This window comes from Pseudomonas mendocina (assembly GCA_037482215.1).
In the GTDB taxonomy this organism is placed as follows: Bacteria; Pseudomonadota; Gammaproteobacteria; order Pseudomonadales; family Pseudomonadaceae; genus Aquipseudomonas; species Aquipseudomonas mendocina_E.
Genome location: CP148074.1, coordinates 346,029 through 461,371, shown reverse-complemented (window position 1 = coordinate 461,371; position 115,343 = coordinate 346,029). Strand labels below are relative to the sequence as shown.

At 55.4% G+C, this 115,343-nt stretch carries 95 protein-coding genes, 2 tRNA genes and 1 pseudogene (2 of these 98 cut by a window edge); 50 read left to right on the top strand and 48 right to left on the bottom strand.

Annotated features, from left to right (window positions below; genetic code table 11):
* On the bottom strand, positions 1 to 189 hold the 5' portion of the coding sequence (locus WG219_01930) for an isoprenylcysteine carboxylmethyltransferase family protein (GenBank protein WXL26270.1). Its footprint begins 366 nt before the window's first position; 189 of the gene's 555 nt are visible here — the first part of the coding sequence; the start codon lies at positions 187 to 189; its stop codon lies beyond the left edge, outside the window.
* 86 nt (positions 190 to 275) lie between these two features.
* Here WG219_01930 and WG219_01925 point away from each other — a divergent pair, with 86 nt between their 5' ends.
* The 6 genes from WG219_01925 to WG219_01900 are packed head-to-tail and all read left to right on the top strand — an operon-like array spanning position 276 to position 4,595.
* Positions 276 to 683, top strand: a complete 408-nt coding sequence (locus WG219_01925) for a beta-hydroxyacyl-ACP dehydratase (GenBank protein ID WXL26269.1) — start codon at positions 276 to 278, stop codon at positions 681 to 683.
* Positions 676 to 1,560 carry an ABC transporter ATP-binding protein gene (locus tag WG219_01920; GenBank protein ID WXL26268.1) on the top strand — a complete coding sequence of 295 codons (885 nt, stop codon included), beginning with the start codon at positions 676 to 678 and terminating at the stop codon, positions 1,558 to 1,560. Before WG219_01925 ends, WG219_01920 begins: the two co-directional genes overlap by 8 nt.
* Positions 1,557 to 2,741 (top strand): ABC transporter permease, encoded by a 1,185-nt coding sequence (locus WG219_01915; protein ID WXL26267.1) that lies wholly within the window; start codon positions 1,557 to 1,559, stop codon positions 2,739 to 2,741. Before WG219_01920 ends, WG219_01915 begins: the two co-directional genes overlap by 4 nt.
* Positions 2,723 to 2,989, top strand: a complete 267-nt coding sequence (locus WG219_01910) for an acyl carrier protein (GenBank protein ID WXL26266.1) — start codon at positions 2,723 to 2,725, stop codon at positions 2,987 to 2,989. Before WG219_01915 ends, WG219_01910 begins: the two co-directional genes overlap by 19 nt.
* Positions 2,986 to 4,110 carry a beta-ketoacyl synthase N-terminal-like domain-containing protein gene (locus WG219_01905; GenBank protein WXL26265.1) on the top strand — a complete coding sequence of 375 codons (1,125 nt, stop codon included), beginning with the start codon at positions 2,986 to 2,988 and terminating at the stop codon, positions 4,108 to 4,110. The genes WG219_01910 and WG219_01905 overlap by 4 nt, the downstream gene beginning before the upstream one ends.
* Entirely contained in the window at positions 4,101 to 4,595 is a 495-nt protein-coding gene (locus tag WG219_01900; protein ID WXL26264.1) for a hypothetical protein, read from the top strand. The genes WG219_01905 and WG219_01900 overlap by 10 nt, the downstream gene beginning before the upstream one ends.
* Positions 4,596 to 4,712: 117 nt before the next feature.
* Here WG219_01900 and WG219_01895 read toward each other — a convergent pair whose 3' ends face one another.
* Positions 4,713 to 5,285, bottom strand: a complete 573-nt coding sequence (locus tag WG219_01895; GenBank protein ID WXL26263.1) for a MarR family transcriptional regulator — start codon at positions 5,283 to 5,285, stop codon at positions 4,713 to 4,715.
* Positions 5,286 to 5,495: 210 nt separating this feature from the next.
* Between WG219_01895 and WG219_01890 the strand changes: the two genes are divergently transcribed.
* Complete coding sequence (locus tag WG219_01890) at positions 5,496 to 6,491, top strand: MBL fold metallo-hydrolase (GenBank protein ID WXL26262.1); 996 nt, start codon at positions 5,496 to 5,498, stop codon at positions 6,489 to 6,491.
* A 134-nt stretch (positions 6,492 to 6,625) separates the two neighbouring features.
* Here WG219_01890 and WG219_01885 read toward each other — a convergent pair whose 3' ends face one another.
* Positions 6,626 to 7,462, bottom strand: a complete 837-nt coding sequence (locus WG219_01885; protein ID WXL26261.1) for an alpha/beta hydrolase — start codon at positions 7,460 to 7,462, stop codon at positions 6,626 to 6,628.
* A gap of 142 nt (positions 7,463 to 7,604) precedes the next feature.
* Entirely contained in the window at positions 7,605 to 8,495 is an 891-nt protein-coding gene (locus tag WG219_01880) for a LysR family transcriptional regulator (protein ID WXL26260.1), read from the bottom strand.
* 99 nt (positions 8,496 to 8,594) lie between these two features.
* Here WG219_01880 and mdlC point away from each other — a divergent pair, with 99 nt between their 5' ends.
* From mdlC to WG219_01860, 4 genes are all read left to right on the top strand, one after another.
* Positions 8,595 to 10,193, top strand: a complete 1,599-nt coding sequence (gene mdlC / locus WG219_01875; GenBank protein WXL26259.1) for a benzoylformate decarboxylase — start codon at positions 8,595 to 8,597, stop codon at positions 10,191 to 10,193.
* Between the two features lie 61 nt (positions 10,194 to 10,254).
* Positions 10,255 to 11,034: a cyclase family protein gene (locus WG219_01870; protein WXL26258.1), complete on the top strand. Its 780-nt coding sequence runs from the start codon at positions 10,255 to 10,257 to the stop codon at positions 11,032 to 11,034.
* A 73-nt stretch (positions 11,035 to 11,107) separates the two neighbouring features.
* Positions 11,108 to 11,506 (top strand): RidA family protein, encoded by a 399-nt coding sequence (locus WG219_01865; protein WXL26257.1) that lies wholly within the window; start codon positions 11,108 to 11,110, stop codon positions 11,504 to 11,506.
* A gap of 13 nt (positions 11,507 to 11,519) precedes the next feature.
* Positions 11,520 to 11,822: a monooxygenase gene (locus WG219_01860; protein ID WXL26256.1), complete on the top strand. Its 303-nt coding sequence runs from the start codon at positions 11,520 to 11,522 to the stop codon at positions 11,820 to 11,822.
* 88 nt (positions 11,823 to 11,910) lie between these two features.
* Here WG219_01860 and WG219_01855 read toward each other — a convergent pair whose 3' ends face one another.
* From WG219_01855 to WG219_01810, 10 genes are all read right to left on the bottom strand, one after another.
* Positions 11,911 to 12,381, bottom strand: a complete 471-nt coding sequence (locus WG219_01855) for a hypothetical protein (GenBank protein ID WXL26255.1) — start codon at positions 12,379 to 12,381, stop codon at positions 11,911 to 11,913.
* A gap of 28 nt (positions 12,382 to 12,409) precedes the next feature.
* Positions 12,410 to 12,949, bottom strand: a complete 540-nt coding sequence (locus tag WG219_01850) for a proprotein convertase P-domain-containing protein (GenBank protein ID WXL26254.1) — start codon at positions 12,947 to 12,949, stop codon at positions 12,410 to 12,412.
* Entirely contained in the window at positions 12,943 to 14,271 is a 1,329-nt protein-coding gene (locus WG219_01845) for a S8 family serine peptidase (GenBank protein ID WXL26253.1), read from the bottom strand. Before WG219_01845 ends, WG219_01850 begins: the two co-directional genes overlap by 7 nt.
* Before the next feature lie 387 nt (positions 14,272 to 14,658).
* Positions 14,659 to 15,120 carry a hypothetical protein gene (locus tag WG219_01840; GenBank protein WXL26252.1) on the bottom strand — a complete coding sequence of 154 codons (462 nt, stop codon included), beginning with the start codon at positions 15,118 to 15,120 and terminating at the stop codon, positions 14,659 to 14,661.
* Positions 15,121 to 15,149: 29 nt separating this feature from the next.
* Positions 15,150 to 15,515: a proprotein convertase P-domain-containing protein gene (locus tag WG219_01835; protein WXL26251.1), complete on the bottom strand. Its 366-nt coding sequence runs from the start codon at positions 15,513 to 15,515 to the stop codon at positions 15,150 to 15,152.
* The gene (locus WG219_01830) at positions 15,506 to 17,002 is read right to left on the bottom strand and encodes a S8 family serine peptidase (GenBank protein ID WXL26250.1); all 1,497 of its coding nucleotides are present in this window, start codon (positions 17,000 to 17,002) and stop codon (positions 15,506 to 15,508) included. The genes WG219_01835 and WG219_01830 overlap by 10 nt, the downstream gene beginning before the upstream one ends.
* A gap of 674 nt (positions 17,003 to 17,676) precedes the next feature.
* Positions 17,677 to 18,675 carry a BtrH N-terminal domain-containing protein gene (locus WG219_01825; protein ID WXL26249.1) on the bottom strand — a complete coding sequence of 333 codons (999 nt, stop codon included), beginning with the start codon at positions 18,673 to 18,675 and terminating at the stop codon, positions 17,677 to 17,679.
* Positions 18,672 to 19,079, bottom strand: coding sequence for a hypothetical protein (locus WG219_01820; GenBank protein ID WXL26248.1), 408 nt, complete (start codon positions 19,077 to 19,079; stop codon positions 18,672 to 18,674). Before WG219_01820 ends, WG219_01825 begins: the two co-directional genes overlap by 4 nt.
* A 5-nt stretch (positions 19,080 to 19,084) precedes the next feature.
* Entirely contained in the window at positions 19,085 to 20,242 is a 1,158-nt protein-coding gene (locus tag WG219_01815; protein WXL26247.1) for a beta-ketoacyl-ACP synthase III, read from the bottom strand.
* Between the two features lie 19 nt (positions 20,243 to 20,261).
* Positions 20,262 to 20,990, bottom strand: coding sequence for a dialkylresorcinol condensing enzyme (locus WG219_01810; protein ID WXL26246.1), 729 nt, complete (start codon positions 20,988 to 20,990; stop codon positions 20,262 to 20,264).
* Between the two features lie 368 nt (positions 20,991 to 21,358).
* Between WG219_01810 and WG219_01805 the strand changes: the two genes are divergently transcribed.
* Entirely contained in the window at positions 21,359 to 21,658 is a 300-nt protein-coding gene (locus tag WG219_01805) for a DUF2141 domain-containing protein (protein WXL26245.1), read from the top strand.
* Between the two features lies 1 nt (position 21,659).
* Here WG219_01805 and WG219_01800 read toward each other — a convergent pair whose 3' ends face one another.
* The 5 genes from WG219_01800 to WG219_01780 all read right to left on the bottom strand — a co-directional run bounded on the left by WG219_01800 (position 21,660) and on the right by WG219_01780 (position 26,127).
* Positions 21,660 to 22,208 (bottom strand): lipocalin family protein, encoded by a 549-nt coding sequence (locus WG219_01800; GenBank protein ID WXL26244.1) that lies wholly within the window; start codon positions 22,206 to 22,208, stop codon positions 21,660 to 21,662.
* On the bottom strand, positions 22,208 to 22,462 hold the full coding sequence (bamE, locus tag WG219_01795) for an outer membrane protein assembly factor BamE (protein ID WXL26243.1): 255 nt from the start codon (positions 22,460 to 22,462) through the stop codon (positions 22,208 to 22,210). Before bamE ends, WG219_01800 begins: the two co-directional genes overlap by 1 nt.
* 68 nt (positions 22,463 to 22,530) lie before the next feature.
* Complete coding sequence (locus tag WG219_01790) at positions 22,531 to 23,133, bottom strand: DUF924 family protein (GenBank protein WXL26242.1); 603 nt, start codon at positions 23,131 to 23,133, stop codon at positions 22,531 to 22,533.
* Positions 23,134 to 23,137: 4 nt separating this feature from the next.
* Positions 23,138 to 24,145 carry a class 1 fructose-bisphosphatase gene (locus WG219_01785; GenBank protein ID WXL26241.1) on the bottom strand — a complete coding sequence of 336 codons (1,008 nt, stop codon included), beginning with the start codon at positions 24,143 to 24,145 and terminating at the stop codon, positions 23,138 to 23,140.
* Positions 24,146 to 24,225: 80 nt separating this feature from the next.
* The gene (locus tag WG219_01780) at positions 24,226 to 26,127 is read right to left on the bottom strand and encodes an autotransporter domain-containing protein (protein ID WXL26240.1); all 1,902 of its coding nucleotides are present in this window, start codon (positions 26,125 to 26,127) and stop codon (positions 24,226 to 24,228) included.
* Positions 26,128 to 26,387: 260 nt separating this feature from the next.
* Here WG219_01780 and WG219_01775 point away from each other — a divergent pair, with 260 nt between their 5' ends.
* Positions 26,388 to 26,786, top strand: a complete 399-nt coding sequence (locus tag WG219_01775) for a YkgJ family cysteine cluster protein (GenBank protein WXL26239.1) — start codon at positions 26,388 to 26,390, stop codon at positions 26,784 to 26,786.
* A 36-nt stretch (positions 26,787 to 26,822) separates the two neighbouring features.
* Here WG219_01775 and WG219_01770 read toward each other — a convergent pair whose 3' ends face one another.
* Positions 26,823 to 30,815, bottom strand: a complete 3,993-nt coding sequence (locus WG219_01770; GenBank protein WXL26238.1) for an autotransporter outer membrane beta-barrel domain-containing protein — start codon at positions 30,813 to 30,815, stop codon at positions 26,823 to 26,825.
* A gap of 248 nt (positions 30,816 to 31,063) precedes the next feature.
* Between WG219_01770 and WG219_01765 the strand changes: the two genes are divergently transcribed.
* The 4 genes from WG219_01765 (at position 31,064) to WG219_01750 (ending at position 35,017) form a co-directional block, all read left to right on the top strand.
* A complete protein-coding gene (locus WG219_01765) occupies positions 31,064 to 31,885 on the top strand; it encodes a nuclear transport factor 2 family protein (GenBank protein WXL26237.1) in 822 nt (273 codons plus the stop codon).
* A 50-nt stretch (positions 31,886 to 31,935) separates the two neighbouring features.
* Positions 31,936 to 33,342, top strand: coding sequence for an FAD-dependent oxidoreductase (locus tag WG219_01760; protein WXL26236.1), 1,407 nt, complete (start codon positions 31,936 to 31,938; stop codon positions 33,340 to 33,342).
* A gap of 12 nt (positions 33,343 to 33,354) precedes the next feature.
* The gene (locus WG219_01755) at positions 33,355 to 33,696 is read left to right on the top strand and encodes a cupin domain-containing protein (protein WXL26235.1); all 342 of its coding nucleotides are present in this window, start codon (positions 33,355 to 33,357) and stop codon (positions 33,694 to 33,696) included.
* A 244-nt stretch (positions 33,697 to 33,940) separates the two neighbouring features.
* Entirely contained in the window at positions 33,941 to 35,017 is a 1,077-nt protein-coding gene (locus WG219_01750; GenBank protein ID WXL26234.1) for a polyamine ABC transporter substrate-binding protein, read from the top strand.
* Between the two features lie 153 nt (positions 35,018 to 35,170).
* Here WG219_01750 and typA read toward each other — a convergent pair whose 3' ends face one another.
* On the bottom strand, positions 35,171 to 36,991 hold the full coding sequence (typA, locus tag WG219_01745; protein ID WXL26233.1) for a translational GTPase TypA: 1,821 nt from the start codon (positions 36,989 to 36,991) through the stop codon (positions 35,171 to 35,173).
* A 204-nt stretch (positions 36,992 to 37,195) separates the two neighbouring features.
* On the bottom strand, positions 37,196 to 38,650 hold the full coding sequence (gene thiI / locus WG219_01740) for a tRNA uracil 4-sulfurtransferase ThiI (GenBank protein WXL26232.1): 1,455 nt from the start codon (positions 38,648 to 38,650) through the stop codon (positions 37,196 to 37,198).
* Positions 38,651 to 38,977: 327 nt separating this feature from the next.
* Between thiI and glnA the strand changes: the two genes are divergently transcribed.
* Complete coding sequence (gene glnA / locus WG219_01735; GenBank protein WXL26231.1) at positions 38,978 to 40,384, top strand: glutamate--ammonia ligase; 1,407 nt, start codon at positions 38,978 to 38,980, stop codon at positions 40,382 to 40,384.
* A 134-nt stretch (positions 40,385 to 40,518) separates the two neighbouring features.
* Here glnA and WG219_01730 read toward each other — a convergent pair whose 3' ends face one another.
* Entirely contained in the window at positions 40,519 to 40,878 is a 360-nt protein-coding gene (locus WG219_01730) for a helix-turn-helix domain-containing protein (protein WXL26230.1), read from the bottom strand.
* 212 nt (positions 40,879 to 41,090) lie between these two features.
* Between WG219_01730 and WG219_01725 the strand changes: the two genes are divergently transcribed.
* Entirely contained in the window at positions 41,091 to 41,561 is a 471-nt protein-coding gene (locus WG219_01725; protein ID WXL26229.1) for a nuclear transport factor 2 family protein, read from the top strand.
* Between the two features lie 42 nt (positions 41,562 to 41,603).
* On the opposite strand, the gene WG219_01720 is transcribed toward WG219_01725, so the two are convergent.
* Positions 41,604 to 43,700 (bottom strand): mechanosensitive ion channel family protein, encoded by a 2,097-nt coding sequence (locus WG219_01720; protein WXL27921.1) that lies wholly within the window; start codon positions 43,698 to 43,700, stop codon positions 41,604 to 41,606.
* Between the two features lie 207 nt (positions 43,701 to 43,907).
* Here WG219_01720 and WG219_01715 point away from each other — a divergent pair, with 207 nt between their 5' ends.
* The 4 genes from WG219_01715 (at position 43,908) to ntrC (ending at position 47,972) form a co-directional block, all read left to right on the top strand.
* Positions 43,908 to 44,447, top strand: coding sequence for a DUF4124 domain-containing protein (locus WG219_01715; protein ID WXL26228.1), 540 nt, complete (start codon positions 43,908 to 43,910; stop codon positions 44,445 to 44,447).
* Between the two features lie 17 nt (positions 44,448 to 44,464).
* Positions 44,465 to 45,085, top strand: a complete 621-nt coding sequence (locus WG219_01710) for a DUF4124 domain-containing protein (GenBank protein ID WXL26227.1) — start codon at positions 44,465 to 44,467, stop codon at positions 45,083 to 45,085.
* A 365-nt stretch (positions 45,086 to 45,450) separates the two neighbouring features.
* Positions 45,451 to 46,533, top strand: coding sequence for a nitrogen regulation protein NR(II) (glnL, locus tag WG219_01705; GenBank protein ID WXL27920.1), 1,083 nt, complete (start codon positions 45,451 to 45,453; stop codon positions 46,531 to 46,533).
* Positions 46,530 to 47,972: a nitrogen regulation protein NR(I) gene (gene ntrC / locus WG219_01700; GenBank protein ID WXL26226.1), complete on the top strand. Its 1,443-nt coding sequence runs from the start codon at positions 46,530 to 46,532 to the stop codon at positions 47,970 to 47,972. The genes glnL and ntrC overlap by 4 nt, the downstream gene beginning before the upstream one ends.
* A 370-nt stretch (positions 47,973 to 48,342) precedes the next feature.
* On the opposite strand, the gene WG219_01695 is transcribed toward ntrC, so the two are convergent.
* Positions 48,343 to 48,780 (bottom strand): hypothetical protein, encoded by a 438-nt coding sequence (locus WG219_01695; protein ID WXL26225.1) that lies wholly within the window; start codon positions 48,778 to 48,780, stop codon positions 48,343 to 48,345.
* Between WG219_01695 and trmL the strand changes: the two genes are divergently transcribed.
* Entirely contained in the window at positions 48,779 to 49,243 is a 465-nt protein-coding gene (gene trmL / locus WG219_01690) for a tRNA (uridine(34)/cytosine(34)/5-carboxymethylaminomethyluridine(34)-2'-O)-methyltransferase TrmL (protein WXL26224.1), read from the top strand. The genes WG219_01695 and trmL overlap by 2 nt on opposite strands.
* 210 nt (positions 49,244 to 49,453) lie before the next feature.
* On the opposite strand, the gene secB is transcribed toward trmL, so the two are convergent.
* From secB to WG219_01675, 3 genes are read right to left on the bottom strand one after another with little or no spacing between them, the layout of a single operon-like run.
* Positions 49,454 to 49,936 (bottom strand): protein-export chaperone SecB, encoded by a 483-nt coding sequence (secB, locus tag WG219_01685; GenBank protein WXL26223.1) that lies wholly within the window; start codon positions 49,934 to 49,936, stop codon positions 49,454 to 49,456.
* A gap of 43 nt (positions 49,937 to 49,979) precedes the next feature.
* A complete protein-coding gene (gene grxC / locus WG219_01680) occupies positions 49,980 to 50,234 on the bottom strand; it encodes a glutaredoxin 3 (GenBank protein WXL26222.1) in 255 nt (84 codons plus the stop codon).
* Position 50,235: 1 nt separating this feature from the next.
* Entirely contained in the window at positions 50,236 to 50,649 is a 414-nt protein-coding gene (locus tag WG219_01675) for a rhodanese-like domain-containing protein (GenBank protein ID WXL26221.1), read from the bottom strand.
* Positions 50,650 to 50,790: 141 nt separating this feature from the next.
* On the opposite strand from WG219_01675, the gene gpmI reads away from it, so the two are divergent.
* The 3 genes from gpmI to WG219_01660 all read left to right on the top strand — a co-directional run bounded on the left by gpmI (position 50,791) and on the right by WG219_01660 (position 55,070).
* Complete coding sequence (gene gpmI / locus WG219_01670; GenBank protein WXL26220.1) at positions 50,791 to 52,326, top strand: 2,3-bisphosphoglycerate-independent phosphoglycerate mutase; 1,536 nt, start codon at positions 50,791 to 50,793, stop codon at positions 52,324 to 52,326.
* Positions 52,327 to 52,487: 161 nt separating this feature from the next.
* Positions 52,488 to 53,732 carry a murein hydrolase activator EnvC gene (locus WG219_01665; GenBank protein WXL26219.1) on the top strand — a complete coding sequence of 415 codons (1,245 nt, stop codon included), beginning with the start codon at positions 52,488 to 52,490 and terminating at the stop codon, positions 53,730 to 53,732.
* 39 nt (positions 53,733 to 53,771) lie between these two features.
* Positions 53,772 to 55,070, top strand: coding sequence for a S41 family peptidase (locus WG219_01660; protein ID WXL26218.1), 1,299 nt, complete (start codon positions 53,772 to 53,774; stop codon positions 55,068 to 55,070).
* A gap of 94 nt (positions 55,071 to 55,164) precedes the next feature.
* Here WG219_01660 and hisF read toward each other — a convergent pair whose 3' ends face one another.
* The 7 genes from hisF to WG219_01625 form a co-directional block, all read right to left on the bottom strand.
* Positions 55,165 to 55,935, bottom strand: coding sequence for an imidazole glycerol phosphate synthase subunit HisF (gene hisF, locus WG219_01655; protein WXL26217.1), 771 nt, complete (start codon positions 55,933 to 55,935; stop codon positions 55,165 to 55,167).
* A 10-nt stretch (positions 55,936 to 55,945) separates the two neighbouring features.
* Entirely contained in the window at positions 55,946 to 56,683 is a 738-nt protein-coding gene (gene hisA, locus WG219_01650; GenBank protein WXL26216.1) for a 1-(5-phosphoribosyl)-5-[(5-phosphoribosylamino)methylideneamino]imidazole-4-carboxamide isomerase, read from the bottom strand.
* Between the two features lie 36 nt (positions 56,684 to 56,719).
* Positions 56,720 to 56,980, bottom strand: coding sequence for a DUF2164 domain-containing protein (locus tag WG219_01645; protein WXL26215.1), 261 nt, complete (start codon positions 56,978 to 56,980; stop codon positions 56,720 to 56,722).
* A complete protein-coding gene (hisH, locus tag WG219_01640) occupies positions 56,981 to 57,619 on the bottom strand; it encodes an imidazole glycerol phosphate synthase subunit HisH (GenBank protein ID WXL26214.1) in 639 nt (212 codons plus the stop codon).
* Positions 57,619 to 58,212 (bottom strand): imidazoleglycerol-phosphate dehydratase HisB, encoded by a 594-nt coding sequence (gene hisB / locus WG219_01635; GenBank protein WXL26213.1) that lies wholly within the window; start codon positions 58,210 to 58,212, stop codon positions 57,619 to 57,621. Before hisB ends, hisH begins: the two co-directional genes overlap by 1 nt.
* Positions 58,213 to 58,386: 174 nt before the next feature.
* Positions 58,387 to 60,045: an OFA family MFS transporter gene (locus WG219_01630; protein WXL26212.1), complete on the bottom strand. Its 1,659-nt coding sequence runs from the start codon at positions 60,043 to 60,045 to the stop codon at positions 58,387 to 58,389.
* Positions 60,046 to 60,209: 164 nt separating this feature from the next.
* Positions 60,210 to 61,433: a sterol desaturase family protein gene (locus tag WG219_01625; protein ID WXL26211.1), complete on the bottom strand. Its 1,224-nt coding sequence runs from the start codon at positions 61,431 to 61,433 to the stop codon at positions 60,210 to 60,212.
* Between the two features lie 321 nt (positions 61,434 to 61,754).
* Here WG219_01625 and WG219_01620 point away from each other — a divergent pair, with 321 nt between their 5' ends.
* From WG219_01620 to WG219_01605, 4 genes are all read left to right on the top strand, one after another.
* Positions 61,755 to 63,983 (top strand): AsmA family protein, encoded by a 2,229-nt coding sequence (locus WG219_01620; protein WXL26210.1) that lies wholly within the window; start codon positions 61,755 to 61,757, stop codon positions 63,981 to 63,983.
* On the top strand, positions 63,983 to 65,041 hold the full coding sequence (gene mutY, locus WG219_01615; protein ID WXL26209.1) for an A/G-specific adenine glycosylase: 1,059 nt from the start codon (positions 63,983 to 63,985) through the stop codon (positions 65,039 to 65,041). Before WG219_01620 ends, mutY begins: the two co-directional genes overlap by 1 nt.
* A gap of 52 nt (positions 65,042 to 65,093) precedes the next feature.
* The gene (locus WG219_01610; GenBank protein ID WXL26208.1) at positions 65,094 to 65,366 is read left to right on the top strand and encodes an oxidative damage protection protein; all 273 of its coding nucleotides are present in this window, start codon (positions 65,094 to 65,096) and stop codon (positions 65,364 to 65,366) included.
* A gap of 146 nt (positions 65,367 to 65,512) precedes the next feature.
* Positions 65,513 to 65,588: transfer RNA gene (locus WG219_01605), tRNA-Phe, on the top strand.
* A gap of 76 nt (positions 65,589 to 65,664) precedes the next feature.
* Here the strand turns inward: WG219_01605 and WG219_01600 are convergent.
* Entirely contained in the window at positions 65,665 to 66,525 is an 861-nt protein-coding gene (locus WG219_01600) for a LysR family transcriptional regulator (GenBank protein WXL26207.1), read from the bottom strand.
* A gap of 98 nt (positions 66,526 to 66,623) precedes the next feature.
* Here WG219_01600 and WG219_01595 point away from each other — a divergent pair, with 98 nt between their 5' ends.
* Positions 66,624 to 67,076, top strand: coding sequence for a PACE efflux transporter (locus WG219_01595; protein ID WXL26206.1), 453 nt, complete (start codon positions 66,624 to 66,626; stop codon positions 67,074 to 67,076).
* A gap of 81 nt (positions 67,077 to 67,157) precedes the next feature.
* Here WG219_01595 and WG219_01590 read toward each other — a convergent pair whose 3' ends face one another.
* A complete protein-coding gene (locus WG219_01590) occupies positions 67,158 to 68,186 on the bottom strand; it encodes an adenylate cyclase (protein WXL26205.1) in 1,029 nt (342 codons plus the stop codon).
* Between the two features lie 714 nt (positions 68,187 to 68,900).
* Between WG219_01590 and WG219_01585 the strand changes: the two genes are divergently transcribed.
* The 6 genes from WG219_01585 to WG219_01560 all read left to right on the top strand — a co-directional run bounded on the left by WG219_01585 (position 68,901) and on the right by WG219_01560 (position 73,516).
* Positions 68,901 to 69,674, top strand: coding sequence for an ABC transporter ATP-binding protein (locus WG219_01585; GenBank protein WXL26204.1), 774 nt, complete (start codon positions 68,901 to 68,903; stop codon positions 69,672 to 69,674).
* Positions 69,675 to 69,689: 15 nt separating this feature from the next.
* Entirely contained in the window at positions 69,690 to 70,442 is a 753-nt protein-coding gene (locus WG219_01580; GenBank protein ID WXL26203.1) for an ABC transporter substrate-binding protein, read from the top strand.
* A 54-nt stretch (positions 70,443 to 70,496) separates the two neighbouring features.
* Positions 70,497 to 71,192, top strand: a complete 696-nt coding sequence (locus tag WG219_01575; GenBank protein WXL26202.1) for an ABC transporter permease — start codon at positions 70,497 to 70,499, stop codon at positions 71,190 to 71,192.
* Positions 71,189 to 71,878, top strand: coding sequence for an ABC transporter permease (locus WG219_01570; protein WXL26201.1), 690 nt, complete (start codon positions 71,189 to 71,191; stop codon positions 71,876 to 71,878). The genes WG219_01575 and WG219_01570 overlap by 4 nt, the downstream gene beginning before the upstream one ends.
* Before the next feature lie 20 nt (positions 71,879 to 71,898).
* Positions 71,899 to 73,161 (top strand): methyltransferase, encoded by a 1,263-nt coding sequence (locus tag WG219_01565; GenBank protein ID WXL26200.1) that lies wholly within the window; start codon positions 71,899 to 71,901, stop codon positions 73,159 to 73,161.
* 279 nt (positions 73,162 to 73,440) lie between these two features.
* A tRNA-Thr gene (locus tag WG219_01560) sits at positions 73,441 to 73,516 on the top strand.
* A gap of 294 nt (positions 73,517 to 73,810) precedes the next feature.
* On the opposite strand, the gene WG219_01555 is transcribed toward WG219_01560, so the two are convergent.
* The 3 genes from WG219_01555 to WG219_01545 are packed head-to-tail and all read right to left on the bottom strand — an operon-like array spanning position 73,811 to position 94,017.
* On the bottom strand, positions 73,811 to 74,560 hold the full coding sequence (locus tag WG219_01555; protein ID WXL26199.1) for a SapC family protein: 750 nt from the start codon (positions 74,558 to 74,560) through the stop codon (positions 73,811 to 73,813).
* A 24-nt stretch (positions 74,561 to 74,584) separates the two neighbouring features.
* Complete coding sequence (locus WG219_01550; GenBank protein WXL26198.1) at positions 74,585 to 76,234, bottom strand: ShlB/FhaC/HecB family hemolysin secretion/activation protein; 1,650 nt, start codon at positions 76,232 to 76,234, stop codon at positions 74,585 to 74,587.
* Entirely contained in the window at positions 76,222 to 94,017 is a 17,796-nt protein-coding gene (locus tag WG219_01545; GenBank protein WXL26197.1) for a leukotoxin LktA family filamentous adhesin, read from the bottom strand. The genes WG219_01550 and WG219_01545 overlap by 13 nt, the downstream gene beginning before the upstream one ends.
* 189 nt (positions 94,018 to 94,206) lie before the next feature.
* Between WG219_01545 and WG219_01540 the strand changes: the two genes are divergently transcribed.
* Both WG219_01540 and WG219_01535 read left to right on the top strand, forming a co-directional pair.
* Positions 94,207 to 94,818 carry a response regulator transcription factor gene (locus tag WG219_01540; protein WXL26196.1) on the top strand — a complete coding sequence of 204 codons (612 nt, stop codon included), beginning with the start codon at positions 94,207 to 94,209 and terminating at the stop codon, positions 94,816 to 94,818.
* Complete coding sequence (locus WG219_01535; protein WXL26195.1) at positions 94,815 to 96,611, top strand: hybrid sensor histidine kinase/response regulator; 1,797 nt, start codon at positions 94,815 to 94,817, stop codon at positions 96,609 to 96,611. The genes WG219_01540 and WG219_01535 overlap by 4 nt, the downstream gene beginning before the upstream one ends.
* Positions 96,612 to 96,830: 219 nt before the next feature.
* Here the strand turns inward: WG219_01535 and WG219_01530 are convergent, their stop codons facing one another.
* Together WG219_01530 and WG219_01525 are read right to left on the bottom strand one after the other, a co-directional pair.
* Positions 96,831 to 97,574: a cache domain-containing protein gene (locus WG219_01530; protein WXL26194.1), complete on the bottom strand. Its 744-nt coding sequence runs from the start codon at positions 97,572 to 97,574 to the stop codon at positions 96,831 to 96,833.
* A gap of 74 nt (positions 97,575 to 97,648) precedes the next feature.
* On the bottom strand, positions 97,649 to 98,404 hold the full coding sequence (locus tag WG219_01525; protein WXL26193.1) for a GntR family transcriptional regulator: 756 nt from the start codon (positions 98,402 to 98,404) through the stop codon (positions 97,649 to 97,651).
* Positions 98,405 to 98,636: 232 nt separating this feature from the next.
* On the opposite strand from WG219_01525, the gene WG219_01520 reads away from it, so the two are divergent.
* The 7 genes from WG219_01520 (at position 98,637) to WG219_01490 (ending at position 108,230) form a co-directional block, all read left to right on the top strand.
* Positions 98,637 to 100,061 (top strand): gamma-aminobutyraldehyde dehydrogenase, encoded by a 1,425-nt coding sequence (locus tag WG219_01520; GenBank protein ID WXL26192.1) that lies wholly within the window; start codon positions 98,637 to 98,639, stop codon positions 100,059 to 100,061.
* A gap of 165 nt (positions 100,062 to 100,226) precedes the next feature.
* Positions 100,227 to 100,832 carry a dimethylamine monooxygenase subunit DmmA family protein gene (locus WG219_01515; GenBank protein WXL26191.1) on the top strand — a complete coding sequence of 202 codons (606 nt, stop codon included), beginning with the start codon at positions 100,227 to 100,229 and terminating at the stop codon, positions 100,830 to 100,832.
* Positions 100,829 to 101,797, top strand: coding sequence for a PDR/VanB family oxidoreductase (locus WG219_01510; protein ID WXL26190.1), 969 nt, complete (start codon positions 100,829 to 100,831; stop codon positions 101,795 to 101,797). Before WG219_01515 ends, WG219_01510 begins: the two co-directional genes overlap by 4 nt.
* A 15-nt stretch (positions 101,798 to 101,812) precedes the next feature.
* A complete protein-coding gene (locus WG219_01505; protein ID WXL26189.1) occupies positions 101,813 to 102,865 on the top strand; it encodes a DUF3445 domain-containing protein in 1,053 nt (350 codons plus the stop codon).
* A 75-nt stretch (positions 102,866 to 102,940) separates the two neighbouring features.
* Complete coding sequence (locus WG219_01500) at positions 102,941 to 104,137, top strand: MFS transporter (protein ID WXL26188.1); 1,197 nt, start codon at positions 102,941 to 102,943, stop codon at positions 104,135 to 104,137.
* Between the two features lie 164 nt (positions 104,138 to 104,301).
* Positions 104,302 to 105,942, top strand: a complete 1,641-nt coding sequence (locus WG219_01495; protein WXL26187.1) for a VRR-NUC domain-containing protein — start codon at positions 104,302 to 104,304, stop codon at positions 105,940 to 105,942.
* The gene (locus WG219_01490) at positions 105,939 to 108,230 is read left to right on the top strand and encodes an ATP-dependent DNA helicase (GenBank protein ID WXL26186.1); all 2,292 of its coding nucleotides are present in this window, start codon (positions 105,939 to 105,941) and stop codon (positions 108,228 to 108,230) included. The genes WG219_01495 and WG219_01490 overlap by 4 nt, the downstream gene beginning before the upstream one ends.
* Here WG219_01490 and WG219_01485 read toward each other — a convergent pair whose 3' ends face one another.
* From WG219_01485 to glnK, 5 genes are all read right to left on the bottom strand, one after another.
* Complete coding sequence (locus tag WG219_01485) at positions 108,231 to 108,662, bottom strand: thioesterase family protein (protein WXL26185.1); 432 nt, start codon at positions 108,660 to 108,662, stop codon at positions 108,231 to 108,233.
* Between the two features lie 17 nt (positions 108,663 to 108,679).
* Complete coding sequence (locus WG219_01480) at positions 108,680 to 109,843, bottom strand: iron-containing alcohol dehydrogenase (protein ID WXL26184.1); 1,164 nt, start codon at positions 109,841 to 109,843, stop codon at positions 108,680 to 108,682.
* A 180-nt stretch (positions 109,844 to 110,023) separates the two neighbouring features.
* A complete protein-coding gene (locus WG219_01475) occupies positions 110,024 to 110,191 on the bottom strand; it encodes a hypothetical protein (protein WXL26183.1) in 168 nt (55 codons plus the stop codon).
* 230 nt (positions 110,192 to 110,421) lie between these two features.
* The gene (locus tag WG219_01470; protein ID WXL26182.1) at positions 110,422 to 111,741 is read right to left on the bottom strand and encodes an ammonium transporter; all 1,320 of its coding nucleotides are present in this window, start codon (positions 111,739 to 111,741) and stop codon (positions 110,422 to 110,424) included.
* Positions 111,742 to 111,776: 35 nt separating this feature from the next.
* Positions 111,777 to 112,115, bottom strand: coding sequence for a P-II family nitrogen regulator (gene glnK / locus WG219_01465; GenBank protein WXL26181.1), 339 nt, complete (start codon positions 112,113 to 112,115; stop codon positions 111,777 to 111,779).
* 418 nt (positions 112,116 to 112,533) lie between these two features.
* On the opposite strand from glnK, the gene WG219_01460 reads away from it, so the two are divergent.
* From WG219_01460 to WG219_01450, 3 genes and pseudogenes are all read left to right on the top strand, one after another.
* Complete coding sequence (locus WG219_01460; GenBank protein ID WXL26180.1) at positions 112,534 to 112,788, top strand: accessory factor UbiK family protein; 255 nt, start codon at positions 112,534 to 112,536, stop codon at positions 112,786 to 112,788.
* A 37-nt stretch (positions 112,789 to 112,825) separates the two neighbouring features.
* Positions 112,826 to 114,316 carry a YifB family Mg chelatase-like AAA ATPase gene (locus WG219_01455; GenBank protein ID WXL26179.1) on the top strand — a complete coding sequence of 497 codons (1,491 nt, stop codon included), beginning with the start codon at positions 112,826 to 112,828 and terminating at the stop codon, positions 114,314 to 114,316.
* Between the two features lie 46 nt (positions 114,317 to 114,362).
* Positions 114,363 to 114,691 (top strand): annotated as a pseudogene (locus WG219_01450) (YnfA family protein).
* A gap of 110 nt (positions 114,692 to 114,801) precedes the next feature.
* On the opposite strand, the gene WG219_01445 reads toward WG219_01450, so the two are convergent.
* A protein-coding gene (locus tag WG219_01445; GenBank protein WXL26178.1) for an OprD family porin crosses the window boundary here: on the bottom strand, positions 114,802 to 115,343 show its final stretch. 712 nt of this gene lie beyond the right edge of the window; only the last 542 of its 1,254 coding nucleotides appear in the window; the start codon falls outside the window, past its right edge; the stop codon is at positions 114,802 to 114,804.

The following is a 115,343-nucleotide window of genomic DNA, read 5'->3' as shown; positions in this document are numbered from 1 at the left end:
CACCAGTTGATGCGCGCTGTAGCGATCCTCAAACCACACAGGGCCATTGAGCACCAGCAGCGCCAGAATCGCCTCCCAGGCAAAGAACCGATAGAACCCGTGGGACTTCGGCCGCAGCAGTGCCTGCCGAGATAATCCCAGCAACAACAACGACCCGATTACAAACGCCCCAGCCTGCACCCACACCATCAACTACTCTCCCCCAACCAGCCCCGGCGCTGCGCGCTGTAGAGCCCCTCTGTTACACTGCCGTACCATTTATTTCGGCCCAGCCAATGGATCGTTCACAACTGCACAACTTGCTGCCCCACCAAGGCCCAGCTCTGTGGCTGGATTGCCTATTGGCGCACGACAGCACGCATATTCAGGGGCTCAGCGCTTGGCATTATCTGCATGCCTTAGGCGCAGATGCTTCGCCCTGCCTGCTGTTTGAGGCTGCCGCCCAGTTGTGCGCCGCACATGGTGCCCTATACGGTGACAGCAGTGCTATTGAAATGGCACTGGTCGGCAAGCTTTCTCAGTTGCAGGTACACCACGAGCCCGAGCAGCGTGACGGTGCGCTGGAACTGGCTGCCGAGCAAGAGGCCCTGAGCCCAGCCGGTGCGCTCTACGCCTTTAGCGTTCACCACCACGGCCAACTGTTGCTGGACGGCAAACTGCTTCTGGTGCTGGTCCATGCTTGAGCTACGCCAACTGACTCACCATTACCCCGGTGCCAGCCGCGCGGCACTGCACGGAATTGACCTGCACGTAGAGGCAGGGGAATGCATTGGCCTGCTGGGCAGCAACGGTGCGGGTAAAACCACCCTGCTGTCGCTGATCAGCGGCGTGCTGGCGGTGCAACAAGGCGAACTGCACTGGCAGGATCAGCCACGCCTGGGCCTGATCCCGCAGCAATTGGCCTTCTATGCCGGGCTGAAGGTAAAAGAAAACCTCGCGCTGTTTGCCGATCTTTATCAACTGCGCGGCCCCCAGCGCCAGCAAGCGCTGGAGCGCTGCATCGACATCTGCACCCTGAGCGACAAGCTCAACGCCCGCAGCGAACAGCTTTCCGGCGGCGAGCAACGTCGCCTCAACTTCGCCATCGGCCTGCTACAACCGGCTGATCTGTACCTGTTCGATGAGGCCACCGTCGGTGTGGATGCCAGTAATCGTCAGCAGTTACTCAATGCCGTCGAACAGCTCACCCAAGACGGAAAGGCGGTGATTTACACCAGCCATTATCTGGAAGAAGTTGAGCGTGTCGCCCAGCGCATCCTGCTGCTGCACGAAGGTCAGGTGCGGCTGGATGTGGATAAACGCCAACTGCTCGGCGACGACCATGGCCTGCTGCTGGAATGGCCTGATCGCGTTCCCGAAGGTCTGCCCTCCCTGCTGGATCGCCTGCAACTCAAGGCAGAAACCCTGCACAACGGCCTGCGCATTAACGCCATCAGCCCGCAGCAGCTGCTGGAGATTAACCAGTTTATCGCCGCGCAAAGTGAGCAACCAAGCCTGCTGCGCTACGGTCGCCCGTCCCTTGAACAGCTTTACCTGCGCCTGAACGGAGGCCGACTGTGAGACTCCGGGCGCTGATGCGCAAAGAACTGCTCCTGCTCCTGCGCGATCCGCACGCGCTGGCGGTGCTGTTTATCATGCCTGCACTGTTCCTGCTGCTGATGGCCGGTGCCATGTCCAACTACATGCAGGAAAAACCACCGGCGCTGCGGCTAATTGTCGAAGCACCGAGCGACACCAGCAGCCAGTTCTTCAGTGCCGCCCTGCAAGCACAATTGCCGGACAGCGACCTGCTCAGCAGCAGCGACGAACGATTGGCCCGCGTCAGCCTGCCTGCGGATTTTGATCAGCACCTGCTCGACTCGCCTCACCAAGGCCCGGCCCTGAGCTTCCCGCCGCAGTTCGACAAACTCTCCCGCCAGCGCCTGCACAGCGCCGTGTCGATAGCCCTGGCGCAAACGCGCCTGCTCGCCTATCTGCAAGACAGCGGCGAGATTGATGAAGACCTCAGCCAAGCCGAGCGCCTTCAACTGATCCAGCAGCGCACGCAAAGCCAGATCAGCGAACACGAACTGCTCGCCAGCGGCGACTTAAGCGGCCGCGCCAACGCCACCCAACTTAGCGTCCCGGCATGGTTGATCTTCGGCATGTTTTTTATCGTCCTACCCATGGCCGGTGGCTTCCAACGCGAACAACAAAGCGGCGCCCTGCTGCGCCTGCGCTGTATGGGCCTGAGCCTCGGCACACTGGTGCTGAGCAAGCTGTTGCCCTATGTGCTGATCAACCTGGTGCAATTCAGCGCCCTGCTGGCCCTCGGCGTGTATGGCCTGCCGCTTTTGGGCCTGCCCGCCCTGAGCCTGCCGGGCAGCGCAGCGGGCTATATCGTTCTGGCCATCAGCCTGACGTTCGCCACCTGTAGCCTCGGCCTGCTGCTGGCGGCACTGGCCCGCAGCGCCGAACAGGCCTTGTTGCTTGGCGGCGGTATCAATATCCTGCTGGCGGCATTGGGCGGCATCATGGTGCCGAAGAGTGTAATGCCCGTCGCCATGGCGCAAATCGCCGAACTGTCACCCATGAGCTGGGCGTTGGACGCCTTTCTCACCTTATTAGTAGGCCAGGGCACACTGGCCGACATCGCCCCTTACTGCGCCCGCCTGCTGATCGTTGCAGTGCTGCTGGGCGTAGGCGGGCTGTTTTTGTTCACAAGAAGAATACGGCACACGCAATGGACCACTCATTACTAGAAGAACAACTCAAGCAACTCATCATTCGCGAGTGCGACAAAGAAGATGACATCGACTGGCAGGACATCACCAACGATGAAGTGCTGTTCGGTGGCAAAAGCCGCGTGCAGATGGACAGCCTCGACGCCCTGCAAGTCTCCCTGGCTTTGCAACAGCAGTACGGCGTACGCATTGAAGGCGCGAAAGAAGGCCGCCGCATTCTCAGCACCATCAGCAGCATCGCCAGCTTTATCAGGCAGCACCAGTGATCCCGATCTACCTGCAACGGGCCACGCTGGACTGCGCCCTGGGTGCCGATCTGGACAGCGCCGCCAACGCCCTGCACACCGGGCAAATGCCTGCGGGCGAAAGCTTTCTGCTGCATGAGCTGAACGAGCCGCGTCGCTACCTGCCTGCGCAAGGCCAGCGGGATTCGCTGATGACGCGGCTTAACCGCGTGCTCGAACAGACGCTCGGTGCCGAAGCGGGCGAGCTGAACGACTGCCTGCTGATCGTCGCCAGCACCAGCCTCGACATCAGCGATCTGGAAGAACTGACTCGCAGTAACGGTGGCTTTAAGCCGGAAGACTCCACGCCGCTGGATTTGCTCTCCGCCCAGCTGCGCAAGCGTTGGGGCTTTGCCGACGCCTTCACCCTCAACACCGCCTGCACCAGCGGCGCCAACGGCCTGCTCTACGGCGCCCGCATGCTCGCCGCAGGGCTGTATCAGCGCGCTGTGGTGCTAAGTTTTGAAACTCCCAGCGCCATCGCCCAACAAGGCTTCGGCGCCCTGATGCTGAGCAGCGCCAGCGGCCAGTACCGACCGTTTCACCCGGAGCGCGACGGCCTGATTCTCGGCGAAGCCTACGCCTGCACCCTGCTCAGCCACGAGCCAGGTGATCAACCGCTGGCACGCCTGCTCGGCGGCTTCAGCGCCTGCGACACCAGCAGCCTGACCACCACCCGCGAAGACGGCAGCCATATTCACTGGGTCATGCAACAAGCCCTGACTCGTGCCGGATGCAGCGCCGAACAGATCAACCTGGTGAAACTCCACGGCACCGCCACCAGCGCCAACGACGAAGCCGAAAGCAACGGCATGCGCCTGATGTACCCACAACAGATGCCGCACCTGAGTCTGCTCAAACCCTGGCTCGGCCACACCCTCGGCGCCTGCGGCCTGAGCGAAACCTTACTGCTGCTGCGCACCCTGCAAACCGGCTCGCTACCCGCGGTGGATTACGCAGCCGACGCCATGCTGCCACTGCCCCCCCAAGCCCTGAGGCTGCCCGCCAACAGCCTGCTGCTGGCCAACTTCTTCGGTTTTGGCGGCAACAACGCCAGCTTGGTGCTGCAAGGCTGTGAACAAGGTGAACCACCATGCGCGTGATTGCCCGTAACGAAGTACGCGGCAACGCCGCCGACACCGACAAGCAACTCAAAGCCCAGCTTTCACAATGGCTGGAACAACCGCCACGGCGCATCGACCGCCTGATCCTGCAATGCCTGCTCGCCGCTGCCCCGCTGAAAAGCCACATCACCGGCCGCTGCGGGCTCTATCTCGCCGCCGCCCACCCCGACCGCAGCACCATGGGCGCCCTGCTCAACAGCGTCTGCGTGCAACACAAACAGCCCAAGCCGTTTGAGTTCGTCAACAGCGTGAGCAACGCCGCAGGCTTCCACATCGCCCAACAACTCGGCCTTGAAGGCCCGAACCTGTTTATTGGTGCTGGGGAGAATGTGTGGGAACAGCTGAAGGCACTAGCCAAGCTGGATTTGGATGATGGCGTGATTGAGCAGGCGTTATTGGTGGTGTGTGAGGATGGGGGAGAGCTTGGGGTTCGGGCGGACTTGATCGGACATAAACTTTCCTGACTCATTTTAGCGGGCTTGCTATGCGCTAGTGAACAGGGCGCGGGCAACCCGGGCCATTCTCGGTAAGCGGCGGATTACGCTCCGCTAATCCGCCCTACGTTGTTGGGCCAGCAGCAGTCATTTCTTTATTGGCTTCGCCCCAGCTCCACCTTTGCGCTTACCGGATTCAGCTCCCGGTTGCTCGGCAGGTTCTTCCCGTTCCAACGCGCCCAGCAGTTCTGCTAGCTGGTTGTTCAGCAACTCCACGTCTTGGGGCTTGAGCAGCTTCAGGATTTCCCGTTCATTTTCCACATGGGCTTCTATTGCCCGATCTATGAGTTCAAGGCCTGCCTCTGTGAGTTGGGCGAGCATGCTGCGCGCGTCTTGCGGGTCGGGCTGGCGAGTCACCAGCCCGGCTTTTTCCAAGCGTTGCAGGCGGTAGGTCATGGTGCCTGAGGTGATCATCAGGGTTGAGAAAATCGCGGTCGGGCTGAGGCAATAAGGTGCGCCGCCCCGTCTGAGTGCCGCCAGTACATCGAACTCAGACATGGTGATGCCGAAATTCTGGAAGGTGTTTTCGAGCTTGTTATGCAGAAGTGCCGCACAGCGCTGCAAACGACCGATCGGCCCCATGAGATCGGCGTCCAGATCGGGGCGCTCACGCTTCCATTGGTCGAGAATCCTGTCCACTGAGTCTTTATTGCGTTCCAAATTCGCCCCGATATCTTGACTTCAAGATAATATTTCGCAAGCATCTGCTGTGTGTCTAGGCCCTGTTATTAGCAAGAGGCCATCAACAATCGCAATGTGATGCATCTCATTGTTTATAAACATATGTCCCACGTCCGATTGCCCCTTGCCTAAACACATCTAGGATCAACTTACGCAGGTCGCGTATTCATCAAGCAACGGAGGCTCACGATGAAAATTAAAACTTCAGCCGCAATACTAATAGCAAACTTATTTTTAGTTTCAGCAAGCGCGTCGGCTCAAACCGAAGCCAGTGCATTCAACCTGCCCCATAACCCGCCTGTTGTTGATGTGTCCGGAGCAAAGAAAGTCTCCGAAGGAATCACCATCATCCCTGACAGTAAGCGCACCAATTACGTTCCTAACATAGGGATCATTGAAGGCTCGGATGCCATTCTGGTCATCGACACGGGCATGGGTAGCGCAAATGGGGGCAAGGTCTACACCTACGCCCAAAAAGTTGCCAATGGCCGCAAAATCTATGTGACCACGACACATTTCCATCCTGAGCATGCCTTCGGTGTATCGGCCTTCAAAAACGCGGTATACGTCGCCAACCGCAAACAAGCCAAAGAAATCGATGAAAAGTCCGAAGCCTATCTGGCCATGTTCCGGAACTTTGGTTCAGTGGAGAAGGAGGCGCTGAAAGATACTGTTATCGCACGCCCCACTGTCATCTATGACAACACCATGACCATTGATTTAGGTGGCAAGCAGGCAGAGTTGATTGAGATGCCAGCGCACACACAAGGTGATCAGGTCATTTTCGTAGACGGGGCGGTGTTCCTGGGGGATCTGGTTGAAAACCGCTTTTACCCGATCATGCCTGACGCGGATGCGCACGGAGAAAAATGGATCAAGGTGCTGAATGATGTCTTGGCGCACAAACCGAGCATTTCCGTACCAGGCCACGGCGACCTCAGCGATGCCAGCCTAATCAAAGAAGTGCGTGATTATCTTATTGATGCCCGTGATCTGGTTGCTGCCGCTGTACACGAGGGAAAAACTCAGGATCAAGCTCTGAAAGAGCTCACCCCCAAACTGAAGGCTCTGCATCCAGACTGGGACAATAGCGTGTTCATTCCCTATCAGATCAGCGTTTTCTACGCGGAACAGTCCGGCAAGGAATTAAAGCTGCCTGATCTTTTAAAAGACATGCAGAAATAGAGCAACAAGGACTTACCAGGCCTGTAAATGTGAGCAACTGATGTGGGTAAGATCCGCTCTTACCCAACCAGCCAGAATCATATTCAAGCCCGTAGTCAGACTCGTAATACAACGATCCCGGACACTTTACCCAGTTAATCAATCATTTCTTCAGATAGCGTCGCCAACCGTGAAAGGTGACTGAAGGGTGTTTTAAGCGCTTCCATCACAGAGAAGTGATTTCGACCTGCAACCTCAAGGCAGTCGGTACTGATGCCCAATCCGAGCCAGATGCTGGCAAGGAGCGCGTTTTGCCGTCTCAGCTCGGAAAGTTCATCAGTTCCGCATACACAAATGAGTTCAAACGCATGGCCTGGAGTGCTTAAAGCAGGGCTTAACTGACTGGCTTCGGCGTTATCTAAGCCCAATGCCGCATTGAGTTTTCCCGCACGGACAATAGGCCGCAGATCATGCAGACCGCTTATCGAGATAACCCGCTGAATACGTGACCGGGATTGTTTAGACAGGCCGCTATTCTGGCTAACAGCGTATGTCACCAAGTGCCCGCCGGCTGAGTGGCCTGCCAGCACCAAGGGGCCATCGGCGTAACGCTGGCCGACATACTCAATGGCCCGACAAACCGACTCAGTGATCTGCCTGATGCTGACCTGCGGACATAACGGGTAATCCACAACCACTACACGCCAGCCGCGAGCCCGTGCCCCCTCCGCAAACTGCGCATGTTCGTTTTTGTCGCTGCTTTGCCAGTAGCCGCCATGAACGAAAACAAGTGTCCCATGAGCATCCCCCTCCGGCAGGTAGATATCCAATAGCTCTCGCGGACCGGGCCCGTAGCTCAAATCCTGCTCGGCGTGTGTCCTCCTATCAGCCTGATAAGCAGCTCCCTGCACCGACCACCCTGCGAGCAGGGCGGCAGCATTCTTAACGGCGAGACTATTGTTATAGGCAACATCCCAGTCATCTATTTTCATACGCATGCTCGTGGGGCAAATACAGAAGGGTCGTTACCCATCTTTACCCCGACATGTTCAGCGCTGACTATCCAGCTAGTCGGTATTTGATATCCACTCTGTAAGTGAGTTAGCGCTGCCCCTCATCACTCATCTGAGGGGCTCACCTGTCCCCCATACAAATCTCCCTGAGCATCTGCAAAAACCATAATTTCTCGCGGGCGTTCCTGAGGGTTTTCTGGCTGTAGAGGCAAACTTCAATTGGGGAAAAATCTACCGGTAACGGCACGTCTTTAATGGCGTAAAGTTGGCTGCCGAGGGTGCTGTAGGTCTGCGGCACGACGCTGATGCATTCAGATGATTCAACCAGCGAGGCGACGATAGCGAGGTCGGAGACGGTCAGCGCGGTGGGTAGTTTCTGCCCGGTGCGTTTAATCCAGTCTTGGTAAAACACATGGCCTGCTTGGGATGAGGCGACGACGTGTTTCTCGCGGCGAAACTGCTCCAGAGTGATTGCCTCGCCAACACGTGGGTGCGACTCCGCAACCAGGCAAACATAGCGGTCCTTCAGCAGCAGGTCGCAGTGCACATCCTGCACGGCGTAGGTGCGGTTGCAGATGGCGGCATCAATCACGCCTTTATCCAGCCACTCCTGTAGCTCGGCGATTTTCAGCGGCATCACTTCAATCTCTACACCCGGCGCGTGCTTGCTCAACTCGCGAAAGATGCGCGGCAGGTAGTAGCGTTCGCCAAGGTCGGACATCGCGACGACAAACTTGTGCTGCGAGGTGCGGTAGTCGAAGGATTTTCGCGAGGCCACCAGCGCTTCTACGTCGTTCACCACTTGGCTGAAGGTGCGATAAATCTCAGTGGCCTGGCGTGTGGGGGCCATGCGGTTGTTATGGCGGATGAACAGATCATCGTTCAGCTCTTCGCGCATCTTCTTCAAGGCATAGCTCACCGAAGGCTGGGTAACGAACAGCACGTCAGCTGCGCCGGAAACACTGCCTTGTTCGTAGATTGCCACGAACACTTTGATCAGATTCAGATCCATATAAAACCTGTTTATATTTAATTCGTAATCTATCTATTTGATCTATGAAAATAGCAGATCATAGACTGGCCTTCGACTTCAGAGCGAAGGAGATACGCGATGAACACTGTTCAGCAAACGACCTACGACATTCTTCGTAGCAACGGCATGAACATTATTTTCGGCAACCCCGGCTCTAACGAGTTGCCGTTTCTGAAGAACTTTCCCGAAGACTTCACCTATGTACTCGGCCTGCAGGAGGCCACCGTGCTGGGCATAGCCGATGGTTATTCGCAGGCCTCCGGCAAGCCTGCATTGGTTAACCTGCACTCTGCCGCTGGAACCGGTAACGCCATGGGCGCCCTGGCCAATGCCTGGAACTCACACTCGCCGCTGATTGTGACTGCAGGACAACAGCACCGGGCGATGGTGTCGGTTGAGCCGTACCTGACCAATATCGACGCCACACTGCTGCCGCGCCCGTTGGTGAAGTGGAGCTACGAGCCATCCACGGCTCAGGAGGTGCCCTATTCCATCAGCCGTGCGATCCACACAGCGATGTCTGAAGCGAAAGGCCCGGTGTATGTGTCCATTCCCTATAACGACTGGGCGCAAGAGGCCGAGCAGCAGAGCCAATCGCTGATCAGCCGCAAAGTGACCAGCCGCCGCGCGCTGGATACGGACTCCCTGGACAGCATCGCAACGGCCATCAGCAGCGCGCAAAATCCCGTGATGGTTCTGGGCTCGGATGTGGATGCAGACGACGCCAACGACCTTGCCGTACAGCTGGCGGAAAAGCTCAAGTGCCCGGTCTGGGCCGCACCGTCCACACCGCGCTGCCCGTTCCCGAACCGTCACCGCAGCTTCAAAGGGCTGCTGACATCCGGGATCAACTCCATCTCCGAACAGTTGCAGGCGCACGATCTGATTCTGGTGATAGGCGCCCCGGTATTCCGCTATCACCAATACGAGGCCGGCGAGTACCTGCCGGCGAATGCCAAGCTGATCCACATCACCTGCGACATTAACGAAGCCTCCCGCGCGCCTGCCGGGGATGCCTGGGTGGCGGATATAAAACCCGCGCTGCAGCAGTTAGTGACCGCTGTGGAAGAGAAAACTACAGCGCTGCCGGATTTCAGAAACTCGCCCCTGCAAATGGGCCTGACGTCACCGATGCGCCCGGAAACGGTGTTCGACACCCTTAACTGGGCTGCACCGGAGAACTCAATCTTCGTCAACGAATCCACCTCCACCACAGCCGCAATGTGGGAGCGCCTGACCTTTGCCGGACAGGGCAGCTATTACTACGCAGCAGCGGGCGGGCTGGGTTTTGCCATGCCCGCCGGGGTCGGCATCCAGATGGCCCGACCGGACCGCCAGGTGTTTGTGGTAATCGGTGACGGCTCCTCCAACTACAGCATTCAGGCGCTGTGGACAGCCGCGCAGTACAGCGTGCCGGTGATTTTTATCGTCATGAAAAACGGCACTTACGGCGCACTGCGCTGGTTCGCCTCAGTACTGGAAGTCGGCGATATTCCGGCCTTTGATGTACCGGATATCAACTTCAGCAAACTCGCCGAAGGCTACGGAGTTCAAGCCTTCAGCGCGGGCACGCCAAACGAGCTGGAGCAAGCCATCGCCAGCGCACGCAGAACAGGAAAACCTGCATTGATTGAGGTTGAAACCTGGGGCGCTCTGCAGGATTTGCAGAGCCAATAAACGGCAGCAGCCAAACCGTGAGGCGCCGGGTGTAAACCCTGGCGCCGTTCAGGGAGTGAATATGTCCAATTCCACAATTCAGTCCATCATCAACAGCTTCAAATCAACCCAGCTTCAGATAGTCGATTTAAGCCATCAGCTCAACAGTCAGTTTCCGATCCTCAACCTGCCGCCGCAGTTTGGCCAGACATGGGCCTTCAAAAAGGAAACCATCTCCCATTACGACGAGAAGGGACCGGCCTGGTACTGGAACAACTTCTCCTGCGGTGAACACACCGGCACGCACTTCGACGCTCCCGCCCACTGGGTCAGCGGTAAAGACAGGCCAAATGGCACGGTCGATACCATTGATGTGCGCAACTTCATCAGCGAAGCCGTGGTGATAGACGCCAGCGAAGAAGTCAGCCAGAACGACAACTGGCTGCTGACCATCGACTTTCTTTTGATGTGGGAGAAAGCCCACGGACGTATCCCGGAGCACGCCTGGGTGCTGTTTCGCAGCGGCTGGTCGCAGCACATCAACAACCCTGAACGCTTCACCAACCTGGTCGATGGCAAACCCAATACACCGGGGCCAGATCAAGACTGCGTACAGTGGATGATTGAGCAACGCAACGTGCGCGGTTTTGGCGTTGAGACGATCAACATCGACGCGGGCCTGTCCATCGACTGGCCGCTGCCCTTCCCCTGTCACAACCTGATGATGGGCTCAGGGCGCTTTGGCCTGCAGTGCCTTAACAATCTGGACAGGCTACCGCCACGAGATGTGTTGATCATCGCCGCACCGTTGAAAATCGAAGAAGGCTCAGGCAGCCCGTTGCGGGTGTTAGCTGTTTTCTGAGCCTAGATCACCACGCAAGGCGGTTTATCTACCCGCTCAAGCAGTGATTGAACGATGACAAGAGGACGTCACCATGAGAACCATCATCAACCCAGCATCCATGCACTCAACACACGAATTCGGGTTTTCCCATGCAGCCCTGAGCAGCTCGGGCAATCTCCTGCACATAGCGGGTCAGGTCGCCTGGGACAAAGACCAGAACCTGGTCGGCAAGGGTGATATGAAGGCCCAGATCGGCCAGGTGCTGAAGAACATCAATGAGCTGCTGGCCACGCAAAATGCTACAGCCGCCAACATCGTCAGGCTGCGCACCTTTATGGTCGATACCAGCCCGGAGAACCTTGAGCATCTGTTCACCGAACTTAACGCGTTTTACGGCCAAAACGAGCCCGCCCCGAACACCCTGATCGGCATTACATCCCTCGCCGCAAGTGATTTTCTTATCGAAATAGAAGCTACTGCTTGCGTCTAACAGGAGATCCACAATGGCTTATTTATTACAAATCGACTTTCCCCACCAAGGCCCATGGGGGGCCGATATGAGCACGGCCTTTAAAGAGCTGGCAGAGTCCATCGCAGCTGAGCCGGGCTTGATCTGGAAGCTGTGGACGGAGAATCAAAAGGAAGGAGTTGCTGGTGGGATCTATTTGTTCAGTGACCAAGCCAGCGCTGAAGCCTATCTGCATATGCACAGCAAGCGCCTAAGCAGCTTTGGTGTGCATGAGGCCCGGAGCATCATTTTTGAGATCAATGAGGGGCTGTCACGGATTGACCAAGCCCCGTTATAAAACTCTGGTCAACTCCTATTGCTTAAAGCCGCCATGAAGCGGCTTTAAGCAATTCGACAAAGACACAGCCACCTCTAAAGCTAGTGCTTTAATTGGGGCGATTTAGAGGTGCAGAAACTTCAATTTGGACCTGATATCCTTCCTGCCGCAATCGAGCTGCCAACTGATTTAAGTCGGTGGAGGCAGATGCCTTAAGCAAAGCAATGCCCCCTACTTGTCGGCCTAACTCAAGACCATATCGTTGCGCTAATTCCTGAGCCTCAGGCTCACTCACTTCAATCAGAATCCCTCCACTTATCTTATGCTCAGGCTCAATTGAGTTTCGAAGTAAAACATCACCTTTAAAAAGCCCAGGTTCGACAGAAGAATTATCCGCACTGCGTTTATTCCGCGTTGAATTACCAGAGTCTTTCATGTAATAGCGCTGACCATTAACCTCAACAGTTTTATATGTTACACCGTTAATTGTAACATTTGCGGGAGGCTCCTCTCCCATTACTGAGAAAGAGACGGAGGCCAATAAAGTCATCAAGCCGCAGGTCATCAAGTAACGTTTCATAAATCTATCTCCTTTAAACGCCTATAGGCTAGTGACCAAAAACTTTTATCGACCAGTCGATCAGCTGACCATCCTTGGTGTTATTCTTAAGTTCAAATCTGGCAATATCAAAATTAAAGACCCTATTTACATGACGTATCTCTTGTTTTTGATTACTCACATCTGTAATCAAAAGCTTCCATTCGCCATTACTTTTCTCACCATAGAATTTATTGGACAATAGCCTAAAGTTTCTAAATCCCTTAGCCGTGATAGGATTTACATAGGTTGATTGCTCAACAATGCTGTTATATGGATTGAGTAGAACGCTGCGGGTACCAGAGGGTGACACCAACTCGATTAGTAAATCAGGTAGGCGCTCGTGATCCAGATTAAGCCGTACTTGCACAGCTTCAACAGTTATAGACTCATTGACGTTAGCACTTGAAGAAGTAGCTTGACTACCAACATCAGGAATAGCAGCCTGAGCAGCATCGTTAGGCTTCACAGTCAACCAAGGAGTTTGGATCAATGGAGGCATAGGTTTGTGAGTAGCCGCTAGTTGTAATGCCTTATTTACGTCTACCAAGCCGAAACCGTACGTTGGACTAAACCAAAAACCTGCAGCATTTTTTCCCACCCCTCAAGCACAGTCACCTGCTTTGTTCCCGCAGTACTTGGGTAATTTAACACCGCCGGTGCGTGGTCGGGATCTATACGCGTGGATGTGCGAGCAAGAATGTCGCGCAAATCTCGAGGCGAAAGATCAGAATATGCAGAAATCAGTAGAGCTAGCGACCCAGTAGTGTTAGGTGTGGCCGAAGATGTACCATTCATAACACCGTTGTAGTCACAGTTAGGGTCAAGCGTAGGATTATGATGTAAACGATTACCTACTCTTGCAATGTTAGGACCATCCATACTGTAACCCATATTACACCCTCTGAGGTCCGTGGTGACGTGCGCAGGAGAGTTCACACCATCCTCCCCACCTGGCGCTGCTACGAATATATTGCTACCTACACTAGAGTATGAGGCGCGTACGCCATCGGCATTAATTGCACTTACCACCAGGTTCCAGAAGTTAGTATTATTAGGCTCAATATTGCTATTCAGAAAAGGAATCTGTGGTTGTGAATTTATAGGAATTAAAGCCTGCTCCCCTAAAGGTAAAAATCCGAACCCGTTTCCGGCCGCTTTTACGTAGGTAGCCCCATTTTTATTTTGTAACGTTTTGCTTTCATATATTGCCTCAAGCCTTTTGAGGTCGAGACCCTCGCTATTCTCAGCCGCTGCTGCACTTACCCCATAACTCTGGTTGAATAGCCTATTGTCTTGAGACGCAGGGCTACCGCCCAATGAATATATATAATCATCTAATGTTTGATTCAAACCTTTCGCAAGTACATTAAAACCCTGCAACTTAACCTTCGGCGCAACACCCTTTATACCAATCTCATTGTCTACAGCGCCGATAATGCCAGCAACAGAGGTACCATGTGCATGTTCAGGATAGAGAGGACTCGGATCATTAGAGTCATTTAAGAAATTTTTAGACCCTGGCCGAATATTCGCAGATAAGTCCGGATGTGCAATGTCGATACCATCATCAACAACGGCGACATTGACGCCAAGCCCCGATACCCCAATTCTATGAGCCCACCATAGATTCAGATCAGCACCAGGTGTACCTCCTCGTAACGAAAAAGCATCCTGACCGTTATTCAAAAGATTCCATTGTTGATCCTGGAAACTATTCTTACCAGGTAAACAACGGTCTGGTGAGGTACTAGAAATATCAACCTTAGCACTTACCTCAAGATTCGCACAATTTTCATCAGCGTATGCAAGCGATAGATCGACAGTTGATAATGCAGCTGCAATTGCCAATGAGAGTGTTTTCAGCCTCATGTCCAGTCTCCATCTGTTAGGCGTTAGTCGCCATCTGCTAAGAAACACGTGGGAAGTCCAAGCGAAATCCTTACCGCCAATTGAGTTCCCACCAATGATTAGATAAAACCTCCTACTACCATTTAAACTAGGAAAAACATCAAAGTGACCGCAACTCAACACAAAAACCCATTACTGCGCCAAGTAAAATACTGGAATAGCTTAACTTTGAGACACTACAGATTATGCGATTCAAATCAATCCAGTACATACGCCATTAGGCCACTCATTACCTCATTACAACAAGGTATTACCACAGCAAGACAACATCGCACCAAAAGCACTTAATGGCACTATTACTAATTAATCCTCATGCAAATTTCATTTTGCCATTTGAGTCTTCTGACTTCATTGAGGAACCAATAAGGGAGCTTGCATCTCAATCTGCACCTCATAGCCTTCACGCTGTAATACCCCCGCTAACTGACCTATATCAGTTGTTTTCCCAACTTCGAACAGTGTAATACCACCAATACTGTTTATAACTATAAGCCCATGCTGCTGTGCAAGAGCCTGAGCTTCCTGTTCATTAACCCTTACAAAAACACCGCCATTTATCTTAAGGTCTGGCTCCGCTATATCACGACGCAGCGTGTCACCTATAAATAGGCTCGGTGAGGCAGGAGAGTCTGTAGTACTGCGTTTGGCGCGAGCACGCGAGCCTGATTCTTTCAAGTAATAGCGCTCGCCGTTAACTTCTACACCTCGATATGTTGAGCCATTTAACTTGATGATTTCTTCGCCAACAGCTGTTACGGAAAAAGCGGTCATTAGCGCCATAAAGCCACAAATCATAAAATAGCGTTTCATGAATATAACTCCCCTATGCGATTCAGAATTTAGTGCCCAAAAACTCGCAAAGACCAGTCGATCAACTTACCGTCTTTGGTATTGTTGACTTCAGTAAAAACGCGAGTAGAAAGCAATTTCCCGTCCTTAATTTCCTCCCTAATAAATTGGCGGGTAGCACTGGTAACATCCGTAATCAGTAGTTTCCACTGACCGGCGCTTTCTTCACCATAAAACTTATTGGACAACACTCTGAGATTACGCATGCCACTTTGCGGTGTGCCACCCAACTCCCTAGCGATGGACTGACCGACAAAACCATTGAATGGATTAAGCAGCACACTGCGTGTGCCTGAAGGAGAAACCAACTCGATAAGTAAATCAGTAACCCGCTCATGGTCCAGGTTCAACAACACCTGTACACCTTCAACCTTGAGCGATTCTTTGACAACAGCACTTGATGAGGTTGGTTGCCAACGTCAGGAATTGCAGCTTGAGCCGTGTCATTTAACGTCACCTTTTGCCAAGGCAGCTTGACCAAAGGCGGTAAAGGTTTGTGATTGGCAGCGAGTTTGAGCGCAGCGTTAACGTCGATCAGGCCAAACCCATAAGTCGGGCTAAACCAGAGCCCGGCGGCATTCTTCTCCCATCCCTCGAAAATGACGACCTGTCGCTGCCCCACATTGATTACAGCGCTCGGGTGATCAGGGTCTATGCGTGTAGCCGATCGCGCTAGCACATCACGCACATCACCAGCTTTAAGTTCTGGAAAGGCTGATAGCAACAAAGCGGCGGAAGCAGAGGCGTTCGGTGCAGCCGCGGACGTGCCGTTCATAGTCCCTCTGTAATTGCAATTGGGATCCTGCGCTGCACCGTGATGTAAACGATTACTGCTGGCAAATTCAGCACGGTTGGAACCCATATCACAGCCAGTCAGATCCGTGGTTACGATAGCCGGTTTCTCAGTGCCATTCTCACCACCCGGGGCTGATAAAAAAATATTACTACCGACACTAGAGTATGATGATCGCGTTCCATTAGCATTAACCGCACTGATGATCATATTCCAGAAGTTATTTCTACTGTGCTCCGCAATACTATTCGCAAATGGCAGCTGAGGCTGAGCGTACTGACTACTTCGACTATAGGTATAGTCTTCATAAGGAAATCTTAAAAAACCATTACCAGCTGACTTAACGTAGACAGCGCTACTGTCGGCACTTAATGTTTTTCTCTCAAACAAGATCTCTGACAGATCATTAGCAAGATCAATTCCATTAGTGTTATTGATCGGAGTTAAAGCGAAGCTCTGATTAAACACACGATTGTCTTTCGACGCATCACTCCCCCCCATGGAATAAAGAAAGTTCTTTGCGTTTTGGGATTTTAAATAATTAAATCCCTGTAGCTTCACCTTTGGCGCTATTCCTTTCACCCCAATTTCGTTATCAACTGCCGCAATAATTCCAGCTATAGACGTACCATGACTGTCACCTTTTGCACTCAGCGCTGGAGTTGGGTCATTCGAATCATTCAAAAAATTTTTGGATCCCGGCCTTATATTTTCAGCCAAATCCGGATGGAGAATTTCTATGCCATCATCAACTACAGCAACATTAATACCTTGTCCCAAGACACCTAAGCGATGAGCCCACCAAAGGTTCAAATCAATTCCGGATACGCCGACACTGGCACTAAATGCATCTTGTCCATTATTCAAAAGATGCCATTGTTGGTTCTGCAAGGGATTAACCCCTGGCAGGCATCGCTCAGGTGACCCGCGAGATATATCCACCTGGTCAGCTACGGAAAGGAGCTTACAGCTTTCGTCGGCCTGGGCCAGTGCACCAACCCCAGTCGTCAGTGCGGCTGTAATAGCCAGTGCAAGTGTATTTAGCCTCATATCCAGTCTCCATCTGTTAGGCATAATGGGGTGTAGCATTCCGCAAGACGGGTGACGACAGACGAATCCCTGATACCAGTCAAATACCCGTAAATATGAATATTTTTAAGCCGCACCTACCTATTTATTAAACAATTAATAGTTAATAAAAGTGCAAAGTAATCCCTGCATAGCTTCAACCAGAAGCCACACTATCCATCAATCTCTATAGGAACTAATTTGGCACGAACACGTTCGCCCCAAGAAAATAACTAAATCAATAAAGCATCTGGCAATAAATCCTTACATGATCACACCACACCTTTATAAAAACAGATATTTAGTACTAGATTTAAATTCGCCAGCCAATTGGCAATTACTAAATATCAACAGGAATTTTTTATAGTTTTGCCATAGCGTTATCGCCATAAAACTTTAGTCGTAATAGCTATTTGAAATCATTCTTACGAAATCGCTATAGCCCGGCGCTACAGCGGAGTACAGCCATTATTCGCTTGACAATTAAGCCTCAACAAATATCCAGCGCGGCTAATTTATTTTAAAAAGCAGCTGCAACTTATATGCGCAAACTGAATAGCTGAACTTAAACAACTGAATACAAGAGGCAATAATTGAAGATTGTCGGATAATGAGGCACTGACGAATATATGAGTGCCCGCTCTCCTTAAATCAAATTATTTACGCTTGCTCCAAGCGGCTAACTCATTCATCAACTCACGCTCTTGCAAGGCAATACTGCGCAGGCTGCCAGCAATGGGAGCAAAGTCCGGGGCTTCGCCTTTACTGCGGCTGGCACGCACACAAGCAGAGGCGAATTGACGCCAGTTATCACCGATGGCGGTGAGTTTGGCTGAGGCTTCGTTCAGTGTTGGCTCACCCAACAGTTCCCCGGCCTCTTGCAAGAAGCTGGCGTACATAAAGCGGAAGCCTGCGCCGCCGGTGCCGATCTCTTCCTGCATGCGAACGATATGGGTGAGGTACAGGCGGTTGTATTTGGTATTGGCAGGGTCAAGCTTGGCCACTTGCCCAGCCAGGTGCTGAATGCCGCGGATACCGATCCACGGCAGCGGCATGCCATCAAGGATACGGGTGGTGGAGAGCACGCTTTTGCGGATCAGCCTGTTCCAGTCGTGCTCCAGCGGCACCTGCTCAAGGCTGTACATGAGGCCTTTTGCAGCGAGTGCGCCTTTGGCAAAGCGCGCTTTTTGCAGGTCTTTACCGGGGCAACGCACGGGCTCTTCCAATACCGGATCGCTGATCAGGTAGTCGTCTCCATCACGGCCGTAGGCCAGCAAGTTGTGCGCATTAAAATGGAAGCGCATTTCTGGCGGAAAGTATGGAAGCCAGAACACCGAACTTTGCAGACCGACCAACTTGCCGCTGTCCAGTGCCTCATCCAGTGCACGCTTGCCCTGCTCCGGGTTACTGAAGGTGCGGGTTTGCAGGCGAACACCGAGGCGTTTGCTCAGGGTTTTGATTAGGTGTTTCGGCGGCATGCGGTAGGCAATCAACGGCATGCCACTGAGCTTGACGATGGGTAGATATGCGAATGCCAACCCTGAGGCCAGACCAAACGCCATCGGCTCGCTCATGGGCAGGCCCGCGTGGCTCAACAAGCTGGCCATTACCCCGCTTTCGCAGTGGGCACTCTGCCGGTGTTGGAAACTGCTCATGCCTGCCCCTTCTGATAAGAAATCAATTGCTCAACGGGCAGACCAAAAGCCTCCGCGTAGCGTGCCAGCAGCGCTGGCGAGAGTTTTCGGTAAATGCTCGGGCGAAAATGCCGGCGAATGCGCCATTGCCACAAGCCGGTGACCATCGCCAACGCCGGTTCATCCAGCCGGTAGCGGTACATCAGGAATTTCAGTGGCGATAGCTCACCACGCAGCCAGGCGGCATGGGCATCAGCCTCCTGCTCTTGCAGTTCGGCCACAGCCAATTGTGTCGAGTAGGCCTCAGGCTCCCAGCCAGCACTCTGCGCACCTTGGTAGTGGCCGCTTTCATCAACGGCATAGAGCAGTTTGCTGTGGCCGCCATAAACGGTGGTGGAGTCCTGTGGAACCTCATCGAGCTTCATAGCGGTTACTCGTCTTGCCCGACCACGGTCAGGTGCATAAAGGCGCTGGAGAAGCGCCCGCTTTCTGGTACATAGCACAGCAGACGCTGGTCACTACGCAGTTTGCCGGAGTTGAACAGCTCGTCCAGCATGATGAATATCGAGGCAGCACCGGTATTGCCCTTGCTGGTGAGGTTGGTGAACCAGCGCTCCTGCGGAATCGGCAAGCCGACGTTGGCCAGCCCCGCAGCCAAACGGTCACGGAAGAACTCCGAGGAATAATGCGGCAGCAGGTAGTCAATTGCCTCAACACTCAGCTCGCGGCGCTGCATGATGCGTTTGAGCGTCTCTTCGACGGTGTACTTCACAATGTTGTCGTTAAGCAGTTTGACGTCCTGCTTGATCGCCATCACGGAGAGGCGATTGCGCTCGGCGCCGTCGTAACGGCTCCAACCTTGCAGGCGGCCGTCGACCATCTCGCCCCCCGCATACATGCAGGCTGGCATTTGATCGGCAAAGGAGAGGATGTCGATCCAATCCACACGCAGACTCAAGCCTTTAGCGTTAGGTTGGTTTTGCAGCAGGACAGCACCAGCGCCGTCTGAAAGCATCCAACGCAGGAAGTCTTTTTCGAAGGCAATTTCGGGGCGCTCTTCCAGCTCTTCCAGACGGCTTTCGTATTCAGCATTGAAGTTGCGGGCATGCATCAGCGCAGAGGCCAGCTCTGAACCACACGCCACGGCGTTGTGGCTTTCACCGCTGGCAACGCTCATCCAGGCGTATTTCAGTGCAGTCATGCCGCACAGACAGATACCGGCGGTGGACACCACCTCACAGGGCGGATTGCCCAACTCACCTTGAACCATCACGGCGTGGCCAGGCATCACCTGATCCGGCGACGCGGTGCCCGCCACCAAACAATCGAGTTCGCGTAGCTGGCCGTCGTGATCGAACAGACCGCGAATGGCTTCGGCACTGAGCTGAGCGTTGGTCATGCTCGGCTCGCCCGTCAGAGGGTCGATAGCGTAATGACGCTGGCGAATGCCGTTACTGCGCAGGATCAGCTTACGTGCTCGTGAGGGCTTGTCACCGACGCGCCCCAGACGCTCTTCCATGTGATCGTTGTCGACCGCATCGTGGGGCAGAAAAGCATTGACTCGGTTGATAAAAACAGGCTGTACCACAGGTATTCCTCAGGCCACTTCACTCGCCGGACGGGCCAGCGTAGTAGGCTTTCTCGCGCTGCACCCGCGCTTTGGTCAGGGGTGCCAGCAATTTCTTTAACAGTGCAGTGACCGGCACCACGGTGACGATCAGGCACAACAAAAATACGATGTAAATCACCAAGCCCACGGTTCGACGACGACTCTGCTGCGGCCCCAGTGCGGACAGCAAACGACTCCATGCTTGGAAGCTGCGATTGCCCACCTTCTCGCTGGCGATCAGTTTTTCATCAATCTTTACCGCACCCAGCCCCCTAAGCATGGGCTCAGTAATGGGGAGTTCATCAGCCGCCAGCCGCTGTTTGATGGCCTCACCAAAACGGCCAGCAGCCGCGATTTCCGCCTCATCAATACCGGCGCGAGGTACCCAGCTGTAGGGCTTTTGTCGACCCGTAAAGAGCCACAGCGGCGTCGCAAGAAAGCTGGCAGCGGTGCCGCAGGCGTCTGTTAGCGCGATGTTATCCACCAGACGGGCACCCAACTGAGTCAGCCGAGCCTTCACCTTCTCTTGCGCCATCAGCCACATATTGCGGCAGCCGATCAGGGTTACGACTGGCCTATCTTTAAGCAGTTGTGCCGCCTCAGGCGAGGCGAGAAACGCCGTCATCGGCTGCGAAGGCGAGAGAAACCAAACCTGATACGCCAGAATAATCAGGTCGTAACGCTTACTGGGTTCCACCTGCAATGGCAGTAATGGCTGTGGGCGCATCAACACCGTTTCCGGGAAAATGCGGAAAAAGTCTAGAAACGGCCAAGGAAACGGGTAAGGTTGCTGCGGTTGCAACGGCAAAAAATCGACCTGTATGTCAGTGCTGTTTAGCAATGGCGCGCAGACCGATTGAGCCAGCCGGTCGAGCTGTCCCGTTTGAGAAAAATGAACGATTAGAACGTGCCGCATCACCAGCCACTTCAACGCGAAATGCCCGGATTATGCCACAGAGAATTCTTAAGACCGTAAACAAGGCCTGCTCTACAGGTACGCTTTTACTATATTTTTTCTGTAGCCAAAGCGTTGCAGGTGACGTACTGGTCACGATAGAGGGGATTAATGCCAAAGCCCCACTGTACGGAGCGTTGGTGGCAGCAGATGAAACAGCGTGGCCAACAACCCCATTGCAGACCGCCACGGGGCAAGACAGCACCCTGCGTTTTGCCGATATACCGGCGGGTGTATATGCCGTTCAGGTGTATCAAGACCTTAACGGCAACGCCAAGCTTGATCAGAGTCCACGCGGCCTGCCACTAGAGCCCGTGGGGTTTTCCGGAAACCCTGCGCTGTTCAATGGCAAACCTTCACCCGATAAAGCGCGCTTCGAACATGGCAGCGCGGATACTCCAGTGAGCATCCGCCTGCGTCAGTCAAAAAAACGCAGCTGACTTACAGCCCAAGCGATGCATCACTGCTGCGCCAAATCAGCTTGCTGGTGTCGTAGTCTCGTCGGGTCGCCTCATCAAGCAGCTTGCTGCGTTGCTCGGCGGTCATGGTCTTGTCGCGGGTCAGTAGCCAAAGGTTGTCACGGTCCGGAGTACCGACCAGCACAGTTTTGTAGTCGTGATCCAAATACAACACCCAGTAATGGCCCTTGCTCAGGCTGGACAGGATGCCGTCGCCAAAACTCACCCACAGTTTGCTGCTGTCATCCGGACTTTGCAGTACGGCACGGCCTTTAGCCTGTTGCTGCTCGCCCTTGTAAGTAATGCAGGTATTGGTAACGCCCACGCTGCCGTCGCTCTGTAATTCATAAAGGGCTTCGGATTGTGCGCAATTGCGTTGGAAGAACATCGGCAGACGTGCCTGCTCGTACCAGACACCCTGATAACGCTTCAGGTCTACCTTATCCACGGTTTTCGGAGGTACATCACCGGTACCCGAGTTAGCACATGCAGCCAGTAGAGCTGCAGCGCCCAATAAAATCAGTCGACGCATCATTTCAATCCTTTTCCAGAGAACATCATGACCTTGTCACCTGCGTACTGAATGCTAATAAAGCTTTCCTGAGTTCCCCACGTGCAGCTGGAAATACCAAGAGCGCTGGAACATTCAGTGGCGTCACCAAGGAGTTGCTCAACTTCAGCTTTGGTCATGCCCGACTTCAGTTGTGCATAGTTTTCCTGATTGACCTTATTACAGGCAGCCAATAACAAGCAGGTGGCAAGCAGCACAGGAACACGCATAGACATGGGACAACTCCATTAGCAGATGACGGTTTCAGCTTGGCATAGGAGTGTCGATATTGCCTGCAAGAATGCTAAAAACTTGAGCCTGGCTCTTGCAGGAAGGCGATCTCCTCGGCACTAGAGGCGCGGCCAAGTATCTGATTACGATGTGGAAATCGACCGAAACGAGCAACGATACGCTGATGCCGTTCGGCAAAATCCAAATACCCGGCAAACAGCTCGTGCTCGTCAGGTTGTACTTGGGCAAGCAGCTTTTCAAACAGTTCCACGACCTGGTCCTGAAGTACCAGATTTTCTGCGTGTTCATAAACTAAATAGGCGAACAGGCGCTGGATAGGTTTGAGCTGCTGATCCCATCCACTCTCAAGCCCCTTACGCAGCAACGGTTGGGACAGCGGATCACCGGCAAACGCGCGCGGCGTATCGCGGTAAATCATGCGGGGGAGTTGATCGAGAAGAATAATGTGGGCGAGCCACCCGCTCGGGGTGTTGTCCCACTCGTGTAGCTGTCCAGCCAGGGCTTGCTCGACCAGATGGCCAAAGCGCTCCCGCGCTTCGGCATCCTGACTATCACGCTTACCAAACCATAAAGGGAGTTGGCTGGCGGACACCTCGGCAGCCGTCTTACCGGGGCCGAACCACCAGTCCAATAACGGCTGCCAAGGTTGCGTCATGCTATTAGCCCTTGTGGTACGCAGTGATGCGCAGCACTTCTTCTTTAGAGCCAAGGAACACCGGCACGCGTTGGTGCAGGTTGTCCGGCTGGATATCCAGGATGCGCTGAGTACCGTTGGTAGCCGCACCGCCAGCCTGCTCAATGATCAGGGACATCGGGTTGGCTTCGTACATCAGGCGCAGTTTGCCTGCCTTGTCCGGCTCACGGGCATCACGCGGGTACATGAACACGCCGCCACGGGTGAGGATGCGGTGCACGTCAGCCACCATAGAGGCGATCCAGCGCATGTTGTAGTTCTTGCCCAGTGGGCCTTCTTCGCCCGCCAGCAGCTCGCTCACATAACGCTGTACCGGGGCTTCCCAGTGACGCTGGTTGGACATATTGATGGCGAACTCTTTAGTCGCCTCTGGCACCTTGATGTTGTCGTGGGTCAGCACAAAGCTGCCCAGTTCGCGGTCCAGGGTGAAGCCTTTAACGCCATCACCCATGGTCAATACCAACATGGTTTGCGGACCATAGATGGCATAACCGGCTGCGACTTGCTGAGTGCCCTTTTGCAGGAAAGCTTCGGCGCCCAGGTCACCCTCTTCGCCATTGCGATCCGGGCAACGCAGCACGGAGAAAATGGTGCCGACGGATACGTTCACATCAATGTTGCTGGAACCGTCCAGCGGATCGAATACCAGCAGGTAGGCGCCTTTAGGGTATTGCCCCGGAATTTGGTAAGGATGATCCATTTCCTCGGACGCCATACCAGCCAGGTTACCGGCCCATTCGTTGGCTTCGAGAAGGATTTCGTTGGAGATCACGTCCAGCTTTTTCTGCACTTCACCCTGCACGTTTTCAGTGTCCAGGCTACCCAGTACGCCGCCCAGTGCGCCTTTGGAAACCTGATGGCTGATGGCTTTACAAGCACGGGCAACCACTTCGATCAGGAAGCGCAGGTCCGCAGGAGTGTTGTGACTACGAGTTGCCTCGATCAGGTAGCGGCTGAGGGTAACGCGGGACATGAAGGTCTCCAGAGTAAGATAATCCTGCGCAGTTTACTCTTTTAAGGGCGTCAGTGCCTCATACTGCCGCCCGTTGGTGACTACCAGTCCAGCGTGACAGCCAGACTGATGCCCTGCTGCTTGTCGTCATCCGCCTTGCGCAAGCTGTAGGCACCTTGCAACGAAAGGTCAGCGGCGAGCTGCTGCCTGAAGCCAACACTGAGGCGGTCAATGCGATCATCCGGCTCGTAACCCTGCAGCTGGTAATCGAGGGTTGGCAAGCTGGTAAGCGCCATGCGCACCTTACTGGGGTCATCCTCGAATTCCTTTTCCCGGGCGATCTCACCGAACAGCTCAGTCGCACGTGCTACTTGCCAGCGCCCTTGGAAACCCAGCCCCAGTCGCTTAGAGGTACGGTCCTGATCATCAATACGCAGGGCTGTGGCGCTACCACCTTTCTCGCTGTAACCGTCCACCTCCACTTTGGCGTAGTCGGCGCTGATGAACGGACTCAGGTGCCAGTTCTCCCCCGGTTGGGCGATGTCGTAACCAAAGCGCCCGCTGAACGCCCAGAGCTGGCCTTCTGTATCGCCTTTCTCGCCGTCAGTCACGCGTCCCAATATGACCTTGCGTTTGAGGTCGTCGTAATCCAAGTAGCCAACACTGGCAGACATGTCTGCCCACCAACGGTTGCGTTGGAACTCGGCAAAAGCCGTAGCCATGTAGCTGCGCATGTCGTAGTTAGAGTCGGCGCGGCCCACTTCCAGCTCCTGCTCGTACAACCCAGCAGCCAGGCCGACGCGCCAGTCTTCGTTAAGGCGGTAGCTGGCGCCGAGGTTGAGGCTGTATCCATTGCAATCACCACTGGCACCGGACGCCTGGCGGTCAAAATCCATTCGCTGACCGGATGCCGAGACGAAGGTGCGCCATTGCCCCACTGACTGCCAGGCGGACCAGTCAGCCAGCAACTCGGAACGGAGTTGGTCCTGATGGGAGCGCAATGTGCCCTGAGCCATTTCCGGCAACAGGCTCAACTCCCACGGCGCAGAAAGCAGAGAGTACATATAGTCGGCGAGGATCTGCTGCACAGCCGTGGTCGGGTGCACGCTGTCGTTATAGACCAGTTTGCTCGGGTCTGGCGTCGGGCTGTTGATGCCCCATTTCGGGTTGATGTTGTCACAGCCGTCGAAGCAGGTGCCGATCAGGTTCTGCGTCGAATCCAGGCCAAAAGCATCAGCTCTGACCAACACCTCGTTGAACATTTGCGGCACGTTGAGCGGGATGATCTGCGCACTCATGCCCTCAAGGCGCGTTACCAACTCAGTGTTGAACTGCTCGCCTACTGCACTGACCACTCCAGCCAGCGGCGAACCGCTGATTGCAGGTGTTGTACCGACGTTGGGCAGCAGCGACACCATGATGTAGCGGGCACCTGCATTTTGAAGGGCCAACACACCATCAGCCAGTTGATCGGCCGAGGCTTTGGCTCCGATAGAAAAAATAGTCTCCTGCAAAAAATCGTTACCGCCACCGTTCACATAGAACAACGTATTGGGGTCTAGGCGCAGGCCACGGTTAGCCAGATCAGCCAAGTAACCATCACGGGTTCGGCTCCCTGCCACCGATCCACCCGGCGCGGTAATGGAGTCGTAAATCTGATCGGTGCGATAGCCCCCTACCGCCCAGTCATTACCGTCCGGCAACCCTTTTTCCTGATAGACCGATGAAGTGGAAGGTGTCAGCGCCCCTAAACCGAGCTGCTCACTCAGCATCATGGGCGAGGTGGCACCGATGATCTCACCACTGTTTGCTTGAAAAGTCGGCCCGACGCGGTTGGTCCAGCGCCGAGTCGCGCCATCCGGCCCACCCGCATCGGGCAGTTGCCCGGCATCGCTCAGGCTATCGCCGAAGACCACCAGTGATGAATAAGGGGAAGAAAAACTCTGGGATGGGGCAAAGATCAACAGACACGAGACCGCGAGAGGCGTGAGTTTGCGCTTCATAGGAGGACCTCTGGATTTATTGTTATTAACTTCACCGCCTATGAATGTAGACACAATTAAAGCTTTTCGCATCCAGTTCAGCACTTTTGCAATAACCGCTCAGCGCCCAAAAAATATCCTGAATGAGTTCAACCCTGTAGTATGAATGAACACTGCTGAAGCGCCATCAGCGCTAAACTATGGGCCGACCAGCAGATAGCCATTCACAAACTCACCACTGCCGGTATCATCGCCCGCCGCCCAACCACATAGCCCGCCTGATGAAAAACAACCTGATTGCCGCCGCCGAAATTGACCGCCTGGAAACTTGGGCCAAATACACCAGCGACATGTGCCATAGCTGCAATTCCACCTGCTGCACATTGCCGGTTGAAGTACGCCTGAACGACCTGATTCGTATCGGTGTGGTGGACGAGTTCGAGCGCAGTGAGCCGCCGAAAAACATTGCCAAGCGCCTGCAAAAAGAAGGCATCGTTGAGCGTTTCAGCCAGAAATCAGGCATCTTCACGTTGGTGCGCATGAGCAACAACGACTGTTATTACCTAGATCGCAAAACGCGCCTGTGCACCATCTACGACAAACGCCCCGATACCTGCCGCAACCACCCACGCATCGGTCCGCGCCCTGGCTACTGCGCGTATATTCCTAAGCAGCGCTGATCATACCCGCGGTCAATAACAGAGATTGACTGCCGCCTACCACCTAAAGTTAACCCCGATCGAGCCTACAGCACCGTAACTTTCACCAACATTTTCAAGGCTGGAGCGTGCCTCCAGCTCACCAAAAACGGTGTAACGCCCACCGGCCCAACTGTGATTCACACCCACACCGATCCCAGCCCATGTTTTATCCAGCTCATTACGCACCGAAACGCCACTGACCTCGGCCTCGGTCCCACTAAGCATTTCTTGGTAAAGATTAACGATTCCGTAAGCCGTGGTTACATCGCCATTTTCAGAGCCGTGATCCAGAGCCTTTGTAGAAGTAAAATCTAAAGAAACACCAACACGAGCCTGAAGGCTGTCGCCATCTTTTAATTCTACAACTGCACCAAAAGCATCACTGAAATCATCATAACTGATGTTCGAATAGGTCAATTGAGCCTGCGGTGATATAGACCAGTTGTCCCCAAGCGGTATTGGCTTACCCAGCTCGGCACTAACCGATGTTCCCAAGCCTCTGTTGGCCTTTTTCATTTTTTCAGCAATTAACTTCGAACTTAAATCGCTTTCATACCACATAGCCTGCAACTGACTGTCTATATAAAGACCATCATCTCTTTGCCAAGTCAGCGTTGCTAAAGCGCCATATCCTCGAGATTCTATAGCGCCATCCCCATAGAGAGAGTCAATATTGAAATCCCCTTGGGAATACTGCAGTGCAAAGTCAGCAACGATGGTATATCCAGCCCTCTCTTGCAGGGGAGCCGTGGCACCTAGCTGAACTTTCCATACATCAGAAGTCGAGTCATTGACACTGGTAGATTTATTGGGTACTTGATGTAATTTCGAACCTTTAGTGCGCAGCCAAATACCACGCTTGCTAGTCTCTCCGTCGCTATCAATATTGAGCCATTGACGCCCTCCCGTTCTCTGCTGATAGCTATCCAACTCATCTTGTGACAACAACAAGCTTGCGTACGACTCATAAAGAGGAACTCCTGGCTGTAGTATAGGCGGGTAAGGTGCAGGTGCTAACGGAGAGGAAGGCTCACCATTTAAGAATGTAGACCGCAGATACCAGTCGCCATCAGTCGGATTATCAAAGCTATTTTGCACAAGCCTATAGGCATATGCACCGCCTATTACAGCCTGCTCACCATCAAATGTGTAGTCACCAATCAGGTTAAAGTCTCCGACAGAATCCCCCTGAACATCAATAATTTTAATTCCATTATATGTGAGGGCGCCCTGCCCACCTGCATTGCGTACACGTAGATTGGTTATCCCGTCACTATTACCATTAATGACTAATTGATCCGTTGTAGATTGGTCGTCACCCAATCTTGTAGCCATTTCAATAACTCCATCCCTGCCAACATAATCACCATCAACATTTAGCCTAACACCTGCTTTGTTAGACATCAGAACAGCACCAGCATTTATCAATCCCGCCACCGACTGACCATATCCATTTAAGTCAAGTATGCCTGCTGACTGAGTCGTATATATAGAGAAGGGACTAAGCTTGTTGACCCCACCCGCTTCAAGTCGCCCAGCACTAACAAGCGTAGTGCCTGAATAACTGCTGCCTCCTGTTAAAATCATAGCCCCTTGGCCCGACTTAACTAGATAGCCCGCACCAGAAATCTCATTCTTGGTTTCTAAAACACTAGAACCATCGACAACAAAGTCAGCCCCTCTCTCAATTGAAATTGGCCGATCACTGCCCATCGACTCAGTCACATGCAAACTTCCTAATGCAAACTCCAGAAGACTGCCTGATTTACCGAGATTCTTGTCGGAGGATATCTGCAGAGTGCCCCCTCCAATTCTTGTACCATTGGTGTAGCTATTATCACCATTAAGAACAAGAGTACCCATACCAATTTTTGTCAGCTTCGTACTGCCAGTTAGCTGAGAGTCGATGGTAGCCATAATGTCTATTGCAGACTCAGTACCGTCGCCTACAAATATGGGCGTATTGGCGGCAACCATATTGATGGTACCATTCTTAATTTGGTAACCACTTGTTGCAAACTGCGCACCGGAAATATTTATATCGCCCAAACCCTGATCAACGGTAACCACCCCGGGCTTGCCAGAAAAAATCGAAAATGCTGCGTCGTTAAATGGAGCATTGAACACACCTTCATAGTTAGTCCAATGATCATTACCAGCCTCACTCTGCCAAACCCCACTACCACCCTCTATTGATCCATTATTTTTATTACTAAACAACTCACCATCCCAGAAATTAAACTTATACCCAGCCGTATATATGAGATTCACCTCTTGGGGAATTGATGTCTGTATAAAAAACTCAGCACCCGGCGCAGGTAAAGACCCAAGCGACAAGCCATTATCACTCAGCGCGCCGTTATAATTAATAATCCTATACACACCAGCCTGAAGCACCGAGCCAGTATCCACATTAACATTCAAGACGCCATCGAGTACGAGTGCCCCTCCGACATTCGTAAGATCATTAAGTATTCCACCGACAACATTTGCTTCTCCAAATTCATAATTAAGAACCGATGAAGATACAAAACTCAAATCACCCAAAACATTTAAAGTACCAACTGATTTTCCTGGTGATAGAACACCATCTTCGATAGTTACCCCGCCCCCGACACTCCCAACACCACCTAAAACACCGCCACTATGAACCACTAATCGGTGCCCACCACCACCCAGAACTCCATTCACCAAAAGAGTGCCATTAGAGACACTTGTAACTCCGGAATATGCTGCACTAGCACCACTTAATGTAGTAACACCTGAACCAACCTGACTAATTTCACCGCTGCCGGAAATTGAACCTGTGAAATCGTATGAATCACTTCGATTGAAAGACAAAACACCATTACTTATAACATCGCCAGTGATTCCACCACTTGCCCCTCCCACCCCGAGCTGCAGCGTTCCACTATTTATGATGGTACCTCCAGCATAATCGTGATCCGTATCAAAAATTAGAGTTCTATCACCTGATTTTATAAATGAGAGACCAGCACCACTGATCAAACCACTAAATGTTGTATCGTTTGTTGAAATAACCTCAAAGCTTTGACCAGAAGCATTACCTTTAATACTAGTCCCACTTACCCCCTTTAGATCCCCAACAATGGCACGCCGACCGTCACCACTGAGCAAAATTTGCCCCCCTAAATCCTTGAGCGAAACTGGAGTAGATGGCCCGTTCCAATCTCCATTAAGAAGCACAATAGAGTCTTTACCCACAACGACCTCACGCAATGAGTCCAGACCTCCATCCACCTCATTCGACAGGAGTGAAGATGTTAAGAATACCCCCCCTGTTCCCAGCGCGTTTTTCCCGCTGGCATAAACCCCACCAATACGGACACCAGGTGATGTGTTGATTGAAGAAACAATCCAGTCTCCGCTAAATGGATTATTTTCACTCCTGACCATTACATAACGCCTAGACTTGGCATTGATACTAGAATTCACACCCGTCGAATCAATATTTAGGAGTATGTCAGCAGCCCCTGACAATACTGATGAAGGCATCAATTCAAGTCGATTACTGTATCCTCCACTATATCCGTCAATCTCAATAATAACCTGCCCTGAATCAGGCAGAGATACTGGAGATACCAGCCTTCTCTCAATATTTCCTACACCTTGGAGACCGAGCTTTAAAGTCGCACCATCCTCCAACGAAAAATCTGGAATTTCAAAGTCCACATAAGCATTGTTAGTTTTACTATTACTAACCAAATCTAGAACACCTCCAGCTTCTACTTTCATACTCCTGCCGGAAAATGAGAATATATAGCTACCTTCGGTCGACACAGAAGGCCACATAACTTTATCGCCTGAGAGAATATGGTAATCATTAGTCGGTTCTGGAGCCTGTCCATTACTCCAGATCGAAGGCTGTTCCCAACGCCCACTTGCGACCGAGTTAACATCAGCCGCAGCAGCCTTAAAACCTACAATTAATAAAACAAAATTAACAACAAAACTTGCACCAGCACCGGAAATACATTTAATTTTCATTAAACACCACCCCTACATCAAAGCTTTCTAAGTCGACATAAAAGCCGAACAAAATCAAAACAAAGGAAAGCCCTGAATAATTGAAAACACTTAAAATTATTAATAAATCATCAGAATACTACTTACAAATGAAACTAGTTCAGCAAAAATACACTGTCAAGAAACCGGCAGAAAACAGACAAAAACTTCAATTAAAGTTAATATCTAGTTATCCAACTCAGCTATATATGGATTAAACCTGAACACCCATGGACACTATCTATATTCCGGATGATGCCGCCCAAACCGAGCAAACCCGCGCCACCATCACGCGGTACCACGAGTGCTGGAAGGCTCGTGATCTGGACGGGGTAATGGCGCTATATCACCCGGATGTGCAGTACCTGGATTTTTTCCAGCAGCGCTTTATGGGCTACGCCGAGTTACGGGATTACGTGCGCGATAACCTACCGCGTCACCCTGGCGAAGCACTGGAGCACACCGACCGTCTGCGCTTTGATGGCAATACGGCCTTTATTCAATGTCGTATCCGTTTGCACAGCGCCAACGGGCTAGCCGCCTTTCGCTCGTGCGAAGCCCTGACGGTGGTTGATGGTCTGATCTGGCGGGTCAATGAGTACGCCACATTGATCCGTGATGAAAGCACCGAACAGCCGGTTAACGACCCACGCCCGGCGCTCAGCCGCCTAGGCCTCAGTGCCCGCCAACTGGGGCAAATGGCGCAGGATCTGGATGAGTACATGCAGCGCCAGCAGCCTTACTTGAATCCACAACTGAACCTGCAAGAGGTTGCAGCCGCAACGGGGTACACCCGCAATCAGGTTTCGCACCTGCTCAATCAAGTACTCGGGCAGAGCTTTTACCGCTACATCAACAACAAACGCCTGCAACATTTGATGGACAGCCTGCAACAGAATCCAATGCCTCCATCTGTGGATGCGCTGGCTTTTGCTTCGGGCTTCAATTCACTCTCTGCCTTCTATAAATGTTTCCGCGAACACACCGGACAGTCGCCTAAGGCCTATCTCAAGGAAATTTCCTTGCGGGCACGCAAGCACGACAAGCCCTGAGCGCCTTAACTAGTCTCGACTTAAGAAAATTCTTAGTGGAGACCCCCCCCGTGGAAGCATGGCGCTCCATCAGCTTGTGGATGGATCAGCTGGATGACCCGCTGATACCTCGTCCGGCGCTGACAGAAGACATCCAGGCCGACATCGCCATCATTGGCGCAGGCTACACCGGCATGTGGACGGCGTATTACCTCAAGCGCCAGGCACCGCATCTGCGAATCGTCATCCTCGAAGCGGAAACGGCCGGTTTCGGTGCGTCAGGTCGTAACGGCGGTTGGTTGATGGGCGCAATGCTGGGTGAGGACCGCCTGCTGGCTAAGCTGTCTGCCCATGACCGCCACACTGCCCATGAGATTCTGCACGGCATCCCAGATGAAGTCGCGCAGGTACTGCAACGCGAGGGCATCGACTGCGACTATCGCAAAGGCGGTTCCTTGTATTGCGCAGCCCGTTACCCGGAGCAGCGCGAAACCCTGCGCGCCCAGCTCGACAGCTATCACGCCCAAGGCCACAGCGAAGCCGACTACCGTTGGCTGTCCCGCGAAGAGTTGGATCAACAGCTACGCATCCACAATGCCTATGGCGCAATTTACACCCCACACTGCGCGACAATTCAGCCTGCCAAGTTGGCTCGCGGACTCGCTCGCTGCCTCACCGCTATGGGCGTTGAGTTGTACGAACAAAGCCGCGTCATCCATTGGGAAAAGGGCCTGATCCGCACAAGCAACGGCAGCATCCGCGCCGACTGGATCGTACCCGCTGTAGAAGGGTACGCCGCCAGCCTTCCACCGCTGGGCAAATACCAGTTGCCCGTGCAGAGCCTGATTGTTGCAACCGAACCGCTCAGCGACGAACTCTGGGCAAGCATCGGCTTGGATAAAGGCCAGTCCTTCAGCGAGTGGAGCCGTCAGGTCACCTATGGCCAACGCAGTGCTGACAACCGTTTGGTCTTCGGCGCGCGCGGCGGCTACCGTTTTGGCGGCAAGCTGCGCACGGACTTCAACCTGACGGCGGACGAACGCGGTTTGCGTCGCGACCTTTACTGCGACCTGTTCCCACAGCTCAAAGACGTACGTCAGACCCACGCATGGGGCGGCAACCTGGGTATGGCGCGACGTTTCCGTCCGCACATGCTGGCTGACCGACGCAACGGCATTGCCTTGTCCGGCGGCTACGGCGGCGAAGGCGTCGGCGCGACCAACCTCGGCGGCCGCACCTTGGCTGACCTGATTCTCGGCAAACAAACCCAACTGACCGAGCAGCCCTGGGTCTTGGGTGACAAGCCCTTACGCACACTGTCCGGATGGGAGCCAGAACCCCTGCGCTGGCTGGGTTACAACGCGATCATCCAGAGTTTTGTTCACGAAGACCAAGTATTGGCTAAAACCGATAGCGCCCACTGGCGCCGCCGACTGGCCATCACCTTGGCCAACACCCTAGAAACCTTCATGCGTTAAGCGGAGTACGCCATGAGCATTGAGCACTTTAAAAACACCCCAAGCATGGCACTGACCGATGCAACACCGGTTGCCGTGCCACTGGGCGAACCCGTCGCCGTCACCACCGGGCAAGGCGTCGAGCATGCTGACGGCGTTGCCGCTGGCGTTTGGGAATGCACACCGGGCCGCTGGCGTCGCCAGATTGCCCAACAAGAGTTCTGCCACTTTATCTCCGGCCGCTGCACCTTCACTCCGGACGGTGGCGAGCCCATCCAGATCAATGCAGGCGATGCGTTGCTGTTCCCGGCTAACACATTTGGCATCTGGGACATTGAGGAAACCGTGCGTAAAACCTACGTACTCCTCAAGTAATACAGAAATGCTTTTACCCACCCTCCCAGGCTCTAAAACGAGGCCTGGAGGTTGGCGGAAAAATTGAGCAACAAGAGTTCTGCCACTTTACGCAAGGAATCTGTACCTTCGTAACAGATTGAGTGATCACGCTAGATGCCGAGCCCAATCGACACTGCAACTGGCTAGAAAACAACAATCAAAGGCCAACGCCAACTCTTGAACTGCCGCTTCGATAAAACCGATAAATACGATGAGGTATACCATGCTGAAGAAGTTGCTCCCCCTGCTGCTAGTCAGCAGTATCAGCCAGGCCGCAGAATCCGTGCGCATCTACAACTGGAGCGATTACATCGCGCCAGACACGATGAAAGAGTTCCAAGAAGCCACCGGAATCAAAGCCCACTACGACGTCTATGACAGCAACGAAACCCTCGATGCCAAGCTGTCTGCCGGTCGCTCTGGTTACGATGTGGTGTTCCCGTCCGACCATTACATGGCCCGCCAAATCCAGCGCGGTGCACTGAAAGAGCTGGATAAGAGCCGTATTCCAAACTGGAAGAACATCAACCCAACCCTGCTCAAGGCACTGGAAGTCAACGACCCAGGCAACAAGCACGGCTTCCCGTACCTGTGGGGCACCACCGGCATTGGCTATAACGTCGAACTGGTACGTAAAGCACTGGGCGACGACGCGGTCATGGGCTCTTGGGATGCCATCTTCAAGCCTGAAAACCTGGAAAAGCTGGCTCAGTGCGGTGTAGCCATTCTGGACAACGGCCCAGAACTGCTGCCTATCACCCTGCACTACCTTGGCCTGCCGCACCACAGCAAAAACCTCGACGACTACAAGCAAGCCGAAGCGAAGCTGATGGAAGTGCGTAAGAACGTGCGTTACTTCCACTCGTCCAAGTACATCGGCGATCTGGCCAACGGTGACATCTGCGTAGCTGTCGGCTTCTCCGGTGACATCCTGCAAGCCGCTAACCGCGCAGCAGAAGCCAAGAACGGCATCAACATCCAGTACGTCATCCCGAAAGAAGGCGTACCAATCTGGTTTGACATGGTCACCATGCCTGCTGACGCCGGTAATGAAGAAGCCGGTTATGCCTTCATGAATTACCTGCTGCAACCGGAAGTGATCGCCAAGATCACCAACTACGTGCAATACGCAAACGCCGTTCCGTCTGCCGATGCACTGGTCGATAAAGCCATTCTCGACGACCGCCGCATCTACCCGGCTGCCGAACAGATGAACACCTTCTACTCGCTGGAAGCCATGCCGCTGAACATCGACCGCGTGCGCACCCGCATCTGGACCAAGGTGAAGAGCGGCCTGTAAGGGTAGCGACCTATTCGCGGCTCAAGCCGTTCCTACAGATGCGCATTGGCAGGTAGGAGACACTTAAGCCGCGAACAGTTACAACCCAGCAAGCCAAACAACAAAAAGCCCCCGGCAACTTTCGTTGGCGGGGGCTTTTTTAGCTGAGGCTAATTAGACCTTAGCTTTCTTGGCAGCGCGGGTACGCTCGCCTTCGTCGAGGATCTTCTTACGCAGACGGATCGACTTCGGTGTTACTTCGCACAGCTCGTCGTCCTGGATGAACTCCAGAGCCTGCTCCAGGGTGAAGCGGACCGGCGGAACCAGCGCGATGACTTCGTCTTTACCGGAAGCACGCATGTTGTCGAGCTTCTTACCTTTGGTTGGGTTAACGCCCAGGTCGTTATCACGGCTGTTCAGACCAACGATCTGACCGTTGTAGATTTCCTGACCGTGCTCGATGAACAGCTTACCGCGAGCCTGCAGGGTCTCCAGGGAGTAAGTCAGCGCCTTACCGGTTTCGATGGAAACCAGAACGCCGTTCTGACGGCCGGACATTTGGCCAGACTTCATCACGTCGTAACGGTCGAAGATCGAGGTCAGAATGCCTGCACCGTTGGTCAGGGTCAGGAACTGGTTACGGAAACCAATCAGACCACGGGCCGGGATGTTGTATTCAAGACGTACACGGCCTTTGCCATCCGGCGCCATGTTAGTCAGGTCACCTTTACGCAGACCCATTTCTTCCATGACTTTACCCTGCGCTTCTTCAGGGATGTCGATGGTGACGTTCTCGTACGGCTCGTGCTTAACGCCGTTAACTTCACGGATGATTACTTCCGGACGGCCAACGCCCATTTCGAAACCTTCACGACGCATGGTTTCGATCAGTACCGACAGGTGCAGCTCACCACGGCCGGATACTTTGAACTTGTCAGCGCTGTCGCCTTCTTCAACACGCAGGGCCACGTTGTACAGCAGCTCTTTGTCCAGACGCTCTTTGATGTTACGGCTGGTCACGAACTTGCCTTCTTTACCGCAGAATGGCGAATCGTTGACCTGGAAGGTCATGGAAACGGTCGGCTCATCAACGGTCAGCGGAGTCATCGCTTCAACGTGGTTGATGTCGCACAGGGTATCGGAGATGAACAGCTCGTCCATACCGCTCACACACACGATGTCGCCAGCAGACGCTTCTTCAACGTCCACACGGTGCAGACCGTGGTGCCCCATCAGCTTGAGGATACGGCCGTTACGCTTCTTACCATCAACGTCGATGGCCACAACTGGGGTGTTCGGCTTAACAGTACCGCGAGCAATACGGCCAACACCGATTACGCCGAGGAAGCTGTTGTAGTCCAGTGCAGAGATTTGCATCTGGAACGGGCCAGTCACATCAACGTCCGGAGCCGGCACGTGGTCAACGATGGCTTGATACAGCGGAGTCAGGTCTTCGGCCATGTCAGTGTGATCAAGACCGGCGATACCGTTCAGAGCCGAGGCGTAAACAACTTGGAAGTCCAGTTGCTCATCGGTGGCACCGAGGTTATCGAACAGGTCGAAGATTTGGTCCATAACCCAGTCAGGGCGCGCGCCCGGACGGTCGATTTTGTTGATTACAACGATCGGCTTCAGGCCAGCTTCGAACGCTTTTTTGGTTACGAAGCGAGTTTGTGGCATCGGGCCGTCTTGGGCGTCAACTACCAGCAATACGGAGTCAACCATCGACATTACGCGCTCTACTTCACCGCCGAAGTCGGCGTGGCCGGGGGTGTCGACGATGTTGATGCGGTAGTCATTCCACTTGATGGCAGTGTTCTTGGCCAGAATGGTAATGCCGCGCTCTTTTTCCTGATCGTTGCTGTCCATCACGCGCTCGTCGTTGAGCTCGTTACGCTCCAGGGTGCCGGACTGGCGCAGGAGGGCATCAACCAGGGTCGTTTTACCGTGGTCAACGTGGGCAATGATGGCGATGTTACGTAGATTCTCGATCACGTCTGTATCTCTAATCAGAGGATTCGGGTGCCGCTTAGTCTAGGCGACGAATATTGAGGTATTGCGAATAGGTCAGGCGGTGCACCAGCACAGCGACGAAAGGCGGCCTGCATTAACTCAGCAGTCCAGCGTCGCGGCAGCTTTTACGCCGCCTGCATGTCGGGGGGGCGATGGCGAATGCTGCCGCCATTCCACGCCGGAGTTCTATGCCGGACGATAAACGCGCACATTGGCATGCCCCTCGCTCAGCAAATGATGAGCATGCAGGCGGCTCATGACACCTTTGTCGCAATACAGCAGGTACTGGCGGGTGTTATCCAGTTCCTTGAATTTGTTGTTGATCGCGTAGAACGGCACACACTGCACTTCGCTGTCGGCCAACTCCAGCGGATCATCTTCGGCGGCGTCCGGGTGGCGGATATCAATCACCACCTGCCCCGCCAGCGCTTCGCTCACTTCTTCGACCTTAATGTCCTTGCCCAGCTCGTCGATGACTTTGTCGATCGGCAGCAGCGTGGCGCGCTCAAGGGCGCGCTCAAGGATGGCCATGTCGAAATGGGTTTCTTCTTTCTCGATCCGGTAACCACGCGCCTTGGTGGTCGGGTTAACCGAGATCACACCGCAGTATTCCGGCATATGCCGGGCGAAATCGGCGGTCCCAATCTCGGTAGCGGTATCAATAATGTCTTGCTTGTGGCTGGCCAGAAGCGGGCGCAGCACCAGCATGTCGGTGGCCGAGTCGATCACTGAGAGGTTCGGCAGGGTCTGGCTGGATACCTGAGAGATGGCCTCACCGGTCACCAGCGCATCAATGTTCAGGCGCTCGGCCATACGGGTCGCGCCACGCAGCATCATGCGCTTGAGGATAACGCCCATCTGGCTGTCATCGACCTTGGTGAGGATCTCACCCACCACTTCCTCGAACGGCACGCTGATAAAAAGAACGCGGTGCGAGCTGCCGTATTTGTTCCACAGATAGTGCGCCACTTCCATCACGCCCAGCTCGTGAGCGCGGCCACCCAGATTAAAGAAGCAGAAGTGAGTCAGCAGACCACGGCGCATCATTTGATAAGCCGCTACGGTGGAGTCAAAGCCCCCGGACATCAGCACCAGCGTCTGATCCAGCGAACCCAGAGGGTAGCCGCCAATGCCTTCGTGCTGACGGTGAATCACGAACAGGGTCTGATCGCGAATTTCCATACGAACCAGAACTTCCGGCTCTTTAAGGGAGATACCGGCTGCACCACACTGCTGACGCAGTTGACTGCCGACGTAGCGCTCAATGTCCAGCGAACTGAAGTCGTGCTTGCCGGCGCGCTTACAGCGCACGGCGAAAACTTTACCCGGCAGTTGGTCTTCAAAGTGCTGCTTGCACTTAGCGACCACATCATCAAAATCGCCCAGCGGGTACTGATCCACTTGCAGGAAATGCACAATGCCCGGTGTGCAACGCAGGCGCTCGATGATTTCCTGCTGGGCTCTCGGGTCCTCGACTTGGGTGGTGACCACGAGGTTATCCCAGGTGCCACTGACATCCACCTTCGGATCGAGGGCGCGCAGAACCGAACGAATATTCTTCGCCAACTGCCGGATGAACTGCTTGCGCACAGGCCGGCTCTTGATGGTGATTTCGGGGAAGACTTTTACGATCAGTTTCATGAAAACAGTGCGCGCCGGGGACGCCAAAAAATCAGGGGCGCGGATTATAGCGGAAACTGCTCATGATTTGATCAAAAAAGTAACGCACCAAATCTGTGCACCAAGTCAGAGCAACAGATAGAATAGGTGCCCAGTAATAGTGCATTTAAAAGCCCTAAAAAAGTCCACCTCCCGCCTAATGCGTCAAGCCTGCGGGTTTGCGCACGCCCCAAGCACTGGCATGCAATTTGCTCCCTTGTGAGGCAGGGCGCTGCGGTGGACTATTGCCGCCGAGCCAACACGAATTTTAGGGCGAAAAATTAAGCCCGAATCTACCTGGAGAACAGCATGTCGAAGTCGATTCAACTGATTAAAGAACACGACGTGAAGTGGGTTGACCTGCGCTTCACCGACACCAAAGGCAAGCAACACCACGTGACCATGCCCGCACGTGACGCCCTGGACGAAGATTTCTTTGAAGTCGGCAAAATGTTCGACGGCTCCTCCATCCACGGCTGGAAAGGCATCGAAGCTTCCGACATGATCCTGCTGCCGGTCGACGACACCGCTGTGCTGGACCCGTTCACCGAAGAGCCGACCCTGATCCTGGTCTGCGACATCATCGAGCCAAGCACCATGCAAGGCTACGACCGCGACCCACGCTCCATCGCCAAGCGCGCCGAGGAATACCTCAAAACCACCGGCATCGGTGACACCGTATTCGTAGGTCCGGAGCCTGAGTTCTTCATCTTCGACCAGGTAAAATTCAAGTCCGACATCTCCGGCTCCATGTTCAAAATCTACTCTGAACAAGGCTCCTGGATGACCGACCAGGACGTAGAAGGCGGCAACAAAGGCCACCGTCCTGCCGTTAAAGGTGGCTACTTCCCGGTTCCGCCGTGCGACCACGACCACGAAATCCGTACTGCCATGTGTAATGCCATGGAAGAGATGGGCCTGGTTGTAGAAGTTCACCACCACGAAGTGGCCACTGCTGGCCAGAACGAAATCGGCGTGCAGTTCAACACTCTGGTGAAGAAAGCTGACGAAGTTCAGACCCTGAAGTACTGCGTGCACAACGTTGCAGATGCCTACGGCAAAACTGCGACCTTCATGCCGAAGCCTCTGTACGGTGACAACGGTTCGGGCATGCACGTGCACATGTCCATCTCCAAAGATGGCAAGAACACCTTCTCCGGTGAAGGCTATGCCGGTCTGTCTGACACTGCTCTGTACTTCATCGGCGGTATCATCAAGCACGGTAAGGCTCTGAACGGCTTCACCAACCCGGCTACCAACTCCTACAAGCGTCTGGTTCCTGGCTTCGAAGCGCCGGTCATGCTGGCTTACTCTGCCCGCAACCGTTCTGCCTCGATCCGTATCCCATACGTATCCAGCCCGAAAGCACGCCGTATCGAAGCGCGCTTCCCGGACCCGGCTGCTAACCCGTACCTGTGCTTCGCTGCACTGCTGATGGCTGGTCTGGACGGTATCCAGAACAAGATCCACCCTGGCGATGCTGCAGACAAGAACCTGTACGACCTGCCACCAGAAGAAGGCAAGCTGATCCCACAAGTGTGCGGCAGCCTGAAAGAAGCCCTGGAAGAGCTGGACAAGGACCGCGCGTTCCTGACCAAAGGCGGCGTATTCTCCGACGACTTCATCAACGCCTACATCGAGCTGAAGGCTGAAGAAGAAATCAAAGTACGCACCTTCGTACACCCGCTGGAATACGACCTGTACTACAGCGTCTAATCCGCGAGCGACAGAAAGGCCACCTACGGGTGGCCTTTTTTATGGGCGGCATAAGCACAAAAGCAAGCACGCCTGCTGGATCGGACGTGCGGCAGACGCTGGTTTCATTTAGCCAATGAACATTCGCGCCCCGTTCAGACCAGCCCAGATTCCCTCCGGGCCTGATCAATTTCTGCGCGATTTTCGCTTGCCCAATCAATCAGCGCATTCATCGGGTTGAGGAACGAGCGGCCAAGGTCGGTCAGGCAATACTCAACTCTCGGCGGCACTTCGGGGTACAAGGTTCGCTTAACGAAGCCGTCTTGCTCCAGACGCTTGAGGGTACGCGAAAGCATTTGCTTGGAGATATCGCCCACCTCCCGGCCAAGCTCATTAAAGCGCAGCGTTCCCTGCCCCAGCGCCAAAATAACCAGCAAGCTCCACTGATCCCCCAGGCGATCCAACACGCTGCGAATTGGGCAGGGATGTTCGAGGGCTGCTACGTTTTTAACCATTAATTCACCTCTTGGCCGGTAACAAAGGTCATCGCGGCGTGACCTGGTCCCCGCCTGATGACTTCTTGTGGGCATGTGCGGCGAACTGTACCTTCCCCCAAATCCATGGTCTACATAGTAGAGCAGGGATGAATCAGTGACTGGGTCTACCTGTATTGCCATGCAGCACGTACACCCGTAATCCATGAGCCGCTAAGAACAGGAGTTCTTCCATGCCTTTAACCCGACTTATATCTGCCGCCGTTCTGGCCTGCACGTTGCTCAGCACAGGCTTGAGCCATGCGACTGAAACTGCGCGCGACCTAAAACAGGAAGAGGCCAACCGGGCGCTGGTTCTGTCTTTCTATGATCAGTTCTTTAACAAGCACCAAATCGCCGAAGCCGCCAAAGTGCTGACCGACGATTATCGCCAACACAACCCCCACGTACCGGACGGCAAAGCGCCGATGGTGAGTTACTTCACCGAGTTCTTCAAAAGTAATCCCAAGGCGCAGGCAAAGGTGGTGCGCAGCGCCACTGACGGTGATCTGGTTTACCTGCACGTGCACTTCACCAACGGCCCGGACGACCGTGGACAGGCGCTGGTGGATATCTTCCGCGTGGAAAACAACCGCATCACCGAGCACTGGGACGTGATTCAAGACGTGCCTGAAACAGCGGCCAACGACAACACTATGTTCTGACGTCATCAGCGGGCTGGCCCCATCACGCCAGCCCGCCGCCACTCACTCGCCTACGTCAGCAGGGCCTGCCGTTGCAGCCTTAGGACGGGTCAGCTGCACGTTCAGACGCGGCATCGCCAGCTCCAATCCGCGAGCATCCAACTTCTGCCGCAGCAACAGGTTGAACGCACGCTGCACTTCCCATTGCTTGATAGGCGCCGTCTTGAAGCGGAAGCGCAAAATTGCCTGACCGTTATCAAAACTTTCTACACCCTGCATCTCCAGCGGTGACCAGATATTGCGGCTGACAATCCGGTCACTACGCAGCTCACCAGCGACCTCACGCACCAGCGCCAATGCATCATTGATCGGCATGGTGGCAGGCACCGGCCAGCGGAACATGGCATAGCCAAACTGCCGGGAGTAGTTCTTGATGGTCTTAATTTCACTGAACGGCACGGTATGCACCACGCCATCCAGATCACGCAGGCGCACGGTACGGATGGTCAACGCCTCCACCGTGCCGAGGTGACCGCCTACATCCACATAATCATCAATCGACAGTGAGTCTTCGATGATGATGAACAACCCGGTAATCAGATCCGCCACCAACGACTGCGCACCAAAACCGATCGCCAGGCCGATCACACCGGCACCCGCCAACAATGGCGTCACATTCATGCCCATGTTGGCCAAGGCCACAATCAAAGCAATGATGGCGATGGTCACAAAGATCACATTGCGGATCAGCGGCAACATGGTCAGGGCACGGGTACTGGTCCGATTTTTTGCCCCCAACCCCAACACATGCTGGATAGCAGTGTCGGCAAGAATCCACGCCAACCAGGCAAAGATCAGCGTCGTGGCAAAACTCACCACCTTCATGCTGATGGCCGACCCTTCGCCCTCAGCAAAACCAAACAACGACATGCCCCAGACACGCAAGCCAATCTCAAGAAAAACCAGCACCGTGGCGAGGTGAATCAGGGTGTAGAAAAACTTTTTGAGTTGCTCCACATAAGGCGCACTCGGGCGATGCCCGGCCCGAGCGGGGCGGTTATGGGCACGGCGAATCAACCCACTGACCGTCAGCCAAACCACAGCAATAACTGAGGACAACAGCGCTCGACGCAAGGTCGCACTGCTGTCACCAGCCGTCATCACCGTTGCCACCAGAGAGGTTCCAACCAACAGCAGCACCGGGACGTACCAGAGGCTGCCCACAACCTCAAGCAGCTCTTGCACGCCACGCTGCTTCAAGCGGCGCTGCAAGGGCTGATTACGGATCAGATGCGCAATGGGGCGTCGGAACTTAAGGGCAAAAACAGCGGTGAGTGTCGCGGCAAGGATGTTAGCCACCGATGCAATGGAGAGTGACGTGTACTCACCCAATCCTTCGACTACGCGAGCGTCGTGCATCACCTCACCGAGTGTAGCCAAGCTGCCGATCAACCACAGGGGGCGAAACGCTTTACGCCTGAGGATGTTCAATGCAGGCGTCCGATGGGGACCACTGAGCAAGGACAGTGAAATAACACACAACGCCGAGATCAATGTGCCGCACACCAGCACATAGGCCGTGATCATCGCCAGCATGCGCCCCAGCGAACTGGGTAAGACAATGGAAAAATACAGAGTGATGATAAATGCGATCAGCCAGGGGCCGAGTTTGCGCACGGCAAACAGCATCAGGTCGCGGGTCTTGGGATTCTGCGGCAACTCCTGCTCAAGCCCAAAGCGCTGCTGCATACGCCGGGCAATCCAGCGCAAACCAACCGCCACACAGCCCCAGATCAGGATGACAACACAGAAGTCGAGGATCATCTCTGGCCACTGTTGCCATGATGGGGCGCGCTCCTGCAACTCCTCTTGGGTCTTAGTCAGTTTCTTAGACCAAAGCGCCAACGGGCTGTTTTCGCCCTGAAACTGGCGCTCAAAACTGCTAATGGTTTCCCCCAGGAGCCCCAGAACACTGCTGGACTCCTGCTTGTTCTTTTCCGTGACATCTCGCAGCTGTGTGAGCTTTTTCAGTAAATCCGCGCGCTGCTTGTCATTCTCCAACACCTGAATGACTTGATTCAGCGATTGCTCAAGCTGCGCATCCGACACTTTCTGTTCGGACTTATCAGCGCTGCCAGTGAGCCCCGGCAACACCGCCATCGCTGGAGACGCCATGCAAAAGACCATCATCAGCAGAATAAAAAAACGCTGTATTAACTTCACATGCATCCCCTTAAAGCGAAGCTCCATTACCCACATTCTGCCCTTATGACAGCGCCACCCGCCAATCATTACCCACGTACCGACTTGCCAAGTACGACCAGCAATGCAAGGCTTACTGCATTGCACACACCGGAATTGCTGACCATGCGCCTGCTAACCGTGTTTATGTTTTGCGCCCTAGCATTGCCTGCCAGCGCGCAGATTTACAAATACACCGATGACCGTGGCAACACCGTGTTCACTGACCAAGCCCCTGAGGGCCGACAAGCAGAGACCATTGAACTGGCCCCCACCAACACAGTTGAGGCTCAACCTGTGGTGGCACCTCAGCCAGCCAGCGAGCCCGTCACTCAAGAGGCAGCCTATAAGGTACTGCGCCTGACCGACATCCCTACCGATGACGCTCTGCGTGCAAACAACGGCACGTTCAGCGTAGGCGTTGAAATAAGCCCGCGCCTGCGCTCTGGCCATAGTCTGCGCCTGCTGCTGGACGGTAAGCCGTATGGACAGCCAACCAATGTTCCACGCGTGCAACTGACCAACATTGATCGCGGCGAACACAGCTTGTCAGTGCAAGTGCTTAGCGGTCAGGAAATCATTCAACAAAGCGAAACCCGAACGTTTACTGTTCAACGCGTCCACATCAACTCAGCACCCAAGCCTCAGCCCCGTCCCGCCTCCTGAGAACAGATCAACCCATCATGCGTAAACTGCTGTTGTGTAGCGTTATGCTGCTAGCTTTACCGGCCATGGCACAGGTTTATACCTATATAGATGCCGAAGGTAACCGCGTTTTCACCGACAAACCCCGCTCCACCACTGCACAGCCTGTGCAACTGGCACCCAGCAACAGCATGCCCAGCTATGAGCGCCAAACCCCGCAGGTCGCCCCAACCAATGAAGAGGCCCCCAAACTGCGCTACAAGGTACTGCGCATCCTGATCCCATTGCCGGACGCCAACATCCGCGACAACGCAGGCAACCTGATTGTCACCGCAGACAGTGAGCCAGGCCTTTACCCGAATCACCTGTACCGTTTGGTCATGGATGGTAAGCAGGTGGGCAGTGCGCAAAGCAGCCCGGTTTTTGCGCTAGAAAATGTTGACCGGGGCACACACCGCATCGCCATCGAGATCATCGATGAAAAAGAGCGGATTGTAGAGCGCACCCCCAGCCAACCTTTCCACCTGCACCGCATATCCCTGGCGCAAAAGCGCAAAGCTAACCCCTGCAAAATGGATGAGTACGGTGTGCGTCCGGAATGCCCCCTGACAGATAAGCCTCAACCCAAATCTGATATCCCGTTCGTACCTTTCATCTAACGCGCACCAAAATGGTGCGCGTCACGCCTTTATATTCTTATACTGTCCCCGTTATGGGTCACAGCAACGCGCCGAAACCCTCTGAAAGTCGCTACATTGGGCACACCTGTGCAAAACACGCCTCTTTTCGGGGCTTTGGTTTGCTTTTTGCATTTACTGGAGCGGAGCCACACATTTCAGGAGCTGTGAGCAGTGCGCCGTGTTGCGCGACAGCAGTCTGTTCCCAGACCCTGCTCATATGAGGAGTGAAGTTTGCTTGTTTCCAATGCGCAACAAGAACGATCGGGCCACGCCAGACTAGGCCAACCCCCTTACGCCGCAATGCCAACGGGCTGCGACGCAACCTTTGCGGGGGTGAAGCCATGATCATTAACGACTCTCTGCACCGATTACTGCTCGACAACCTAACCACAGCCACACTGCTGCTCAATGCCGGGCTACGCCTTGAATACATGAACCCGGCAGCCGAAATGCTCCTGGCCGTCAGCGGCCAACGCAGCCACGGTCAATTCATCAGCGAGCTGTTTACAGAATCAGAAGAAGCCCTCAACGCACTGCACTTAGCCGTTGAGCAGGCGCACCCGTTCAACAAACGCGAAACAGTGCTGATGACGATCAGCGGGCAACCATTGACCGTGGACTATGCGGTTACGCCAGTACTTAACAAGGGTGAAACCCTGCTACTACTGGAAATTCATCCCCGTGACCGCCTGCTGCGCATCACCAAAGAAGAAGCCCAACTGTCCAAGCAGGAAACTACCAAACTGCTGGTCCGAGGCCTCGCCCATGAGATCAAGAACCCGCTGGGTGGCATCCGTGGCGCAGCCCAACTGCTGGCCCGGGAGCTACCCGAAGACAGCCTGCGCGACTACACCAACGTCATTATCGAAGAGGCCGACCGCCTGCGTAATCTGGTCGACCGTATGCTCGGCTCCAACAAGCTGCCGTCGTTAACCCAGACCAATATCCACGAAGTGCTGGAGCGCGTAAGCAGCCTGATTGAGGCTGAGAGCCAGGGCAGAATCGTTCTGGTGCGCGACTATGACCCGAGTATTCCGGACGTATTGATTGATCGCGAACAGATGATCCAGGCCGTGCTCAACATCGTCCGCAATGCCATGCAGGCCCTGACCGAGAGCGCCGAGGCTACACCAGGGCGCATCACCCTGCGCACCCGCACCATGCGCCAGTTCACCATTGGCCACAATCGCCACCGGCTGGTGGCCAAAATCGAAATTATCGATAACGGCCCCGGCATCCCGCCGGAACTACAAGAAACCATTTTTTACCCCATGGTCAGCGGGCGTGCCGAAGGCACCGGGCTTGGCCTGGCCATCACCCAGAACATCATCAGTCAGCATCAGGGGCTGATCGAATGTGAGAGCCATCCTGGCCACACCGTTTTCTCAGTCTTCCTGCCCCTGGAACAAGGAGTTGCCCCGTCATGAATCACAGTGAAACCGTCTGGATTGTCGATGATGATCGCTCTATCCGCTGGGTTCTGGAAAAAGCCCTGCAACAGGAAGGCATGACCACTCAAAGTTTCGACAGTGCAGACGGTGTACTTAATCGTCTTAGCCGCCAGCAGCCGGACGTCATCATCTCTGATATCCGCATGCCTGGCGCCAGCGGCCTGGATCTGCTGGCCCGCATCCGCGAACTGTATCCCCGCCTCCCCGTTATCATCATGACCGCGCACTCCGACTTGGATAGCGCTGTGGCCTCCTATCAGGGCGGCGCCTTCGAATACCTGCCCAAACCGTTTGATGTGGATGAGGCCGTCTCCTTGGTCAAACGCGCCAACCAACACGCTAAAGAACAACAAAGTTTGGCGGCCCCCATTGAGCAGCCGCGCACGCCAGAAATCATCGGCGAAGCCCCGGCCATGCAGGAGGTGTTCCGCGCCATTGGCCGACTCAGCCACTCCAACATCACCGTACTGATCAACGGCGAGTCCGGCACCGGTAAAGAGCTGGTGGCCCACGCGCTGCACCGCCACAGCCCACGGGCGGCCTCACCGTTTATTGCGCTTAACATGGCCGCGATTCCTAAAGACCTGATGGAATCGGAACTGTTCGGCCACGAAAAAGGCGCGTTCACCGGCGCCGCCAACCAACGACGCGGCCGTTTTGAACAGGCCGACGGCGGCACCCTGTTCCTTGATGAGATCGGCGATATGCCTGCCGACACCCAGACCCGCCTGCTGCGCGTACTGGCTGACGGCGAGTTCTACCGAGTCGGCGGCCACACCCCGGTCAAAGTCGACGTGCGCATCATCGCCGCCACTCACCAAAATCTTGAAAGCCTGGTCCAGGCCGGCAAGTTCCGGGAGGACTTGTTCCACCGGCTCAACGTCATTCGCATTCATATTCCACGTTTGGCCGACCGCCGCGAGGACATTCCAACACTGGCCCGCCACTTCCTCGGTCGCGCCGCAACTGAGCTGGCTGTTGAGCCCAAACTGCTCAAGAGCGAAACAGAGGAATACCTGAGCAACCTGGCCTGGCCAGGCAACGTGCGCCAGCTGGAAAACACCTGCCGGTGGATCACCGTCATGGCATCTGGGCGCGAAGTGCATATTGACGATCTGCCGCCGGAACTGCTCAGCCAGCCACAAGAAAATGCGCCAGTCAGCAACTGGGAGCAGGCCTTGCGTCAGTGGGCCGATCAGTGCCTAGCACGCGGCCAGTCCAACCTGCTCGACAGCGCTGTACCAGCCTTTGAGCGGATCATGATCGAAACCGCGCTCAAGCATACGGCCGGGCGACGCCGTGATGCCGCGGTACTGCTGGGCTGGGGCCGCAACACTCTGACCCGCAAAATCAAAGAACTGGGCATGAATGTGGCCGGTGGCGAGGGTGAGGACGGCGACGACAGCGACGATTAATCCCCCACAGGCGGCGTGCCTGCACGTCGCCTGTCACCCCCGCCTGCAACGACCATCAGCACACCTTATCTCGGCCGCCCTCTCTGCCCTGCGCATAACCCGTCCAAACACAGGTACGCCTGCTCTAATGCCAACTTGGGTGAAATGCCCCATATGGCGCCATAGCAAGGCACAAAGCCTCAGCCTGGTGCACTTAAACGCAAAGACATCTACAAGATAAATCCCAAACCGAAACCTTCAAAATCGCTGAAAGCCAGAAAACACAAGGGCTTCAGAGATTTTCAGAAAGTTGGCACGCCCCCTGCTTATAGACAAGTACTTCCAGTTTTGGGGGCCTTGGTACAGGCAGGCCGGGGAATCCCCTCTTTTATTACTGCGACAGGCTGATCTCCAGCCGCCAGCGACCGTCCGCTTCCTGAGCACGCCATGTGCCTTGCAGCGGACGCGCCGCCACGACTCTCAGCAGCAAATCCCGTCGCTCCCGCTCGATCCTCCAATTCGCCGCATGACCGGCAATCTGCAACTGGCCATTGCGCTCCTTGCCGAAGCTCTCGATTCGCATGATGAAAACACCGCCGGTGCTCGCCACTACAGGCTTAGGCTCTTCATCAAACCACAACGCCAGGCCTTGATCAGTGACGCTGACGTCCCGCAGCCATTGCGGCTCAGGTTGCATAAGCCGCCCCAGCATCAGCCCAACCAGAAACGCGAAAATGCCCAGCGAAGCAATCACCCTCACCCACGGACGAGGCCGTGGCGGCAGATCAGGGGTAGAATAGCCGTCGTCTTCAGGGCTGGAACCGCTCATGTTTCACGTAATCCTTTTTCAACCGGAAATACCGCCGAATACCGGCAACATTATCAGGCTCTGCGCCAATAGCGGCTGCCACCTGCACCTGATCGAACCACTGGGGTTCGAACTAGATGATAAACGCCTGCGTCGCGCCGGGCTGGACTATCACGAATACGCCACGCTGCAACGCCACGCAGACCTGGACAGTTGCCTACACAGCTTAGGGAACCCACGTCTGTTCGCCTTTACCACCAAAGGCAGCCAGCCATTTCATGATGTCAGCTACCAGCCCGGCGATGCTTTCCTGTTCGGCCCGGAAAGCCGTGGTTTGCCCGAGGAAATCCGCAACAGCGTGCCGCCGGAACAGCGGGTGCGCCTGCCCATGCGCGAAGGCTGTCGCAGCCTTAACCTGTCCAATACGGTTGCAGTCGCAGTGTATGAAGCCTGGCGCCAGCAAGGGTTTGCCGAGGCGCAGTGACGCTCAAAGAAATGCTTCGCGGTTGAAACCGCTCCTACAGTATCTGCGGATATCAGCTTTTCGTGGGAACGGCTTTAGCCGTGAATAGGCCATCGCAGCACTCATCATTCTGGCATGTGTGCGCTGCAAGATTGGGCATGGCCCCACAGCAGACCATACCTGCATAAAAAAACGCCCCGAAGGGCGTTTTATCAAGCAGCAATGCAACCCTTAGTGGGCAGTCGCTTCGCCAGCTTGTTGCATACGCTGCAGCTCTTGAGCGTAAAGAGCATCGAAGTTCACCGGGGACAGCATCAGCGCAGGGAACGAACCACGGGTTACCAGGTTGTCCAACGCTTCGCGGGCATACGGGAACAGGATGTTCGGGCAGAACGCACCCAACGTGTGGCTCATGGACGCTGCGTCCAGGCCCTTGATCAGGAAGATACCGGCCTGCTGCACTTCAGCGATAAAGGCAACATCTTCACCGGTTTTAACAGTAACCGAAACGGTCAGCACCACCTCGTAGAAATCACCCTCAAGGGCTTTCTGACGGGTGTTGAGGTCCATCGAAACATTCGGCGCCCACTCCTGACGGAAGATTTCCGGGCTTTTTGGCGCTTCAAAGGACAGGTCGCGCACATAAATACGCTGCAGGGAAAATTGAGCAGCCTGCTCGCCTTGGGCGGCGCCGTTGCTTGCTTGTTCGGTCATTGCTAAGCCTTCCTATGGTTCAGTTCGTTTTAAATGGAATCAGTCAGCCTTTGAGCAGCGCATCCAGCTTGCCTGCGCGCTCCAAGGCATAAAGATCGTCACAACCACCTACGTGGGTTTCACCAATCCAGATCTGTGGCACCGATGTGCGCTGGGCCTTACGAGCCATTTCAGCGCGCACATCCGGCTTGCCGTCGACCCGGATTTCCTCAAACAACACCCCCTTCTGGGTAAGCAGTTGCTTGGCGCGGATACAGTACGGGCACCAGTCGCTCGAATAGATGACAACAGGCTGCATATCACTTAACCAATGGCAGGTTATCGCCACGCCAGCTGGAAATACCACCTGACAGTTTGGCCGCGGTGTAGCCGGCTTTTTTCAGCTCGCGGCAGACAGTACCGGAGTGCTGCCCCATGGCGTCAACCACAATAATGGTTTTCGCCTTGTGCTTCTCCAGCTCAACCATGCGGCTGGCCATTTTGTCGTATGGGATATTCAGAGCATCGACAATGTGCCCGGTCGAGAAGTCTTTTTGCGCACGCACGTCGACAACAATGCCTTGGTCGCTGTTGACCAGCGCGGTCAGCTCGCGAGTGCTCAGGCTGCGGCCACCTTTGCGGGACTCGGTGAAAATCAGCAGCGCCAGCAGAACAACAAACGATCCGCTCAGTACATAGTGGTTAGAGACAAATTCAATCAGGTTGGCAAGCATCGTACGGTTCCGGGACGGTAAAATGTCGGCAAGTATACACAGCCACTCAGGTCGGCCAAAGCCCGCCGACCGTGACCTTTATTCAGCTTGGCCGTAAAATGCCAAGTCTTTTCGCCCCTTTATACACAGCGAGCCTGCGTTATGAGCGTTACGCCAAAACCTCTGGTACTGATGATCCTTGATGGCTTCGGCCACAGCGACAACCCCGAGTCCAATGCCATCATGGCGGCGAACACGCCGAACTACGACCGTTTACGCGCTACCCAGCCCCACGGGCTGATCTCCGGCAGCGGCATGGACGTGGGCCTGCCAGACGGCCAGATGGGCAATTCGGAAGTTGGTCACATGAACCTCGGCGCAGGCCGCGTGGTGTACCAAGACTTTACCCGCGTAACCAAAGCTATCCGTGATGGTGAGTTTTTCACCAACGCTGCGATCACCGAAGCAGTGGATAAGGCCGTAAATGCTGGCAAAGCCGTGCACATTCTTGGCCTTCTGTCGGATGGCGGCGTGCACAGCCACCAGGACCACCTGGTTGCCATGGCAGAGCTGGCCGTTAAACGCGGTGCTGAAAAAATCTACCTGCACGCGTTCCTCGATGGTCGCGACACACCACCACGCAGTGCACAAAGCTCCATCGAGCTGCTCGACGCCACGTTTGCCAAACTCGGTAAAGGCCGCATCGCCAGCTTGATCGGCCGCTACTACGCCATGGACCGCGACAACCGCTGGGACCGTGTAGAGCAAGCCTATAACCTGATCGTCGACGGCAAAGCTGCGTTTACCGCTTCCAGCGCCAGCGAAGGTCTGGCCGCTGCCTACGAACGCGACGAGAGCGATGAATTCGTTAAAGCCACCACCATCGGTGAGGCTGTATCGGTAGAAGACGGCGACGCAGTGGTCTTCATGAACTTCCGCGCAGACCGCGCCCGCGAACTGACCCGCGCCTTTGTGGAAGATGGCTTCCAGGATTTCCAACGTGCTCGCGTACCGCAACTGGCCGGTTTCATCATGCTCACTCAATATGCCGCGAGCATTCAGACCCCAAGCGCATTCAAACCAGAAGCACTGACCAACGTACTGGGCGAGTATCTGGCCAATAACGGCAAAACCCAGCTGCGCATCGCTGAAACCGAAAAATACGCCCACGTCACTTTCTTCTTCTCCGGTGGCCGTGAAGACCCGTTCGCCGGTGAAGAACGCATCCTCATTCCATCACCCAACGTCGCCACCTACGACCTTCAGCCGCAGATGAGCGCCCCGGAAGTGACCGACAAGATTGTCGACGCCATTGAAAACCAGCGTTATGACGTGATCATCGTCAACTACGCCAACGGCGACATGGTCGGCCATACCGGCGTGTTCTCCGCCGCTGTAGCTGCGGTTGAATGCCTCGACACCTGCATCGGCCGCATCGTCGAAGCACTGGATAAAGTCGGCGGCGAAGCACTGATTACCGCTGACCACGGCAACGTTGAGCAAATGGCTGATGAGACCACCGGCCAAGCGCACACCGCACACACCTGCGAGCCGGTTCCGTTCATCTATGTCGGCAAACGTTCCGCCAGCATCCGTGAAGGCGGTGTTCTGGCTGACGTAGCCCCCACCCTGCTGACGCTCATGGGCTTGCCGGTGCCGCCAGAGATGACGGGCACCAGCATCGTTGAGCTACACTAAGGGCATGTTCCGGGGCAGACGCAATGTGTGCCCCGGAACACCAATAATCTGATTACCCCTCACGCCAGCAGCATCTGATCTCTTACACTACTGAAGCCCAGCAACCCGCCTGTATTTTTAGGCATACTACGAAGCTCCACGCCTTAGGTACTGCCAACTCTATGTTCCGCGCCCTAGCCCTGATTCTCCTCGCCCTCGCACTGACGCCTGTCCATGCAGACGATAAAGCTGCGACCCAGAAACAGCTTGAAGCCGCTCGCAGTGATATCACTGAGCTGAAAAAGCTGCTGGAGAAACTGCAGCAAGAGAAATCTGGCGTGCAAAAGGAACTGAAGAAAACCGAAAGCGAGATGGGCCAACTGGAGCGTCAGGTTAAGGATCTGCAGCAGGAGCTGAATAGCAGCGAGAGCGAAATCAAACGCCTCGGTGAAGAGAAAAAAAAACTTGAGGGTGCCCGTATCGAGCAACAACGGCTGATCGGCATCCAGGCCCGGGCTACCTATCAGAGCGGCGGCCGCCAGGAGTACCTGAAGCTGCTCCTTAACCAGCAGAACCCGGAAAAGTTCTCCCGTACCCTGACCTACTATGACTACATCAGCCAGGCGCGCATGGAGCAACTCACGGCCTTTAATGAAACGTTGCGCCAGTTGGCCAACGTCGAAAAAGACATCAGTGATCACCAAGCCAAACTGGTCGAACAGAAAGCCTCTTTAGACAGCCGCCGCGAACAACTCGCCGCCGTACGCAAAGAACGCCAACTGGCACTGGCTAAACTGAACAAAGATTACGCAGCCCGCGACCAGCGCCTTAAAGCCCGCCAGCAAGATCAGGCCAATCTCCAGCGTGTGCTGAAAACCATTGAAGAAACCCTCGCCCGCCAGGCTCGCGAGGCTGAAGAGGCCCGCCAACGCGCCTTGCTAGCCCAACAGACGCAGCCGCGGCGCAGCACCAATACAAACGCCAGTGGTCCATTAGTAAGCTCAGGCGCAACTTATGGCGGCCCGTTCGCCAGCGCCAAGGGTAAGCTGCCTTGGCCGGTTAATGGACGCGTGCTTGCCCGGTACGGCACCGCGCGAGGCGACGACTCCAGAGCCAAATGGGATGGCGTAATGATCGGCGCCTCTGCCGGCACACAGGTACGTGCCATTCATGGCGGTCGCGTCGTCTTTGCAGACTGGCTTCGCGGTGCGGGACTTCTGGTTATTCTGGATCACGGCAATGGCTACCTGAGCCTGTACGGTCATAACCAGAGCCTGCTCAAAGATGCCGGCGAAGTGGTTCAGGCAGGTGAAGCCATTGCCACCGTTGGCAACAGCGGTGGCCAGGATAGTCCGGCACTGTACTTTGCAATTCGTCAGCAGGGCCGTGCCATCGACCCCGCTCAATGGTGTCGCGCACAGGGATAAGTGTTGCGTTAACTGATTCAGGACAGGAGTACGTTCGACATGCTGCATTTGTTCCGCCTCACCACTCTGGCGCTCACTGTTGCCTTACTGGGTAACACAGCCGTCCTGGCTGCTCCTGCCGATGACGCCAACGCTGACAGCAGTGCACCACTGCCTCTGGACGAGCTGCGCACCTTCGCCGAGGTAATGGACCGCATCAAGTCTGCTTACGTCGAACCTGTCAGCGATAAGACGCTGCTGGAAAATGCCATCAAAGGCATGCTCAGCAATCTTGACCCACACTCTGCTTACCTTGAGCCCGACGACTTCCGCGATCTTCAGGAAAGCACCAGTGGCGAGTTCGGCGGTCTGGGTATCGAAATCGGCACCGAAGACGGGTTTATCAAGGTGGTATCGCCCATCGACGACACCCCGGCGTCTGCCGCTGGCATTCAGCCGGGCGACCTGATCATCAAGATTGACGGCCACCCGACCAAAGACATGTCGATGATGCAGGCCGTTGATCTGATGCGCGGCAAGTCCGGCAGCAAGATTGAGTTGACCATTGTGCGTGATGGCGGCAAGCCATTCGATGTATCCCTGACCCGCGCCGTCATTAAAGTTAAAAGCGTGAAGAGCCAGTTCCTTGAGGACGGCTACGGCTATATCCGCATCAGCCAGTTCCAGGTCAACACCGGTGAAGAGGTCGGTAAAGCTCTGGATAAAATGCGCAAAGACTATGGCAAGCGCCTGCGGGGTATTGTCCTCGACTTGCGAAACAACCCAGGTGGGGTGTTGCAAGCGGCCGTTGAGGTCTCTGACCACTTCCTCAAAAAAGGCCTGATCGTTTATACCGAAGGGCGTATTGCCAACTCCGAGCTGCGCTTCAACGCCGATCCAGCTGATGCCAGTGATGGTGCGCCGCTGGTGGTGCTGATCAACGGCGGCAGCGCTTCAGCTTCCGAAATCGTCGCAGGCGCCCTGCAGGATCACAAACGCGGCGTGGTAATGGGCACCGACAGTTTCGGTAAAGGCTCAGTGCAAACGGTGCTGCCGCTGAATAACGACCGCGCCCTGAAGCTCACCACCGCGCTGTACTTCACTCCGAACGGGCGCTCGATTCAGGCCCAAGGCATTGTCCCGGACATTGAGGTCACACGCGCCAAGGTCACCCGTGAACAGGACAGCGTCGGAATCAAAGAAGCCGATCTACAAGGCCACCTGGGCAATGGTAACGGCGGCGCCGATCGTCCAAGCAAAGACAAAACGGCAAAACCGTCCCGCCCGCAAGATGATGATTACCAGCTCAGCCAGGCCCTCAACCTGCTCAAAGGGTTGAACATCACCCGGGGCGATTAATTAGCTCACCGCCCCGTGGGGCGGTTTCACCGCGAAAAAAAGCCCGGCCCTGAGAAATCAGGGCCGGGCTTTTAGTTTGGCCGGGCGGTAATGCTCAGCGCACAACAATCCCACGACTGGCCAGATAGGCTTTGGCTTCCGGCACAGTGTACTCACCGAAGTGGAAGATACTGGCAGCCAGCACTGCATCCGCCTTGCCCTCAATAATGCCCGCGGCCAGGTGCTCCAAGTTGCCAACACCACCGGAAGCAATCACCGGGATACCCACAGCTTCGCTGATAGCACGGGTGACACCGAGGTCGTAGCCGCTTTTAACGCCATCCTGATCCATGCTGGTCAGGAGGATTTCACCGGCGCCCAGGCCTTCCATCTTCTTCGCCCACATCACCGCATCCAACCCCGTTGGCTTGCGACCACCGTGGGTGAAGATTTCCCAGCGCGGCTCTTCGCCCGGACCGGAAACCTTCTTCGCATCGATGGCGACAACAATGCACTGCGAACCAAAGCGGGAAGCGGCCTCACCGACAAACTCCGGAGTGAACACCGCCGCGGTGTTGATCGATACCTTGTCAGCACCGGCATTGAGCAGGTTGCGGATGTCCTGCACGGTACGCACGCCACCGCCCACGGTCAGCGGGATAAACACCTGGCTGGCCATACGCTCGACGGTGTGCAGGGTGGTGTCACGGCCATCAACGCTGGCGGTGATATCGAGGAAGGTAATCTCGTCGGCGCCCTGCTCGTCGTAGCGGCGGGCGATTTCCACCGGGTCACCGGCGTCGCGGATGTTTTCAAACTTCACACCCTTTACGACGCGACCGTTGTCCACATCCAAGCAAGGAATAATGCGTTTAGCCAGCGCCATGAATCAGTCCTCAGCCTTTATAGGAGTCGCAGAAGGCTTGCGCCTCGGCCACATCCAGCGTGCCTTCATAGATAGCACGACCCGTGATAGCACCGATGATGCCAGGCGCCTTGGCGTCCAGCAGCGATTTGATATCGCCCAGGTTGTGAATGCCGCCGGAAGCAATCACCGGGATGCGGCTGGCAGCGGCCAGTGCAGCGGTGGCTTCAACGTTGCAGCCTTGCATCATGCCGTCTTTGGCGATGTCGGTATAAACGATGGCGCTGACGCCGTCGGCTTCAAAGCGCTTGGCCAGATCAATCACCTGCACGGTGCTGACTTCTGCCCAGCCGTCAGTGGCGACAAAGCCATCTTTGGCGTCCAGACCCACAATCACTTTGCCGGGGAAGGCCTTGCACGCTTCGGTGACAAACTCAGGTTCTTTAACCGCCTTGGTGCCGATGATGACGTAGCTAACGCCCGCCTTAACGTAATGCTCGATGGTTTCCAGCGAGCGGATACCGCCGCCGATCTGGATCGGCAGGTTCGGGTAGCGCTTGGCAATGGCAGTCACCACTTCGCCGTTAACCGGCTGGCCTTCGAAGGCGCCGTTGAGGTCGACCAGATGCAGACGGCGGCAGCCACCTTCAACCCATTTGGCAGCCATGCTCACCGGGTCATCAGAGAATACGGTGGAGTCTTCCATGCGGCCCTGACGCAGACGCACGCATGCGCCGTCCTTCAGATCGATAGCGGGGATAATCAGCATCGGTTGAACCTGCTCAAGTCTCGTAAATTCGGAGGGTCAGCTCTTTTCGAGCGCCCAAAGGTCGCTTTCGATGCTCTCAAACCGCTCTTTCAAATGAGCCTGAACATCGTTAATCGCCTGGTTGTAATAAAGCGGTGCCATTTCGCGGGCAAACAGCTCCAGCACTTCAGCGGCCTCGAAGGTGCCCAGCTCAAGCTCAAAGCGATCCGCCATGAATCGCTTGATGGCCAGGCATGCATCCTGTTCCTGCTGTGCAGTCAGGGTCAGGATGGCAGGCTTCGATTTGCTGCGGCTCATTTACCAGCGGCCATCCCAACCGGCGAAGTTCTGCAGCAATTGCAGACCATGGGTGTGGCTTTTTTCCGGGTGGAACTGCACAGCAAAACGCGAGCCTTCAGCCAGCGCGGCGGCAAAGTCTTTACCGTAATGGCCGCGACCAACCACCTGCTGCGGGTTTTGCGCCTCAATGTAGTAGCTGTGCACAAAGTAGAAGCGCGCCTGATCCGGGATGTTGTGCCACAGCGGGTGAGCCACACTCTGCTGAACTTCGTTCCAGCCCATGTGCGGCACCTTCAGGGCAGCACCGTCTTCGACCAGATTCTTGCCGAAGAAGCGCACCTTGCCGGGGAACAAACCGATGCAATCCACACCGTCGTTCTCTTCGCTGTGATCCAGCAGTGCCTGCATGCCCACGCAAATACCAAGGAACGGGCGATCAGCGCTGACTTCACGTACCAGCGCATCAAAACCCAGGCGTTTGATTTCAGCCATGCAGTCACGAATCGCGCCCACACCGGGGAACACCACGCGATCAGCCTCGCGGATCACCGCCGCATCGCTGGTCACCAGCACACGGCCAGCGCCAACATGCTCAAGCGCCTTGGCGACCGAGTGCAGGTTGCCCATGCCATAGTCGATAACAGCAACGGTCTGCATTACAGGCAACCTTTGGTGGACGGCATTTGCCCGGCCATGCGCGGGTCCAGCTCAATGGCCATACGCAGGGCGCGGCCAAAGGCTTTGAACACAGTTTCGATCTGGTGGTGGGTGTTGGTGCCACGCAGGTTGTCGATGTGCAGGGTCACCAGCGCGTGGTTAACGAAGCCCTGGAAGAATTCCTGGAACAGGTCCACATCAAAACCACCCACCGTCGCACGGGTGTACGGCACATTCATTTGCAGGCCCGGACGACCGGAAAAGTCGATGACCACGCGGGACAGCGCTTCATCCAGTGGCACATAGGAATGGCCGTAGCGGGTCATGCCCTTCTTGTCACCGATTGCCTTGGTGAACGCCTGACCCAGCGTAATACCGACGTCTTCCACGGTGTGGTGGTCGTCAATGTGCAGGTCGCCTTTGCACTGGATGTCCAGGTCGATCAGACCATGACGCGCGATCTGATCCAGCATGTGCTCCAGAAAAGGCACGCCGATATCGAACTTGGCTTTGCCAGTTCCATCAAGATTGATCGAGACCTTGACCTGAGTCTCCAGGGTATTGCGCTCGACGAATGCCGTACGTTCGGCCATCACCCGCTCCACAAATTGACCAAGAAAAAGACGGCCATTATAGGCGGGCCGGGCGCTGTACGGCTACCAGCGGTAGCCGTAAGCCGCCTATCGGCACGATAGTCACCCCTGATTGCTAGCGCCCCAAGGGTATTGACCTGCTGAAAGCGGGGTCAGCAGGTCAGATTGCAGCCGTTATTGGAACAGTACGATGGTCTTTTGCAGGGTGATCCACACACCCCACGCCATCGGAACACCAACAGCCAGCCAGGCCAGAATCACCCAAGGCAGGCTGGCGCGATCGGCCGCCCACTCCAGGTTGGCACTGACAGGTGCCGCCTTATCATGGCTCGCACGTTCGGCCGCCAGCTCGGCTTCAGTCATGAAGTACTTAGGCGCAACCGGACGAATCAGCGCGTTGCAAATCAAACCCAGCACCAGCAGACCGGCCAAGATGTACAGAGTGATGTCATAGGCCGCCGCACGCTCAACGCCAATGCTCAGCTGATATTCACGCAGGTAATTCACCAGCACCGGGCCGAGAATCCCTGCCGCCGCCCAAGCAGTCAGCAGGCGACCATGAATGGCACCGACCATTTGCGTGCCGAACAGGTCAGCCAGATAGGCCGGTACCGTGGCGAAACCGCCGCCGTACATGGACAGGATGATGCAGAACGCCAACACGAACAGCGCCAGGCTGCCCCACTGACCGAGCATCGGTACCGACGCATAGAGAGCGAAGCCAAGGCCGAAGAACACGAAGTAAGTGGCTTTGCGGCCGATAAAGTCGGAAATGGACGCCCAGAAGAAGCGGCCACCGATGTTGAACAAGCTCAGCAGCCCGGTGAAGCCTGCCGCCAGCACGGCGATCTCCGCCAGTTGCGCTGCGCTCAGCTCATTGAAGGCCAGGTCATTGCCCAGCAGTTTGCCTGCGAACACTTCCTGCAACAGTGGCGAAGCCATCCCAATGATGCCGATGCCCGCCGATACGTTCAGGCACAGCACCGCCCACACCAGCCAGAATTGCGGGGTTTTCCACGCTTTGCTGACGTGCACATGGCCTTGAGTGATCATGGCGTTATTAGCCTTGCTCGCAGGAGCAGTCCAGCCCGCGGGTTTCCAACCAGTTGGCGGTACGCGGTAACCCAATGCACCCGCCAGCATAAAGACGAAGTAAATCGCCGCCATCACCACAAAGCTCTGCCAAACACCGACGCTATCAGGCCCGGAAAAGTGGTTCATCAGCTCCGCCGCCAGCGGTGCACCAACCATCGCACCACCACCGAAGCCCATGATTGCCATGCCGGTAGCCATGCCACGCTTGTCCGGGAACCACTTGATCAGAGTCGAAACCGGCGAGATATAGCCCAGCCCCAAACCGATACCGCCAATAACACCGGAGCCCACCCACATCAGCCAGATCTGATGGGTGTACACACCCAGGGCAGAAATCAGCAGACCACCACACCAGCAGAATGCGGAAACCAGACCGGCTTTACGCGGCCCGGCCTTCTCCAGCCAGCCACCCCAAATGGCCGCCGAGCATCCAAGAAACACGAAGAACAACGTGTACATCCAACCCAGCATGGAAATCTGCCAGTCACAGTCGCTGGCAAACACTTGCTCGAAGAACCCCATATCCGCCGAGCAAGTGACCGGTGCGTCAATGCCGATGGCTTTCGACAGTGGCAACCAGAACACCGAGAAGCCATAGGCCATACCGATGCACAGGTGGATGGCCAGCGCAGCGGGTGGAACCAACCAGCGGTTAAAGCCGGGGGCAGCGATGATGCGTTCTTTAGACAAAAAAGCAGGCTTCGCTGAAGCGCCATTTAATGCTTGGGCGTCAGTCATGACTCATTCTCTGTTGATAGGTGACAGGCAGGGCCTCAGTCTTGATAGATGCAGTCGATCAATTCATAGATGAGGCGGGCGCGGAGATTACCACTTACGCCTGCGTTTGGGCACTGAACTGAGGGAGTCTGTGCGTATTTCGCCCTATTTATTTACAGACTCCATCAAGGTGCGACAGCACGCTCTCCAAAGTCAGACTGCACCTTCAAGCGGCTGAACCACACTGCACAGCCAAGGCAAACGGCCACAATGCCCAGCGCTACAAATGAACTCCCTGCCGGCAAATAAACGCCCCAGAACACAGCAACGGCAGCCATCACCGACAACCTAAGCAATTCAACCGTGCGATTGATAGCGCCATCAAACAACCTGCCCAAGCAGACACAACCGCTGATGACCAACAGCATCAGCAGCCCTGACCACCAGAGTGCCGACTCTTTGACCTGAGCCAAAAAAATCAGCGTTAACGCATTAATCAGGAGAAACTGAACAAAGGCATACCAACGCAACCCTGTAGGGCAACGACCCGAGAACTTATCTTCCGGCATTTTCGGCCAGACGATGTGCTGCACATCGGCCGGGCGCCAACCCGTGGGCATCCACCACAAACGCAGTTTGTCCCACCAAGAACGCGTAGCCCGCGCATCCGCCCATAACAAACGCCACCAGGAAAATTGCAGACGCAGCGGATCAAACGTGCTCACCGGTGTGGTCACACCAAAGCGCACCGGCTCTGTTTCCACCGCATGGGTGCCAAAGAGGCGATCCCAGATAATGAAAACACCGCCATGGTTCTTGTCGATGTAGCAGTCGTTCTGACCGTGATGAACGCGATGCAGAGACGGTGTAACGATGACCTGTTCCAGCCATCCTAGCTTGCCGATGTGCTGCGAATGCACCCAGAACTGATATACCAGCTGAATCCCTAACAACAGCAGAAAGACCGGCAAAGGAATGCCCAGCAACGCCAGGGGCAAATAGAACGGCCAATCAAAGGCAGTCTGCACCGCACCTTTGCGCAGCGCTGTGGATAAGTTGAAATCCTCACTGGAATGATGGGGCTGGTGCGCGCCCCACAGCACATTAAAGGTATGCATGCTGCGGTGAGACCAGTAGAAGCAAAAGTCCACCGCAAGAAATCCGAGAACCCACAGCCACGGTGAACGGGTGTCCCATTCGAACAGCCGTGCATGCTCATACAGCCAGGCATAAGGAACGATCAGCAGCAGGCGCAGCGGCCCCTCTAACAACACCCGCAACACTCCAGTGTTGATACTGGTAGTCGCGTCGGCCAGGCGATAGGTACGCCGACCACTGCGCTGCTCGTACGCCAGCTCAAGCAGAATCAGCACGACATACATCGGAATAGCCACGATTGCGACGTTCACAGGCACCTCTGGCTTCTTCTTTAAGCCAAGCCTACCCCCGATCCCCTTTTGCTGCGCCAGCCGATTGCGCCAAAACGCCGCACTGAAAGTGCCACCGCAATGGAACCGCGCCCTCCGATCGGCCTCAAAACTAGGAGAACCGTGAGCTGAACCAAAGTGTGCAACACGCCAGCGACACACCTGCAGGACACACTGCTAAATCCACTCACAAATTCATCCCGATAAAGGGCGCTGTAACCGCCCACAAGCCAATGCTGGCGCTATACTGGGCGGCCCATAATGCCGCTGATCTCTGTTCAGCTTCATCACAAGGATTCGCACATGAAAGCGCTCGGCAAAATCCTCGGTCTGATTTTCCTCGGACTCTTGCTGATCATCGTGGCTCTCGGCTTCGCCCTGACTCACCTGTTCGATCCCAACGACTACAAAGATGAAATCCGTCAGTTGGCCCGGGAAAAAGCCAGCGTCGAGCTGACCCTCAATGGCGATATTGGCTGGAGTCTGTTCCCTTGGCTCGGCCTGGAGCTGACCGATGCCAGCGTCGCCAGCCTCGACACCCCTGATCATCCGTTTGCCAACCTGCGTTTGCTGGGTTTGTCCGTGCGCGTGCTGCCACTGCTGCGCAAAGAAGTGCAGATGAGCGACATCCGTATCGACGGCCTCAACCTCGATCTTCAGCGCGACGACAAAGGCAACAGCAACTGGAACAACGTCGGTAAACCGCTGCAAACCGCGCAAAGCCCTGCAACAACCGAATCCAAAACAGCTGAAAGCACACAAACCAGCACCAGCGAAACCACGGATAACAGCGACCAGAATCTGAAACTGGACATCGACAGCCTGATCGTCAACGGTGCCCGCATCAATTACCACGATGCCCAGAAAGGCGACCAGTTCAGCGCAGAAAGCATCCAGATCACCACCGGCGCCATTGCTGAAGGCAGCCCGGTCCCGGTCAAAGTGAGTGCATTCTTTGGCTCGAACAAACCGCTGCTGCGGGCCCGTAGTGAACTTCAAGGTGTGCTGCGCTTTGATCGCGCCCTTAAGCGCTATCAGCTCGAAGACGCCAAACTCTCCGGGGAAATCTCCGGCGACCCATTCAATGGCCAAACCCTGACCTATTCCGCACAAGGCCAACTGCTGGTTGATCAGGCAGCCCAGGTTGCGGAATGGAACGGTTTGAAACTCTCCGCGAACCAGCTGCGCGCCCTCGGCGAACTGAAAGTCCGCGACTTGTCTACAGCACCTAAACTCAGCGGCGGCCTGTCCATTGCGCCACTGAACCTGCGTGAGTTCCTTGCCACCGTCGGGCAAAAACTACCGCCGCTGAATGACGATAAAACCCTGAGCAAGTTCGAACTGACTACCCGCCTCAGTGGCACAGACAAGAGTCTGTCGCTGGATGAACTGAAAGTGACACTGGACGACAGCCACTTCACCGGCGATGTAGGCGTTGCAGACTTTGCCAAACAGGCCCTGCGCGTCAAACTCAAGGGCGACCAGCTTGATCTGGATCGCTACCTGCCAGCCCCCGGCAAAGACGCCAAGAAGGCAGAGACTGCCCGCTCCGCTGAAGTGAAAGAAAGCATCGCCAAAGCAGGCGAAAGCGGCAGCACTCCCCTGCCTAATGCACCGACCGAGCACGCATGGAGCCATGTCGAGATACTCCCAGCCAATACCCTGCGTAAGCTGGATGCTCAGCTGGACGTAAGCCTCGGCCAGCTCACTGTGGACAAACAAACGCTTCACGACGTCATCGTTAAAGCGCAGGCCCAAAACGGCCTGGTGACCCTACAGGATGCTCACGGCAAACTCGGCACCGGCGAAGTAGCCGTCAAAGGCAGCATCAATGCACGTCCAGATGCAGCCTTGCTAGCCCTGCAAGCCAACCTGAAAAACGTGGCAGTTGAACCGTTCCTGAAAAAGCCGGAGCAACCGTCCCCGGTCAAAGGCAATCTCAACCTGACCGCCAACCTGACCACCCAAGGCAACAGTCAGAAGAGCTGGGTCGAAGCCCTTAATGGCACGGCTAACTTCAACCTGAGCAATGGCGTACTGGTCGGTGCCAACCTAGAGCAGCAGTTGTGCCGCGGCATTGCCACGCTCAACCGCAAATCCTTGAGCGGCGAAGCCAGAGGCAAGGACACCCCGTTCGAAACCCTGCAGGGCAGCCTCAACATCCACAACGGCGTTGCGAACAACCCGGACCTTAAAGCCCGTATTCCGGGTCTTTCCGTTGCCGGAAACGGCCTACTGGATGTACGCACCCTCGGCCTCGACTACCAGATCGGCATTACCATCGAAGGCGATCGCCGTGAAATGCCGGATCCGGCCTGCCAGGTCAACCAGCGCTATGTCGGCATTGCCTGGCCGGTACGTTGCCGCGGCCCGCTGGAAATGGGTGGCAAAGCCTGCCGTCTGGATCAGGAAGGTTTGGGCAAAGTCGCCGCCAAACTCGCCGGTAACAAGATCAGCGAGAAGCTTGAAGAAAAACTCGGGGACAAAGTCAGCCCTGAACTGAAAGACGCAATCAAGGGCCTGTTCCGTTAATGACCCCTGAGCAGTTCTCCAGCGCCGTGCTGGCGTGGTACGACCAGCATGGCCGCAAAGATTTACCCTGGCAGCAGAACATCACCCCATACCGCGTCTGGGTGTCCGAGATCATGCTGCAACAGACGCAAGTGAGCACCGTGCTCGGCTACTTCGACCGCTTTATGGCAGCACTGCCCACCGTAAAAGATCTGGCCGAAGCCCCCGAGGACGAAGTGCTGCACCTGTGGACGGGCCTGGGTTACTACACCCGGGCACGCAACCTGCAAAAGACAGCCAAGCTGATCATGTCCGAATACGGCGGAGAGTTTCCTCCTGACGTCGACAAACTCAGCGATCTGCCTGGCATCGGCCACTCCACTGCTGGCGCTATCGCCAGCCTGAGTATGGGCGTACGAGCGCCCATCTTGGATGGCAACGTCAAACGCGTACTGGCCCGTTATGTGGCTCAGGAAGGCTACCCCGGCGAACCTAAAGTGGCGAAGCAACTGTGGGATGTCGCCGAACGCTTCACCCCGCAGCAGCGCGTCAACCACTACACCCAGGCCATGATGGACCTGGGCGCAACCCTCTGTACCCGCAGCAAACCCAGCTGCCTGATCTGCCCACTGCAAAGTGGCTGTAAAGCCCACCTGCTTGGTCTGGAAATCCGTTACCCGATTCCTAAACCACGCAAGGCACTGCCGCAAAAAAGCACCCTGATGCCCATTTTTGCCAACCAGAACGGCGAAGTCCTGCTCTATCGCCGTCCCTCGACAGGTCTTTGGGGCGGCCTTTGGAGCCTGCCAGAGCTGGATGCCCTCGATGCGACCGAGCAACTGGCCAAACAGCACCAGCTAACACTTGGCGAACATCTGCCCCTAAGCGGCCTGACTCACACCTTTAGCCACTTTCAATTGGCCATCGAACCCTGGCTGATCCATGTGGAGGCAATACCGGGGGCCGTGGCCGAGGCCGACTGGCTCTGGTATAACCTCGCCACCCCACCGCGCCTGGGCTTGGCTGCCCCAGTCAAAAAACTACTGAAGCGCGCGGCCGAAGCCCTGGGTTCTGTATGAGCGCTGAACGCTCACACACACGCCTAAAGCCTACTGATTTCAGGAGAGACACATGACCCGCACCGTCCACTGCCGCAAATACCAGAAGGACCTGCCCGGCCTTGATCGTGCCCCTTATCCGGGTGCCAAAGGCGAAGACATCTTCAACAACGTCTCCAAGCAGGCCTGGGATGAGTGGCAAAAGCACCAGACCTTGCTGATCAACGAGCGTCGTCTGAACATGATGAACGCCGACGACCGCAAATTTCTTCAGGCCGAAATGGACAAGTTTCTCAGTGGCGAGGAATACGCCAAAGCTGACGGCTATGTGCCCCCAAGCGAATAACGCCTGACGGGCGTGAAGGATCACCCTCACGCCCCTCGAAAAACCGGCCCCAAAACAGCAAAGAAACCTAAGCGCCCGAAATAATTAAACATTTTTTCAATTCGCGCTTGACGGACCCTCGGAAAACGCGTTTAATGCGCCCCGTTGCCCAGGTAGCTCAGTCGGTAGAGCAGGGGATTGAAAATCCCCGTGTCGGCGGTTCGATTCCGTCCCTGGGCACCAAAATACCGAAACCCTGACCTAGAAAGAGTTCAGGGTTTTTTTTGCCTGCGCATTTTACCACCCGACCACTGGCGGCTTAACCTGTAGCCGCCTGCATATGCTCAACCAGCCACTGCCCCGCCGGCCCCAGCGGTGATCGGCGCGACCAGACCACATCAAGGTCAACATAATGCGGATAACCCTGGGTATTGAGCACCACGAGCCCCGCACCGTACCTGTCGACCAAGTCCACGGGCAGCTCAGCCCAGCCGAAGCCACGCTTGGCAAACTCCATAAGCGTCAGATAATCAGGGGCCGACCAGGCCTGTCCCACTCTGTGCTGCTGCCCAGGCTCATAGGTTTTCAGGCATAACTGCCGTTGTGACTGCAATTGCCGGGGCTGAATATCAGCAAGCTTCGCCAATGGGTGGCTAGCACTCACATAAACATTGAACTGCGCACGGTAAGGCAATCGGACCGTGGCGATATCCGGCGGGTAGCTTGGCTGCGCAGCCAAAATGCCCATGTGGGCATAACCGGCCTGGATCATATAAATCACATCAGCATCCTCAGACGGCCCACAGCGCAGCTCGGTATCAGGAAACACCTGCGCAAAACCGGCTACCACTTCGCCAAACACGGACAAGCTGTAAATATCGCTCATCGCCACAGAAAGCAGCGGCTCAACATTAATCGATAGCCGGCTGGCCAGCGCATCCAACCGCTCACTGGCAGACAAGATCTCCTCTATACGCGCCAGCACCAGGCGCCCGGCGTCATTCAAAACGGGATGACGCGCCGACCTATCAAACAGTTCACAGCCCACATCCGCCTCAAGATTGGCAATAGCAATACTGATGGTGGACTGGCTTTTCTTCAGCTTTCGTGCAGCCGCAGAGAAAGAACCGAGCGCTGCGGCCTCTACAAAAGCAACCAGTGATTCAGGGGAATAGCGCATGTATTGATAAAACCGATGGCATCTATGTGTTCAGTATCGACTCTATCAAAGACTATAGACGGACAGTCACGTCACAGATGGAACAAAGGAGATTCACAATGACTGCCTTAGCATTTTCAGCCAAAGAAAGGATCATTCACGCAGTAGGCTTCGAGCTGCTTCTGATCCTAATCGCCACACCACTAATGGCGTTGGCCCTGGATAAGCCACTACAAGAAGTAGGCACCCTAACTTTGGCCTTATGCGTAATCGCCATGTTCTGGAATATGGTCTACAACGCTCTCGTCGATATTTGCATCAAAACTGAGCGCATTCACTGGAACCTTGGTAGTCGAATCACTCACGCGCTGGTTTTCGAGCTTGGCCTGATCATCACATGCGTGCCACTCGCGGCCTGGCTACTGAACATCAGCTTGTTGCAAGCTTTACTGCTGGACATCGTGTTTCTTGCCCTGATTCTGCCTTACACCGTTGGGTATAACTGGGTCTTTGATCAGATCAAATACACGATGCAAAACTCAAAACGATTGCCTGCAAATGAGCCAGCATGATGCTGCTAGACACTGAAACCGACCCCCATTCAGGCTCTTGAAACGCCTGGCGCCACACACCGGCGCCAGGCCTCTTACGATCTACTTGAGCTGATCAGCGAGCTTGTTACGCCTTACTTTAAGTAATGGATTTAACAGCGGCTTGAATTGGGGATCCTTCGCCAATTTGTAGTCACGTCCCACAAAGTATCCCTTAGCGTTGAGATCGTTCTTTGCGGTATAGAGCAGCCATGCCGTGGTAATCCCGGCAAATTCGTTTTTGGCATTCTCTCTGACAGGGCTGAAGTGGGTCGCATTGTTCGCCGTTGCAAGCCATGCCGGTGCTTTGACAGCAGCCCAATCACTTTGCCACAGCTGCGTCCAGCCAATCGGTAGCACCACCACATCAGCAGCCCCGGTTAAAACCAGCGTAGGAACATTTGAAAGAGATGTTGAGCCTAGCGGACCGGGCTCAATTGGCAGTGAAGCTAACACCTTCAATTCAGGATCAATCAGCCGCAGCGCAGAGTCAGGCAGGGCTGACACCTGAATGGTCGCCCCACCACCAGCGGAGTGCCCAGCTATCACGGTGCGCCCCAAATCTACCTTGCCGTATAAAGGGGAGCTTGGATCTTTGTTTAACTTACTAACCTCCAGCGCTCCCAAAATATGCATTGTAGGCAGCGAGTTAATAAAGTTAGTGGATGAAACAACAATAAAGCCATAGCTGACCCACTGTTCAACCATCCTTGTGTATTGCTCATCGTTGGACAATATACCTCCCACAAAGTCCACCACTGGGAGCTTATCCAAGTCTTTTATATTTTCAGGGTAATAAACACTAACTGAAACAGGGCTACTGAAGCCATACGGAAAAGAGCTACTGCACTTCAAGTCTGGATCAGTTAAAACCAACTTTGCAATTGTACCCACCAGCCCACGGCAATCTGCCCCTACCGCCGTGGTCGAAACCTCATAAGCTCCTGCCTTGTCGGTAAAGGCATACTCATCATTTGCCAACCCGAAAGCCGGCAGCAGCTCAGAAGCGCCAGCCAGAGTTGAAATGGAAATAAGTGCCGCGACACTAGCTAATTGCTTGGTTTTAGATCCCGCCTTAGTGAGAATATTCATATCAGTATCCCTACCTGCGCTGAATTTAGAACTAAAAACTCAAGAAATATGATCACTTCCTAAAGATCAACCTCATCATCTGGCATCTATATTAAGAAGTGCTTACAACGCAGAATTAATACTGCCCAACAAAAGAACAATGAAACAATTACCCACAGTTAAACAATTAAAACAGCCCGAGGATACCTATGAGCATCTTCACGCTATTGAACATATCCACCTAACTAAAAGTTATTTACTTCAAAGAAGGGGCGGGAGTTAATGTTCAGCAACCTATGCCTCTCACCTGTTAGCCTGGCCAGCCCGAACTGAACCACCCACCAGCGGCAGGTACCTTGCTTGTGACCCCTGTAGGTTCACGGTAGAATATGGTCACTTTATGCACTACGCGTGCTCAAAGCGTTCTACAGGTTTTAGAAATTCCTGTGCCGTAGCCCAACGCGTGGTGGCACATTAAAAGACTAAAAAACCCCAGGCGAACATTCCTTGGGGTTTTTTTATTGCCTGAAATATTGCAATAGCAATTCAGTAGCTCAGCCGCCCGGCAGTATTGCCATAGCGCGACAAGCAACTGTAAACAGGCGACACAACATGCACGGTAACGGCTCGTGAACGGCAAACGGCTTGGCGCTTATTGGGACGCTATGCTAGGTTGACCCTCGCCTGGAAGGTCACGTAATGCCTGAGCCCCCGAACAAGAAGAGAGGTACAACCATGGCTGCGGCCACGCCTGCGCTCGAAATTCGCGATTTGCACAAACGCTACGGCGACCTTGAAGTACTCAAGGGCATCTCTCTCACCGCCCGTGACGGCGATGTGATCTCTATCCTCGGCTCTTCCGGCTCCGGCAAGTCCACTTTTCTGCGTTGCATTAACTTGCTTGAGAATCCTCATCAAGGGCAGATCATCATTGCGGGAGAGGAACTGAAGCTGAAGGCCGCCAAGAACGGTGAGCTAGTTGCCGCCGATAATCGTCAAATCAACCGCTTGCGCAGCCAACTGGGTTTTGTCTTCCAGAATTTCAACCTATGGCCACACATGACCGTGCTCGACAACATTATCGAGGCACCACGCCGCGTGCTTGGCCAGAGCAAAGCCGACGCTATTGAGACAGCCGAAGCGCTGCTGGCCAAAGTCGGCATTGCCAATAAGCGCCATGCTTATCCAAACGAATTGTCCGGCGGTCAGCAGCAGCGTGCAGCGATTGCCCGCACACTGGCCATGCAGCCGAAAGTAATCCTGTTCGATGAGCCTACTTCGGCTCTAGACCCGGAGATGGTACAAGAAGTGCTTAATGTGATCCGTGCACTGGCTGAAGAAGGACGCACCATGCTGCTGGTTACTCACGAAATGAGCTTTGCTCGTCAGGTATCCAGCGAAGTGGTATTCCTTCACCAGGGTCTGGTTGAGGAACAGGGCACACCTGAACAGGTGTTCGACAACCCGACTTCAGCACGTTGCAAACAATTTATGTCCAGCAATCAATAAAACGGAGCAATCACTATGCAGAAGTACAAAAAGATCCTGCTGGCTGCTGCAGCCACGTTGGCTTTCGGCACCCAGGCCGTTGCAGCTGACAAGCTGAAGATTGGCACAGAGGGCGCCTACCCTCCTTTCAACCTGATTGATGCAAGCGGCAAAGTTGGCGGCTTCGACGTCGAGATTGGCCAGGCCCTGTGCGCCAAAATGAAAGTTGAGTGCGAAGTCGTGACCTCTGACTGGGACGGCATCATTCCAGCTCTGAACGCCAAGAAATTCGACTTCCTGATCGCCTCCATGTCGATCACCGAAGAGCGTAAAGCTGCAGTCGATTTCACCGAGCCGTACTACACCAACAAACTGCAATTCGTGGCACCAAAAGGCGGCGAGTTCAAAACTGACAAAGACTCCCTGAAAGGTAAAGTGATCGGTGCGCAGCGCGCCACCATCGCCGGTACCTGGCTGGAGGACAATCTGGGCGGCGTGGTTGACGTAAAACTGTATGACACCCAGGAAAACGCTTACCTGGACCTCGCATCAGGCCGCGTTGATGGCATCCTCGCTGACACCTTCGTTCAGTGGGAATGGCTGAAGAGCGACGCTGGCAAGGACTTCGAGTTCAAAGGCGAACCAGTCTTCGACAACGACAAGATCGGTATTGCCGTACGTAAAGGCGACGCTCTGCGCGAGAAGCTGAATGCTGCTCTGGCTGAAATCGTTGCCGACGGTACTTACAAGAAGATCAACGACAAGTACTTCCCGTTCAGCATCTACTAATAAGCTGCCTGCCCTGCACCGCTCGATGTGGCGGTGCAGGCTCTTGAGCATCACATGACTTTCGACCTCTACGGATTCGGCCCGGCACTTGCTGCTGGCACCCTAATGACCATCAAGCTGGCGCTCAGCGCGCTGTGCTTAGGTCTCGTGCTCGGCCTGCTCGGCGCCCTTGCCAAGACTTCTCCGTACAAGCCACTGCGCTGGCTTGGCGGTACCTATTCAACCATCGTGCGCGGCATCCCCGAGCTACTCTGGGTCCTGCTGATCTATTTCGGCACCGTGCAACTGATGCGCAACCTGGCGGACCTGCTCGGCATCGAAAGCCTTGAGCTGAATGCCTTTGCTGCAGGCACCATTGCCCTAGGCATCTGCTTCGGTGCCTACGCCACTGAAGTGTTCCGTGGTGCGATTCTGGCCATCCCTAAAGGCCATCGCGAGGCGGGTCTGGCCTTGGGCCTGTCCAAACCACGCATTTTCATGCGCCTGATCCTCCCGCAAATGTGGCGTATCGCCCTGCCGGGCCTGGGCAACCTGTTTATGATCCTGATGAAAGACACCGCACTGGTTTCAGTCATCGGCCTGGAAGAAATCATGCGCCGCTCCCAGATCGCCGTAACCGCGAGCAAGGAACCGTTCACCTTCTATCTGGTGGCGGCCTTTATTTATCTGGGCCTGACCGTTCTTGCCATGATCGGCATGCATTTCCTTGAAAAACGCGCCAGCCGTGGCTTTATCAGGAGTGCAGCATGAACTGGGAAGTCATCATCAAGTGGTTGCCACGCCTGTCTGAAGGTGCCCTGCTAACCCTGGAACTGGTCGGCATTGCCGTTATCGCGGGCCTTATTCTGGCCATACCGCTGGGCCTGGCTCGCTCGTCCCGTCATTGGTATGTGCGCGCAGTGCCGTACAGCTACATCTTCTTCTTCCGCGGTACGCCGCTGCTGGTTCAGCTGTTCCTCGTGTACTACGGCATGGCGCAGTTCGACGTAGTGCGTAAAAGCGCGCTGTGGCCATATCTGCGTGATCCGTACTGGTGCGCCGTCATCACCATGACGCTGCACACAGCCGCCTACATCGCCGAGATTCTGCGCGGTGCGATTCAGGCTGTGCCTCAGGGCGAGATCGAAGCAGCACGGGCATTGGGCATGTCCCACGCTCAGGCGATGTTCTACATCATCCTGCCGCGTGCTGCTCGCATCGGCCTGCCTGCATACAGCAACGAAGTGATTTTGATGCTCAAGGCCAGCGCACTGGCCAGCACCGTCACCTTGCTGGAGCTGACTGGCATGGCGCGCACCATCATCGCCCGCACCTACCTGCCGGTTGAGATTTTCTTCGCCGCCGGCATGTTCTATCTGGTGATCGCCTTCGTTCTGGTGCAGGCCTTTAAGCTGCTGGAACGCTGGCTGCGCGTTGACGCCTGCCAGGGCCGCTGATTGCATGAGGGGTCACCCTCATGCACAGTCACGCAATGCCTGATCACGACACTCATTCGGTACTCAGTGGCGCTGCTATACAGCAGCGCTTCAGTGCGCTTGATCAGTTCCTCACAGAGCATCAGGCACTGTGGCGCCCAAGGCCGTTCGTCCACCATCCAAATCTCCCATGGGAAAGTCGGCACCCAGAGTTAGGCCACTGGCTTCGCCAGCAGTCGCTGGAGCACGCCGAAGCAGCCCACAATCAACCGCACCTGCTACGCGGCGCGCCCGATCCATTTACGCAACTGGCAGCTCACGCGGCCCGACTCAGCCAGATTGGTGCGCATCCCCATACTGCTGCGATGGCCTACCCCGCTCGCCTGAGCAACGGCGTACCAGGGCGCAAGTGGCAACAGATCGACGCCTTCAGCCGCAGCCTCAGCTTTGCACACGCACCGACACACTGGCTCGACTGGTGTTCTGGCAAAGGCCATCTCGGCCGCTTGCTCGCCCGCGAAGGAGCACGCCTGACCTGCCTTGAGCATGACGCGCAACTCGTCGCCAGCGGCCAGCAGCTCAGCGACAAACTGGCCATTCATGCCCAGCACATTCAACAAGATGTACTCGCTTCCAACGCCGCCTCACGGCTCAGCGCAGAACACACACCAGTTGCCCTGCACGCATGCGGCGAACTGCATACCCGCCTGCTACAGCTGGCCAGTGAGTCCCGCTGCCAGCAACTGGCCGTAGCACCCTGCTGCTACAACCGCATCAGCACACCGCTCTACCAAGCGCTTTCACAGCCGGCTCAGCAATCCGCTTTGGTTCTGGATATCGACGACCTAGGCCTGCCGCTAAGCGAAACCGTCACCGCCGGTGCACGGGTCAGACGCCAGCGGGATCAGTCCATGGCTTGGCGCTTGGGATTCGACCTTTTGCAGAGGAAGATACGCGGAAAAAACGAGTATTTATCCACACCCTCACTGCCACTGTCGTACTTGGATAAGTCTTTTGAGGACTTCTGCAAATCCCTTGCGCAATTGAAAAATCTGCCGCCCCTCAGTCAGCAGAACTGGCCCGAACTTGAGCGACTAGGCTGGCAGCGCCTGGCCGAAGTTCGCAACCTTGAGCTGGTGCGCAATTTGTTCCGCAGGCCCCTAGAACTCTGGCTTTTGCTAGATAGAGCGCTATACCTGAGTGAGCAAGGCTATGGGGTAAAACTAGGTACGTTTTGCAGTTACACGGAGAGCCCGAGAAACCTACTAATGATAGCCGAACGCCATAACAACCACGCCCATTAATCTGTGGATAACTCTGTTGACAGAATCTTAACAATGCCACGGTTAAGGGCATGAAAAGCTCTTATGCCACAACCACAACAGAATGTAAGCATTCGATATTTCCATGCCCTTCAGACACTTAGCTGATCTCCGTTAAATTCATCACAAAACTCCCCACTCCAACCACCCTTCATCGCCTCATGTGTATAAGCATCTGAATCAATTTAAAAATTTCTTCAAAATCACCTCTTAAACGTCTTTACTCGGCCAACCAAATAGATATAATGCCGACCCACAGATGCCGGTATAGCTCAGCTGGTAGAGCAACTGACTTGTAATCAGTAGGTCCCGAGTTCGATTCTTGGTGCCGGCACCACAAATTTAAAGGCTCACCGAAAGGTGAGCCTTTTTTGTTTGCGCAGAAAAACTCTTAGGCTTAAGCACTCCGCTATTTAACAACCGAACGCCAGAGTAAAATTTGCTTTGTCAGTATCGGCCCCCTCAACAAGCCAGGAGTCAAACGAGACGACTCCAGGGCGAACTCGTTGAGGCGTAGTTCTTCCTCCCCCCTTACTAAAAATGCAGAAGGCAGGCCTGAAGTGTCTCAGAGCCTGCCTTCTTTGCATTACGTGAACTCGCATTCACCTATTGATGAAAACTTCCAATAAGATCAATGAAGCTGGGACGGAGCCTCAGCCTGCGGCTTGTTCTTGAGGAAGTGATCAAACAATTGGTTGGCATTGCCCAACGACATGAGATGAGCATAGATCCAGCCAAGGAAGCCGCGCTTGTGCAGATCAAGAATCTGTTCGTCGCTAAGCTCTGCAAAACGAGCCTCATCCACAGCATGAAAGTCGCGCAGTAGGAAGCTTTCGCCGCTCGTGTGAGTCAGTTGCAAGGTGCGCGGAACGAGCAGCTCTAGGTCGTTCAACGCTTTGACCAACTCGCGAGTACGCTCCATTTCATGGGTGAAATTCTGCAGGAACTGAATCATCTCATTGAGGTATTCGGTGTTTTCACCTTCACTGCTGAATAGCTCGCGGCCTTCTTCATGGTTCCAGCCGGCGTAGGCTTCATCGAAGCACACGGTGAAGTTGTCGGAGTCATCCTGAGCCAGCACGAACGGGTAACGACGGACAAACGCCGGCACGTAGGTGTTGGCTTGCCACTGCCCGGCTTCGTCCAAATAGCTGTTCTGGCCTTCAACCATGCCCAGCAGGGCAATTGGCATTAGTTGCTCGCCTTCACCGATAAAGACGATCGGGTAATGGCGCGCCGCCTGGAAGAACTCCAGACCAGCCAAAGGAACAAGGTGGGTGCCCGCAGCAAATGAGCAGTCAGCGGCCGGCTTAATTTTCAGGCTTTTGTGCTCGTCACGGTTCAGAGCCTTGATTTCTTTGTACAGCAACATGGTGGTCATTACGTCTTTCTTCCTAATTCATTGTTATCGAATGATCAATTGCGCCAGCAACTGCCCACTGTCTTGATCAGGTGTCACATCTTCCAAGGTGTTCGCCGCAACCACGCTCAGACTGACGCGGCGCCCCCAGTTGAAATTAAGTCCTATGCCGACACTCATCAGGTCAACATCGGACGTGCCCAGCTCCATCGCGCGACCGTAGTCAAAGAATACGAAGGGCTGCAGCATTTCGTTGTATCGCCAGTAGCCTTCAGCGTTAATCGTCACGCCCTGAGGCGAGGCAATCACCCCAGACTCATAGCCACGAACGCTGCTGATACCACCGAACTGGTACAAAAGCGCAGACGGCAGACTCTCACTATCTGTGGCAAATTGCCAAGACAGTCGTCCCACCAACTGATAATCCTCTTTAACCTCGCGGCTCAGGTAACCCATGCCGTTGAGCAACTGATAACTATCGCCTTCGCCATTGATGGCATTGTCCACTGATGCTTGGCGCAGACGCTGCTCATAGCGGCCGTACCAAGGCCCATCGCGGTACTCAAACTGGCCCTTGAGCACCACTTCATCCACATCTACTTCACTCAGCGGCACGCCAGCGATAGTCGACTCAGAGGTCTGATGGCTGTAGCCAATACCGCCCAGCAGCGTCCAGTGATTATCCACCCACCACGGCTGGTCATAACCGATACCGTAGGTAGTGGAGTCACCTTCGATATCCATGGTTGAGAAAGGTCCCTTCTCAACCGACATGGTGTTAGTGCCGGCCTCTACATAGGCCACACCGTTGTAACGGTTAACCGGACGACTGTAGCGCAGGCTTCCGTATTCCGAACCAGAGGTAGCAACTACTATGGCATTGAGCGCATCTGCCACCCCAGTAGGTGAAAACCAGGTCAGGCTACCGCCATACTGCTCGCGGCCAGTGCTTTCACTGCCGTAGTTGTTGAAGAACAGCGACCACTGTAGCGGATCAGGCTCGAATGCCTGAAGATCGACTCGAGTGCTACCAAATGCCTCTCCAGGTGCCAGGCCGGCGCTAACCTGCGGTCCTGGGGTTGTGCTGTTGAAGCGTGAGATGGCTGCCACCAGCGCGGCGCTGTCCAGGGTTTCACCTGGCGTGATGCCAAGACGATCGCGGTAGAATGACTCGTCCACATGCTGGGGCGCATCCTGCCAGCTCACGCCGTCCACCTTGGCTTCGATCAGTACAATACTGAGCACACCATTGCTGACGTTCTGCGGCGGTACCACAGCGCGAGCCGTCAGTTGCCCAGCCTGTTCATAGATCGCATTGATCTTGCTCAGCAGCTCATTGATGTCTTTGAAGCTGATCTCACGCCCCACATAGTCAGCAGCCATCGCCTCTAACCGCGACTTTTCGATGAACACCGACGGGTTGAAGTGGATGCCCTTGAGCTCAAAGCGCTCGTCCGCTGAAGGTAGTTCCTGCGAAGGCGAAGCTTCACCTTGTAGGGCCGGCACTTCAATGCGCCGGGCACGCTCCTCAATCTCTTGCTGACGCTGGATAAGCTCCTGCTGGTTACGTTGCAGATTCGGATCAATTTGCCCCGGAATACCCGCTGGGATTGGTGTAGCAGCCTGCACTTCGGCTGCTACCAACAGCGCAAGTACACTTACCCCTGCCAGACGACCCATGATCAAATTTCCCACTTGCTTACCTCTTCACTGGTCGAAGGCTTTTCAGGCATGTTCAGGTTGATACGCATACTGGCTGGCTGCTGCTGCCAGTTAGCAACCCAGCCACCACCTGGTACACGCAGCGCTGCAGCACTGAGTAACGAGGCCAAGCGAGCCATCAGGTACTCGCGCGAAACAAACTGCTCGCTATAACGGGCAGCAGTCATACCCTGATAGAGCAGACCGCTATTACCCTCATGATCCTCCATAAAGTTAGGCAGCAGCACCTGATGGGTGAACGCACGGTGCAGTACATAGGCATTGGTGGTGCTGGTCAGCTGGTTCTGGGAGAAGCTGAAGGCACCGTCCGGTTCATACAGTTGAACATCTGCACCGTTCAGATAAGCCGGCCCGGCGTTATTCATCAGCACCACCGCCTGCGACGTTTGCAGACGCATGCGCTGCACGCCCTGAGCATCCAGGATTTCCAGCTGATCGCCACCGGTCTGCAACTGGATATCAGTCGCGTGCAAATAAGGAATCAGCACTTGGTTGGCCTGCAGACCGAGGACCAGACGATCAGCAATGCTGTTGGCGCTACCGGTGATGTTCAGGTTCAACTGACCGGCACCAGTATGCTGGCCGTACAGTTCGATATCTTGTGCATGTAGGTCAAGGCTCTGACCGATACCGGCATTACCCACACGAATCAGACGACCAGACCACAAGCTAATGCTCGGAGCACGGATCTCATCAATGAGGATACTGGCATCGCTGGCCACGCCGTCACGCCAGCCGGCCCGGACGGTAACTGCCTGATCAGAGGCCAGCTCAGTACCTCGGGTATCCAGCAGGCTGTCGAGCATTACTTGACCGGTTGCAAGTAAACGCTCGAAGAAGATCTCGTCGTCCGCGTACCAGTTTTGCGCCCCGCCGCTGCGGCTGTTATTGACGCGGATGGCACCACGGGCCAGAAGATCAACGTCTGCGCTGGCGCTCAGATCACCGAGGCTCAGATTAAGGCCGTTGGCGGAAATACGGCCGTTGGCGGCACTGATAACCGGTGCACTGATATCGCCGGAGGCATTCAGCAGCACATTACCGAGGGTAGCTGCACCACCAAACAGGCCGCTGGACTGAATGCCCGTGCCCACGTTGATGTCGCCACCACGGGCAGTAAGGCTTACCGTACCGCCTGCCTGCAGTTGAGTCAGGTTAATGTCCTGTGCCGCCTGCCAGCTCTGATCGCCACCGCTGCGGCTGGTGCCGACGCGGATCAGACCCGCTGCCTGCAAGCCAACATTAGCGCTGGCGGACAGATCATCCAGACTCAGGTTCTGACCGTTAGCGCTGATCTGACCATTAGCGGTGGTGATCGTCGGCACACGGATGTCACCCGTAGCGGTAAGCTGCACATCACTATTAACCGAGTTACCGCGGAAGCTCCCGGTAGAGTTGATGCCAGTTCCGATGGTGATGTTGCCGTTGCGTGCGTTGATGCTTACCGCACCGCCGGCCTGTACACCCTCGGTGAGATTCACCCCGGCACCAGAGTTGACCACGACATTGCGACCGGCCTGGATGCCTTGCAGGTCAACCATCCCCCCCACGTTGAACGTTAGATCACGGCCAGCCTCAGCAATACCAGTGATATTGAGGTCACCACCAAGCCCCACGTTTAGGTCATTGCCCGCACGCAATGTATATGTGCCACCAAACTCAACGTTATCGATGGTTAGCGTGCCGTCTCCGATGATGCTCACGGAACCATCAGCATCCACTTTAAGACCGGTGATGTTGCCGTGGCCTTGCTGAGCATTGCCGGTGGCTTGTAGGAATACATCACCCAGCCAGCTCTGAACCCGCCCGAAGGTCACATTACGGCCAAAGATTTCCAGCAGCCCATTGGCCTCGGCGTTACCGCCTAGCACATCGCCGTCCGCACGAATCAGCAGGTTAGCGCCGGAACTCAGGTGTGTCGGCACCAGCACATTTGGCGTGCTCGGGTTAGCCAGTGGGCCAAAGTGGATATTAGCCAGCGAGCCAGCTGCGGTGGTCAGCTCCATATTGCCGCCACTGATGCCAGTGCCGATGCGCAGAGCATTTGCAGTGGTATGAATATTCAGCGTGGTCGCAGCGCTGACGTTGCCCAACTGAGCACCACCGGCTTTAACCTGCACGCGCTTGGTAGCGCTGTGCAGTTCATCCGCACTGAACGCCCCACTGACATCAACCAGGACATCGCCCTGCGCGGTATTGGCTGTGCCCAACGCTAAGTTGGCACCAGACAGATCAAGGTCAAGCTGGGCACTGAGTGTGTCAATACTGACGTTGCCACTACCATCCAGCTCAACTTTATCGGTACGGCTGGTAACTGAGTCTAGGGCTACATTTCCGGCGCTGGTCAGGAATTGTCCAAGTGCACTGGTTAGAGACCCGCCCAGGGTGCCATTGAGCAACATAAGGTACAGCGCACCCTGGCTACTGGTGATGTCCACTTCGCGCCCAGCAACCCCGACCTTCCATGTTTGACTACCGATATCACCATGGCTAAGCAGGGTCAGGAGGTTGCCCGCTTTCCAGCTTTGGCCAGCCGCATTGGCACTCAACAGCCGGGCCTGAATATCAATATTGCCTGAGGTGTTATTAGCAAACACATTGCCCAGTGTGGCTGTGTCAGCTACACGAGCAAAAATACCATTGGCAGTTGTCAGGTTAGTGCCAGAAGCCATCGTCCACTGGTTGCTCAGCGCCAGCGCTAGGCTGCCCAACGACCAGTTGGCGTATTGCAGCAGGTCGCGAGTCTGGGCGATATCGAGCAGACCATCGACCGAAACCGCGCCAAAGTTGAGTGTACCGGCAGCACTGGCTGCACCTTGCAAACCGCCCAGATAAGCATTGCCATCGATATCCAGAACAATCTGCTGCCCCAGACCAGAGGTGCCCAGTTGGACGCGATCAGTGAACGTTCCAACGTTGCCACTGACCGTCAGATTGATGTTGCCACCCAGCAGGTTTTCACCCATCTGGCTAGAAGAGTACAAGTTACCGCCCACGACCTTCAGGTTAAGCCCGTTAAGACCAATTAGGCGCTGGATGTTCAGATCACCGTGCGCAGTCAGGTTAAGGGTCTGAGCACGAGCTGTCAGGTCACCTTTCACCTCAATGTTAAGCGAGCCCTTGCCGCCAATTGCGCCAGAAGAAGCCTCCAGCAACACATCGTTGCCTTTAAGCACAATATTCTGGCCGTTGGCGCTTTCGATGCTGCCGTTGGTTTTAATGTGAATGGTGTCGCCCTTCACGTTGTACAGGTTCAGGTCGCGCTCACCACCGAGGAACACGTCACCAACCGCAGTAACCGAGAGGTTGCCCCTTGCCGCCAAGTTGATGTCGTCACGCTGAACAATACGCAGTTTGGTCTTGTCATTCGGATCATCAAAGTACACATCATCATGTTCAGCCGCCGCCAGCGCTGCCAATTGTGCGGTGGTCAGATTCTCAATACCGACACTCAGATCGACCAGCACATCTGCATCCAGAACCCGACCGATACGGTTGGCTTCGAGGGTAACGTTGTTACCTTCGATATTGAGCTCTTCAACCTTGACCTGAGTGTTGGTGCCACGGTTGAGCAGGGCAGAAGAGATCGAGAACTGCAACTGCTCCGGTGTCCAGCTGGCTGTACTTTCCAGCATGGCGGATTCCGTTGCGCTGAGCTGGTACTTAAAGCTTGCGTCATAGCCTGTACCCATGCCGAAGCGGTCGTGCAACGCATTGTATTCAGCTGCGCGACGCAACTGCTCCTGATCAACCTGCGCATCAGTCCAACCCATCTCCTTAAGCTGGGCAATCTGTGAGGCTGAGAGCAGGGCCTGACTTTCATCAAAGACCTGAACCAAACCATTGGCGCCGGTACGCATCTGCCAGTAACGCTCGTAGCTGCGCTGGCCGGCATCAATCAGGATTTGTTTCTGTTCGGCCAAAGCCGCCTCAGCAGCCGTACCGGTCAATGCCATGTCACTCCACAGCGCCTGCAGTTGCTCCAGCGTGCGGGTGTCGTAAGTCAGGGTCGAGTTGGCATCAATCAGATCACCGGCAGCCACTTTCAGGTGGATATCGCCACCGGCGATAACGCGGTTAACCGCCAGATCACCGCTGGTTTCATTGAGGAAGATGCCGCCGGAAGCGCCAGCAGTCAGGGCAGCCACGCCAGACATAGCACCGCTGGCATAACCGCTGTCGATATTCAGCAGTTTGTTGCTGGCGCCAATGCTGCCGTAAGCGGATTGCAGGTTGATCGAGTAACCCTTGACAGTTGTTCCGTTGGCAGCAGTGATATTACCCAGCGCACTCAGGCTGATATTGCCGCGCCCGGACTCCAGTTTCGCCAGATTCACGTTACCGATAGCCGAAAGGTTCAAATCACCCACGGTGGTGCTAGCGGACAGGTTATTGCCCACTTGTACACTCACGGCCTTGCCATCGCTTCCAATGCCGGTAGCAGCCTTAAGATTCAAATCCTTGGCCGAAATCACCAAGTGATCAGCGTTCTGCAACAGACTGCCGCCGCTGGTGATATTAACGGTACCTGTTGGGTTCAGAATGGAGCCCAGCAGGGTGACCTCAGTGTTGGACGTAACATTGACTAGGCCTGTGTCACTGCCGATAAAGCTGATATTGATCGGCCTGTCAGCACGCACCTCGTGGCGATTGATAATCCGCTCACCCTGCACAGTGGTTTCTTCCAGCCAGCTGCGCTTCTCGTGGCACCACAGGAACCATGCCTCACAGGTGGTCCAGGTGCTGGTTTCCACATTAGGCGTACCGTCATTGTAGGTCGTACTGGTCTCGGCAATCTGACCCGGAGTACCCCAATAACCGCTGGACATGTAATCAGCACCGTCAATCGGCACCTTAACCGGGTCCGTGTAGACGTCACGAGACCACAGCGTGCCATCACCACTAGGGAACAAGCCCCAGACCTTATCTTTGTACCAGGTTTCGACAGTCGTGGTGGTTTGCTTCTGGCCAGTCAGCCATACGTAGCCACGCCCAGCAACCGGGTTGAAGGTGGTATCGCGGCCAGTCGTAACGTAGGTTTTTGCGGCGGTATCGATATCCTGGCTGTAGCCTTGACGCATGTTCACCACATAGCTATTGCGGCCAGCATCAAAGTCACGGGTGTAGACGGTCGACCAAACCACCTGCTTGCCGCTGACCGTGCGGACATCGTTCAGACGCAAGGTGCCGTGGGTTTTCATGCCCAGGTCAAGGGTATTGAGGTTCAGCTTGTAGCCGCTGTTATTGACAATCTCTACCTGAGAGAAACCATCCAGCACTTTAAGCTGGCCGTTGCCAGTGCTCATGATGTGGCCGCTGAGCTCCATGTAGCCGCCAGCCACCTCAACACTGTCCATAACCAGACTTTCAGTCAGGTAGTCATAGCTGTAACCGAGGATGCCGTTTCGCACGTCACTGCTCACCAGCTGCAGGTAGCGCTTGCCGGTGGCCTTATATGTCTTGCGACCTTGGTCGATCCGGGCCGCGAGATCCGTGCCTATCGTGGTTTTCCAACTGGCAGCGCCACTCTGGATTGTGCCGTTGATATTCAGATGCTGGGCGCTAATCACAACGTTATTAGCCGCCACAGTGGACTTAGTGGGTTGGCTCAACGTAGTACCGGTGCTACCCGCCGGATCCCCGCCAACATGGTAGAACGGCGAATCGGAGTTCAGCACAAAATCCCGACCAGAGCTGATTTCGACCGTTTTGCCACGTATATCTGCGTTGGAATAGATGCTGCCGTAGGCCGCCGTGACACTCACCAGCCCGCGCTGGTTGAACAGCCTGCCGTTGATGTAGATATCCGGTGCCGGTGCGCGCATACCATCAGCACCCACCACCCCTGTTGCAGGGTTATAGGTGTTGATCACACTAATCACAGGCTCCGCAGAACTGGCGGATAACTGCAGGTTAAACGCTGCCCCAGTCTGACGGTTAGCCGCATTGATTTGAGCAAGGCTGGTCATCGCGGTGTTGTTAAACAGCAGCTGCCCGCCTTCGTGGTAGGGAATCTCCAGACCGCGGATATCAAGGAACGCCGAACTGTTGTTGACCACTTTGATAGAGGCATCGCCAGGCGCGCGGAGCTTGCCACTGCCTACCAGGGAATCAGCCACAACCCTTACATTACCGGGCTTGGCCAGTAATTGATCGAGCTGGAAGATGTAGATTTTGTGGTCTTTCGCTATAGAGCCTGTGCCATTTCCGCCCATTTCCTGATACAGCCGATTCAACGTCACCTGCAACAGATTGCGCTCGGCTTCCATGGCCGTTTTCTCGATGGGAGAAATGCCATAGTTGGTCAGGTTCTTGTTGATCTGCTCAATACGTGCAGTGATGAACTGTGAGTAAGTACCCTCGGTCAGGCGATAGGTGATTTTGTCATCACTGGTGGTGACACTCGGCCGTACTACAAGCTTGTCAGTTTTGCTCAGGTTCAACTGAGCCAGCTCTTGCAGAGTCTTTTCCTGACCGTTGACCCAATAGGTCAGGCCATTGATGGTCACAAAGCGGTTATTCAAATAACCGGAATTGATGTTGCCATTGAGCGTAGCGACTGCCGTGTGAACGTTAACGCTGGAGCCACCTGTGCGCTCCACCGCCAGGCCAACAGCATTCAACGCTTCGGTGTAAAGGTCTTTGGCCACACCTTTACCAGTCAGATTGCCGTAACCCTTATCCGCGTGAACATACACGTCCCCCACGCTGTTGACGTTAGCACCGGCGGCCACCGTAATCTGCGCGTTACGTTGATAGCGGGCATCCGCGCCCGGATCATTAGTGACCGGGAAGGCAGTGTTGTTCCACAAGTCAGTGATCGCTACCAGTCTTGCCTGGTTCGAGCCACCAGCCAAATCCTGGCCGGCATACAGTTTTACATCGCCATAGCCCAGCAGAGTGCTGCCGGCTTTAACGTTGACATCATAGTTGGCCACCACACGTGCCAGCGTCTGGCCCATGGCTGCACCGGCCAGCCCCCAGGTTTTCCCTGCACTGTGGGTGTCAATATCGTATTTGCCGCTGGCGCTGATAATGATGTCACCAATGCTCTCTAACTGCGCATTAGTCTCGATATCCACAACTGCGCTGGCGCGGGTGACATCGACCTTGGAGTCCGCTTTAGCAATGGCAATAGCACCGCCGCTGTCGAGCTTAACGCGGTCACGGGCGAATACGTCATTGAAAGCCGAAACTTTAAGGTGCTGTGGCTCACGGAAGTCCCCAGACAGGTCCACAATCGCGCCGCTACCTACACGGCTCAGTGTATTCATGCTGATCGTTGACTCGCTCAAAGCAGCTGCCGCATTCAGCACACCACCGGAGCCCGATTTAACGTTGTAATCAGTACTCGCTGCTTTAACTACTTTACTCGTCGCACTCTGCTCATATGCCTCAGTCAGAATCTTCGAGTTAGCCAGCAACAGGCTCTCGGTGGTCAGGGTGACTTTATTCTTAGCATGAGCACCACTGGCCCCAATAAGCGAGGCGTTGATGCTGTCAACAAAGGCATTGAAGTTAGAGGTGTGCAGAGCGCTGAGATCAACGCCGGCAAAACGGGCGATGGTGTCGCTGCCGGCACCGACTGCAAAAAGTTGCGCGCGGGTTGTACCGTCATCACGGGTATTGGCAATCGACGCCGCCCCGCTGACCAGGCCGCCCTGACCTGACTGAGAACGCGCTTCGTTATCCACCGTGGAGGTAGCTGAAACGTTCAGGAGTTTAATGTTGCCATCAAACACACCATTGATCAGAGCCTGAGTGGTGGTGGTGGACAGGGCTTCAGCAACGTGAGCCCCCACAGTCAGCAGGCCGCCAGCATACCCTGTGGTTTTCGCACGCTGATGCACTTCACTGGCAGCGCGCAACGCCCAATCACCACCGGTGCCGACAAAACGGGTGGTGTTGGTGCTTTCAACCAGGCTGCTGCTTTCGTTAACCGCACGGGCAACCACCGCATTGGCGGAAATACCAATACCACCGGAGACCCCCAGCGCATCAACCAATGCACTGCTCGCGCCATCTTGACGCCCAACATGGGCAAAGATGTCAGCGCTCTTGGCAGTCAACACCGCAGCGCTACCTAGGCTGACTTTTGCCGTGGCTTTAGCCAACGCATCCGCTACCGTTGCACCCGCTGACAAATAGCCGCCCAAAGCAATACCCAAGCTGCTGGCCTTCACTTTCGGACTGGCTGTAGCCGTCAGGCTCAATGCATTTGCCGCGTTGAGTACCGCATTTTGGCCAACGTCGATAATGGCAGTGCTCTTATCACGGGCGAGCAAAATGCTGGCATTCACACCGGCGCCCAGGCCACCTGCTGCACCACGCCCTATCAGCTCAACCGGGCCCTGCGAGGTGGCATCCAGCTGCAGATTACCGCCTGATTTAAGCTGAGTGCCGGCCCCAACACTGGTCTTAACTACGCTGTCATGCGCTGCGACACCCAGCACCAGCCCGGCACCTGCCCCAAGACCTGCGGCTGCCCCCAGAGCCTGAACCTTGATTGACTGTTTGTCTTCGGCCAGCGCTTTGAGCAAGCCCGTGGTCGTCACCGCACCGTTAAGTGCAACGTTGATTTGATTATTCAGGACAGCAGCGCCCACAGATGCACCCAGTGCAGCCGAGAAACCCGCCGTACCGCTGAGGCTGTGCACTTCAACAGCAGGGCTGCTGTTGAGATTGCCCGACTTCGCGGAGATATCCAGCGAAGCCGCCTTGAGCGAACCACCTGACAGTTCCGCATTAACCCGTGCATTAGACAGTGTCAGGCCGAATGCACCACCCACAGCAGATCCACCGCCCACGGCAGCACCCGTCAGGTTGCGGCTGTAGAGTTTGTCCTCTGCGACAATGGTACTAGCGCCGCTGGTATCGATGGTGCTGCCACTGACCTTAGCCAGGGTCTCGTGCTTGCGAGTGCTGCTAGCCGATAAACGATCGCCCAAGCTGGCTTTATTGCTGTCACCGTTTACACGGTCTTGAGTCGATTTGTCAGTTTTGCTGACCAGTTCGTACTGTTGAGTGGTTTCGTTCCACTGATAGTCGTCGTAAGTCAGATCACCTGTTTTCCCGGCACCCGCCAACTTATCAGACTGACTCAGAGAGCCATTACCACCTTTGTTCAGCTCATCCAACGCATTGTAGCTTTGACCACCAGCACTCACGCTGGCGGCGCCGGAACCCAGCAACAGAAGGCCCAGACTACCGCCTAGTCCGCTGCTCATCCCCACGGAACCGGTAACGGTATTGAGAACAACATCTCCTTCGCGCAACGCTTTCAGGTTGAACTGACTACCATGCAGCGCAGAGCGGTCGAATAGAGCGCGGGTGCCGCTGTTGGCCACCAGCACGTTGGCGCTGGCACCGTAACTACTGCTGCCCACGGCGGCCGAGCCAACGTTATTGCGAACCTTGAGGGTGTCCTTAGCCGTAATGGTCAGGTTACCCAGTTTGCGGGCCTCACTACCAAAGTTGACTTGGCTTGCACCCGCTTCAGTGGTTGTTTCAACCACAGTGACGCCAATCGAACCGGCTACGGCCACACCGCCGCCACCGGCACTGGCAACTTTCAAGGAGATGTCCGTGCTGTTAGTGGCACTGATCTCAGTGTTGCCACTGAAAATATTAATCCGGGTGCCCGCCGCATCACTGAGCATCTTCCCGATCCAGGCACGGGTAATGCTCTGGTTGTATAGGGTGACTACAGCACCACCAACTGCAACCCCACCACCGCCAATGCTGACTGCGTTGGGAGCGAGGCTCTGCTTGGCATTAGCACTTACCTTAAGTGAACCCACATCAAGCTGGCTCGTGCCGCTAATGCGGGCGTCAGTGTCACCCTTCAGGATCACTACGCTTGAAGAAACGCCCGGCGCAACAATGCCACCGGCAATGCTGGCAATGATCGTGGACGCATACTGATTGGAGCCGGCCAGTACTTCTGTCTTGCCCTTACTAGCTAGAGTCACGTCATTGAGGCGCGCCTGTGTCTGACGCGAGATGATGACGTTATCCACTGCGCCAGCGACTGATGCCGCCGTTGGCCCTGCAGCCACTGCCCCCAAATAGCCCGCGGTGTAACTGTGGCTGTTAGCGCCTACGCGTACATTCTGTGCAGCCCCCGCGCCACTAACCTGGTTGATCTGCGCCGCGTCGATGTAACCCAGCGTGCTTCCGCCCAACACGGTCGTGTTAATCACACCTGAAACGGCAGCACTGGCCAGCGGCGTTACCGCCACGCTGGCGGACAGAACGATCTGCCCAACCTGCTGAATCGAGCTTGCTTGTACAGCCAAGCCGGTGATGTGGTGTTGCTTAATCGACAGATTTGGATAGGGGTTGAACTGCTCAGCCTTAAACCACTCGTGGCTATCAGACGGCGCATTGTTCAGCTCGCCACTGTCCACCAGCATCGTGTCAGTTGTGCTTTTGCCCAGTGCGCTGACCTGTGTCCCAGCACCACTTATATAGGCTTTGGTATTGGTCTCGACCACATTGACTGTGACCAGCGCCGAGACCGCTGCGGTACCTGCGCCGGAGCCGACCGCTGCCGAGCCCAAGATACTGTCAACGTTACGGGCGCTGACCGCAATGTTGTTTTGTGCAACGACCTTGGCACCACCAGCAATGTAGGCCTCAGTAAGAGTCTGAATAATGTTGGTAGCCGCTACGGTCGCCACTCCGGCAGCACCAGCACCACCACCGGCCGCAAAGCCAGCGATAATGTTAGCTGCGGAGTTGGCATCCAAGCGCAGATTAGTCAGGGCCCAACCCGAAGCGAGATTGCCAGTCAGGCGGGCTTTGATCTCGCTGTCTACCCGATTGATCGCAGTGCCCACACCGACGGCTGCGGTTCCCGCACCGGCAAATCCGGCAGAGCCTGCTTGTATAGCAGAAGTATCACTGGCCAGAATTTCCAGCTTGCCGGCCGTACCGCCGCTGTTGACCACTTCAGCCGTAGTTTTGGCGGCAATGTTATTGCTGGTGTTAGCGACGGCTACGCCAGCAGAGCCACCGCCCACGCCGGCCACCGCCAGTGTGAGGATATTGCCGTTGGTATGGGCCTTAACAGTAGCGTTGCCCGCACCCAGCGTCAGGGTACTGTCGACGATACGTGCAGTACGTTTTTGATTAATGGTGCTGACCGCGATTGACGCCCCAACCCCTGCCGTACCAGCCCCCTGCCCAGTACCGGCAAGGGTTTTGATATCGGTTTTGCCACGGGTGACGTCGACGCTGACTGATCCTGCCTTAACGACAGCCCCTTTAATTTCAGCGCGTTCTTCACCATCGACCACGTTGATCGCGATCGAACCGCCGACTGCAGCCGTACCGCCACCACCACCCGCCACTGCCGCCGAACGAATGTTAGCGGATCCACCACTGGCGAGCGTCAACGCTCCACCGATTGTCAGATCGCCGCCAATCACCTCAGCCAGGCGCTTAGACAGAATAATGTTGTTGGTGTTGGCGGCGCCCACCGCCACCTTGCCGCCACCGGCGAAGGCACCGGCCAGGCTCCAGATGGTGCGGTCGCCCAACGCAGAGGACAGGCTAAGCGCGCCCACATTCACCGTACTGTTTTCAATGGCCGAGCGCTCGGTGCCTTGCAGCACGTTGCTGGTCGAAGACCCCATCACCGCCACTTTGCCACTGCCACCACCGGCAATTGCAATGGCGTAAATAGCCTGCTTCGCGCCGCTGTTGAGCGTGGTATTAGAGAAACCACTGATCTCGCGCGCGTTTCGAATCAGCGCAGTGCGGTTAGCACCAATACGGTTAACCGAAATAGCACCACCGACAGCCGCTTGACCGCCGCCCTTTACCGAACCCGCAAGAGAAGCGATCTTCAGGCCATTGCCCGAGGCCGCATCAAGGCTAAGCGTGGTCGTAGGGCCCGAGGAAACCAGACGGCTGTTGTCGACCAACACCTCGTCTTCACCATCAATCACGTTGACGACGATGGAGCCACCGGCACCGACATCTTTACCGCCGGCAGCATCTACCGCCACACCCCATATTTCGCCGTCCAAAGACGACTTCAGGCTAGCCGAGCCGGTCAGCGATACATCGCTGTTGGTCAAGCGGGCGCTGCGTTCAGCAAGAAGCAGGTTGACTGCTACAGCACCGCCTACCCCCGCCTGACCGCCTGCAGCGGAGATATTGAAGGCAACCGATTTAATGCTTGCGCCCAAATCCGGCTGGCTGGCGCTGATGAAAAGATCACGCCCAGTCAGCGTCGCACCGGTCAGCAACGCACGGGTAGTGTCGTCAATTCTGGTGTAACTGAGAGCACCACCGATAGCCGAGCCATCCGCCGACCCCTGACCGGACAACGCCGCTGCCATGATCTTACTTTGCATCGCAGCTGCGATAGTCGCGTCACCCAGCAGGCTGTACGTACCGTTTTGTACAGTGGCAGCAGCGGTTTGCTCCATATCGTTAATGCTGATGGCACCACCAACTGCCGCATTATTCATGCCGACCGCAATGTTACCGGCAAGCGAGTAAGCACCGCCGCCTTTGGTCGCCGTGACCGTTAGGTTATTGGCAGTGAGGGTCTTGCCGGTCATATCGACGTTGGCATTGATCCGGCCACGGCCTATTACCGCCGTGCTTGATCCGGACACAGCATTTTCTTTAGAACCAGCCGCACCAATAGCCGCAGACAGCACCGTGGTGCTGTTAGCGGCGCTCACATTGAGGTCGCCAGTAAGATCCACAGTGCTGTTGGCCACACTGGCAGTGTAGTCACTGCCGGTATAGACGATGCTGACCGCCCCGCCCACGGAGTTTTTTCCGGAACTAGCCGCAACATTACCAGCGATCGCCAGCACCGCTTCACCAGCTAGAGGGCCACTAAAGAGTAGGTGATCGTCGGTCCCTTGTGTTTTTGGGGCGCCATCCTCATCGAACAGACTCTTTTCGGTGTCCATCTTGCCGTTGATCTGGCCCGCGGTTTCGCTGCCATCCAGATCCAACCCGGTATGACTAAGAGCAGTCAGACCCGCCTGTTTAAAGACGCCGTCCAGCGCCGACATGCCGGCCACGCTCTGCGCCTTAACATTGACCTCCCCCCCAATCAGAGAGGAGTTGCCTTTATCAGACTTATCAACCTTGGCACGCACGTCATTGTCGACAACGACCACTGCTATCGCGCCAGAACCCGAAGTGCCGTCTTGCCCCGTGGTGACAGCCACAGCAACGGCCCCAGCCAATACACGGGCTGCGGTGTTAGCCGAGACATCCAGACGTTTAAAACCGGTGGCAGTACTGCCCAGCCAGTCGGCTGTCAGGCTATTTTTCTGCACGGCCAGCACCAACGATCCTCCGGCACTGGTCGCCGAACCTTGACCGCCGGTTGCCAACGAGAATGAGCCGCCACCTAGCAAGGTGCGGCTGCGGTCGTAAGCATTGACCGCAATACCCTGGCTCTCGGCCACGCGCTGATTGATAACACTGTCGAGTACTAAGGCAGAGGTGGTGTTTGTAATCACCCCTCCTGACACGGACATCGATACCGCGGTATTGGATTGGCCAGCCGTGGCAACTGCAAGCCCAAGCCCCATAGCAACCTGATCACCGGCACTGGCGGCCTGCACCTTCAACAAATCATTGTTATTAAGCGTGACGTTCTTCAGGTGAGCTTCGGTGACGTTGAACAAATGGTTGTAAGCCATTGCGCCGGCAATGCCTGCACTGCTCTGAGCCTTCTTAGTTCCGACCAGTGTGATGGCACCAGCACCAGAACCACTGAGCTGGTTCGTATGATTGAGCGACAAGACCGTAACTTTGCTGCCTGCACTTGGCGTCCGTGGGTCAAGAACAATGTCACCTAAGTGTGCACGGGTTTTCTGGCCTACGACGTTGATGCTTCCGGAGCCTGCAAACGCAATTGACTGCTTGGTCTGACTGTTACCTGGCATTTCATCGCTAAGCAGCCCTTCGAGCACCGATTTAATCTTGCCAGGCGCATCAACGATTGCATCTTTAATATTGCCAGCTGCATTTTTAGAAGCCGTGAGACTATTAAGCAGCCCTGCCTTACCTACGCCTGCGGCATCTCCAGTGATCACCCCGGTAATCGCCTGTAGCAGGCCTTGCCCGATACCCGCAACCGAGTCCACCAGCCCTTGGTCACCACTTTCATTTTGCGCTTTTTTCTGCTCGGCGGTTTCATCAGCCGTACGAGCCACTGCACCCGCAATGCTGAAGGCGCCTACCTGGCCGTTGCTGTCTGCATTGACCAATACCTCATCAGCAAGCCAGGTTGCCCGTCCATTCCCCGCGACTCCAGCGCCCAGCGCATTATCGCTATTGCGCAGGCCACGGTTGTCACCCACCAGCGCCTGGATATCCGTATTGACAACGTTAAGAGCAATCCCAGCCCCAACGCCGGTTTCATCGGAAATCGCTAACGCGCCCGCTGCCGTCCACAACCCCAGTTGATGCTCTGCCTTTATACCAACCTGGTCAGCCTCAACACGGGTGCTGTTATGAATGGAGGCATTAACGTCTGAGTTGACCGCACTGACTACAATGGAGCCGTTACCGGCGGTACTAACCCCTTTACCAGCTGAAGGCGAGACGCCAATAATCAACTCTTCCTGAAGGGCAGTTACATCGACACGCTTAGCTTTGATCGTACTGTTCGCGCCAATACCCGCGCTGGCGTTGTTATTGGTAACCTGAACGTTGACATTGCCCCCAACAGCTGTACCACCTGAACTACTACCAAACAGAAGCAGGGCGATGTTGCCGGAAATTCCCAACTGCTGAATGTGGTTAACCGCACCGATATCCACAGCCGAATCCCAGTCCAAGGCAAACTCACGCAATGCCTTGCGCGCTTTGTCCTCATTACCGTCTTCGTCATACAGCTTCGGCAGGTAAGCGAAAGGATTCTTATACCAGTCATTACCGCTAGCGGTCGCCGTCAGGGTGACGTAGTCACCGACCCAGGCCTCTGCGTCAATGTTCGTAACCAATGACGACACAGAACCCGCGATACCGGCCTCTTCACCTTCTGTATTGGAGTTCGCGTAAGAAGTGCCAATTTTCCCAGGGATAGAAACCAACGCAGGAACGTGAGTTGTTAAATTATCGAAAACGGCACCTAATGAGTTCCAGCGGTCGAGTCCTGCGAAATCCAGACTCTGAACGTTGCGCGCAGCCACACCGATATGCGCAGCCTCAACCGCAGTATGATTGCCGATCAAGGCCCGGGTTTTTTGGGTCAACTGATTGTATGAAACCGCCACGCTGACGCTTCGAGCGGTGCCGTCGCCGTTATCTTGGTCCGCTAGAACAGAACTCTCGGCAGTATTGTGCAGACTGCGCTGCTGCTGCAGCGCAGTTACAGCCATATCACCTCTGAGAGTGATATTTTGCTTCTGGGCTAGGCTACCCCCGCCGATCCGCGCTTCCACCTGGTGATCAGCTATAGACACGGCTACCGCTGAGCCAACACGCAGCTCGCTAGGAGCCAACTTACCCTCAGGTAGAATTTTCTTACCCAGCCAATGAGACTTGATGTAATCCCCAATCGAGGTGGTAAAGGCTTTAAAGTCCGCTTGCGACAGGATTTTTGCCTGAAGGCTGTCCAAAAATCCTTTACCAGCTTGAACCATCGCGGTGTTGGACTGCTCGGCCACCATATTCACTGCATTGACACTCAGCGAGTTGGCATTGATCAAATCAGCATTGAATAAAGCGAACGTGTCGCTGTTGTACAACGCCAAGGCTACCCCTGGCCCACCTACAGCCCCCTGACCTGTACTTTTGGACGACGCCTTATTGCTCAGGAGCTGCTCAGTGATGGCGTTCACCGTCACATCACCTTTAACCCCCGCGAGATTGGCATTACGCGCCACAGAAGCGATCGTTGTCAGATCTGTATGCGCCATACTGAATGCAGCTGACCAAGTCGTGCTATTGCTCGGCGCAGTGTATTTCTTAGTATCAGGGTCAAAAGTCACGCCTGTACCATCACGCGTGGTTGAGGCGGTACCTTCAATTTTCAGAGTGTTCTGACTATGAGCCTGTACTGAAAGGTCTTCAGAGGTAAGTCTTGCAGCATCAACGACCTCCACTTTGGTCTCACCACTGAGTCGACCATAGGCAATACCTGCGTTGAACGGCAGTTTGGAGGTAATAATCGGCAGAGAAAAATTCGCTGTATCCACATGGCGAGTGGCGTCAGCAGCCAACATCAAGTCAGCAGAAGCAGCAATATTAGCTGTGCTTGCGACAGTCACCCGCGAAGACGCATCGGCTACCGCAAAGGTGGCGTAAGGGAGGATACTGATAAACTCACTGAAATCAGCCAGTGATGTGGTGCTTGGAATACTTTTAACGGTGGCAAGTGCATCCACCAATTGAGCGTAAACGTATTGTGCAGCGCTGGCGTCATCTAACGTGCTATCGGCAGCTTTGACCTTGTCAATTATTGCCGTCAGCTCCACATCACTGAACAGTGATTTGAGCAATCCGGACTCGATACTGGCGATTGCCTCGGAGTGCGCCGTAATGTTTTTACCGGTAAGAATACCGGCGATCTCAATCGAGGCATCAGCCCTGGCATAACCGCCCGATTGTTTTTCAACGGCCCGCGCTTCAAGTGTAATATTGCCTGCGCTGGAGGCGACACTATGCCCCGCATTCAACTCAGCGTTGCTGGAAATTTTAATCTTCGCAACATTGTTTTTAGAGGCGCTCTGACGGGTAATCTCCGCCTTGAGGTCAGCCACATTATCGATCTTAGAGCCATCCGCCTTGGCAGCCACAAAACTCTGGTCGGTGTAAGCCTGAAGGTCGATATTTCCTGATGTCTTCGTAACGTCGTCGGCACGGGTAATGATCTTACCCGACCAATCTACTTCCAGATCCGGTGCGCTGACCACCACATCACCACCAGCGCCATCGGCCATCAGCGCCTGCAGGTCACCGTTGATGTACGCACTACTCTTGCCGACGATAGTGATAATGCCATCCTGGCGCACCGCTGCGGTCGCATCTACCAGGCCGGCAGTGTTAACTGTGGCATTGAATATCTTGGCACCGGCATTGACCGCAGCAGTGTCAGTAATAATGGCATTAGCGGCAAACAGATTGACCGAGCCGGCACTATTGACCTTGCCCTCGATTTTGACCTCGCCGGTTCCTCCAATGTACTTACCCGCCATAATGTCGGCAGCCAGTTTATCGGCCTCAGCAGCGTTATTGCTGCGGTTAATAACCGCCGCCATTTCCTGCATCTGAGTGTTGCTGGGGGTTGTAACGGTCAGCGTGCCGACGTTAACCACACCGGAAGCGCCCACCACCATGCCATGCGGGTCAGCAAAGATGATGTTGCCACCGATCTTGCCGTCTTTAAGGCCATTAAGGGTGCCGTTGATGACTGTTTTGGAGTCATGCACCAAGTTGACCAGATTATTGGCATTGCTAGGTACATGCAGGTTAACGGTATTACCTTGGCCCACTTCGAACGTACCGAACGAGTTAAAGCCGGTACTACCTTTAACCGTGGTCGTTGTGATGTTAGTGACTGCACCAGAGGTGGCGATATTTGTGCCAGTGCTTCCCTGCGTGGACAGGCTAATGTTAGTCACACCGGCATCAACGGCCCATACAGGGGCGCTGCCGAGCGCCACAGCCAGCGCCGTAGCAATCTGGCTCGGACGAAAATCCTCAAAGGAAGCACCCTTCTTTTGGCTGGATGGGGCTACCGCTTTCGAGCGACTTTTAACCGACATATCGACGCACCCTCTGTAACGAGTATCAATGATATAAAGCCTGCCGCGCTGCATTCGGAGCGTTAAATCGGCACGGGCCTTAAAAAGGATTTGGTAGGAGAGAACATTAGTCGGGTCACGCAAACGGAACCATAGTCCATTTGGACTGAACGCTTGCTAGACGCACGAGCGTACGATTGAATAGCCGACATGACGACTCATATCTTACTTATCGACGATCACGCACTTTTCCGCTCTGGGATCAGCATGGTCTTAGCCGCCGGCATGGGTGACGTCAAAATTTCAGAGGCGGAGTCGCTGGAGCAAGCACTGCTACTCTCGGACGATTGCTTCGATCTCGTGTTGCTCGACCATCAGCTTGGGGGTCTTAATGGCCTGGACGGTATCTCGTTACTAAAACGCAGATGGCCGGAGGCAAAAGTACTGATGGTGTCGGCGATACAAGACGCTCATATTCAAAAAGAGGCCATGGATCGGGGGGCGCAAGGCTTTATCAATAAAGCCGAAAATCCTGCACGGATGCTGGAACTACTTGCACAAGTGCTTGCAGGGCATTTACCGGCTCCTGCTATGCCAACTCGCTCATCCCCATCCACGACAGCAACCATACGCCTAAGCCCCCGACAAACCGAGGTATTGGAGCTGCTATGTCTTGGCCTGCCCAATAAATTGATTGGCCGACGCCTTCATCTTTCGGAAAACACAGTGCGCGGGCACGTACAAGCTATTTTGCAGGCGATGCAGGTTTCCAGCCGTTCTGAGGCTGCCTTTGTTGCACGCCTCATGGGACTGATTTCTTGACTGACTCGCCTCAATTTGCTGATTTAGAACGTGATGTCCGCGTTGAACAAGTGCAACTGGTATTTCGCGGCATCAAAAACTCTTTTTTTATGGGCACCGCGTTGGCACTGCTGCTGGTGACGTTCTTTCAATCACCAGATAAGCAAAAGGCGCTTGTGACTTGGCTTAGCGCCATTATATTCAGCCGCCTGTTATGCGTAATTTATGCTTGGATCGCTCTACGCAAAGGAATAACCCATAACAACAGCTCAAGGCATATCGTCGTCATGAGCGGCCTTAAAGTCATAGACGGATTGGCGTGGGGTTCACTAGCGTGGGTCATGATGGGTCAGTCCAGTCTGACTGATCAATTGCTGACGATGGCTTCGCTGGCAGGCGTCAGCGGCAATGCTGTGTCACTTCTGGCCCCGGTTCTTCCCCTTTACCTGAGCATGCAGATTGCTCAACTTGCAGCGATAAACAGCAAACTTTTCCAACTCTACGACAGTTCATTTACGGCACTCGCCATCGGCTGCACGCTTTTTGTGGCTGGCCAGGCAGGTCAAGCACTACTGGCGCAACGAACCTCTCGCCAAACCATGCGGCTGCGTTTTGAGAATCTAGACCTCATTGAGCGACTTAGGATCGAAAGCCACAATGCCGAACAACAGCGCGGCAAAGCAGAGGAAGCCAACCGGGCCAAATCCAAGTTTCTCGCCGCAGCCAGTCATGACTTACGCCAACCCGTTCACGCCCAAGAGCTGTTCCTTGAGGTGTTGTCCCGCAGTGACCTTAATGATCAGCAACACAAGATTTTGAACAATGCTCGTGCCGCAGGCCAAGCTTCAGCACAAATGCTCAATACATTGCTGGACTTTTCGCGTATCGAAGCAGGCGTTATTGAGCCGAAACTCAGCGCATTCAGACTTCAACCTCTATTTAACAAGCTCGAAAACGAGCTCGGGTCTTTGGTCGACAGTAAGGATATTGTTTATCGATGCCGAGAGACTCGGCTGGCGGTATATTCCGATCCAGACCTGCTTGAGTTGATGCTGCGAAACCTTATCACCAATGCAATTCGCTACACCCATAGTGGCGGCCTGCTCGTTGGCTGCCGCAAGCGTGGTGACAACGTCATGATCGAAGTATTCGATACAGGAATAGGCATCGAACCTGATCATCAGCGTGAAATTTTCCGAGAGTTCCACCAGTTGGGAAACCCAGAGCGGGACCGACTCAAAGGGCTGGGGCTGGGGCTTGCCATTACAGAGGGGCTTGCACAGTCACTCAATCATAAGCTTACGCTTTCATCCAAACCAGGACGCGGTAGCGTCTTCAGAATCAGCCTGCCGCTAGCATCACCCGCCGACATTAAGGACAGTTACAACCACCTGCAGGGCGTCCAACTCCAAACCGGTCTCTTGCGTGGTTTAAAGGTGCTAGTCATTGAAGATGACACTCTGGCGCTTAACGCCTTGGTCCATCTACTAACAGATTGGGGATGCATTTGTAGGGCTGCTGAAAGTACCAACGAGGCTCTGGATCTCGTCACTCAATGGACTCCACAATTACTGATCAGCGATTACCGTTTACGTGGAAACCAGACTGGAGCACAGGCCATATCCCGTCTAAGGGCCAAAGTGGGCTCTGAACTTGCTGCCCTCATCATCACCGGAGACACCGCACCTGAACGTCTTCGGGAAGCCCTAAACAGTGGCGCTCATTTGCTTCATAAGCCCGTACCGCCAGGTGAGCTATATAAAGTGCTAACGACCATTATGACTGCCAATAATACCCAGCCGTGCCATACCTAGCAGCCAGAGAAAGCGAATTCAATCAGGCTGTAAGCCTTAGCTGGATCAATCTGGTGTGCTTGCTGATCACCCACGCCTGACAAAGATGGATACTCGAACAATCACTCACACGACAGTCTCGACTCAGCACAGAGCCTTGGCCTTAATCCAACTAGTTAGCAGGTCCGGACAGGCCAACGCCTTACGATGAGCCTCGGCCTAAAACGGCGCGCATCCACCCTAGCCACGAAGGCCTGGTAGCCTAATCAGTGACCAGCCCGCCTCAGGCTCATCCAACACCAGTCGTACACCTTGCATTGGCCTAGGATCCAGGAGCTTAGGCGCCAAATCGCCCACCATCCAGTTGGCGGTATTCGACGCAATGACCCGTCCATCCGTCGAGATCAGTACTGCTTCGTTCTCTAGGCTCATGAGGCTGCGTATCAGCATTCGTTCGACGTTGTGCAGCGACAAGTCCATACCTGCCACACCGATAAAATTGCCTTCGACGAAGATCGGCATGGTGAACGTCAACACGTACATGTTGGTACCATACAGATCGACATATGGCCCCTCTACACTGCTGCCGCGCGAATCCCGAGGGCGGGAATACCAGGGCATATTGGTGTAGTCATAGAAGTTTTCACGGCGACGGTCGAAGTTCGGCCGTAACGGCAGCGTCTTACCGCCATCAGCCAGATACCACCACTCCAGATGCATTTCTCGGTCGGCCAGACAACCGGGATCGACAATTACGCCACCACCACAACCAAATGCTCCAGTGGAGAGCAGCTGTTCGTCAATCGCGGGCCGTAACAGGGCAAGGTCTTTCGAGGCTGGCTGGCGCCCTTCAGATAACACGCGCTCCCATAGCTCGATCGTTACATCCACCAGTTGCCGAACCTGGCTGAAGATGACGCCCACCGTACTGTTGAGCTGTCGGGCACACACAGCAAGAGAGTCGCTTTCGCTCACGACAGTCATGGAATTACCTCACACGGTTTTTACATTGTTCTTATAACGCTCAGTCAGGGTTAACTCCCAACCAAGCAACTGACTCAGGAGACTCCATCACTATGGGCCAGTAACTCCAGTCGAAGCGCCATCAAACGCTTGATACCCCGGCTGACATGAGCCTCTGCAAGGGCTCCCGCCAGCACAGCATCACCACTGATCAATGCATCGAGAATGGCTCGGTGCTCTTGCTCGATGGCACTCACATCACTGCCGCCTGCAGCATCCATCCACAATAGCTCACCAACTTCCGATTGCAGTCGCATCTCTGCATGGGTCAGGCGTAGCGACTGAGCCGCAGCTGCTACTTCAATATGGAAGCGCGCATCAGCACGGTGCCGGGCCAATCGCGTAGTCGCCTGTTTGAGCGACTCAATATGCTGAGCAATACGCCCCTGCTGTTCACGGGAGCTGCGGTGTGCCGCAAGACGCGCTGCCGTCCCGGAGATCGCCACCTGCTCATCACCAAGGTCGCGCAGGTCTGGGCCACTCATATCACGCAGTCGCTGCAACAGAGTCGATTCAGGTAACTCCACCGGCGCGCAGACAAAACTACCGCCGTTTCGCCCACGGCGTGTCTCGATCAACCCGCGTTGACGTAAGGTCACCAACGCTTCGCGCAAGGTCACAGTGGCGACCCCCAACTGGAGCGCCAGCTCACTCTCACTTGGGAGCTGCTGCCCTTCAGCAAACAGCCCTAACTCGATGGCCTCGACCAACCGGCGCACCACCTCATCGGTACGGCCTTCCTGGCTCAAACGGATAAATGCAGTGCTGCGGGCAGTGTTGCGGGCACTCAATGGACTCTCCCTATTCAGTAAACCATCCGTGCTGTACACGGCTTAAACGTTCAACTCCGTATCTTATAGTGGTTAGGAGAAAGCTGATACGAAGAACACCTCTCCTCCAAACCTAAGAAATTCGGCAGATAAGCAATTATCGACGAAAAGGTTGGCAAGCCTCAAACGTTAAGATATGTTTTTATATGTTTAAGGCTTCAACTCTAACGATAACACCCTGAAGGGACCTGCCATGCAAACCAATCTCCTGATCGACGGCCAGTTGGTCGCCGGTGAAGGCGCTAGCCACGCCGTGTACAACCCGTCCCTGGGCGAAGTACTGATCAACATCAACGAAGCCAGTAGCGCTCAGGTGGATGCCGCCGTACAGGCCGCCAACCGCGCCTTTGAGTCGTGGTCGCAGACCACGCCGAAAGACCGTGCCGAGTTGCTGCTGAAGCTGGCTGACCGCATTGAGCTTGAAGGTGAAACATTCGCGCGCCTGGAATCGCAGAACTGCGGCAAACCTTTTTCTGCTGCGTTGAATGATGAAATTCCTGCCGTAGCGGACGTATTTCGTTTCTTCGCAGGTGCCAGCCGTTGCATGAATGGTTCTGCTGGCGGCGAATACCTCCCCGGCCACACCTCAATGATCCGTCGCGACCCGTTGGGTGTGATCGCCTCTATTGCACCGTGGAACTACCCGCTGATGATGGTGGCCTGGAAACTCGCCCCAGCCCTGGCAGCCGGTAACTGCGTAGTGCTTAAACCGTCAGAACAAACGCCGCTCACCGCCCTTAAACTGGCCAGCATCATTAACGATCTGTTCCCTGCTGGTGTGGTCAACATCTTGTTCGGCAAAGGCCCAAGTGTCGGCGAGCCGCTGGTCACACACCCTCTGGTACGCTTGGTTTCCCTGACCGGCTCGGTGGCCACGGGTGCACGCATCGTGGCCAATACCGCCAGCAGTGTGAAGCGTACCCATATGGAGCTGGGCGGCAAGGCACCGGTACTGATCTTTGACGATGCGGATATCGACGACGCCGTAGAAGGCATCCGCGCCTTCGGTTTTTACAACGCAGGCCAGGACTGCACCGCAGCCTGCCGCTTGTATGTGCAGGAAGGCGTCTACGAAGAGTTTGTGCAGAAGCTTGGCGCCGCTGTCAGCAGTATCCGTTATGGCCTGCAAGATGACCCGCAAACTGAGCTTGGCCCACTGATCACCCGTGATCACCTGGAACGTGTTGAAGGTTTCGTGGAGCGCGCCAAAGCGCAGCCACACATTCGCGTGATTACTGGTGGCAAGCGAGTTGATGGCCCAGGCTTCTTCTTTGAGCCGACCGTACTGGCTGACGCCCGTCAGGACGACGAGATTGTCCAGCGCGAAGTCTTTGGCCCGGTTGTCAGCGTTACACCATTTAAGGATGAAGCCCAAGCTCTGAGCTTTGCCAACGACTCGGACTATGGCCTGGCCTCCTCGGTCTGGACTCGTGACGTCGGACGCGCCAACCGCTTGGCATCACGCCTGCAGTATGGCTGCACTTGGGTTAACACGCATTTCATGCTGACCAGCGAAATGCCTCACGGCGGCATGAAGCAATCCGGCTACGGCAAGGATATGTCCATGTATGGCCTGGAAGATTACACCTGCGTGCGCCACGTGATGTTCAAGCACTAATTCAGTGCAACCACACACGCGCTACTAAGCGTGCAACAAGCTAGCTCACAGGGAAGCATCCCTGTGAGCAGCAGGGTTAATTACCCACGCAAAAAACATATAAAACAATAGGTTATATGGCATAGATGCTTCTTAGTCTCTGCCGTTCTCCAGTGAGGTATCACCATGCTTATCACCGGCATCAAGAGCCGACCGGTCTATGACCACCTGAAACCGATGCAGGGAGGCCTGCGCCACCTCATCGTCGGTCAGGGTAGCGGCGGTTCGGCCATGCTGCGTCTGATCGCAGAAATGTCACCGGCCCAACGTCAGGCCAGCACCCTGCTCTACTCCACTGAGTCCTTTTCCGGGCACAACCATCTGGACAACCTGCGCCAGGCTGAAGCCGGTGAACTGAAGGTATTCAGCAGCAACCGCGAGCTCATCGACGCGCTGCGCGCCCTGCTGGAAGACGCCCAAATGGGTACCCGCCTGTACCTCAGCGGTTCAGAGAGCTTTATCGGTACCGCCATGCAGGCCGCCAATGCGGTGGACCTGAATCGCGACGAAGTACTGCGCGAGCACAGCGGCACCCTCGTGCGCCGCGTCTGGTGCGCACATTGCGACACCTACACCGAGAACGTCACTCAACGCGTGTTCACCTGCCCCGGCTGCCAACTGAACCTGGTCGTACGTGACCACTATTCTCGCCGCCTGGCTGCCTTTCAGGGCATCAAAGCTGATGGCGAAGTCCCAGGCGAACTGCCACCTGCCGAGGAGCTGGATACATGAATACCCATAACGGAACCCTCAGCGTGCGGGTTGCGCGCATTGAGACACTCACGCCGGAAATCAAACGCTTTACCTTGGTTGACCCTGAAGGCAAGCACCTGCCAGCCTTCTCTGGCGGCAGCCACGTAGTCGTGGTGATGCCAGACGGTGACAAGACTCACCGCAATGCTTACTCGTTAATGGGCTCACCTTACGACTCCAGCGCCTATCAAATTGCAGTGCGCCGCGTAGAAGACGGCCGTGGTGGCTCGCGTTTCCTGCACGACAGTGTTGAGGAAGGTGCACTGTTGCAGATTCTGCAACCCGCCAACCTGTTCCCGCTGGCCAAGCATGCCCGTCAGCACGTGTTCATCGCAGGTGGCGTGGGTATCACCCCGGTCTACTCACAGATGGAAGAGCTGCACATCAAGCAGGCCAGCTTCGAGCTGCATCTGGCAGTGCGCAGCGCAGAACACGCGACCCTGGGCCTGGAACTGCAAGCCCGCTACGGCGCATGTGTTCACCTGTACGTGCATGACCAAGGCCAGCACTTGAATATTGCGCAGGTTTTAGCCAATCGCCCACTGGGCAGTCATGTCTATGTCTGCGGCCCCGACGGCATGATCAATGACACTGTCGATAGCGCTCACGCCTTGGGCTGGACTGACAGCCACATTCACTTCGAACGCTTCGTTGAACAGGGCTCTACCGGCCTGCCGTTCAGCGTCACCCTCGCCCGCCAAGGCGTAACCATCGAAGTGCCGCCCGATCAGTCCCTACTCGAAGCAGCCGAACAGGCTGGCTACAAAGTGCCTTACCTGTGCCGCGGCGGTGCCTGCGGTTACTGCGAAACCGAAGTACTGGAAGTCGAAGGCGAGCTGGACCACCGCGATGACTGGCTCAGCGAGGAAGACAAGCTGAGCAAGCGCAAATTCATGCCATGCGTATCCCGTGCCAATTGCAGCCGTCTGGTCGTAGACCTCTAAGACAGGAAAATAAAAATGACCGTATTCAAGCCGATCGAAACCTATGCCGACGCCGACGCCAACGGCTTCACCTATCGCAACAGCCGCGAAGCCATCCTGCGCCTGCCCTTCCCGTACCCTGAAGACCAATACATGTACTCGATGAACGTCGAGCCCCATGTACCCTTTGGTGAAGGCGCCCTTCGCGCTCAGTTCGATATCGACGAGCACTACATCTCCGAATGCCACCACCGTGCGCATGTCCTCGACACTCAACCAGGCATTCACTACGCTGCATTGCCGCACATGATGGAGGCTCAATGGGACTTGCTGGAGCTGCTGATGGAGTCCTACTCCCGGGACTTTCCAGAGCACTTCACCCTGGAGAAAAACGGCAGCCAGTGGCACTGGATCAACCGCCCATTGCAGATTGACCAAACCTTCACCTTCGGTGACGCCAGCACCCTGCCGATGGAGCCGATGGAATACATTACCCGCCAGGCTCAGGGCGAATTCATTCTGCTTGAAGAGCGCGACGAAACCCTGGTGATGGGTGCCGGTATGGCAACCCAGCGCGCAGACTACTCGCTGCGTTTCAACCTGGGTATGAGCTTCATGGAGTTCCACGGTCCAGTGCCGAAGCTGCACGAGATGGGCATCCTTCAACGTGCTCTGAAATTCTTGCTGCGTTTGCGCCCTGGCCACCCTGTGCGCCGTACCAACTGGTCGGTCACCGTTAACCCTCGCTTAGAAACATCTGCCGAGACTCTGCCAGACTGGGCGCCTGATCGTACAATCGTAACCCCTGAAAATGCCGGGGAACTGGTTAACCTGCGCATCGAACTGCAACCGCTACACCGCCTGCCACGCAGTAATGCGGTGCTGTTCCCAGTACGCACCTACCTAGTCAGCCTCAAAGAACTGGCCGAAGCCGCACCACAGTGGGCCAAACGCATGCACCGAGTAATCCGCGACCTCGATCAGGAGCTGGTGGATTACAAAGGCTTCACTCGCTACCGCGACGCCATGGTGACTTGGCTTTCGCAGTACGACGACGGCACACCGGTCGACGAAAGCTTGCAGAAATAAGATTTATAACCGTGGGCGCGCCATTTAGGCGCGCCGTTTTTTAATGCCATGCTTGCTCAACAGGGATAAACCCCGATGAAAAAAACAATACGCAATGCTTTGCCCGAAAACTGGAGTCTGGTCTTTTCTTCTGCAGGAGCCGCCTACGGCGTGGGCTTGCTGGGATTGTGGGCGCTTCCATTTTTGATCAGCGCCATCATCAATGACCTCAAATTCAACGAAGCTCAGGCCGGCCTGCTGATGTCGGCTGAATTCGGTTTCACCATGCTTGCCTCGATGCTGGTGGCGCCCTTAATGGGGCACGCGCCACGTCGCACGCTTGCGCTATGGGGCACCTTGGTGGCCATTGTGGCAAACCTTGTCAGCGCACACATGACTGACCTGTACGCCTTAGGTGCCGTGCGCTGTGTGGCAGGCATCGGTGCTGGTCTGGCTCTGGCTTGCGGCAACGCCTGTGTTTCCAGCGCCAAACACCCTGACCGCATCGCCGGGCACATGAACATTCTCTCCGTGCTTTTGATGATTGTAGTCATGCTCGGCTACGCCAAAGTCATGGCGCTGTACGGTCTAGCAGGTCTGTACTACGCGATGGCCGGTACCATGGCAGTTATGCTGCTGGCTATTCCAGCAATGGAACAACGTGCCCCAGTGATGGAAACAACTGAGGCCGAGAAAACTGGTTCAGGCAACGTACTGCTCACCCTGCCAGCGATCTGCATGATGCTGGCCATGTTCGTATTCCAGGCACGGGACACCATGGGCTGGGCCTTCGTAGAACGCATCGGCATCATGGTCGGCTACAGCGGTGAGGAAGTCGGCGCACTGCTGTCGTTCCAATCCTTCGTAGGCCTCATCGGCCCGCTGCTGGCTGCCATGATTGGCAAGCGCTTTGGCTTGAGTACACCTGTGATCCTGGCAATCCTGCTGTCCGGTGCAACCAGCCTGTGCTACGTCTTGGGTGAGCATTCCAAGATGATGTACACCGCGGGTGTGATGACTATTTGCATCACCTACTTCTACGCCTTGAGCTACCTGACCGGCCTGGCCGCTGCAATGGATCGCAAGGGCCGTATCGTAGCCGCATCAGGCAGTTTTCTCAGCCTGGGCCTGGCAGTTGGCCCAGCGATTTCCGGCGGTCTGATCTCCATGGGCGGATTCACCATGGCAGCCTGGGGTATCGCAGCCACTGTGGTCATCACTCTGCTTCTGGTCATCCCGCCGCTGCTGAGCATTCGTCGTGAACGCATTGCGATGAATCTGGCAGTAGCCTGACCATAAACACTCAAGAGCGAATCATTCACAGGATGGTTCGCTCTTTATAACGTGTACTGCCGATCGTAGATTAGGGCCGCTATCAGATAGCCGTGTCACGCCTCAGTTGACACCCCCTCAACCGTGACCAGACAATCCTGTACGCAAATACAGTATCTGTCGTCATGACCAACAGCCTTCCTCCTGAACTCTATTACCTCAGTAACTTCCGTGTGGCGCTGGCATGGGTTGCCGGACGCTATGGGGATTTGCTTGCGCCTGAAGAGCAGGCGTTTATCGAGCAGTTCAGCACCAGCCCAGTACCGTCGCAAGCGCTGCTGGTGCGAATGGTGATGCGTAAGGGCGTGCACTTTCGCCAGAGCAAGCTGAATTACGCGGAGATTGGCGACACTCGCTCAGCCGCACGGCTATTGCTGGACAGTGGCTGGATCACCGAGCAGGCACCGCTGCACGGCCCTGAACTGGCTGATCTGCTGACCAAAGACGAGTTGCTCGCCCATGCCCCATTGAATGACCGCCGCACCTCGCAGAAAAAGAGCGATGTGCGGGATCAATTACTGGCAATCGAACATCCTGACCAACCATTCAGCAGTTGGTGCCCGACACTCTATGACCGCCTTTACAGCCTGCAAATCGCCGAGTTGTGTGATCGCCTGCGGCTGATGTTCTTTGGCAACCTGAGCCAGGACTGGACTGAGTTTGTGTTGGCTGATTTGGGCATCTATCGCTATGAGCAGGTCGCAATCAGCCCAGAGTCCCGTGGGTTTCAGAGCAGGCAAGACATCGACGACTACATCCACCTGCGCAATTACCGACTGCTGTTGGAGGCGGGCGAACCACTGAACGAGTGGCTGCCGGAGTTACTCGCCTTTGAAACAACCAATCCTTATCTGCGCTCACGGCAAAGCAAGCTGCTGTTCCAGATTGGACAGCAGTTGGAGAAGCTCAGTGAGTTGGAATTAGCCCTGAGCCTGTATCAGGTGTGCGGTTACGGCCAGGCGCGCTGGCGCCTGATCCGTGTATTGGAAGCCCTGCAACGCTTTGATGAGGCGCACGAACATGCCCTCAGCTTCAGCCAACAGCCCCATGATGACGAAGAAATCCAACGCCTTGAGCGGGCCCTGACTCGCCTGCAACGTAAGCTCGGCATCCCTGCAAAAAAACGCGCCAGCGCATTCAAAGAGCAGCGCTTCGACCTGCAATTACCGCCCTCCGAGCACTGCGTTGAAATCGCCGTGCGTGAGCATCTGCAACAGGATGATGCGCCGGTCTACTACGTTGAAAACACACTGATTTGCAGCCTGTTCGGCCTGCTCTGTTGGGACGTGATTTTCGCCCCGCTGCCGGGTGCGTTCTTCCACCCGTTCCACAGCGGCCCAGTCGACTTGTATAGCCCTGAGTTTTACCAGCGGCGAGCTGAGCTGTTCGAACACAGCCTGCGCAGGCTCGATTCGAATGATTACAAAGACCTGATCCGCCAGCGCTATCAGGACAAATTCGGCATCCAGTCGCCATTCGTGTTCTGGAGCGTACTGGATGAAACCCTGCTGGAGCTTGCTCTGGAATGTATCCCCGCCGCGCACCTGGCCGCTTGTTTCCAGCGTATGCTTCACAACCTGAAAGCTAACCGCTCCGGCATGCCGGATCTGATTCAGTTTTACCCGACTGAGCAACGCTACCGCATGATCGAAGTGAAAGGCCCCGGCGACCGCCTGCAAGACAACCAGAAACGCTGGCTGGCCTTTGCCGCTGAGCACGGTATGACAGTGGACGTCTGCTACGTGACCTGGGCAGCGGAAGAATGACCTATTCGGTGGCGGTTCGAGCGCTGTGCGAATTTACCGCCAAAGAGGGTGATCTCGACCTGCGTTTTACCCCCTCCCCCACCGCTCAGGAAGGCATCGCTGGACACCAGACGGTGATCAGCCGCCGGGGTTCGGACTATCTGGCCGAGCTGCCGCTCAGCGGCCGTTACCCCGGTCTGCTGGTCAGCGGCCGCGCCGACGGTTACGACCCGGAGCAGAACCGCCTGGAAGAGATCAAAACCCATCGTGGCGATATCAGCCGCATACCCGCCAACCACCGCGCGCTGCACTGGGCGCAGCTTAAGGTTTACGGTTGGCTGCTGTGCGAGCAGATGAACCTGGCCGAAGTGGAGCTGGCGGTGGTGTATTTCAACGTGCTCAGCCACGCCGAAAACGCCTTTATCGAAACCTACAGTGCGGATGATCTAAAAGCCTTCTTCGATGAGCAGTGCAGGCGTTTTCTGCATTGGGCCGAGCAGGAAGAAGCGCACCGCGAACGGCGGGATATCTATCTGGATGAGCTGAAATTCCCCTACGCGGAATTTCGTCTCGGTCAGCGTCAACTGGCGGAAGAGGTGTACCGCTGCGCCCGTGACGGCAACACCCTGATGGCCCAAGCCACCACGGGTATTGGCAAGACATTGGGGACGATTTTTCCGCAGCTCAAGGCCTTCCCTTCGCAACGGCTGGACCGGATGTTCTTCCTCACTGCCAAATCTCCCGGGCGACGTTTGGCGCTGGATGCGCTGTGGCAGCTGCGCGGCGAGCAGGCCAATATCCCGCTGCGTGTGCTGGAGCATGTGGCGAGGGACAAATCCTGCGAGCACCCGGACAAAGCCTGCCATGGTGAATCGTGCCCGTTGGCCAAAGGCTTTTATGACCGCCTGCCGGACGCTCGCGCAGCGGCCTTGAAACATCGCTGGCTGAATCAAACGCACGTGCGCCGTATCGCCCTGGAGCACAAAGTCTGCCCCTATTACCTGAGCCAGGAGCTGTGCCGCTGGGCCGATGTGGTGGTGTGCGACTACAACTATTACTTCGATATTGCCGCCCTGCTCTACAGCCTGACCAGCCAGAACGAATGGCGCGTAGCGGTGCTGGTGGATGAGGCGCACAACCTTGTGGACCGCGCCCGTGGCATGTACACCGCCGAGCTGAATCAGCTGGCCTTTTATGAGCTGTGCCGCAACGCGCCGCGCTCATTAAAGAATGTGCTGGAGCGAGTCAGCCGTCATTGGGAGCAGATCAACCAGAGCCTGGAGCAGGACTATCAGATCTTCCCGGCGGTACCGGACTTGTTTGTCGCTGCTTTGCAAAAGACCGTCAGCGCCATCACCGATCACCTTTCCGAGCACCCCAGCGGCAATGACCGCGAACTGTTGTTGTTCTATCTGGAGGCCATGCTGTTCTGCCGCTTGTGTGAAGCCTATGGCCCTCACTCGCTGTTTGATGTCACCCGGCTAGAGAGCAATGCCATCGGCCTGCATACGAGTTTGTGCTTGCGCAATATCGTACCGGCACCATTCCTCAGTGGACGTTTTGCCGAAGCGCACACCACCACGCTGTTCTCTGCGACTCTGCGCCCGGCCAATTACTACCGCGACCTACTCGGCCTGCCTTACGAAACGCAGTGGCTGGATGTGGCCTCTCCCTTCTCTGCCGAGCAGCTGGAGGTGCGCAGCGTGCGTAACCTGTCGACCCGCTATCAGCATCGGGAATCCAGCCTGTTGCCGATCTGCCAGTTGATGGCCGAGCAGTACCAGAAAGCGCCCGGCAACTATCTGGCCTTTTTCAGCAGCTATGCCTATCTGGATCAGGTGCGCGAGCTGTTTCGGGCCATGTACCCGACCATCCCCACCAGCATGCAGACCCGCAGCATGAACGAGCAGGACCGCCAGGCCTTTCTCGATAACTTCACTCTGCACTCAGAGGGCATCGGCTTTGCCGTGCTTGGGGGCGCATTTGGTGAAGGCATCGACTTGCCGGGCAAGCGTCTGGTAGGTGCATTTATCGCCACCCTCGGACTACCGCAGGTCAACGCCATCAATGAAGAGATGAAAGCGCGCATGCAGCAGATGTTTGGCGAGGAGAACGGCTACGACTACGCCTATCTCTACCCCGGCATGCAGAAGGTGGTGCAGGCCGCCGGGCGGGTGATCCGCACCACGGCGGATCACGGCTGCGTATACCTGCTGGACGACCGCTACGGCGCGCCTAAAGTAAAAAGCCTGCTGCCAAGCTGGTGGCAGGTACTACCGCTGACCTGGAAACCGCCGCGCCCCAGCTGATTACATCAGCAAGGCAGTCAGCGCAGCACGCAGGTTCTCGGGGATAGCCACCGGGCGGTTGCTGGTTCTGTCCACAAATACATGGACAAAACGCCCTGCAGCGCAAGCCTCATCGTCCCCGACCTTAAACACCGCCAACTCGTATTGCACCGAGCTGGTGCCGAGCTTAACCACACGCAGGCCGACTTCAATCTTGTCCGGGAAGGCGATAGAAGCAAAGTAATCACAGCTGGAACTAACCACAAAGCCGACGATATTGCCGTGGTGAATATCCAGCCCGCCGACTTCAATCAGGTAGGTATTCACCGCGCTGTCAAAGTAGCTGTAATAGGTCACGTTATTAACGTGGCCATACACGTCATTGTCGTGCCAACGGGTGCTGATCGGCTGGAAGAAGCGGTAGTCACTGCGGGCGTGCTGGGGAGTGGTCATAAGCGCTCCAGGTCGTATCAGTAGGCCACCTGATAGATGGCCAAGGCATGGGCTTCGGTCATTTCCCGCGGGTTATTGACCAGCAATCGTTGCTGCAACATGGCATCACGGGCGAGGGTCGGCAAGACGTCCTGCGGCACACCGGCATCACGCAGACGAGTGGGCAAGCCGCTCTGTTCACTGAAGTCTGCCATCCGCCAGATAAACTGCTCGGTCTGATCCATCGCACTGCCCGGACGCAGCTGGTCGCCCAGGATTACCGCTGCCAGCTCAGCATAAAGCGGCGCTGCGACACTGGCGTTAAAGCCCAGCACGTGGGGCAGCACTAGCGCATTCGACAGCCCATGGGGGATATGGAAGTAACCGCCCAGCGGATAAGCCAGCGCGTGTACTGCTGCACAAGGCGCGTTGGCGAATGCCTGCCCGGCCAGGCATGAGCCCAGCAACATGGCCTGACGTGCTTCACGGTTGCTGCCGTTATGCACCACCTCATCAAGGTTGCGCGAGAGCAAACGTAGCGCCTCTTTGGCCAGCAAGTCGGACAGCGGGTTCTTCTTGATTGCACTGGTGTAAGCCTCAATGGCATGCACCATGGCATCAATCCCCGTAGCCGCAGTTACAGCAGGGGGCAGGCCGAGGGTGAGGTCTGCATCTAACACAGCCAAATCGGGCAGCAACACCGGTGAAACCACACCCTTTTTGGTGGTTGTACCCGTGGTGATCACAGAGATCGGCGTGACTTCAGACCCCGTACCAGCGGTGGTCGGTACCAATATCAAAGGCAGGCGCTGCGCCTTAACGCAATCCACGCCATACATATCATCCAGTTCTTGCGTACAGGTGGGGTTGGCCAACAACGCAACCAGTTTGGCCACGTCCATTGAGCTGCCACCGCCAAACCCAATGACCAATTCGGCCTTCAGGGATTTAGCCTGCTTCACAGCTTCGAGCAGGATAAATTCTGGTGGGTCAGCCACCACCTGATCGAACACCTCAAGCGTGACGCCAGCTTGGGCAAAGCCTGGCAGTACATCCGCCAGCAGCCCGAGTTTGCTGATGCCTGGGTCCGTCACCAGCATCACGCGCCGTGCACCTAGCTCCAGGCACAAATTGCCCAAACGGCGCGAGGCGCCAAGCTCGCACTGAATCCGGGCCGTCGTGGCAAAACTAAACGCGTGCATGGCAGATCCTCAGCAAGGTGAAGTGTTGTTTTTATAACGCAAAAACGCAGCAGCATGACGCGCAAAGTTTGCACAACCGTGCACAAACATATCATTCATGCGTGCCTGCTCCAGTAAATTGCGAGCATAAAAAACGCTGCCGGCCTGAGGCGGGCAGCGTTTCCGGAATACGAGTCTGAATCAGTAAATAGAACTGCCTATCAGCATGCCCTGCGTAACCTGATAGGTCTTTCGCCCGGCTTGCAAGGTCAGGGGATTACGACTGGCAATAACCCAGCCTTTGGCCAGCAACGTGTCAATGTAAGCCCGCAGTTCGGGCAACTGACGCTGATCTTGGTAACGCTCCATCTGATCCAACTCTGACCCCCTATGACTGGGTGTTTCCAGCGCAAGACAACTGAGCAGCAACTAATTTGGCACAGCCATACCACTAAACGAATGATTAATTACTCTTTATTCCAAAAAACTTCAATACCCACAGAAAAAGCTTACACGCTAGATCCAAGCCCGCTTAATAAAACCTTAAACCAATAAATAAAAAACGCCCGGCAAACCGGGCGTTTTAGACTGCGCAGTCGTTACAGGTTGTAACCGCGCTCGTTGTGTTCGGAGAGGTCGAGGCCAACCACTTCCGACTCTTCGCTGACACGCAGGCCCATCACCACATCCAGAACTTTCAGGATGATGTAGGTCAGAATGCCGGTGTAGACGATGGTGAACAGCACCGACTTAGTCTGTACCCACAGTTGTGTGGCGATACCCGGAATTTCTGCGAAGCCACCCAGGGAAGGCGCAGCAAAGGCCCCCACCAGAATCGCACCGACGATACCGCCGATGCAGTGCACGCCAAACACGTCCAAGGAATCGTCGTAGCCCAGTTTGCGCTTCAGGCTGGTGGCGCAGAAGAAGCACACCACACCCGACACCAGACCGATCACCAGAGCACCTACCGGGCCAACAGCACCAGCAGCCGGAGTGATCGCAACCAGACCCGCCACAACACCCGAGGCAATGCCCAGTGCACTTGGCTTACCGTGGGCAACCCACTCAGCGAACATCCAGGACAGCGCAGCAGCAGCGGTTGCAATCTGGGTAACCAGCATGGCCATACCAGCCGTCTCGTTAGCCGCAGCAGCGGAACCGGCGTTGAAACCGAACCAGCCGATCCAGAGCATGGCAGCACCGATCAAGGTGTAGCCCAAATTATGCGGCGCCATCGGAGTGGTCGGGTAGCCCTTACGCTTGCCCAGCACCAGGCAGGCAACCAGACCTGCGATACCGGCGTTGATGTGCACAACGGTGCCGCCCGCAAAGTCGATCACGCCTTCATCCCACAAGAACGCACCGTCGCCGCTCCACACCATGTGGCACATCGGGGCATACACAATGGTGAACCAGATGGTCATGAAGATCAGCATCGCGGAGAACTTCATACGCTCAGCAAATGCACCGACGATCAGCGCCGGAGTGATGATGGCGAAGGTCATCTGGAAGGTGACGAAGACGCTCTCAGGGAATGCTGAGATCAGGCTTTCCTTGGTCAGGTTGGTCAGGAACGCATTGTTCAGACTACCGACGAAGGAGTGGAAGTTGGTAACGCCCTTTTCCATACCGGTGGTATCGAAGGCCAGGCTGTAACCGTAGGCGAACCACAAAATGCTCATCAAGCCTGTGATGGCAAAACATTGCATCATCACCGACAGGATGTTTTTCGAACGCACCATGCCGCCGTAGAACAGCGCCAGGCCAGGAATAGTCATGAATAACACCAGTGCGGTTGCCGTCAGCATCCACGCGGTGTCACCGGAATTTAGGGTAGCAACCTCTTCCGCCATGGCCAGGCCAGGGCTTACGAGGGACAACAGGGCTCCTAGCCCTGCGATTTTGCGCAGAGTCATATTGTTTTCTCCTGGGGCGTATTGGGGTCTGAGGCTTAAACGGCGTCTGTACCGGTTTCGCCGGTGCGGATGCGGATTGCCTGTTCCAGGTTAACTACGAAAATCTTGCCGTCCCCGATCTTGCCGGTGTTGGCTGCTTTGGTGATGGCTTCGATAACGCGATCGAGTTGATCGTCAGCGATAGCCACGTCGATTTTCACTTTTGGCAAAAAATCGACTACGTATTCGGCGCCGCGATACAGTTCTGTGTGGCCCTTCTGACGACCAAAGCCTTTGACTTCAGTGACAGTAATGCCCTGCACGCCGATCTCGGACAGTGACTCACGAACGTCGTCCAGCTTGAACGGCTTGATGATGGCAGTGACTAGCTTCATGTAACTTCTCCCGTGTAGGTGGACTCGCCCCAGGAAAAACGAACCCGGCGCAAGTCTAAGGCAGTGCTTGGCTTTTGTAATGCACCACGCCTTGAACAGCGCTTCTGATGCGTCCAATCGCTCCCGACGAAGCACTCCCCCCGCTTCATCTGACACACCCAAGAATCTGCTCTGCGTGCGTCACCAGAGACTTTGCAGAAACCTTGCCAACTACAGAAAAGTCCTAAAAATCAGCTAATTACGCGAATTTAGATCAAGAAGAACACAAAGCACTCCAGCACAACGCACAATAACAGTGCACCCACATCGCCCAGCACGCTCCAAAATGGGCAATTCGCACAAATCTTGAATCCAAACCAAAACCGGAGCTGAAAACCCCACGTGCTACACTGCGCCAACCAGACTATGGAGCTCCACTATGCTGCCACCCAAAGCCCTTCTCGACGTTCTGAGCACCCAAGCCTCCCGCCTGTTCAGTGGTGAAACACCGCTGCCACGCGCCGAGTTTGAAGCCCAGTTCAAAGCCCTGCTGCAAAGCACCTTCAGCAAACTTGATTTGGTCAGCCGCGAAGAGTTCGACAGCCAGATGGTCGTCCTCGCCCGCACCCGCGCACACCTCGAAGCGCTGGAAGCCAAACTGGCCGAACTGGAAGAAGCCAAGCGCGAGCAATAATCCGGCGCAACAACGCGCAACGATCAAGGAGTGATCGATGTCCCTGGCAATTGTCCACAGCCGAGCGCAGGTGGGCGTGGATGCACCTTCCGTTACCGTCGAAGCTCATCTGGCTAACGGCCTGCCATCACTGGCACTGGTCGGTTTGCCGGAGACTGCGGTAAAAGAAAGCAAGGACCGAGTACGCAGCGCTATTCTCAATTGCGCCTTCGAATTTCCTCCCCGACGTATCACCCTTAATCTTGCACCGGCTGATTTGCCTAAAGACGGTGGCCGCTTCGACTTGGCCATTGCCTTAGGCATCCTCGCCGCCAGTGGCCAGGTGCCACTGAGTGCACTGGAGCAACTGGAGTGCTTGGGAGAGCTGGCGCTCTCCGGCGAAGTCCGCCCAGTCCAGGGCGTATTGCCAGCAGCCCTCGCGGCCAGAGCAGCCGGACGCACCTTGGTGGTGCCGAAACAAAATGCCGAAGAAGCCAGCCTTGCCTCCGGCCTCACCGTGCTTGCTGTCGGCCATTTGCTAGAACTGGCCGCGCACCTCAACGGCCAGACACCGCTGCCACCTTATGAGGCACAAGGCCTGCTGCGTCAGGTGCATCCCTATCCCGATCTGGCGGACGTTCAGGGCCAACTCGCCGCAAAGCGCGCACTGCTGGTAGCTGCGGCTGGCGCCCATAATCTGCTGTTCACCGGTCCGCCTGGTACCGGCAAAACATTACTGGCCAGCCGCCTGCCGGGCCTGCTGCCGCCGCTGGATGAGTCCGAAGCCTTGGAAGTTGCCGCCATTCATTCAGTCGCCAGCCACACTCCGCTCAAGGCCTGGCCACAACGCCCGTTCCGAACGCCCCATCACAGCGCATCCGGCCCGGCACTGGTCGGCGGTGGCAGTCGTCCGCAACCGGGCGAAATTACCTTGGCCCATCAAGGCGTGCTGTTTCTCGATGAGCTACCCGAGTTCGACCGCAAGGTGCTTGAGGTTTTAAGGGAGCCTCTGGAATCAGGCCATATCGTGATTGCCCGAGCACGGGACAAAGTGCGTTTCCCGGCACGCTTCCAGCTGGTTGCGGCGATGAACCCCTGCCCCTGCGGGCATCTTGGCGATCCCTCCGGTTCCTGCCGCTGCGGCACCGAGCAAGTCCAACGTTACCGCAACAAACTCTCCGGCCCGTTGCTGGATCGCATCGATCTGCACCTGACCGTCCCCCGCGAAACCACGCGCCTAAGCAACAGCGAGCCCGGCCAGAGCACCGCCGAAGTCGCCGCGTGGGTGGCAAAGGCCAGAGCGCAACAAATGAAGCGCCAGGGTTGCGCCAACGCCCATTTAGACCTGAAAGGCGTGCAGCAGCACTGTCAGCTCAAAGAAGACGACCAACGCTGGCTAGAAGCCGCCTGCGAACGCCTGAACCTCAGCCTACGCGCAGCACACCGGGTAATGAAAGTTGCCCGCACCCTGGCTGATCTGGAACAGACTGCGCATGTCACCCGCGCCCACCTGGCAGAAGCCCTACAATATCGGCCGCAAAGTCGCTAATACCTGCAAGCGGCAATCCCACATTCCTATTTTCGACGAGCCTGTGATGCCAGAAATTAAAACCGTCTTGCTGTTTGTGCTGACAGCCATCGCAGAGATCGTTGGCTGTTACCTGCCCTATCTCTGGCTACGTGAAAGCAAAAGCATCTGGCTGTTGGTGCCCGCCGCGCTCAGTTTGGCGGTTTTTGCATGGCTACTGACATTGCACCCAACCGCTGCGGGACGAGTGTATGCCGCGTATGGCGGTGTCTATATTTTTGTCGCCATTCTCTGGCTATGGGGGTGGACGGCATCAAACCCACAGGCTGGGATCTACTTGGAACAGCGGTAGCACTTTGCGGTATGGGCATCATCATGTTTGCCCCAAGAGCATAAAAAAGGGCCACCTAAGTAGCCCAAGCACAGCATCACGATTTTTTAGGCACTGTACAGGTGCATTGTCTGTAGCTTGCGCAATTTCCAGTCCACCTGCTTAACCTTGGAATTCAGAGCAGCGGAAGTGTGTAACTAATAATCAGACGGTTCTCGTCTATCTCGTTACTAAAGTTCGAACGTACAGTTGCGTTACGCCAACAAATCCCCAGATTTTTTAGAGTGCCTTCTTGGAATACGTACATCAGCTCAGTGTTACGCTCCCACTCCTTACCTGTACCAGCAGCGCCCAAATCAATGTTATCTCCAGTAAGGTAACGCGTCATAAATGTAAGACCAGGGATCCCGACGCTTGCAAAGTTGAAGTCGTAACGTGCTTGCCACGACGTCTCATCCTTGTTGGCGAAATCACCGATTTGCACATAGTTAACTAGGAATGGATCGGTGCCGTTGATATAGGCGAATCCAGTATCACCACTCATCTTTTGATAACCAAAACCAATGCTGTGGCCAAAGAAACCATAGGTGAACATGGCACCAAAGGCTTTGTTATCTACATTGCTGCGACCATCATCGGTAGAACGCGCATAACGCAGGTCAGTCTTCAGGCTGTGACCATTGCTGAGCGGTAATACGTGAACCAGATTGAGGGAAT

Excerpts from the sequence above, each read along its gene's own strand:
- WG219_01800 (WXL26244.1), bottom strand. The coding sequence starts at position 22,208 with ATGCGTCGACTGATTTTATTGGGCGCTGCAGCTCTACTGGCTGCATGT.
- WG219_01820 (WXL26248.1), bottom strand. The coding sequence starts at position 19,079 with ATGAAGCTCGATGAGGTTCCACAGGACTCCACCACCGTTTATGGCGGC.
- bamE (WXL26243.1), bottom strand. The coding sequence starts at position 22,462 with ATGTCTATGCGTGTTCCTGTGCTGCTTGCCACCTGCTTGTTATTGGCT.
- WG219_01630 (WXL26212.1), bottom strand. The coding sequence starts at position 60,045 with ATGACTGACGCCCAAGCATTAAATGGCGCTTCAGCGAAGCCTGCTTTT.
- WG219_01715 (WXL26228.1), top strand. The coding sequence starts at position 43,908 with ATGCGCCTGCTAACCGTGTTTATGTTTTGCGCCCTAGCATTGCCTGCC.
- WG219_01485 (WXL26185.1), bottom strand. The coding sequence starts at position 108,662 with ATGACCACTCCCCAGCACGCCCGCAGTGACTACCGCTTCTTCCAGCCG.
- WG219_01855 (WXL26255.1), bottom strand. The coding sequence starts at position 12,381 with ATGAAACGTTACTTGATGACCTGCGGCTTGATGACTTTATTGGCCTCC.
- WG219_01545 (WXL26197.1), bottom strand. The coding sequence starts at position 94,017 with ATGTCGGTTAAAAGTCGCTCGAAAGCGGTAGCCCCATCCAGCCAAAAG.
- WG219_01480 (WXL26184.1), bottom strand. The coding sequence starts at position 109,843 with ATGCACGCGTTTAGTTTTGCCACGACGGCCCGGATTCAGTGCGAGCTT.
- WG219_01515 (WXL26191.1), top strand. The coding sequence starts at position 100,227 with ATGCTTATCACCGGCATCAAGAGCCGACCGGTCTATGACCACCTGAAA.
- WG219_01925 (WXL26269.1), top strand. The coding sequence starts at position 276 with ATGGATCGTTCACAACTGCACAACTTGCTGCCCCACCAAGGCCCAGCT.
- gpmI (WXL26220.1), top strand. The coding sequence starts at position 50,791 with ATGAGCGTTACGCCAAAACCTCTGGTACTGATGATCCTTGATGGCTTC.
- WG219_01585 (WXL26204.1), top strand. The coding sequence starts at position 68,901 with ATGGCTGCGGCCACGCCTGCGCTCGAAATTCGCGATTTGCACAAACGC.
- WG219_01780 (WXL26240.1), bottom strand. The coding sequence starts at position 26,127 with ATGAAGCGCAAACTCACGCCTCTCGCGGTCTCGTGTCTGTTGATCTTT.
- WG219_01610 (WXL26208.1), top strand. The coding sequence starts at position 65,094 with ATGACCCGCACCGTCCACTGCCGCAAATACCAGAAGGACCTGCCCGGC.
- WG219_01495 (WXL26187.1), top strand. The coding sequence starts at position 104,302 with ATGACCAACAGCCTTCCTCCTGAACTCTATTACCTCAGTAACTTCCGT.
- WG219_01645 (WXL26215.1), bottom strand. The coding sequence starts at position 56,980 with ATGAGCCGCAGCAAATCGAAGCCTGCCATCCTGACCCTGACTGCACAG.
- WG219_01885 (WXL26261.1), bottom strand. The coding sequence starts at position 7,462 with ATGAAAATAGATGACTGGGATGTTGCCTATAACAATAGTCTCGCCGTT.
- WG219_01475 (WXL26183.1), bottom strand. The coding sequence starts at position 110,191 with ATGGAGCGTTACCAAGATCAGCGTCAGTTGCCCGAACTGCGGGCTTAC.
- hisB (WXL26213.1), bottom strand. The coding sequence starts at position 58,212 with ATGGCCGAACGTACGGCATTCGTCGAGCGCAATACCCTGGAGACTCAG.
- mdlC (WXL26259.1), top strand. The coding sequence starts at position 8,595 with ATGAACACTGTTCAGCAAACGACCTACGACATTCTTCGTAGCAACGGC.
- WG219_01825 (WXL26249.1), bottom strand. The coding sequence starts at position 18,675 with ATGAGCAGTTTCCAACACCGGCAGAGTGCCCACTGCGAAAGCGGGGTA.
- mutY (WXL26209.1), top strand. The coding sequence starts at position 63,983 with ATGACCCCTGAGCAGTTCTCCAGCGCCGTGCTGGCGTGGTACGACCAG.
- WG219_01620 (WXL26210.1), top strand. The coding sequence starts at position 61,755 with ATGAAAGCGCTCGGCAAAATCCTCGGTCTGATTTTCCTCGGACTCTTG.
- WG219_01580 (WXL26203.1), top strand. The coding sequence starts at position 69,690 with ATGCAGAAGTACAAAAAGATCCTGCTGGCTGCTGCAGCCACGTTGGCT.
- WG219_01500 (WXL26188.1), top strand. The coding sequence starts at position 102,941 with ATGAAAAAAACAATACGCAATGCTTTGCCCGAAAACTGGAGTCTGGTC.
- WG219_01530 (WXL26194.1), bottom strand. The coding sequence starts at position 97,574 with ATGACTGTCGTGAGCGAAAGCGACTCTCTTGCTGTGTGTGCCCGACAG.
- ntrC (WXL26226.1), top strand. The coding sequence starts at position 46,530 with ATGAATCACAGTGAAACCGTCTGGATTGTCGATGATGATCGCTCTATC.
- grxC (WXL26222.1), bottom strand. The coding sequence starts at position 50,234 with ATGCAGCCTGTTGTCATCTATTCGAGCGACTGGTGCCCGTACTGTATC.
- thiI (WXL26232.1), bottom strand. The coding sequence starts at position 38,650 with ATGAAACTGATCGTAAAAGTCTTCCCCGAAATCACCATCAAGAGCCGG.
- WG219_01750 (WXL26234.1), top strand. The coding sequence starts at position 33,941 with ATGCTGAAGAAGTTGCTCCCCCTGCTGCTAGTCAGCAGTATCAGCCAG.
- WG219_01710 (WXL26227.1), top strand. The coding sequence starts at position 44,465 with ATGCGTAAACTGCTGTTGTGTAGCGTTATGCTGCTAGCTTTACCGGCC.
- WG219_01570 (WXL26201.1), top strand. The coding sequence starts at position 71,189 with ATGAACTGGGAAGTCATCATCAAGTGGTTGCCACGCCTGTCTGAAGGT.
- trmL (WXL26224.1), top strand. The coding sequence starts at position 48,779 with ATGTTTCACGTAATCCTTTTTCAACCGGAAATACCGCCGAATACCGGC.
- WG219_01505 (WXL26189.1), top strand. The coding sequence starts at position 101,813 with ATGACCGTATTCAAGCCGATCGAAACCTATGCCGACGCCGACGCCAAC.
- WG219_01540 (WXL26196.1), top strand. The coding sequence starts at position 94,207 with ATGACGACTCATATCTTACTTATCGACGATCACGCACTTTTCCGCTCT.
- WG219_01765 (WXL26237.1), top strand. The coding sequence starts at position 31,064 with ATGGACACTATCTATATTCCGGATGATGCCGCCCAAACCGAGCAAACC.
- WG219_01900 (WXL26264.1), top strand. The coding sequence starts at position 4,101 with ATGCGCGTGATTGCCCGTAACGAAGTACGCGGCAACGCCGCCGACACC.
- hisF (WXL26217.1), bottom strand. The coding sequence starts at position 55,935 with ATGGCGCTGGCTAAACGCATTATTCCTTGCTTGGATGTGGACAACGGT.
- WG219_01730 (WXL26230.1), bottom strand. The coding sequence starts at position 40,878 with ATGGTTAAAAACGTAGCAGCCCTCGAACATCCCTGCCCAATTCGCAGC.
- WG219_01600 (WXL26207.1), bottom strand. The coding sequence starts at position 66,525 with ATGCGCTATTCCCCTGAATCACTGGTTGCTTTTGTAGAGGCCGCAGCG.
- WG219_01595 (WXL26206.1), top strand. The coding sequence starts at position 66,624 with ATGACTGCCTTAGCATTTTCAGCCAAAGAAAGGATCATTCACGCAGTA.
- WG219_01870 (WXL26258.1), top strand. The coding sequence starts at position 10,255 with ATGTCCAATTCCACAATTCAGTCCATCATCAACAGCTTCAAATCAACC.
- glnK (WXL26181.1), bottom strand. The coding sequence starts at position 112,115 with ATGAAGCTAGTCACTGCCATCATCAAGCCGTTCAAGCTGGACGACGTT.
- glnA (WXL26231.1), top strand. The coding sequence starts at position 38,978 with ATGTCGAAGTCGATTCAACTGATTAAAGAACACGACGTGAAGTGGGTT.
- WG219_01775 (WXL26239.1), top strand. The coding sequence starts at position 26,388 with ATGAAAAACAACCTGATTGCCGCCGCCGAAATTGACCGCCTGGAAACT.
- secB (WXL26223.1), bottom strand. The coding sequence starts at position 49,936 with ATGACCGAACAAGCAAGCAACGGCGCCGCCCAAGGCGAGCAGGCTGCT.
- WG219_01575 (WXL26202.1), top strand. The coding sequence starts at position 70,497 with ATGACTTTCGACCTCTACGGATTCGGCCCGGCACTTGCTGCTGGCACC.
- WG219_01840 (WXL26252.1), bottom strand. The coding sequence starts at position 15,120 with ATGAAACGCTATTTTATGATTTGTGGCTTTATGGCGCTAATGACCGCT.
- WG219_01665 (WXL26219.1), top strand. The coding sequence starts at position 52,488 with ATGTTCCGCGCCCTAGCCCTGATTCTCCTCGCCCTCGCACTGACGCCT.
- WG219_01565 (WXL26200.1), top strand. The coding sequence starts at position 71,899 with ATGCACAGTCACGCAATGCCTGATCACGACACTCATTCGGTACTCAGT.
- WG219_01910 (WXL26266.1), top strand. The coding sequence starts at position 2,723 with ATGGACCACTCATTACTAGAAGAACAACTCAAGCAACTCATCATTCGC.
- WG219_01675 (WXL26221.1), bottom strand. The coding sequence starts at position 50,649 with ATGCTTGCCAACCTGATTGAATTTGTCTCTAACCACTATGTACTGAGC.
- WG219_01590 (WXL26205.1), bottom strand. The coding sequence starts at position 68,186 with ATGAATATTCTCACTAAGGCGGGATCTAAAACCAAGCAATTAGCTAGT.
- WG219_01455 (WXL26179.1), top strand. The coding sequence starts at position 112,826 with ATGTCCCTGGCAATTGTCCACAGCCGAGCGCAGGTGGGCGTGGATGCA.
- WG219_01555 (WXL26199.1), bottom strand. The coding sequence starts at position 74,560 with ATGACCACCATGTTGCTGTACAAAGAAATCAAGGCTCTGAACCGTGAC.
- hisH (WXL26214.1), bottom strand. The coding sequence starts at position 57,619 with ATGCAGACCGTTGCTGTTATCGACTATGGCATGGGCAACCTGCACTCG.
- hisA (WXL26216.1), bottom strand. The coding sequence starts at position 56,683 with ATGCTGATTATCCCCGCTATCGATCTGAAGGACGGCGCATGCGTGCGT.
- WG219_01470 (WXL26182.1), bottom strand. The coding sequence starts at position 111,741 with ATGACTCTGCGCAAAATCGCAGGGCTAGGAGCCCTGTTGTCCCTCGTA.
- WG219_01510 (WXL26190.1), top strand. The coding sequence starts at position 100,829 with ATGAATACCCATAACGGAACCCTCAGCGTGCGGGTTGCGCGCATTGAG.
- WG219_01830 (WXL26250.1), bottom strand. The coding sequence starts at position 17,002 with ATGAGGCTAAATACACTTGCACTGGCTATTACAGCCGCACTGACGACT.
- WG219_01845 (WXL26253.1), bottom strand. The coding sequence starts at position 14,271 with ATGAGGCTGAAAACACTCTCATTGGCAATTGCAGCTGCATTATCAACT.
- WG219_01660 (WXL26218.1), top strand. The coding sequence starts at position 53,772 with ATGCTGCATTTGTTCCGCCTCACCACTCTGGCGCTCACTGTTGCCTTA.
- WG219_01890 (WXL26262.1), top strand. The coding sequence starts at position 5,496 with ATGAAAATTAAAACTTCAGCCGCAATACTAATAGCAAACTTATTTTTA.
- WG219_01770 (WXL26238.1), bottom strand. The coding sequence starts at position 30,815 with ATGAAAATTAAATGTATTTCCGGTGCTGGTGCAAGTTTTGTTGTTAAT.
- WG219_01755 (WXL26235.1), top strand. The coding sequence starts at position 33,355 with ATGAGCATTGAGCACTTTAAAAACACCCCAAGCATGGCACTGACCGAT.
- WG219_01725 (WXL26229.1), top strand. The coding sequence starts at position 41,091 with ATGCCTTTAACCCGACTTATATCTGCCGCCGTTCTGGCCTGCACGTTG.
- WG219_01810 (WXL26246.1), bottom strand. The coding sequence starts at position 20,990 with ATGCGCCCACAGCCATTACTGCCATTGCAGGTGGAACCCAGTAAGCGT.
- WG219_01865 (WXL26257.1), top strand. The coding sequence starts at position 11,108 with ATGAGAACCATCATCAACCCAGCATCCATGCACTCAACACACGAATTC.
- WG219_01920 (WXL26268.1), top strand. The coding sequence starts at position 676 with ATGCTTGAGCTACGCCAACTGACTCACCATTACCCCGGTGCCAGCCGC.
- WG219_01460 (WXL26180.1), top strand. The coding sequence starts at position 112,534 with ATGCTGCCACCCAAAGCCCTTCTCGACGTTCTGAGCACCCAAGCCTCC.
- WG219_01520 (WXL26192.1), top strand. The coding sequence starts at position 98,637 with ATGCAAACCAATCTCCTGATCGACGGCCAGTTGGTCGCCGGTGAAGGC.
- WG219_01720 (WXL27921.1), bottom strand. The coding sequence starts at position 43,700 with ATGGCGGTGTTGCCGGGGCTCACTGGCAGCGCTGATAAGTCCGAACAG.
- WG219_01490 (WXL26186.1), top strand. The coding sequence starts at position 105,939 with ATGACCTATTCGGTGGCGGTTCGAGCGCTGTGCGAATTTACCGCCAAA.
- WG219_01785 (WXL26241.1), bottom strand. The coding sequence starts at position 24,145 with ATGTCCCGCGTTACCCTCAGCCGCTACCTGATCGAGGCAACTCGTAGT.
- WG219_01695 (WXL26225.1), bottom strand. The coding sequence starts at position 48,780 with ATGAGCGGTTCCAGCCCTGAAGACGACGGCTATTCTACCCCTGATCTG.
- WG219_01860 (WXL26256.1), top strand. The coding sequence starts at position 11,520 with ATGGCTTATTTATTACAAATCGACTTTCCCCACCAAGGCCCATGGGGG.
- WG219_01880 (WXL26260.1), bottom strand. The coding sequence starts at position 8,495 with ATGGATCTGAATCTGATCAAAGTGTTCGTGGCAATCTACGAACAAGGC.
- WG219_01790 (WXL26242.1), bottom strand. The coding sequence starts at position 23,133 with ATGACGCAACCTTGGCAGCCGTTATTGGACTGGTGGTTCGGCCCCGGT.